The organism is Paraburkholderia terricola (genome assembly GCF_900142195.1).
Taxonomy (GTDB): Bacteria; Pseudomonadota; Gammaproteobacteria; order Burkholderiales; family Burkholderiaceae; genus Paraburkholderia; species Paraburkholderia terricola.
The window spans coordinates 1-114,727 of record NZ_FRAB01000007.1 but is presented as its reverse complement, the minus strand read 5'-3'; the positions used below and the strand labels follow the sequence as shown (position 1 = coordinate 114,727).

Genomic DNA, 114,727 nt, shown 5'->3' with positions numbered 1-114,727 from the left:
CGGCTTGCGGCGCGGCCGTTAGGGGCGGGCGCCGTTAGCGCTCGCGGTAGCGCTGTCATTGAGCTAAAATTTTCCGTCATGCTAGATCCTCGCGCACAAACCCTCCTCAAAACGCTGATCGAGCGCTACATCGCCGAAGGTCAGCCGGTCGGCTCGCGCACGTTGTCACGCTATTCCGGCCTCGAACTGAGTCCGGCCACGATCCGCAACGTGATGTCCGATCTCGAGGACCTGGGGCTCGTGATCAGTCCGCATACGTCGGCGGGCCGCATTCCCACGCCGCGCGGCTACCGGCTCTTCGTGGATACGATGCTGACGGTGGAATCCGCCGCGGACGAAGAAGCCGTGATGCGTACCGTCAAGACTACGCTGCAGGCGGGCGAACCGCAGAAAATCGTCGCCGCGGCGGCGAGCGTGCTCTCCAATCTGTCGCAGTTCGCCGGCGTGGTGCTCACGCCGCGGCGCAGCCATGTGTTCAAGCAGATCGAATTCATGCGCCTGTCCGACAAGCGCATCCTGCTCATCATCGTGACGCCGGAAGGCGACGTGCAGAACCGCATCATGGCCACCCAGCGCGACTTCTCGCCGTCGCAACTGGTTGAAGCGTCGAATTACATCAACGCGCACTTCGCTGGCCTGTCGTTCGACGAAGTGCGCCGCCGTCTGCGCGAGGAAATCGACGAACTGCGCGGCGACATGACCACGTTGATGCACGCCGCCGTCACCGCCAGCACGGATGAAGCCGACACCGGCGAGACCGTGCTGATTTCCGGCGAGCGCAACCTGCTGGAAGTCGCCGATCTGTCCTCGGACATGGCGCGCTTGCGCAAGCTGTTCGATGTGTTCGACCAAAAGACAAGCCTCCTTCAATTGCTCGACGTGTCGAGCCATGCGGCGGGTGTGCAGATTTTCATCGGCGGCGAGTCGAACCTGGTGCCGATCGAGGAAATGAGCGTCGTCACCGCGCCCTACGAGGTGAACGGCAAGATCGTCGGCACGCTCGGCGTGATCGGGCCGACCCGCATGGCCTACAACCGCGTGATCCCGATCGTGGATATCACGGCGCGTCTGCTTTCCCTCACCCTCAGCCAGCAGTAACACGGCCGCCCATCGCGGCCGCGGAGGTTCGTGCCGCACATGATGCGCGACGGCGCCCGGCTTGCCAATTGGCCGAATGGCCAGGGGTCTCCGGCGGACCTCGCCGGGAACCGCGCCGCTATAATGAATCCCACCTGAACCGACTTTCCGCCCAAAGCGGTTACCCCTCCTGCCTATGCGCTTCGACCTCGAGCGGCCTTCACAGAACGCCACGTCACATCGTGTCGCCGTGCTGCTGATCAATCTCGGCACGCCGGACGCGCCGACGCCGCGCGCGGTCCGCCGCTATCTGGCGCAGTTCCTCTCCGATCCCCGCGTGGTCGAGATTCCCGCCTTGCTCTGGCAGGTGATTCTGCGCCTGCTGATCTTGCCGTCGCGCGGCCGGGCGTCGGCGAAGAAATACGCGGCGGTCTGGATGCCCGAGGGCTCGCCGTTGCGCGTGCATACGGAGAAGCAGGTGGAGGCGTTGCGCCATCTGCTGCAATTGAACGATTACACGGTGCTGGTCGACTACGCGATGCGTTACGGCACGCCCGGCATTCCGGCCATGCTGAACCAGTTGAAGCTGGCGGGCGCCGAGCGCGTGCTGCTCATGCCCATGTATCCGCAATACTCGTCGTCCACCACGGCCACCGCGTTCGACGATGCTTTTTCGGCTCTCAAGCGCATGCGCAACCAGCCGGAAATCCGCACGGTGCGGCATTACGCGGACCATCCGGCCTATATTGCCGCCCTCGCCGCGCAGGTGCGTCAATACTGGCATCAGCATGGCCGGCCTGACTTCGCGGCGGGCGACAAGCTGGTGCTGAGTTTTCACGGCGTGCCCAAGCGCACGCTCGATCTCGGCGATCCGTACCACGAGCAATGCCAGCAGACCGGCGCCTTGTTGATGCAGGCGCTCGAACTGACGCCGGTGGAATGCCGCATTACTTTCCAGTCGCGCTTCGGCAAGGCCGAATGGCTGCAGCCGTACACTGCGCCCACGCTGAAGGAATTGGGCGCGGCGGGCGTGCGGCGTGCTGACGTGTTCTGTCCAGGCTTCACCGCCGATTGCCTGGAAACCATCGAGGAAATCGGCATGGAAGTGCGCGACGAGTTCCTGCATGCGGGCGGCAAGGAGTTTCACCGGATCGCCTGCCTGAATGCGTCGCAAGCGTGGATCGCGGCGCTCGGCGAAATCGTCGCGCAGAATTTGCAAGGCTGGCCGGTGCAGGCGGTGCCGGTGCCGCATACGACAGGGGCTTGACCGAGGCTCATGAATTACAGGATCTCCACTGAACCGGGCGCGAGGCTGCGCATCGACAAATGGCTCTGGGCGGCGCGCTTCTTCAAGACGCGCTCGCTGGCGGCGGACGCGGTCGACAAGGGGCACGTGCGCATTGGCGGCGCGACCGTCAAGCCGAGCAAGGACGTGCGGGTCGGCGACCTGGTCGAGATCGAGATCGAACGGATCGTGTGGCAGGTGGAAGTGCTGGGCGTGTGCGACGTGCGCGGCCCCGCGAGCGTCGCGCAGACGCTTTATGCCGAAACCGGGGAGAGCAAGGTAAAGCGACAGGCCGAGCAGGAACGGCGCAAGACGTATCGCGAACCGGCCGCCGCATTGCACGGCAGGCCGACCAAGCGCGACCGGCGCACTATCGACAAATTGTCAGGTGGCGGTTAAACAGAACAGTTGTTCCAAGGTCGCGTTCACGCCGCCGTATTCGGTCGTGCGATCGTTGACAGCGCCGGACATGCAGATGGTCGTGGTGCCTGCAATCAGTACCAGGGCGACCACCGAGATTGCAAAGGTCAGTTTCACGGTACTCCCCTCGGGACGTTGCAGGATAGAAACGGGCGTTTCGGTTGGAATTTGAAAAATGTCGGAAAGGCGCTTGTTAGACTAGGGTTAACACGTCTTTTCCGATGCTTTATTGGAGCATAGGCCACTTGTTGGTCGCACTCAATCTCAATCTGATTGCTCCGATCCAATGGTTGTAACGGCGCATTTCCGCCGCGCGTCAGCGGCGTGAAAAGTTCGGGCAGAGGCGCTTGAAACGGGTCTTTCCGGCCCCATCTGCGGTGGCGATACGCGGTGACGCGCCCCATCCGCGCCCGGTTGTTGTCGCAATATTGCAACGCACGAATGGCACCGGTTGTTGGGCGCCGCCACCACCGTTGGCTTTTACTTTTAACGACTTTCAGCGACATGGAAAACACGCAAGAGAACCCGACGAGCCAGAATCCCACGCCCGCCGACGAAGCCGCGCGCCAGGCCGCAGAGGCTCCCGAGGCAACTGCTCCGCAACAGGACGAGGCAGCCGCGGGCGCCGCCGCCGAGGCGCCCGCAGCCGCCGCGCAAGCCGCGCTGGCCGAAGCCGAGGCGAAGATCGCCGAGTTGCAGGAAAGCTTCCTGCGGGCCAAGGCGGAGACCGAGAACGTGCGCCGCCGTGCGCAGGAAGACGTGGCCAAGGCCCATAAATTCGCAATCGAAAATTTCGCTGAGCATTTGCTGCCGGTGGTCGACAGTCTCGAAGCGGCGGTTGCCCACTCGTCCGACGATCTGCAGAAGGTGCGCGAAGGCGTCGAACTCACGTTGCGCCAGCTCAATGGCGCGTTGGAGAAGGGCCGCGTCGTCGCCTTGAACCCGGTTGGCGAGAAGTTCGATCCGCACCGTCATCAGGCGATTTCGATGGTGCCGGCCGACCAGGAGCCGAACACCGTGGTCGCGGTGCTGCAAAAGGGTTTCGTGATCGCCGACCGCGTGCTGCGCCCGGCGCTCGTGACCGTCGCGGCGCCGAAGTAAGCGTCGCGGGGTTCTGGTCAGCCGTTTCGCATAGCCGCCGTCATGACGAACATTCCCGTCGACGCCACCGCCTTCACAGTGTTCGACATGCGGGAACTCAGCGCCGCATCGTTCGACGCCGGGCTCGCGGAAGCGGGGGACGCACTGGCCGTGGTGTTTTTCTGGGGGCTCGACTGCTTCAACTGCGAGATCGCCAAGAAGGCCATGCTGGCGCAGCCCGACGCGATTCGCGCGCTCGGGCTCAAATGGTTTCACAGCAACGTCTACGAGCATCGTGAACTGGGCCGTCGCTTCATGCTTCACGGCGTGCCCACCTGGTTTTTCTTTCACCGCGGCAAGCGGCTCGGCCGGGCGACCGGCTGGCACGGCCTCGGGCAGTTCCAGGCGGCGGTCGCGGCCGCGCGGGACAAGATCCGGGCGGCCAATGCGAGCGGTGCCGCGTCGTCACACGGCAGTGGCGCGAATTCGGACGAAAGTTCGGCTGATTGAAAAAAATTAAAGACCGCATCGCAAAAGAGGTCTTGAAAACGATGCGGACGCACTTATGTTGAGTGCAGGTTATGAATTGAGAGCGGAGCGCCTGACCGCCACACGGCAAAAACGGCGCTTTCCGCAGCGATCAAAGTCAGGAGATTAGTAAAAATGGGCAAAATTATCGGCATCGACCTCGGCACGACCAACTCGTGCGTGGCGATCATGGAAGGCAATTCGGTCAAGGTGATCGAGAACTCGGAAGGTGCGCGCACCACGCCGTCGATCATCGCTTACATGGAAGACGGCGAGATTCTCGTCGGCGCGCCCGCGAAGCGTCAGTCGGTCACGAACCCGAAGAACACGCTGTACGCGGTCAAGCGCCTGATCGGCCGCCGCTTCGAAGAAAAAGAAGTGCAGAAAGACATCGGCCTGATGCCGTACAAGATCATGAAGGCCGATAACGGCGACGCATGGGTCGAAGTGCGCGAGCAGAAGCTGGCGCCGCCGCAAATCTCCGCGGAAGTGCTGCGCAAGATGAAGAAGACGGCTGAAGACTACCTCGGCGAGCCGGTCACCGAAGCGGTGATCACGGTTCCCGCGTACTTCAACGACAGCCAGCGTCAGGCAACCAAGGACGCAGGCCGCATCGCCGGTCTCGAAGTGAAGCGCATCATCAACGAGCCGACCGCGGCCGCGCTCGCATTCGGCCTCGACAAGAACGAGAAGGGCGACCGCAAGATCGCGGTGTACGACCTGGGCGGCGGCACGTTCGACGTGTCGATCATCGAAATCGCGGATGTCGACGGTGAAAAGCAGTTCGAGGTGCTGTCCACGAACGGCGATACGTTCCTCGGCGGCGAGGACTTCGACCAGCGCATCATCGATTACATCATCGGCGAGTTCAAGAAGGAGCAGGGCGTCGATCTGTCGAAAGACGTGCTCGCGCTGCAACGCCTGAAGGAATCGGCGGAAAAGGCCAAGATCGAGCTGTCGTCGAGCCAGCAAACCGAAATCAACCTGCCGTACATCACGGCCGACGCGTCGGGTCCGAAGCACTTGAACCTGAAAATCACGCGTGCGAAGCTCGAGGCGCTGGTCGAGGAGCTGATCGAGCGCACGATCGAACCGTGCCGCGTGGCGATCAAGGACGCGGGCGTGAAGGTCGGCGAAATCGACGACGTGATTCTGGTCGGCGGTATGACCCGCATGCCGAAGGTGCAGGAAAAGGTTAAGGAATTCTTCGGCAAGGATCCGCGCCGCGACGTGAACCCGGACGAAGCCGTGGCCGTTGGCGCCGCGATTCAAGGCCAGGTTCTGTCGGGCGACCGCAAGGACGTGCTGCTGCTCGACGTGACCCCGCTGTCGCTCGGCATCGAAACGCTCGGCGGCGTGATGACGAAGATGATCAACAAGAACACCACGATCCCGACCAAGCACGCGCAGGTCTACTCGACGGCCGACGACAATCAGGGCGCCGTGACGATCAAGGTGTTCCAGGGCGAACGCGAAATGGCGGCCGGCAACAAGCTGCTGGGCGAGTTCAACCTCGAAGGCATTCCGCCGGCGCCGCGCGGCACGCCGCAGATCGAAGTGAGCTTCGACATCGACGCGAACGGCATTCTGCACGTCGGCGCGAAAGACAAGGCGACCGGCAAGGAAAACCGCATCACGATCAAGGCGAACTCGGGTCTGTCCGAAGCTGAGATCGAGAAGATGGTGAAGGACGCAGAAGCGAACGCGGAAGAAGATCACAAGCTGCGTGAGCTGGCCGACGCCCGCAACCAGGGCGACGCGCTGGTCCACAGCACGAAGAAGGCGCTCACCGAATACGGCGACAAGCTGGAAGCCGCCGAGAAGGAAAAGATCGAAACCGCGTTGAAGGAGCTCGAAGAGGCGCTGAAGAGCGGTTCGAGCGACAAGGCGACGATCGAAGCCAAGATCGAAGCGGTAGCCACGGCCTCGCAGAAGATGGGCGAGAAGATGTACGCCGACATGCAGGCAGCGCAAGGCGCCGAAGCGGCGGCAGCGGGCGCGGCTGGCGCGGGTGCATCGGCGGGCGGCGCGAGCCAGCAGCAGGACGACGTGGTCGACGCTGAGTTCAAGGAAGTCAAGAAAGACTAAAGCCAGGTCGCATTTCGACCGTAAAGCCGCACACAGCGATGTGTGCGGCCCGGCTGCACAAGGGACCGAGCCGTTCTGGTCTCGCGAACGTGCAAGAGCGGTTATCTCGCCTGGCGAGCCTTTTGGGCTCTCCGGGCACATTTGTTTTATGGAGGGCGTTGTTTTAGCCGCCTGAAAGCGGCGTGAACAGCGGCCGGACGAGTCGTGAGACTCCAGCATTCAAGAGGAGCCACCGCGCCGTATTGCGCGAGTGGCGTTGAACCGATATGGCGAAACGGGATTACTACGAGGTTCTGGGCGTTGCGAAGAACGCGAGCGACGACGAAATCAAGAAGGCTTATCGCAAGCTTGCGATGAAGCACCACCCTGACCGCAATCCGGACAACAAGGATGCGGAAGGGCATTTCAAGGAGGTGAAGGAAGCCTATGAAATGCTCTCGGACTCGCAAAAGCGTGCCGCGTACGATCAGTACGGCCACGCCGGCGTCGATCCGAATATGGGCGGAGCCGGTGCGCAGGGCTTCGGCGGTTTTGCCGATGCGTTCGGCGATATTTTCGGCGACATCTTCGGTCAGGCGGCCGGCGGCGCAGCACGCGGCGGTGGCGGCCGGGCCGGCCCGCAGGTCTATCGCGGCGCGGATCTGCGCTACAGCATGGAAATCACGCTGGAACAGGCCGCGCACGGCTACGACACGCAGATTCGCGTGCCGAGCTGGGTATCGTGCGAAGTCTGTCACGGCTCGGGTGCGAAGCCCGGCACCAAGCCCGAAACCTGCCCGACCTGTAGCGGCTCCGGTGCGGTGCGCATGTCGCAGGGCTTTTTCAGCATCCAGCAGACTTGCCCGAAATGCCACGGCACCGGCACCTATATTCCCGAGCCCTGCGCCCACTGCCACGGCGCCGGCAAGGTGAAGGAAACCAAGACGCTCGAAGTGAAGATTCCGGCAGGTATCGACGACGGCATGCGCATCCGCTCCGCCGGCAACGGCGAGCCGGGTATCAACGGCGGTCCGTCGGGCGATCTGTACGTCGAGATTCACATCAAGCAGCATTCGGTATTCGAACGCGACGGCGACGATTTGCATTGCCAGATGCCGATTCCCTTCACCACGGCGGCGCTCGGCGGCGAGATCGAAGTGCCCACGCTGGCGGGGCGCGCCAGCTTCACGGTGCCGGAGGGCACGCAGTCGGGCAAGACGTTCCGTCTGCGCGGCAAGGGTATCAAGGGGCTGCGTTCCAGCATTGCCGGCGATCTGTACGTGCACGTGCAAGTGGAAACGCCGGTCAAGCTCACCGAGTCGCAGCGCGAGTTGCTTCAGCAGTTCGAGAAGGCGCTGGTGGAAGGCGGCGCGCGGCATAGTCCCCAAAGCAAAAGCTGGTTCGACCGGGTGAAGAGCTTCTTCGATTGATGGCGGTTTGATTTTGGCGGTCAGCATGACGGCGGATGAGCGCGACGCGGTTTTCGCATTGCTCGACGATTGCGACGCGACGGCGGCGTGGCGCTCGAGCCGTCTCTACACGGGTTTTTCGCATGAGCTCGTTTGTGCGGATTCCGCGCAGCTCGAAGCCGTGTGTGAAGCCGTGGCTGCCGAGAGCCGGCGCGGATTGCATGCCATCGTGCTGGCCGACTATGAATTCGGCCGTAATCTGCTTCTCGACGGGAAGTCCCGGCACTTCATGAAAACGCAGCGTGGCGATGCCGCGCTGTGTTTTTTATTGTTCGAACGTTGCGAGAAACTTTCGCGCGACGAGGTCGACGCGTGGCTCATGGCGCGCGATGGCGGCGCGCTTGAGCCCTCAGTGGCGGGCACGGCCAACGTGAGCGCGAGCGTCGATGCGGCGCAATTCAACCAGGCGATCGACGCGATCCATGCCGCCTTGCGCGCGGGCGATTCCTATCAGGTGAACTACACCTATCGGCTCCGCTTCGATGTGTTCGGCTCGCCCGCGGCGCTCTATCGGCGCTTGAGGACCCGGCAGCCGGTTCGGTACGGCGCGCTGATCGCGTTGCCGGCCAATCGTTGGGTGCTGTCGTGCTCGCCGGAGCTTTTCATCGAAAAGGCAGGTTCCACGTTGCGCGCCCGGCCGATGAAAGGCACGGCGTCGCGCTCGGACGATCCGGCGGCCGATCGCGCCGCGGCCGAATTCCTCGGCAACGATCCGAAAAACCGCGCTGAAAACGTGATGATCGTCGACCTGCTGCGCAACGATCTTTCGCGGGTCGCGCAAACGGGGTCCGTCAACGTGCCTGCACTGTTTTCCGTCGAGCCATATGCCTCGGTTTGGCAAATGACATCCACGGTGCAGGCAACGTTGCGCGCGGGCACCTCGTTCGCCGAAATCATGCGCGCGCTGTTTCCGTGCGGCTCGATCACCGGCGCGCCGAAGCATCGCACGATGCAGTTGATCGACGAGCTCGAAAGCACGCCGCGCGGTCTTTACACAGGGGCGATCGGTTGGCTCGATGCGCCGGCGCCTGGCCACGACGAGGCCGCCACGTCGTCTGCATCGAATCCCGACGCGTGCGAAAACGCCTGCGGCGACTTCTGCCTGTCGGTCGCGATCCGCACCTTGGTTCTCAACCCGACGACGGCCCGGTCAGCCGAACTGCGAGGCAAGCTCGGCATCGGCGCGGGCATCGTGCTCGACAGCGTCCCCGCCGACGAATATGCGGAATGCCAATTGAAGGCGCGCTTCCTGACCGGCGCCGACCCTGGCTTCGAGCTATTCGAAACGATGCACGCGACGCGGGAAGAGGGCGTGCGATATCTGTCGCGGCATCTCGCGCGGCTCTCGTCGAGCGCGGCGGCGCTGGGCTTCGGACTCGGCGAGGAAAGCGAACTTCGCGCGCAGCTTGCAGCGAAATGCGAGGCGCTGCCGCCGCAAACCCCGCACCGCATGCGGCTCGCATTGAGCAAAAACGGCGCGATTCACATCACCGCCGCGGTGCTGACGCCGCTAGCCCGCTCCGACTCCGATCAAACGGTCGGCGTACTGCTCGGCCCGGACCACAATTTTCCCGCCACACGAGCCGACGACGCGCTGCTGCGCCACAAAACCACGCGCCGGGCCGAATACGATCGAGGCTGGCGTGAAGCCGAAGCGAAGGGCGCATTCGACACGCTGTTTTTCAACGAGCGGGGCGAGTTGACCGAAGGCGGCCGCTCGAATGTCTTTCTGAAGCTGGCAGGGCGGTGGTGGACGCCGCCGCTCGCGTCGGGCGTGCTGCCCGGCGTGATGCGAAGCGTATTGCTGGAAGAGGATTCGGGCCTGCGAGCGGCTGAAAAAATACTCACGCGGGCCGACGTGCTGAACGCCGAAGCATTACTGATATGCAACGCGTTGCGCGGCGCGTTGCCGGCGCGGATCGTCCGCTAGAGCCGGAACGCGGAGCCACCCGCGCGCGTCCGCAAAAACAAACCGCGGCCTCGGCGACCGAACCGCCGAGCCGCGACAGTCAAATCAGAACATGTGCTCAGGCCCAGGAAACGAGCCGTCCTTCACCGCGCGCACATACGCTTCCACCGCGGCCAGAATGCTCGGCTGGCCGTGCATGAAATCCTTCACGAAGCGTGGCCGCTTGCCGGGGAAAATGCCCAGCATGTCGTGCAGCACCAGCACCTGACCCGAGCAATCCAGACCCGCGCCGATGCCGATCGTCGGAATCCGCAGTTGTTTCGTCACTTCGCTCGCGAGCAGCGTCGGAACCGCCTCGATCACGATCAATTGCGCGCCGGCATTTTGCACCGCAAGCGAATCCCGCAGCAGCTGGCTCGCGCCCGCCTCGGTTTTCCCTTGCACCTTGAAGCCGCCGAACGCGTGCACCGACTGCGGCGTGAGCCCAACGTGCGCGCACACGGGAATCGAGCGCTCGACCAGAAAACGCACCGTGTCCGCCAGCCATTCGCCGCCTTCGAGCTTCACCATCTGCGCGCCGGCGCGCATCAATTCCACCGAACTGCGGAAGGCATCTTCCGCCGTGCCGTAGGTGCCGAACGGCAAGTCGGCGATCACCAGCGCCGAAGGCCGCACCCGCGCGACGCTCGCGGTGTGATACGCGATGTCCGCCAACGTCACCGGCAATGTGGTCGTCTGACCTTGCAACACGTTGCCGAGCGAATCGCCGATCAACATGACGTCGACGCCCGCGCGATCCAGCAACGCGGCGAAGCTCGCGTCGTAACACGTGAGCATGGCGATCTTTTCGCCGGCATCGCGCATTGCCTGCAGTTTCGGCACGGTGATGGCGTTCCGGCTCGCATCCTGCAAATAGGTCATGGGTCAATCCGTTGGAAAAAGAGGTGGCCGAGCCGCTTAAAGCGACGTGCCTTTGACAAAGAATTCCTTGCGGCCGCGCATGGTTTCGATGCGTTCGGCGAGCAGCGCAAGGTCCGCGTCCGAGTCGAGCGGATTCAGATGTTCGGCGTTGACCGTCAACACGGGCGTGCTGTCGTAGTGATAGAAGAACTCGTTGTACGCGTCGCACAGCGCGTGCAGATACGCATCGGAAATCTGCAGTTCCATCGGCACGGCGCGCTTTTGAATGCGCGCGAACAGCACCTCGGGACTGGCCTGCAGATAGACCACGAAGTCCGGCGCCGGCGCGCTCACCTCGAGCCGCGCGGCGAGCGCGCGATACAGGTGCCACTCGTCCTCCTGCAGCGTCAGACGCGCGAAGATGTCGTTCTTCTGCGTCATGAAGTCGGCGATCAGCGGCGTGCCCGACACATGCGCCACGCTCACTTCCTGCGCCTGCTGAGCGCGTTGCAACGCGAAGTGCAACTGCGCGGGCAATGCGTAACGCGTGGTGTCGCGATAAAAGCGTTCGAGAAAGGGATTGTCCTGCGGCCGCTCGAACATTTCCTGCATCGACCAGCGTTGCGCGAGGCGCCGCGCGAGCGACGTCTTGCCGACGCCGATCGGCCCTTCGATCGCGAGATAGCCGAACGGAGGCCGCAGATGCGGCGCGGTGACGGTAAGCGGTGGAGAATTCATTCGCAGCGGCCTTTGCCGTCCGTGCCGGCGCCTGTCGCGAACGCATTGAGCATCGGACACTGGCAGGTTGATTTGACCTTTTCGATGCGCTGATCGGCGACGCCGGCGAGCAACCCGTCCGCGCGGCCATGCTGCGGGATGATGAGCGCCGCGTCGATTTCGATCAGCGGCACGAGCGCAAAGGCGCGTTCGATCAGACGCGGATGCGGCACGATCAGATCGGGTTCGTCGATCGATTGATCGCCGTAGAGCAGGATGTCGAGATCGAGCGTGCGCGGTGCGTTGCGAAACGGCCGTTCACGGCCGAACTGATGCTCGATCTTGTGGCACAGCGCAAGCAGGTGCCGCACGGGGAGCGTCGTTTCGATCTTCACGGCGCAATTGAAATAATCGTCACCGCCCGCGTCGATCGGGGCAGTGCGATACAGGCTCGACTTGGCGAGCACGGTGATGGCGTGCTGTTGTGCGAGGCACACCACCGCGTCTTTCAGGGTCTGGCGCGCGTCCCCGAGATTCGCGCCGAGGCCGAGATAAGCAACCGTCATGGCATAACTTCCTGCAACTATCGTTCGACGGCTTCAGCGAACGCGAGGTCAGTTTTCGTGCGAACCGTCATGGCCCGCTTCGTTGGCTGTGCGTTCGGCTGGCGTGCCGCCCTCCATTCCGTCGCCCGCATTGCGGTTCCTGGCGCCACTGCTGCGCCGCCGTCGTTTTCGGGGACTCCGGTCCTTCCCGCCTTGCGTGAGCAAGGCCTCACGCGCCGCGACGTCTCCTTCGATGAACTCCGTCCACCACGCACCGACCGACTCGTCGAGTTCACCCGATTCGCAGCGCAACAGGAGGAAATCATACCCCGCTCTAAATCTTTGGTGTTCCAGCAGCTTCAGCGCGCTCCTTCCCGAGCGTTTTTCGAGGCGCAACTGCAGGCCCCAGATTTCGCGCATGTCCGCCGAAAAGCGCTTATGGATCGCAAGTTTCCCGGTTTGCATATCGAGGACTTCGTCCATCGCGCGATGCAGCGCGGGCACCGGATATTCACCGTTCGCTTCAAATTTCTGCCAGCGCTGCTGCACGTCGTGCCACAGCAGCGTGGCGAACAGGAAGCCGGGCGACACCGGTTTGCCGGCGCGCACTCGAGCATCCGTGTTGGTGAGTGCAAGCGTGATGAATTTTTCGCCGGTGGGTTGCTCCAGCACCACATCGAGCAACGGCAGCAGGCCATGATGCAGGCCTTCCTGGCGCAGACGCTTCAGGCAGGCGAGCGCGTGGCCCGACAGCATCAGCTTGAGCATCTCGTCGAAAAGACGCGCGGCGGGCACGTTGTTGATCAGATCCGCCATGTCGGCGATCGGCGCGCGCGTCGTGTCCTCGATCTCGAAGTCCAGCTTCGCGGCAAAACGCACCACGCGCAGCATGCGCACCGGATCCTCGCGATAACGCGTGGCGGGGTCGCCAATCATGCGCAAGAGGCGCGCGCGCATGTCGGCCATGCCGTTGTGATAATCCAGCACGGTTTGCGTGGCCGGATCGTAGTACATCGCGTTGATCGTGAAATCGCGGCGCGTGGCGTCTTCGTGCTGCTCGCCCCAGACGTTGTCGCGCAGCACGCGACCGCTCGCGTCCACGGCGTGCGTGCGGCGGTCGAGTTCGTCGCGCTTCAGGCGGCGCTGCGGCGGCGCGTCGGCGGCCGGCGGATCGACCAGCGCGCGGAACGTCGAGGTTTCGATGATTTCCTGGCCGAACTGCACGTGCACGATCTGAAACCGCCGGCCGATGATGCGCGCGCGGCGAAACAGCTTCTGCACCTGTTCGGGCGTGGCGTCCGTGGCGACGTCGAAGTCTTTCGGCTTGATGCCGAGCAGCAGATCGCGCACCGCGCCGCCGACGATGAACGCGCGGTGCCCCGCCTGTTGCAGCCCTTCGGTCACGCGAATCGCGTTTCTCGAGATCAGCGCCTGATCGATGCCGTGCACGTCGTGCGGAATGATGACCGGTACATCGGGATCGGGCACGGTTTTGACCGCCGCGCCGCCGCGGGCGGGTTTGCGGCGTGTCTTGCCGGCGCCTGAAGCGCCTGCTGCATGGCGTGCCGGTGCGCTGCCGGTTTCGTCTGCTTCGGCTTCGGCGGATGGGGTGTCCTCAGCGGGCGCCGAGTCCTGGCCGAATAGCTTGCGGATAAATTTTTTGATCACGTGGATTGAAAGAGTTCGAGGATGCGCCAGCCTTTGGCCTGCGCATGGGCGCGCAATGTGTCGTCGGGATTGGTCGCGATCGGATCGGTGACCTTTTCGAGCAGCGGAATGTCGTTGTGCGAGTCGCTATAGAAATAGCTGCGCTCGAAGTCGCTCCACGTCTTGCCGAGCGAGGCGAGCCACGCCTCGGTGCGCGCGATCTTGCCTTCCTTGTAGCTCGGCATGCCGGTGGGGCGGCCGGTGTACGGCGAATGCGGCTGGCCGTCGACGGTTTCCACTTCGCAGGCGATCAGCGTGTCGACGCCGAACGCTTGCGCGATCGGACGGGTGATGAATTCGTTGGTGGCCGTGACCACGCAGCAGAGGTCGCCCGCTTCCTGATGTTGCTTCACCAGTTCCAGCGCGACCGGCTGGATCGCCGGTGTGATGACTTCGTGCATGTACTGCGCGTGAAAGTCGGCGAGCTGCGCGCGCGTGTACTTGGCGAGCGGCGTGAGCATGGCGATCAGGTAAGCGTGAATGTCGAGCTGGCCGGCTTTGTAGTCGGCGTAAAAGCGGTCGTTTTCACGGGCGAAATTGTCGGCGTCGACCATGCCGTGTTTCACCATGAAGCGGCCCCATTCGTGGTCGCTGTCGGTGGGAATGAGGGTGTGGTCGAGATCGAAGAGTGCGAGATTAGCCATGAGGGCCTATTTTACTTGAAGCGGCGGGTGACGCAGACGAAGCGGACGCCGCGCGCCGTTCGTCGGCGTCCGGCTTGGCGAGCATGGTGCGCAAAAGCGGCAGCGTGACGGCGCGTTTCTGTTCGAGCGAGAAGCGGTCGAGCGCGTCGAGCAGCGCCATCAGGCTCGGCATGTCGCGGCGAAAATGCGTGAGCAGGTAGGCGGGCACGTCGTCGGCGAGCATGATGCCGCGCTCGCGCGCCGCGTGCTTCAGCACGGCGGCCTTGTCCTCGTCCGGCAGCGGCGCCAGATGGAACACGAGGCCCCAGCCGAGCCGCGTGCGCAAATCCTCGCGCACCGTCATGCCGATCGGCGGCGCGTTGCCCGCGGCGACCAGCGCGCTCGTGGGATGCGCGCGCACTTCGTTGAAGAGATTGAACACGGCGATCTGCTGCGCGGCCGACAAAGCGTCGCAATCGTCGATCGCATACAGCGCGACGCGCGGGTCGAACGTGAAGGCGGCGAGACTGCTCTGGGGACCCGCATAGCGCGCATGGCCCGGTGGCGCTTCGTGCACCAGCGCCTGCAAAAGATGCGTGCGGCCACTGCCGGCTTCGCCCCAGATATAGAAGGTGCGATCGGCCACCGGCCCGGCCGCGAGCGCGTTGTCGAGCTCGCGCAGCCGCGTGACCAGCTCGGCGTTGGCGCCGGCGAAGAAGTTATCGAATGTCGATGGCGGCGGGGTGCCGAGATCGAGCGTCAGTTGACGAAGCACAGTAGGTTGATGCCGAAAATGAGGCTTGGGCCGCGAATGGCCCGAACCTCGGGCCCTAAACAGTCGATGACAAGTCAATGACCCGTCAGTTGTTGTAAAGCGTGCTCGTCAGATAGCTTTGCCGCAACTCGCGCATCGCCACCGAGAGAATCGCGCTGACCGGCAGCGCCAGCAACACGCCGAAAAAGCCGAACAGCTGGCCGAACGCAAGCAGCGCGAAGATGACCGCGAGCGGGTGCAGGCCAATGCGTTCGCCGACGAGGCGCGGCGTGAGAAAGAAGCTCTCCACGATCTGGCCGACGCCGTAAATCAGCGCGACCGCGCCGAAGCCATACCAGTCGCCGAATTGCAGGAGCGCCGCGAGCAGCGCCAGCGCGAGACCGGTGGCGAAGCCGATGTACGGGATGAACACCGCGAGACCCGTGAAAATGCCGACCGGCAACGCGATCTCGAAGCGGGCGATGGTCAGCGCGACCGCGTAGTACACGGCGAGCACGCCCATGACGAGCAACTGGCCGCGCAGGTATTGCGACAGCATCTGGTCCATGTCGCGCGCGAGTTGCAGCGTCTTGTCGAGCCAGCGGCGCGGCACGACGGCCTGCATGCGCGCGAGCATGCGATTCCAGTCGTACAGCAGATAGAACAGCACGAGCGGCACCATCACGACGTTGCCGACCACCGTCATCATGACGTTGCCGCTGGTGCGCACGGAGGTCCACACGTAAAGCGCGACGGTTTGCGCGCTGCCTTCCAGTTGCCCCATCACGAGATCGCGGATGCTGGCGAAATCGAGCGAATCGGCAAGGCCCAGCAGCGCGAGTTTCGGTTGCAGCCACGCGTTGATATGCGTGAACAGCACCGGAACCTGCTGCCTGAGTTGCGGCGCTTCTTTCTGGACGACGGCCAGCACCAGCAGCACGAGCATGGTCATCAGGAGCGTGAACAGCAGCATCATCAGCAACGCGGCGACGGCGCGCGGCACACGCCGGCGCACCATCCACGCGACGCCAGGCTGAAGAATGTACGCGAGAATCGCGCCGAGCAGAAACGGTGTGAGGACCGGGCTCAGGAGCCACAGCAAAATGCCGACGCCCAGTGCGATGGCCAGCCAGATGAAGGCGCGGCGCTGAACGGGCGTCAGGATGGAGGAGTTCTGTTGCAAAGTTTGTTTCCCAGGTGTCGTCGGAACGCGTGAAATCCAGCCAACCGGCCGGCATCGGGTAAAATCGCATTTTACCGACCTTCTCGCTCTTCCCCATGAATCAACCGAAATCCGCCCCTGACGCCCAAGGTTTGTCGTATCGCGACGCCGGCGTGGACATCGACGCGGGCGACGCCCTTGTCGACGCGATCAAGCCATTTGCCAAAAAGACGATGCGCGACGGCGTGCTGGGCGGCATCGGCGGGTTCGGCGCGCTGTTCGAAGTGCCGAAGCGCTACAAGGAGCCGGTGCTGGTGTCGGGCACCGACGGTGTCGGCACGAAGCTGCGCCTCGCGTTTCAACTGAACAAACACGACACCGTCGGCCAGGACCTGGTGGCGATGAGCGTGAACGACATTCTCGTGCAAGGCGCCGAGCCGCTGTTCTTCCTCGACTACTTCGCGTGCGGCAAGCTGGACGTCGGTACGGCGGCCACGGTCGTGAAGGGTATCGCATATGGTTGCGAACTGGCGGGCTGCGCACTGATCGGCGGCGAGACGGCGGAAATGCCGGGCATGTATCCGGACGGCGAGTACGATCTGGCTGGCTTCGCGGTCGGCGCGGTCGAAAAGAGCAAGATTATCGACGGCAGCACGATCGCCCCCGGCGACGTGGTGTTGGGGCTGGCTTCGAGCGGGATTCATTCGAACGGTTTTTCGCTGGTGCGCAAGATCATCGAGCGCGCGCAGCCTGATCTGAATGCGGATTTCGACGGCCGCTCACTCGCCGACGCGCTGATGGCGCCCACGCATATCTATGTGAAGCCGTTGCTCGCCGTGATGCAGCAGATCGCTGTGAAGGGTATGGCGCACATTACCGGCGGCGGGCTCGTCGAGAACATTCCGCGCGTTTTGCGTGAAGGCCTGACGGCTGAGCTGGATCATCGCGGCTGGCCGTTGCCGCCGCTGTTCTCGTGGCTGCAAAAGCACGGCGGCGTGGCGGATGCCGAAATGCACCGCGTGTTCAACTGCGGCATCGGGATGGCGGTGGTGGTGTCCGCCGCGGATGCGGACGCGGCGATCGGGCTGTTGTCCGCAGCCGGCGAGCAGGTCTGGAAAATCGGCGCGATTCGCGAAAGCGCGCCGGGTGAAGCTCAAACGGTTGTGGTTTAACCCAAGGCTCGTTTGCCTGCGCGGCGTGGAAGTTCCAAGCGCCGCGCGGGGCCGATAGCGATTCAGATCAACGCTTCAATCACATCGAGCACCCGCGCGGTAGCGCGCGGGTCGCAGCAATCGATCACTACCCGCTCAGTCATGCTCCGCAGCCACGTAAGCTGCCGCTTGCACAGTTGCCGCGTAGCGAAGATTCCCTTGTCCCGCATGGTCGGATAATCGACGGCTCCGTCGAGATATTCCCATACCTGCCGATAGCCCACGCAACGCATCGACGGCATCTCCGGCGACAAATCCCCACGCTCGCGCAGTTTCACCACTTCATCGACGAAGCCGCCCGCCAGCATCGCGTCGAAGCGCTTTTCGATGCGCGCGTGCAGCATGCTTCGATCGGAAGGTTCCAGCGCAACCGGCACGAAGCGCCACGCCGAAGCGGCGTTGTCCACCCGAGCCGGCGCGGCCAGCAACGCGGACATCGGCTGGCCGGTCAACATGAACACTTCCAGCGCCCGCTGAATCCGCTGCGAATCGTTTGGCGCAAGACGAGCGGCCGTCACGGGGTCGAGCGCGGCAAGTCGCGCATGCATTGCAGGCCAGCCTTCGCGCGCGGCATCGGCGTCGAGCGAGGCGCGAAGCTCGGCGTCGGCGGGCGGCAGGTCGTTCAGTCCTTGCGTGAGCGCCTTGTAGTACAGCATGGTCCCGCCGACCAGCAACGGCACTCGCCCGCGCGCGCTGATCTCGCCCAGCAGGCGCAACGCATCCGCGCGAAATTCGGCCGCTGAATAGGCGTTGGCCGGATCGACGATGTCGATCAGATGATGCGGTGCCGCCGCGAGCTCTTGCGCCGTCGGTTTTGCCGTGCCGATGTCCATCTCGCGATAGACCAGCGCCGAATCCACACTGATGATTTCCACCGGCCGCCGCGCGGCCAGCGCGAGCGCGGCGGCGGTCTTGCCGGATGCGGTGGGCCCTAGCAGGCAAGCGACCGGCGTGGCAGTGCGTGAAGTCATGGGGAAACCGGCGCGCGGCGAATGAGCGTGATCGAGCGCACCGCTACTGCCCACGCATGAACAACCGATCGAGATCGGAGAGCGTCAACTGATACCACGTCGGACGCCCGTGGTTGCATTGATCGGCGCGCTCGGTCGCTTCCATCTGGCGCAGCAGCGCGTTCATTTCATCGAGCGTCAGGCGCCGGTTCGCCCGCACCGCGTGATGGCAGGCGAGCGTGCCGAGCAGTTCGTGCTGACGCTCGGTCAACACGCGCGAGCCGCCGAACGCGTGAAGGTCGGAGAGGACCGCGCGCGCCAGCGCCTGTAGATCGGCGTCTTTCAAGAGCGCGGGCACGGCGCGGATGGCGAGCGTGGTGGGCGACAGCACCGCGAGGTCGAAGCCGAGCGCGTCGAGCGTGTCGCGCTCTTCCTCGACCGTGCCGATTTCGATCGGATCGGCCTGCATCGTCTGCGGGATCAGCAGCGGTTGGACGGCGATCGTGCGATCGGCCAGCGCGTTCTTGAACTGCTCGTACAGAATGCGCTCGTGCGCGGCGTGCATGTCGACGATCACGAGGCCGTGCGCGTTCTGCGCGAGCACGTAGATGCCGTGGATCTGGCCGAGCGCGAAGCCGAGCGGCTGTTCGTCGGCGACGTTGAAGGCGGGTGACGCATAAGGCGCGGAGGCGTTGTACGGCGCGGTTGTTTCCGTGGCCGAGTCGCGCGCTTCGAAGAGCGTCGCGCCTTCCACTGCGCCTGCGTTTGTGTCTCTGCGGCCGAACAGCGCGTCGTAAAACGCCAGCGGTTGGGCAACGGGCAAGGTGCCTTGCGTCATGCGCGCCTGGCGCATCCATGTGTTGCCCGGCTGTGACGACGAGCCAGATCCGCCACCGAAGCCGCCTGCGCCCGCGCTCGTACCAAGGCTGGCGGTACCCGCTCCACCTAACGGCGTGGCGCCGAACGACGCCGGCCCGCCCATCGACGCCTCCAGATGCGCGGCATGCCCGCCTGCCGTCGTTTCCGGCGACGCGCCCGCATGCCGCGCCAGCGCGCGCTGTACCGCGTGGAACACGAACTGGTGAATCGAGCGCGAATCGCGAAAACGCACTTCGATCTTCGACGGATGCACGTTCACATCGACGGCTTCAGGCGGCAGATCGAGAAACAGCACGTAGGACGGATAGCGGTCGCCGTGCAGCACGTCTTCATAAGCAGCGCGCACGGCGTGCGTGAGCAGCTTGTCACGCACGAAGCGGCCGTTGACGAAGAAATACTGCTGGTCGGCGCGCCCGCGGCTCGCGGTCGGCAGACCCGCGCAGCCGTAGACGGCAAGCGGTCCGGCGGATTCGTCGAGCGGCAGATGCGCCGTTGCAAATGTCTCGCCGAGAATCTTCGCGACTCGCACGGGTGGTTCGCTGGCGTTCCAGTGTTCGACCGCCTTGCCGTTATGCAGCACCGAAATCGCCACGTCCGGTCGTGCCAGCGCCGCGCGGCGAATCTGTTCGAGACAATGGCCGAGTTCGGTTTGCTCGCTCTTCAAAAACTTGCGGCGCGCGGGCGTGTTGAAGTACAACTCGCGCACTTCGATCGTGGTGCCCTGGGTGCCGGCAGCGGGGCTCAGCACGCCGGTTTGCGCGTCGACGCGCACCGCATGCGGCGCGTCCGCGGTGCGGCTCGTGATGTACATCTGCGCGACCGATGCGATCGAGGCTAGCGCCTCGCCGCGAAAGCCCAGCGTGGCGACCGCTTCCAGTTCGGCAAGCGAGCGGATCTTGCTCGTCGCATGACGCATCAGCGCAAGCGCCAGTTCGTTTTCGGGAATGCCGCGGCCGTCGTCGGTGATCGAAATACGTTTGACGCCGCCTTCGTCGAGCATGATGCGCAAAGTCTGCGCACCCGCGTCGAGCGCATTTTCCAGCAACTCCTTGACCACCGAAGCGGGCCGCTCGACCACTTCGCCGGCCGCGATCTGGCTGATCAACTGGTCGGGCAGCGGCTGAATCGCGCGCAATGGGCGTGGGGCGGGCGCAGCGGCGGAAACCGCGGCCGCGGCGGTGGTGCCGGCAGACGTTTCGGAGAATTCGGACATGGCGAAATTATAGCGATTCGGCACCGCGGGCCCCGAGGCGTCCGAGCGGCCGGACTTTTTTAATTGCGGCCGGGCACTTTCGGTATCATGACGCGGTCAATTGCGGGGCGGTGAGCGAGTGCTCGTCGCGTTCGCTCGTAGGTTCGCAGAGCTATTCCCCGCCGCGCTCACATTCGCTCAATAAAGGACGCCTTTGGACACGTTGCTACATTTCGCCAATCTTGTCTTGCACATCGACAAGTTTCTGGGAGACTTCATTCACGTGTACGGCGCCTGGGTCTACGCGGTGCTGTTTCTGATCGTGTTCTGCGAAACGGGGCTGGTCGTCCTGCCGTTTTTGCCGGGCGACTCATTGCTGTTCATCGGCGGTGCTTTCTGCGCGACCGGTGAAATGAACGTTGGCTTGCTGATCGTGCTGCTGCTCGTCGCGGCAATCAGCGGCAACACGGTCAACTATATGATTGGGCGGGCCATTGGACCGCGGGTGTTCAATTCGCACATCCCTTTTCTCGAGCGCTTTCTCGACCGCAGCGCATTGCAGAAGACCCACAATTTCTACGAAAAGCATGGCGGCAAGACCATCGTGCTGGCGCGCTTCATTCCGGTAGTGCGGACCTTCGCGCCCTTCGTTGCCGGCGCGTCCGAAATGACGGTGAGCCGGTTTCAGCTTTTCAACGTTCTCGGCGCGTTGTTGTGGGTGCTGCTGCTGGTGTTGCTCGGTTATTTCTTCGGCAACATTCCGTTCATCCGCCAATATCTGAATGTGATCGTGCTGGTGGGTATCGGCGCGGCAATCGTGCCGGTTCTGCTCGGCGCGCTGTGGAAGATGATGCGCAAGGACGCCTCCAAGCCCGGCACCCGCTGACGCTTCATCGCTGGTGTGGCCGGAACGACAAACGGCGTCGCGAATCTCGCGACGCCGTTTTTTTTCGCTCTCTCGGGCGGATTTTGCAAAACAATTGATCGCAAAGGGCGTCGCGTTACATCGGCAGATGCGATTCCGAATACGGCGAAGTGCGGATGACAAGCGAGTCACCGGCTTTAGCCTGGCGCGAGCGGCGCCACAGATAGCGCCAGCCGAAGGCGGCGAGCCCTGCAAGCCCATAGGCGCCGGCGCGTTGAAAAAACGCAGCACGCGTGCTGAACTGGCCGTAGCGGTTTTGCGCATCGGCGAATATGAGAAAGGTCAGCGCGGCATCGAACAGCAGTGCGGCCAATGCGAGCCCGACAAACACATGCGGCCCATTGAGCGTCGCGCCCGGTATCAGCCGGTTGCATAGATGACAGACAATCAGCACGGCCGCCAGCAATGCGAGGTTTGAGACAAGATTGAACAGGAAATTGGCCATCTCGACGGAATGAAAGCGCAGGGGGCTGCGGCGTTGCCAGAGCGTCTACTCACGCGGTATCACAGCCTGTTTCGCTGGATCGGCGGCGATCATTGCACGTCTTGATGTCTCAATAAATGTTCACGTTTGTCGTCCGTTGTATCTATCGGTGCTGGTTAAGTCGCGTGTAGGAGTGCGGCTCTTGTTGTACGTGCAATGACGACGAACGCTCTGGGATTGTTCGTTTCGACTGTGGGAAATGCAGTCATGTCATTCCGATTCAGCGCGATTTGCAACGGCTCACGGCCCGTTGCCCGCTCGCTCGCGCGACGAAAATCGCGCCCGGTTAGGGCTGGCGCGCTCAGCCGGCACGCCGCACCGGCGACAGGCGGCGCTTTGCCGAGCGTGGGCCGAGACGCCTGAAGCGTTCCTTCTTGTGCTCTTCGTCGAAGTGAGCGAGCGACGGCTTCACCAGATCGCTGCGGGACACGATGCCGACGAGCCGCCGCGTGTTTGCATCGTCCACTACGGGCACGCGTTCCAGGTTATGAACCGCAAGCCGCGTTGCCACCAGGCGGCAAGTTTCGCCCGGCACCGCGACGACCGGCGCACGCGTTTTCATCAATTCGAGCAGCGTGGTCGCGGCGCCAGCGCCGTCCCACTCGGTGCGTGCACGTTCGAGCGTCGCACGCTCGACCACGCCCGCCACCTTGCCCGCATCGATCACCGGATACGCCCGATGCATTTGCGTCGCGCCGAAGTACTTCGCTAGCGCTTCGCCGACCGTCAGTTGGGCATCGATCGTTTCCACTTCGCGCGTCATCACCTCGTCGATGTAATGACGTTCGAGCGGATCGACGCCGTATTCACGATAAATGTGATAACCGCGGCGCGCGATTTTCTCGGTCATGATCGAGCGTCGCATCACGACCGTCGCGAAGCCGTGCGCGACCAGCGTGGCGGCGAGAAGCGGCAGCAACGCATTGCTGTCGTGAGTCAGCCCGAAGGCGAACACGATGGCGGTAAGCGGCGCGCCCAGCGTCGCACCGAGCGTGGCCGCCATGCAGACGAGCGGCCACAGCGCGGGGTCGCTGCCCGGCAGCAGATGGCTCATCACCACGCCTAGACCGGCGCCCAGCATCAGCAGCGGCGCCAGTACGCCGCCCGACGTGCCCGAGCCGAGCGCGACGACCCACATGACGGCTTTCACGAGCAACAACGCAAGCGCAGCCTGCAATGCCAGATGCAGATGCAACAGATCGCCGATGACGTCATACCCGACACCGAGCGCGCGCGGCTCGATAAAGCCGCCGATGCCGACCACGAGGCCGCCGAGCGCGGGCCACCACATCCAGTGAATGCTCAGCTTGCCGAACAGGTCCTCGGTCTTGTAGAGCGCCGCGGACAGCCCCGCTGCCAAGGCTCCCGAGAGCAGCCCGGCCAGCACGCACGCGAAAAGCGATAGTGCGCCGGGCGGCGTCGTTTCAAGCGGAAACAGCGGCCCCGCGCCGAACAGCGGTGCCCGCGCGAAACCCGCCACCGCGCACGCCAGCGCGACGGGCAAGAAACTGCGCGGCCGCCATTCGAACAGCAGCAACTCGACCGCAAGCAGCACCGCCGCGACCGGCGTGCCGAACACCGCGGTCATGCCGGCCGCGGCGCCCGCGACCAGCAGCGTCTTGCGTTCCGCCGCGCTCACGCGCACGCACTGCGCGATCAGCGAGCCGAGCGCGCCGCCCGTCATGATGATCGGGCCTTCGGCGCCGAACGGGCCGCCGCTGCCGATCACGATGCCCGAGGACAGCGGCTTGAGCACCGCTACCTTCGGCGACATGCGGCTCTTGCCGAACAGGATCGCCTCGATCGCTTCGGGGATGCCGTGGCCGCGAATCTTTTCCGATCCGTAGCGCGCCATCAGGCCGACGATCAGCCCGCCCGCCACCGGCACCAGCACGACCCATGCGCCTAGCGTGTTATGCGACGGCGAGCGGTCCGCGAAGGACAGCGCGCCGAAGAAAAACAGGTTCGTGAACAGGTGAATCAGGCTCAGCAGCGCGAAAGCCGCCAGCGTACTGATTGCGCCGATGCACGCGGCCAGCAGGGCGATGCCCGGCAGGCGGCGGTTGGCGGCGAAGTCGCGTTTGTAGGTGTCGGCGGTCATGGTCGGGGCGGTGGTGGGTTGGCGGGCCGCGGCGGGTGGTCGAACGCGGTGGTCGAAAGAAAAGCGGCTCAAAGACGCCTAAAGATCGATCTGCGGAACATTGAAAGCGCCTTCGAGCGACTTCAGCTCGGCGCGGTGCAGTGCGGCCAGCTTCGCGAGCGTCTTTTCGCCGGGCTTTTGCAGATGCACTTCCACCTGGCGGCGATCGGTCTCGCTGACCTTGCGCTTGACGAGGCCGAGCGCTTCACAGCGCGACACCAATGCCACCACACCGTGATGCTGCGCTTGCAGCCGCTCGGCCAACTCGCCGATCGTCGCCCAGTCTCGCCGCGGATAGCCTTTGATGTGCAGAAGCAGCAGATATTGCAAGGGCGTGATGCCTTCGCTCTGGGCGGCCTGTTCGGAGAAGCGTTCGAAGCGCCGCATCTGATAGCGGAACTCGGATAGCTGCTCGAAATCGGCTTTGCCAAGCTCGCGAGGGTGAGGCTTCATGGGTGGCTCGTGGAAAAGGGTGCGGCTATCTTTGTCATGACGTGAGATTTCGGGGCGTGGTGGGGCTGAGCGAAGTTTGTTCGAATCAGGCGGCGGCGCGCTGTTGTCGTGCTTGTGCTTGCAGTTGCCTGTGCGGCTGACGATACAAACCGGCGATCAGGTCGGCTTGGGTCACCATGCCGGCCAGTCGTCGCGTCTCGCTGTCCAGCACCGGAATGTGGTGATGTCCGAAGTCGGCAAAAAGCGGCACGAGGTCCGCGATCGAGGTGGAGGTGTCCACCGTGCGCACCTGGGTGGTCATCAGCGCGCCCACGACGGGTTCGCCGGCGCGCCGGCGGCCAAACAGCTTGTGGCGGACGCTGGTGAACATGCCGAACTGCTGACTACTGCCGAGGTCGGCCCGTGTGACGATGCCGATCACATGTTGCGCTTCGTCCGTTACCGGCAAGGCTTTCACGCCGTGGCGTTTCAGGATGCTCCACGCGGTCGCCGCACGCGTTCCCGCCGACACGGTGATGACGCCGCGCGACATGATGTCCGCGCACGTCAGTTCGTCGAAAGTGCGAGCGTAGGTTTGCAACTGCAATGCACGTAGCAGGGATTCGAGGTCGTCGGGCGCGATGTCGAGCAGTTCGCCTTGCCGCTTGAGCACGGCGTCGAGATCCGCACGCGTGAAGCCGGAGCGCGGCTGCGCGGTCGCGGCCGTTTTGTCGCCGTGGTGCCGCGCGGAATGGGGATAGCGATGCCCGGTCAGCGTGTGATAGACGATCGCGGCGCAAAGCAGCGCAGCCGATTGAAGCGCGATCGGTTCGATCACGAAGCCGTAACCTAGCGAATGCACGGCCGGGCCGCCCAGCACGGCGGTGAGCGCGACCGCTCCGGACGGCGGGTGCACGCAGCGCAGCGCAAACATCGCGCAGATCGCCGCCGCGACGGCAAGCGCCGCCGCCGGCAAGGGATCGTGGACCCAGATGGCGCACGTGACGCCCACCGTCGCCGAAACGAGGTTGCCGCCGATGATGGACCACGGTTGCGCAAGCGGACTCGCCGGCACGGCGAACAGCAACACGGCGGAGGCGCCCATCGGCGCGACCAGCATCGGGATGTTGCCGCTCGAGCCGAGCAGAAGATGAGTGATGGCGCCGGTGAACGTGATGCCGATGAGCGCGCCGAGGCACGAACGAAAGCGCTCCTTCCATTCGATGGCGATGGTGGGCGGAGCGAAGCGGGCGAGCCAGCGAATGACGGCGGAGTGTGGCAAGATCGGATCGGTAGTGAGTGGCTTGAAGGTTTGTGCCGCGGCGCGTGAGGCTCTTTCAGAAGCCGGGCGCGCAGAGCGAAAGCGTCGATTATATGTGATTGTGATATAAATTGTCGCGGCAGATCCGGGCGCGATTTTTTGACGCCGCAAATGAACGAAGTTGGAAAAGGATGCGGAAAAAGAAAAGGGCTTACGACGCAAACGCGTGTAAGCCCTTGAATCTTTTGGTAGGCCGTACGGGATTCGAACCTGTGACCAACGGATTAAAAGTCCGCTGCTCTACCAGCTGAGCTAACGACCCAAAAGAGAAGCGAAATTATAGCGATAGCGCGTGTAGGCTGTCAACCGATGGTGGTTGGCCAAGCTATCAGCACTTCAGATAGTGAAAAACCCGGGTAGCGATACCCGGGTTTTTCAGCGAGAGGCGCGCGTGGCTTTGACGTCGGACACTGCGCGTGACTGCCAACTGCGAGGAACTTCTGCGCTACTTGATTTGCGACAGCTTGCTCTGAGCCGACTGCGCGACATCCGAGCCGCCGTATTGCGCGACGATCTGTTCGAGCGTCTTCTTGGCCGCGGCCTTCTGACCTTGCTCAAGCTGATTGTTCGCAATCGCAAGCAGCGCTTCCGGCGCACGCGGATGTTGCGGGTAGTTCTTCACCACACCTTGCCACGTCGCCGTCGAGCCCTTGTAGTCGCGCAGCGCATACAGCGCGTTGCCGAGCCAGTACTGAGCGGTCGGCTGATAAGGGCTATTCGGATACTTGGAGATGAAGCTACGGAACGACGCCGCCGCGTTCTTGAAGTCGCCGCTGCGGAACTGTTGCGAAGCCGCATTGAACGACTCGGTTTCGCCCGGCTGCACCTCGCCCTGGACCCCGTCCACCGTCTGTTGCTGCGGCTCGAATTTCTTCAGACGCGTATCAAGATCGGTGTAGTAGTCCTTCTGCTGCTTTTGCACCGCGGCGAGCTGGTTGGCCATGTCCTCGTTCTGCCCGCGCAGCGTGGCGACCTGCTGATTCAACTGGTCGAGACGGTTGGACTGATCGAGGATCGTGCGTTGCGCGGCCGACAACTGGCTCGACAGGCTTTCGGTCTTCGAGCGCAGATCGAGAATGGCCTGGCGGGCCTGGTCGTCGTCGAACATGCCCGCATGCGCGGGCACAGCCGCGAAGGCCGTGCCCGCGACGCAGGCCGCTGCGGCAAACCGCAGCCAGGAGAAACGATGCGTCATTCGGCTCATCACCCGTTACTTACTGTTGGTACACGAGGTCGGCGCGGCGGTTCTGTGCCCACGACGATTCGTCATGACCCGTGGCTTGCGGCTTTTCCTTGCCGAGGCTCACGGCTTCCATTTGCGAGTCCGTCACGCCCATCAGCGACAACGAACGGCGCACGGCTTCAGCACGCTTCTGGCCGAGCGCCAGGTTGTACTCGCTCGTACCGCGTTCGTCGGTGTTGCCCTGAATCAGCACGTGGCGTTGCGGATGGCTCTTAAGGTATTGCGAGTGTTGCTGCAGCAGCGACTGATAGTCGTCCTTGACCGAGTAGCTGTCGAAGTCGAAATAGATGCTGCGCTTGGCGAGCGGGCTGTTCGGATCGTTCAGCGGATCGACGTTGACCTGTGCGACATCGGTCGGGTTCGGTTGCGTGCCGATTGCACCGCCCTTGTTGGCGTTTTCGTCGAGCTTGACGCCCGAGTGACATGCGGCCAGCGCACCGACCATCAGAACGGCAAATGCGAAACGAAGCTTGGACATCATTTTTTACTCTCCTTGTGTTATTGCATCAACGTTATTGCATAAACGGGCCCCAGGACGGCTCGCGCACGCTGCCGCCCTGAACGGACAGGACCTGCCGGGTGCGACCATCGGTCGATACCGCGGCCAACACGCCACGGCCGTTCACCTGTGTGGCGTAAAGAATGTACTGACCGTTCGCCGCGAAGCTCGGCGATTCGTCATGTGTCGTGTCCGTCAGACCCGTGGCCGTATTGCCTTGCAGGTCCTGGATATAAAGCTTGAATCCGCCGCCGACGCGCGAAATATACGCGAGTTGCTTGCCGTCGGGGCTGACGCGCGGGCTCGTGTTGTAGCTGCCCGTGAAGGTGACGCGCTGTGCGCTGCCGGCGCTTTCGCCCTGGGCCGACATCTTGTAGATCTGCGGTTGGCCGCCACGATCGCTGGTGAAATAGATCGACTGGCCGTCAGGCGAGAAGGTGGGTTCCGTGTCGATCGAGCTGCCTTGCGTCAGACGCCGCAGCCCGCTGCCGTCCGCATTGACGGCGAAGATCTGCGTGTTGCCGGTGCGCGAGAGCGCGACGGCCAGCGTGCGGCCATCCGGCGACCACGCCGGTGCGCTGTTATTGCCCTTCTGGTCGGAGACCACGACGCGACGGCCCGTGGGCAGATCGTGGATATAGACGATCGGCTTCTTCTTCTCGAACGAAACATAAGCGACCTTGGTGCCGTCGGGCGACCATGCCGGCGAGATGATCGGCTCAGGGCTCGACAGCGCGATGTGCGCGTCCTGGCCGTCCGAATCGGAGATTTGCAACTGATAACGGCCGCCGGTCTTGATGACGTACGACAGGCGCGTGGCGAACACGCCGCGCCCGCCCATCAGCTTCGCGTAGATGTAGTCCGCGACCTTGTGCGCGCTCATGCGCAAGCCGCTTTCCGGGCTCACCAGCACGAGGCCGCCGAGGCTTTCCTGTTTGACCGTGTCGTACAGCTTGAAGCGCACTTCGTACTGGCCGTTCGGCAGACGGTTCACACTGCCCGACACGAACGCATTGGCGCCCTTGGCCTTCCAGCTGCCGAGGTCGACGGACGCCGTTTCCGGCACCGGCGTGCTGCCCGCGTCGATGTTGGTGAATTTGCCGCTGCGTTGCAGATCCTGCCGCACGATCGTGCTGACCTGTTGCGGCGAGTTCGCTTCATTGGCGAAATTCGCCGTTGCGATCGGAAACTGGGTGGACCCGACGCCCGTCACGAGGACGTTGAGTTGTGCGTTGGCGGCGCCGCCGACGGCGATCAGGCACGACGCTACAAGTGTCCGCAGGCCTAGCTTGGTCATCAAACTCATGCTGTATGGATTCCCCAAAAACGGTTTTACTAACGCTTCACAACAGCAGACAGACCCTCGAACCTTTATTTCGTTCCCCGGCGCGCCACGCTGGGCGGGGCGCCGCGTCTGCTGTCAACTGACTGTCAAGGCCTTCGTCAACCTGCCGGGCGCAGCGTGATCTTGAAGCTGCCCGGCGTCTTGCCGTCGATGTCCTGAGGCATCGGATCGGAACGCTGCACGGCGCGCAACGCGGCGTCGTCCCACGCGGGGTTGCCGCTGCTGCGCGAGATCGTTGCGCTCAACAAGGTGCCCGTCGGCGAACAGCGCACGGAGATCACCGTCTCCAGGCCTTCCGTTTCGCCGCCCCACGTAATGTTCGGGCGCACCACGCGACGCACCTTGTCCGCGTAACCCGGCGACGCCGCCGTGCCGCCCGAGCCGCTGCCGGTGCCGCTCTTCGCAAGCCCGTTGCCGGTCGAGCCTTCGCCGCCCGCCATGCCTTGCATTTGCGCGAGACGCGCGCGACGTTCGGCATCGAGTTTCTTCGCTTGCGCGGCAGCCTCGGCCTGAGCCTTGGCCTTTGCCGCCTTCTGCGCGTCCGCTTTCTTCTGCGCTTCGGCTTCGGCCTGTTTTTGCTGTTCCTGCTGCTGTTCCTTCAATTGCTGCTGTTTCTGCTGCTCGGCCAATTGCTGTTGCTTGAGCTTGTCGGCCTGCTGCTGCTGTTGCTGCAACTGCTTCTGCTTGAGCGCCGCGGCCTTTTGCGCCGCCTGCTCCGCGGCGAGTTGCTGCTGACGTTTCGCCTCGGCTTCCTGTTGAGCCTGCAATTTCTGCTGACGCTGCTGCTCGGCGAGTTGCGCCTCGCGCGCGGCCTCCTGCTGCTTGCGTTTCTTCTCCTGCAACGCGATGTCAGCCTGTTCATCGGGCAGCGGCGGGGCAGGGGCCACCGGCACGGGAGGAGGCGGAGCCGGGCGCGGGATCGCCGTGTCCGGCACCTCGGTCCAGAGCTCCGCTTCAGCGCCTTCCGGCGTACTGTTCTGCCACTGGATGCCGTGGTACAGAAAGAACCCGAGCAGCGCGTGCATCACCAGAGCGAACGCAAAGGCTCGCCCGGTGCCGCGTTCACGCGGCGGCTGGAGCGGGTAGTCGGAATTCTTGCGGATCATTGCGATTTGACGAGCAATCCAACGCGTTTGACGCCCCGGGCTTTCAGCTCGGACATCACGTTCATCACGACTTCGTACTTCACGGTCTTGTCGGCGGCGATCACGACAGGCTGGTCAGGATGCGTTTGCGAACGGTCGGTGATGAAGCCGTTGAGGTCGGCTTTCGTCATGTTTTCCTGCTGCTGCGCGCCCGCGTCGTCTTTGTACTTGACGCTCATGTTGCCGTCCGCGCGGATATTCACGATCACGGGCGGGGTTTGCTGCTGCGGCGCGGCGCCGCCGACGGTCGGCAGATTGACGATCGACGGGGCGACGAGCGGCGCGGTCACCATGAAGATCACGAGCAGCACGAGCATCACGTCGATGTACGGCACGACGTTGATGTCGGACATCGCGCGGCGCGAACGGCCGCCACGCATACTGGAATGTGAGCCTGCCATCTTGGACCCCTTACTGTGCCTGGCGCTGCAGGATGTTCGAGAACTCTTCGATGAAGGTCTCGAAGCGGATTGCCAGGCGGTCGATGTCGTGCGCGTAGCGGTTGTAGGCAACCACGGCCGGAATCGCGGCGAACAGGCCGATCGCGGTGGCGGTCAACGCTTCGGCGATGCCCGGCGCGACGTTCGCAAGCGTGGCCTGCTGGACGTTGGCGAGACCGCGGAACGCATTCATGATCCCCCAGACCGTGCCGAACAGACCGATATACGGGCTGACCGAACCCACCGAGGCGAGAAACGCGAGATTGGCTTCGAGCACGTCCATTTCACGCTGGAACGCGGCCCGCATGGCGCGGCGTGCGCCGTCGAGGATCGCGCCCGGATCGTTCAGGCGTTTTTCCTTGCCCTTCAGGAATTCGCGCATGCCGGATTCGAAGATCCGTTCCAGCGCGCCGATCGTGTGGCGATTGTTCGCGGCGCTCTGGTAGAGCGCCTGCAGGTCGCCGCCCGACCAGAAATCGCGTTCGAAGCGTTCAGTTTGCGCGCGCGCCCGGCGGATCGCAAACCACTTGCGGAAGATGAAAGTCCACGACAACAGCGACAACAACAGCAGCAGGGCCATGACGGCCTGCGCCAGCAGGCTCGCATTGAGTACGAGGGAAACGATCGACAGATCTTGTGTAGTGTTCATAAAGGTTCGTTTTAACGTCCCGGAAGGGGGCGTCCGGCTGCAAGGCCATCGAAGCCTGCCGTGAGCAAAACGGCAGCATCGGCGACGCTGCAAGCCGAACCATGCTTTGTGCTGCTTGATCGATACGAGTTCACCGGCCCCGTAACAACGAGGTTCAGTCGTTGTCCGTTGACACCCCGCCTTCGCCGATGCCCGGCCCGCGGCGCAACGCAGCGAGTACCGGCGGAGGAATCGCGGCCGGCCGCAGCGCGGTTCGCTCGACGCAGCCGACCCGGATGGAGCCGACCGCAAGCAAAGTGCCGTCGCGCCATGCTTCCTGCGCGAAGTCGACCGAGGCGCGGCCGAGCCGCTCGATCCGGCTCACGACGTTGACGACATCGTCGAGCCGCGCAGGCGCACGATAGTCGACCGCCGTGCTGCGCACGATGAAAATCGCGCCCGTTTCGTTCGCGAGCCGGTTCTGGTCGACGCCGCACGCGCGCAGCCATTCGGTTCGCGCCCGCTCGAAAAATTTCAGGTAGTTCGCGTAGAACACGATGCCGCCGGCGTCGGTATCTTCGTAATACACGCGGATCGGCCATGTGAAGCCGATTTCCGTGCCGGGCTGGCTGGTCGACATATTCATGCGGCGCATTTTACCGGAACGCACACCAGGAGGTCTGTTTCAAGATGTGCGTCCCGCCTGGCGGGCTTTAGCCGCGATGAATGGCCAAACCGGCGAATGATTGCGCGACCGGCATCAGCTCGATCGTGTTGATGTTGACGTGCGCGGGGCGCGTGGCGATCCAGTAGATCGAGTCGGCGATATCCTCCGCCGTGAGCGGTTGGACGTTCTCATAGACCTTGCCGGCTTTTTCGTCGTCGCCGCGAAAACGCACGTTCGAGAATTCCGTGCCGCCGCACAGGCCCGGCTCGATGTCGGTCACGCGCAGCGCGGTGCCGGCCAGATCGGCGCGCAGGTTTAGGCTGAACTGGCGCACGAATGCCTTGGTGGCGCCGTAGACGTTGCCGCCGGGGTAGGGCCAGCGGCCGGCCACCGAGCCCAGGTTGAAGATATGCCCGCGGTTGCGCTCCACCATGCCGGGCAGGAGCGCGTGCGTAACCTGCACGAGGCCGGTGCAGTTGGTCTCGATCATCGTGTTCCATTCGTCGAGGCTCGCCTTGTGCGCCGGCTCCACGCCGAGCGCAAGGCCGGCGTTGTTCACGAGCACGTCGAGCGCCGCGAAATCGGCTGGCAACGCGGCCGGCACGGCTTCGACGGCGGCGCGGTCGCGCACGTCGAGCTCGTAAGGCAGAAGCGCGTCGCCGAGTTCGTCGGCGAGCGCCTGGAGGCGGTCCTTGCGGCGCGCGGTGGCGACGACCCGATGGCCGCCCTTCACGAAAGCGCGAGCGATGGCGGCGCCGAATCCCGCGGACGCTCCGGTGACGAACACAATCATTGCAGTTCCCTGGTCGGTTGGAGAGAAAGGCCCCAAGCCTACTTCCAATGCGGCGCTGCGGCAAGGATGAACCAGCCTTACAAGCGGCTCTGGGAGGGATGCGGAACGGCCTCCGGGCCGCCCTTCCTCAGACGTTTGCGCGCCGCATACAACGACGCCATGGCCCGCTTCGGAAGTGCCCGCGGCGGCGGCGGGAAGCCGGTTGCCTATTCGATCCTCTTCCAATAAACTAACGCGCTCATCCCTGCGTGACTGGCGATAGAACCGGTTCAAGCAATCGGGTTCAAGGTGGAACAACCCACCGTGAAGCGCAGGGTGCCGTTTTGCCGTTCGCCTGGGCAGCCGTGATCCGCGCGCATCGATCTGCGCTGACGGTGGCTGTCCTGCCTCGCGTGTGCGGCGACTCTCCTTCCGCCACGTCTGGGCTGGCCCAGCCGCCAGCAGCGCCGCGTACCCTCTACGCAAGATTCGGCGCACAATCCGGTCAACCTGAAAACACTCAACGGAATCCGTATGTTTGACAGAGCCCAAAGCACCATCGCCAACGTCGATCCTGAACTCTGGAAAGTCATCGAGCAGGAAAACCGCCGTCAGGAAGAGCACATCGAACTGATCGCGTCGGAAAACTACACGAGCCCGGCCGTGATGGCTGCGCAAGGCTCGCAACTCACCAACAAATACGCCGAAGGGTATCCGGGCAAGCGCTACTACGGCGGCTGCGAATTCGTCGATATCGCCGAGCAGCTGGCGATCGACCGCGTCAAGCAACTGTTCGGCGCAGAAGCCGCGAACGTCCAGCCGAATTCGGGTTCGCAGGCGAACCAGGGCGTGTTCTTCGCCATGCTCAAGCCGGGCGACACGATCATGGGCATGAGCCTCGCGCACGGCGGTCACCTCACGCACGGTTCGCCGGTCAACATGTCGGGCAAGTGGTTCAACGTGGTGAGCTATGGCCTGAACGAGGCTGAAGACATCGACTACGACGCAGCCGAGAAGCTCGCGCAGGAGCACAAGCCGAAGCTCATCGTGGCGGGTGCGTCCGCATTCGCGCTGCGTATCGACTTCGAACGCCTGTCGAAGATCGCCAAGTCGGTTGGCGCCTACTTCATGGTCGACATGGCGCATTACGCGGGTTTGATCGCCGCCGGCGTCTACCCGAACCCGGTGCCGCACGCCGACTTCGTCACCACCACCACGCATAAGAGCCTGCGCGGCCCGCGCGGCGGCGTGATCCTGATGAAGGCCGAGTTCGAGAAGCAGATCAACTCGGCAATTTTCCCCGGCATCCAGGGCGGTCCCCTGATGCACGTGATCGCCGGCAAGGCCGTCGCGTTCAAGGAAGCGCTGTCGCCGGAATTCAAGGCGTATCAGCAGCAGGTCGTCGAAAACGCACGCGTGCTGGCCGAAACGTTGGTCAAGCGCGGTCTGCGCATCGTCTCGGGCCGTACTGAAAGCCACGTCATGCTGGTCGATCTTCGCGCGAAGAAGATCACCGGCAAGGCAGCGGAAGCGGCGCTCGGCGCCGCGCACATCACGGTCAACAAGAACGCGATTCCGAACGATCCGGAAAAGCCGTTCGTGACGAGCGGTATCCGTCTCGGCTCGCCGGCCATGACCACGCGCGGCTTCGGCGTCAAGGAAGCGGAGCAGGTGGGCAACCTGATCGCCGACGTGCTGGACAACCCGGAAGACGCCGCCACGCTCGAACGTGTGCGCGCGCAAGTCGCCGAGCTGACCCAGCGCTTCCCGGTCTACCGCTAAGCCGTCATGCACTGCCCCTTCTGCCGTCACGCCGATACGCAGGTCGTCGACTCGCGCGTGTCCGAAGACGGCGCGACGATTCGGCGGCGGCGCCGCTGCCCGGCCTGCGACAAACGTTTCACGACGTACGAGCGGGTCGAGCTGGCGTTGCCGTCGGTCGTCAAGAAGGATGGCAGCCGCACCGAATTCGATCGCCGCAAGATCGTCGCGAGCATGCAACTGGCGCTGCGCAAGCGGCCGGTGGCGGCGGACGCGATCGACGCGGCGGTCGCCCGAATCGAGTATCTGTTGCTCGGCAGCGGCGAGCGCGAGGTGCGCAGCGAGCGCCTCGGCGAACTCGTGATGAACGAGCTGCGCGCACTCGACACGATTGCCTATGTTCGCTTTGCCTCCGTCTACCGGCGCTTCGAAGACGTCTCCGAATTCGAGGACGTCATCGAGGAATTCCGCCGCGCCTCCTCGCCTCCCAAGCCTTCTCGCAAGCGTTAATCGCTGTCGCGCCTCGCGTCGTGTTCGAGGTGCCGTCTTTTGCCGCGTTGTCTCGCGCATTCGCATCTCCCGCTCCCCATGATGGTTGGTCGCGTGCATTTTTGCGCGGGATAGCGTCTGAGCGCCACCTGGCCGTTCGGCCGATTGTTGGCGCGTTTGCAAATCGCTAGATTGGCTGCATTCTTTGTAACGAGCAGGGATGCAGATGAAAGCGGATGCGTTTTTCACGCGGCCATGCCGCGGCTTCACGCTTGTCGAAACGCTGGCCGTCGTCGCGCTGCTGGCGGTGATCGCGGTGATGGCAACGCCGTCGTTCGTCGCGTGGCACGTGCGCGATCAGGTCGACGCGCGCACGAAGGCGCTCGCGTCAACGCTCGCCTATGCGCGCAGTGAAGCGCTACGACGCGGCACACGAGTCACGGTGTGCCGGATCGACGCGGCGCGGCATTGCCTCGCCGCCGGGCAACCGTGCGGCAATGGCGTGACCGACTGGTCGTGCGGCTGGGCGGTGCTGGCCGAGCGGGGCAGCACGGTGTCGCTGTTGCGCGCGCATCCGCTGCTGGCGGCGGTAAGCATTGTCGGCACGCAAACGAATCTCACGTTTACGCCGCCGGCGGGACAGTTGATCGGCACCTTTCGCAGCTTTGATATCGGACCGCGCGCGCCATCCAAGGCGACGCAGGGAGACAAGTGGCGACGCTGCCTACGGATCGCGGCGGGCGGCCGCGTGCGGATCGTCGAAGGGGCATGCGGGGCGGAGTCATGAGGCGATATTCACAGAGCCGATGGTCACGCCGCAGCGGATCGAAACGCCGCGGCAGCACGCTGATCGAAGTCATGCTGGCCGTCGTGTTGATGGCCGTCACGGCCCTCGGGTTGATCGCCGGTCAGGTGTGGAGCGCGCGCGAAGCTCGTGCGATGGCGATGCGCGAACACGCCGCGTGGATCGCCGACTCCGTCGCGGAAACGATGCGCGAGCCCTCCGCTGGCGATTCCGCGATCAGGCAATGGAGCGTGCATGCAGCCGCTCTTCTGCCGCAAGGTCAGGCTTCGGTGGCTGACAGTGGCGGCGTCTCTTTTGCGCGCGTCACATGGGCGTCCGTGCGAGACATGCCAGGTGCCGACGACGTGATCGACAAGCCCGAGTCTTGCGGCGGCGTGGACGTCCCTGCGGGTTCCTCATGCGTTGCGCTGGCGTTCGTGAAATGACGCGGCGCCTGTATCGTGCACGCGCCCAACGCGCCCAACGCGCCCAACACGGTCATACGCTGGTCGAGTTTGTGATCGCCATGGCGCTGGGACTGGTGGTGACCGCGGGTGCGGTGTCGCTGTACACCACGCAGCGCTCCGCATTCGAACACGCGGGCGATGCGATGCGCATTCGCGAAGCCGGCTTGACGGCGCTTACGCTGGTTGGCCAGCAATTACAAATGGCCGGCTTCGTGCCCGCGGACGTCGCGCGTTACAACAGTCCGCCGCCCTTGTTCGGATGTTCGGGCGGTCGCCCGACAGGGGCCGACGACAGTCTTGCCTGCGAGACGTTGCCCGGTCACTCGGACGGCGTGGCCGTACGCTACGTGGGAGACAACGTCTCCACGTGGCCCTCCGCGAGCGGACAAATAACGGACTGTCTCGGTCAGGCTGTGGCGGACAGCGGCGCGGCGCTCGGCGACCAGGGCGTGCCCGTGGTCAATCGATATTTCGCCCGCGTCAGTGGTTCGACGGGCGAGCCCGAGCTTTACTGCGAAGGCAGCGGCAGGGTGGGATTCGCGCAGCCGCTCATCGAAGGCGTCGAACGGGTGCGGCTCAAGTACTGGCTGGCAGGCGCGCCGAGCGCGGTCGACGCTTCGGCGGTGACGGCCGATCAATGGGCCAGCATCGTTGCGGTCGATCTCTGTGTGCTGGTGCGCGGCGCGCCACGGAGCCAGCGCTTGCCCTACGTCGATTGCGACGGCGTCAGCATGCCTGGGGCGGATTCGCGCGCTCGGCAGGCGTTCTCGCGGCGAGTCGCGATACGCAATCATGCGGAGGCCTCTTGATGGTGAAACGTCGAAGCAAACTGGCGTTGCGCGGCGCTTGCGGGAAGCATTCACGAGGCCGCGAGCAGCCGCAATATCTCGGACGCATCATGCGCATGGCAGGCGGCCGATTCCGCGATCGTCAAAGCGGCGCAGTCCTGCCAATCGTCCTGCTGATTTCAGCGATGATGCTGACCACCTCCGCGGCCTGGTTCGAAACATCGCTTGCGGCGGCGCGCGCCACCACCAACGTGCGCGATTATTTGCAGGCGTTTCATGCCGCCGATTCGGCGTTGCTCCTGTGCGCGCGCAGTGCCATCGCGGCAGCATCCGTGACGCCGATGCCGGCCGCGCCCGGAGAGCCGGCGCAATGGAAACTCGAAGCCGCCTTCGAGGCGAACGCCGTCGCGCCCCTTGCGCAATGGCCAGGATCGGTGCGCGCGCCGCAATGCCTGATCGAAGCCTGGCGTCTCGGCACCCGCGCCGATGCTCGAGCCTATCTGCTGACCTCGCGTGGCTTCGGCCGTAACAACGAGTCACAGGTCTGGTTGCAGATGCAGCTGGTCATCGAGGACGAAACGATCGAGCGTCATTGGCGCCACGTCGCCGCACGGCCATTCTGACGGGAGGTCCATGACAAGGCTGCACACATCCGCATTCACGCTGCTCGAACTGATGATCACGCTGGCGATAGTCGCCACGCTGGCAGTGTTCGCCGTACCTTCGTATCGCGATCACGTCGCGCGAACGCATCGCATCGACGCCGCGTCCGCCCTTTATCGCGCCGCGCAATTCGTCGAGGGCGCGGGCGCGGCAAGCGGCAGCGCGTCCACGCTGTTGCCGGGCATGGACCAGGCGCCGCAATTCGGCGCGGCGGTCTACCGGCTGCGCGTGCTGCAGGCGGACGATTCCAATGGTGGCTATTCGATAGAGGCCGCGCCGAGCGAAACCGGTCCGATGCGCGACGACCCCTGTGGGGTTTTCACGCTCGACGCGACGGGGCAGCGAGGCAACAGGAATGGAGCAAACGGTGTGACGCCGGCAAGCGGCGAATGCTGGAATACGGGCTAACCAGGCAGAGGCAGGGCTTCTGCCGCAAGCAATGCCGCGCTCACCGTTACGGGTTCGATTCGGTCTTGACGGTACGAGGCGCAGCGGAATCGCGCTTCATTTGCTGCCAGATCCGATACGCTTCCCATGCGGCAAGCGCGAGGCCGCCCCACTTCAGTGCGGGTTTTGCACCTGCCGCGACGGTTGCACGCAGCGGTTTGGCGAGAACCAGCGAGGCGATCGAACTGATGAGGGGATACTGTTTGAGGAGCACGCCAATGGTCCCCGCGTTGATCAAGCTCGACTTCGTTCCTTTGCCCACGCGCACGCCGCCCAAGCCCGGCAGAATAAACTTGAGCCAACTGAAATGCGTGACCGCCTGCCGCAATTCGATGGTGGCCTGAGCGAGTTCCATGCGCTCCACATCCGCGCGCACCAGCAGCAATTCCTTGCGCAACGCTCGCAAGTGTGGCGCGCTCAGATCCTTGGCCGGTTGGCGCTTGGCACGGAAGGCGGTATCGGAATGGCTTTGGCTCATGGTGTGTCGGCGGCAGTGAAGGTGGTGCAGTCAAACGGCGCTGCAAATCGCTCGAAATCCCAACGCAAGCGCCGGGCATCGTAGCGACACCCGTTGCGCGTGGGTTGTCACGGTTTGCGGAACACGTCGCGGTCTTTTTCGAATTCCGCAAGGGTGGCCTCGAACACCAGCGGTGCGTTGCGCAAACCGCTGCGCGCTTTCAGCGCACAGACTAATCCCGCAATCGCATACACGGCGGTAATGCCGGCGAGCGCCTGCCATCGGTAGGTGTCCCAGAACGCAATGGCGATCAGCGCGGTCAAGGCGATCAAGGCCATCGTGGCGAGCATCATGGCGGCGAGACCGAGGAACAGCACGGCGAGCAGCCGGTCTTTTTCCTCGGCGAGCTCGATACCGACCAGTTCGAGCCGCGTTTGCAGAATGGCGAACACCGAACCGACGATGCGGCGTAACGGACTATGTTCTGCGCGCTGTGTTTGTGTTTCGATCGTCATGGCTGTGGGCGTTGCGCGTGATGGCCTGGGCGGCGCGTGCAAAGGTGCGCGCCAGGAGAAACGGACCGGCCAGGCATGCGCCGGTCCGCTCGATTTACCAGTGGGCCGGACGCGACCGTCCGGCAGCGTCACCGTGTTACTTGCGGTTGATCAACAACCCCAGCAGCACGCCCGCACCCGCCGCGATGCCGATCGATGCCCACGGATGCTCGTGCACGTAGTCGTCGGTGGCGCGGGCGGCCTTCTTGCCTTTTTCGACCACCACGACCTGGACGTCAGCCGCCTTTTCCTTCGCCTGTTTCAGACGCGTAAGCGCCGTTTCACGCAACTCCGAGGCGCGCTCGCCGGTGGCGCTCGCGGCCTGTTTCAGCAAATCTTCTGCGTCCGCGAGGACCGTTTTGATATCCGACATCAATCTCTCCTTGTTGACTTCCGACATTGACAGCTCCCCTTCGTCTCACGCCACGCGTGAATCGTAACCAAAGAAACGGCCGCTGGCGAGCGCAGTGCTCGGTTGACGCAAGCGAACGCACGAACCGTTCCCGGTTGAAGCAAAGCCATTGCACGACGACCCGCAACACATTGCAGGCGACAGTTTGCCTCCGATGGAGTTGATCTGTCCCGCAAAGTTTCCACTATATCGGTGAAAATTACAAAAACGCATAAAGTAGTGACGCGATGTTGGTTCGTCATGTACCGCCGCTACCATATGATTTATCGTGGCGGGGCGGCGCGGGCGAATGCTCGCGCGGAATGCCCGAATACTTTAAAGGAGATGCAACATGAGTCTACGTCTTGGCGATATCGCACCCGATTTCGAACAGGAGTCGAGTGTCGGCCGCATCAAGTTCCATGAATGGCTGGGCGATAGCTGGGGCGTGCTGTTCTCGCACCCCGCCGATTTCACGCCCGTCTGCACCACGGAACTCGGCCTGACGGCGAAGCTGGCCGACGAGTTCGCAAAGCGCAACGTGAAGACGATCGCGTTGTCGGTCGACAGCGCGGAGTCGCATAAGGAATGGATCAAGGACATCAACGAGACGCAAGCCGCCAATGTCGGCTTCCCGATTCTCGCCGACGGCGACCGCAAGGTGGCCGAGCTGTACGACATGATCCACCCCAACGCCAATGAAACGCTCACGGTCCGCTCGCTCTTCGTGATCGATCCGAAAAAGAAGGTGCGTCTGATCATCACGTATCCGGCGAGCACGGGCCGCAACTTCGACGAAGTGCTGCGCGTGATCGACTCGCTGCAACTCACCGACAACCACTCGGTCGCCACGCCCGGCAACTGGAAGCAGGGCGATGACGTGGTGATCGTGCCGTCGTTGAAAGACGAGGAAGTCATCAAGCAGAAGTTCCCGAAGGGCTACAAGGCGCTGCGTCCGTACCTGCGCATGACGCCGCAGCCGAACAAGTAGGCGGTTGATGCACCGTGAAGCGCGCCGTTAGCTGCAGCGCGGCGTCACAACGAAAAAGGCCGGTTCGAGGTGAACCGGCCTTTTGCTTCTTATCGGCATGTCAGGAAGACATCAGAAAAACGCCTGAATTCCCGTTTGCGCGCGCCCGAGAATCAGCGCGTGAATGTCGTGCGTGCCTTCGTAGGTGTTGACCACTTCCAGATTCACCAGATGCCGCGCGACGCCGAACTCGTCGGAGATGCCGTTGCCGCCGAGCATGTCGCGCGCGAGCCGCGCAATGTCCAGCGCCTTGCCGCATGAGTTGCGTTTCATGATCGAGGTGATCTCCACGGCCGCCGTGCCTTCGTCCTTCATGCGGCCGAGGCGCAGCACGCCTTGCAGGCCGAGCGTGATTTCGGTTTGCATGTCGGCGAGTTTCTTCTGGATCAACTGGTTCGCGGCGAGCGGCCGGCCGAATTGCTTGCGATCCAGCACGTACTGACGCGCGGTGTGCCAGCATGCTTCGGCTGCGCCGAGCGCGCCCCAGGCGATACCGTAGCGCGCCGAATTCAGACACGTGAACGGACCGCGCAAGCCGCTGACTTCCGGAAAACGGTTTTCTTCGGGAACGAACACTTCGTCGAGCACGATTTCGCCGGTGATCGACGCCCGCAAGCCCACCTTGCCATGGATGACGGGCGCAGACAGCCCCTTCCAGCCTTTCTCGAGAATGAAGCCGCGAATCGCGTCCTTGCCGTTTTCCTCGAGCTTCGCCCACACGACGAACACGTCCGCGATCGGCGAATTGGTGATCCACATCTTCGAGCCCGACAGCGAATAGCCGCCGTCCACCTTCTTCGCGCGCGTGACCATGCTGCCCGGATCGGAGCCATGGTTCGGTTCGGTCAACCCGAAGCAGCCGATCCATTCGCCGGTGGCGAGTTTCGGCAGGTACTTCCGCTTCTGCGCCTCCGAGCCGAATTCGTGGATGGGCACCATCACCAGCGAGGACTGCACGGACATCATCGACCGGTAGCCGGAATCGACGCGCTCCACTTCACGCGCGATCAGGCCGTATGCGACGTAGTTCAAACCGGGGCCGCCGTATTGCTCGGGAATCGTCGGGCCGAGCAGGCCGAGTTCACCCATTTCGCGAAAAATCTCGATGTGGGTCTTTTCATGACGGAACGCTTCGAGCACGCGCGGCTGCAGCTTGTCCTGCGCATAGGCCGCAGCGGCCTCGCGCACCATGCGTTCGTCTTCGGTGAGCTGCTGATCGAGCAGCAGCGGGTCTTCCCAGTGAAACTGCGCGGCCTCGGCCATGACGTATCTCCTGATTCCTTGCTTGATTCCAACTTGACTTATGTTCCGCTAAGCGAAACAATGTTTTGCAAATCACCGATCGAGTGTATCACCTGATGACGCCTGCATCCACCCTCTCCGAACCGCTCGACGAGCGCAAATTCGTCGTTGCCCTCGCGCGCGGGCTGGACTTGCTGCGCGCGTTCAAGCCGGGCGAAACAATGCTGGGCAATCGCGATTTCGTCGAACGCACCGGTTTGCCGAAGGCGACGGTCAACCGCCTCGCTTACACGCTGAGCGTGCTGGGTTATCTGCGGCTCGATGAAACGCTGGGCAAATACGCGCTCGACGCCGGCGTGCTCTCACTAGGATTCGCATTGCTTTCGGGCACGGACACGCTCGAACTGGCTCGTCCGCATATGCGTAATTTCGCGCGCGAGGTGGGCGCGGCGGTTTCGCTCGGTTGCCGCGACGGGCTCGACATGATTTATCTGGAGACGATCCGCAGCGAAACCGCGTTGACGCTCGGGCTCGCATCGGGTTCGAAACTGTCGATGCTGACGAGTTCGATGGGGCGCGCGTATCTCGCCGTGCAGCCGGCGGACGTGCGCGCCGCGTTGCTCGCCGAGCTCAGGAAAGCGGCGGGTAAACCAGGCGCGCCAGGCGCGGCGCTGATCGCGGAGGTGGAAAAGTCGATCGCCGCGTTCGCCGGCGAAGGCTGCTGCTATTCGTTCCGCGCGTGGCACGACGACGTGAACGCGGTGGCCGTGCCGTTTCGCGAGCCGCGTGAAGGACGCTGGCTGGTGCTGAGTTGCAGCGGGCCGGCGTCGTCGATGGGAGAGGAGGTGTTTCGTGAAACCGTCGCGCCGCGGCTCAAGGCGCTCGCGCGGCGCCTGGGCGATACGGTCGAAGCGCCGGCGCGTACAACCGCAAGGCACATCAACCGGCCGATCAAGCCGCCGATCAAACCGCTCGGTCGTGGTAATGCGCGTTGAACAACGGCCCTTGCACGAAGCGCACGTCGTACTGTTGCAGGGCCACGAACTGCGGCTCATCCATCACGCGATTGAAGATCAACGGAATCCGCAACCGGTTCGCGTAACCCACTAGCGGTTTCACGGTCGCATCGCGCAACGCGGTCGCGGCGTCCATCTTCAGAAAATCGAGCCGCGCGGTTTCCGACACCGACAAAATCTGGCCCGCGTTGGACAGATTGCCCGCCACCTTGAAGCCGTAGCGCTGATAGCTCTGCGTCAGATAGCCGAGGAAGGTCTTATGCGCGACCGCCGCGGCCGGCAATTCGATCACCACCCGCGACGGGTTCAGCCCGAACGACACCAGCACGGTCGAAAAATGCAGTCCGTGGTCGTACTTCACGCTCTTGAGCAGACGTTCGTGCACGCGTAGAAACAGCAGACCGTGCCGCTGCGTCCCGAAGAAATTGATCGCGTGCAGCGCGCGCGACATGCGGTCGAGCGCGACCAGTTCCTGATCGTCGACGATGCGGTCGAACGGATCGAATACCTCGAACGGCGGCCCGTCCAGACGCTGGGTGACCGCCTGAAAGCCGAGTTCATCGCCGAAACGGTCGACCCCCTCCGGACCCGACGACAACGACTGCGCCAACGCATGCACGCTGATGTCGAAGATCGGCTCGTAAGCGCTGGTGAGCTCCTGCCCGTCGAAGCGTGCGAGCGCGATGTCGTGATGCGCGCCCGTTCCCATTGCCAGATGTTCGCCGAGAAACGGGTGGTGGGCGGCGCGCTCGATGAGGTTGGGGATGGTCGGCGGAATCATGTAGGCGAGAGATTAGCAATGGACGCGCTCGGCGCTCGGCAACGCGACTCGGTTGCCGCATTCCATTGATGGTAGCAGTCCGCACCGTGCGCACATGAACAAAATGCTCATAACGTTATCGGCCGAACGCTTGTCGTTACGGGCTTCCGGGGCTTGTCCGGGTCGTTTTCAGGGTATACGTTAGTTTCACTATTCGTAATTGCTTTTACTATACGTAAATTCACCTGCGGCGACGCCACCGGTTCGCGCATCGAGCCGCGGGCCGCCTGGAATCGACAAGATCGAGCCTCAACGGAGAACCTTGCATGAACACCGCCACCGGTACGCCGGCTACCGCCGGCTCACGGCTAGAAATCGAGCCGGGCTATCAATCGGGCTTCGCGAACGAATTCGCCACGGAAGCCTTGCCGGGCGCCTTGCCCCAAGGCCGCAATTCGCCGCAACGCGCGGCCTATGGCCTGTATGCCGAGCAACTGTCGGGCACCGCGTTCACCGCGCCGCGCGGCCACAACCGCCGTTCGTGGCTGTACCGGATTCGTCCGGCGGCCGTGCATAAGCCTTTCGCGCCGCTACCTTCGGAGCGGCTCGTGGCGAATTTCGCCGAGGTGCCGCCCACGCCGCCTGACCAGCTGCGCTGGGATGCCTTGCCGATGCCGACCGAGCCGACCGATTTCATCGACGGCTGGGTGACGATGGCGGGCAACGGCGCGGCGGAATCGATGAGCGGTTGCGCGATTCACCTGTACGCGGCGAACCGTTCGATGAAGGACCGCTTCTTCTACAGCGCCGACGGCGAACTGCTGATCGTGCCGCAGGAAGGGCGCCTGCATATCGCGACCGAGCTGGGCCGGCTGGACGTGGAGCCGTTCGAGATCGCGGTGATCCCGCGCGGCGTGCGCTTTGCGGTGAGCCTGCCGAACGGCCAGGCGCGCGGCTATATCTGCGAGAACTTCGGCGCGCTGCTGCGTCTGCCGGATCTCGGCCCGATCGGTTCGAACGGCCTCGCCAATCCGCGCGACTTTCTCACGCCGCACGCGGCGTATGAAGATCGCGAGGGCGATTTCGAACTCGTCGCCAAGATGAACGGCAACTTGTGGCGTGCGGACATCGGCCATTCGCCGCTCGACGTGGTCGCGTGGCACGGCAATTACGCGCCCTACAAGTACGACTTGCGCCGCTTCAACACGATCGGCTCGATCAGCTTCGACCATCCCGACCCGTCGATTTTTCTGGTGCTGCAATCGCAAAGCGACACACCGGGCGTCGACGCGATCGACTTCGTGATCTTCCCGCCGCGCTGGCTCGCCGCCGAGGATACCTTCCGTCCGCCCTGGTTCCATCGCAACGTGGCGAGCGAATTCATGGGCCTCGTGCACGGCGTGTACGACGCCAAGGCCGAGGGCTTCGTGCCGGGCGGCGCGAGTCTGCATAACTGCATGACAGGCCACGGGCCGGACGCCGACACGTTCGAGAAGGCATCGCACAGCGACACGTCGACGCCGAGCAAAGTCGGCGACACGATGGCCTTCATGTTCGAAACGCGCACGCTGATCAAGCCGACCCGCTTCGCGCTCGAAACCGCGCAATTGCAGGCGCATTACTACGAGTGCTGGCAAGGCCTCAAGAAACATTTCAATCCGGAGCAACGATGAGCGCATTGAGCGATCTTCAGGCGACGCTCGATCCGTCGCGTAAGAGCTGGGTCGAGTCGGCCAACGATTCGAACCATGATTTCCCGATCCAGAATCTGCCGTTCGGTATTTTCAGCGACAGCAACAACGACGCGCGGCGCGTGGGCGTCGCAATCGGCGACGAGATCGTCGATCTGGCGGCGTTGCAGGCGGCGGGATTGCTGAACGTGCCGGCGTCGAAGGCCGATGTTTTTGCGCGCGATACGTTGAACGATTTCATCGCGCTCGGCCGCGATGCATGGCGCGGCGTGCGGATTCAGTTGAGTCACCTGCTCGCGCGCGATACCGCGACCTTGCGCGACAACGCCGGCTTGCGCGCGAAGGCGCTGGTGCGTGCGGCCGATGCGCGGTTGCATCTGCCGGTGCGGATTCCGGGCTACACCGACTTCTATTCGTCGAAGGAGCACGCGACGAACGTCGGCTCGATGTTCCGCGATCCGAAGAATGCGCTGCTGCCGAACTGGTCAGAGATGCCGATCGGCTATAACGGACGCGCGTCGTCGGTGGTGGTGAGCGGCACGCCGGTGCGCCGTCCCAACGGCCAATTGAAGCTGCCGGACGAAGAGCGTCCGGTGTTCGGCGCATGCCGCAAGCTCGATATCGAACTGGAAACGGGCTTCGTGATCGGCGCCGGCAATGCGTTGGGCGAGCCGATCGCGTGTGCGGACGCCGAGGCGCATATCTTCGGCATGGTGCTGCTGAACGACTGGAGCGCGCGCGACATCCAGCAATGGGAATACGTGCCGCTCGGCCCGTTCAACGCGAAGACATTCGCCACGACGATCTCGCCGTGGATCGTGACGCTCGAAGCGCTCGAACCGTTTCGCGTCGCGCAGCCGGTGCAGGAACCGCAGCCGCTCGCGTATCTGCGTCACGATGGCGCGCATGCATTCGACATCACGCTCGAAGTGAGGCTGCGCCCGCAGCAGGCCAAGCAGGCCACCACGATCTCGCGGACCAACTTCAAGCACATGTACTGGACGATGGCGCAGCAACTCGCGCATCACACGGTGTCGGGCTGCAATACGCGCGTGGGCGATCTGATGGGTTCGGGCACGATCAGCGGACCGACGGAAGATTCGTATGGCTCGCTGCTCGAATTGACGTGGAACGGCAAGAAGCCGCTGGCGCTGAAGGAGGGCGGCACGCGCGGTTTCATCGAGGACGGCGACGAACTGACGCTTGCCGGCTGGTGCCAGGGCGATGGTTATCGCGTGGGCTTCGGCACCTGCGTCGGTGAGATCGTGCCGGCGCGAAACTAAGGCACGGGACCCACGGACCCCTCATCCCTCGAGCAACCCAAACACCGCCACGCCATTCGTCGTGCCGACATACACCTTCCCGTGAGCGATCATCGGCGTGATGAACTTGTTCCCCGCGCCGAAGTGATCGCGCGTTCCCGTCTGATTGCTGCTGTACAACTCGGTGGCGAGATTGGCCGGATCGAATGCATGCAACGCCGCCACGCTGCCGTTCTCGGCCGCCCACACAATGCCGTTCGCCGAGCCGTTGGCCGAGACGCTGGGCGTGGTCCCAGGATAAGGAAAAGTCATCGCGCTCTGGCCGGTCGGCGTTGCCGACAAGCGCGCGTTAGTGATCGTGAAGGCCTTCAGATGGTCGCCCACCGAACCGAAATAAATCCGGCCGTTGAAGTAAGCCGCCATGCCGAACTCGCCGCCGCTCAATTGCCCCGCGATCTCCTGGTAGATTTTGTTGCCGCCGGCGTTGAATTTCCCCATCGACTCGCGATCCAGAACGTAGATGATGTCGTCCTTGCCCGTCCCTAGCGTGAGGTGGCGAACCGCGCCGCTCGCGTCCGTGAGATCGGGCAGCACGAGCGCGCCGCCCGAACCGAGATCCGCATCCACGGCGGACGCCTGCACGATATTCGACATCGCGAAGTAATCGACGACCGAGAGCCCGCCCGCCGTGCCCAGCTTCAGATAGGTATTGCCGAAGTTGCCTCGAGCCGGAAAACCGTTTGCGTTCAGCGTGGTATCGAAGGTGCCGTTGCCGTCGAGCAGATAGATCGACGAGCCATCCGACGCGGGGCCCGCGCCGCTCATCCAGATGGCGCCCTCGGAACCGTTCGGCGTGACATTGAGCACGGAGGTCTGCTGCAACGTGTCGGCGCTGTAGGCGATGATCCAGCCGGTGTAAGCGCCCGCGTCGCAATGCGAGGTCCACGTCGTGTAGATCATGCCGTTGAGCAGGAGCAAACCCGCGCGCTCGGCATATGACGAAGGCGCGAACACGACGCGTCCGTTCGAACTGTTGGCGCCGTTGCCCGGATAGCTTGCGGCGACTTCGGTGGGTCCGTTCAGCAGTTCCGCGCCCGTCGCGAGATCGAGCGCGTGCACGCGCTGATGGTAGCCGCCGCCGGAATCCTTCGACATCGCGACGACATAGATCGTGCCGTGAGGTCCGCGCGAGCGGTCGATCACCGGCGTCGACGTGATGCCGATCTCCGGCGTGATTTGCCCGCAGCCCAGGTCGTCGCTCGGCGTTTCGCCCGCCTTCAGCGTGCGGACCTGCCATAGTCGCGCGCCCGTGTCGGCGTCGAAGGCGAATACGCTGTCGTGTTCGGTCACGACGTACAGCACGTTGTGCGTGCCGCCCGCGATCGCCAGCGAGCCGACGAAGAGCGGCTCTCCATCGACCTTGCCGTCGACGGCGAAAAAGCCGACCTTGCCGAAGCTTGCCGCGTTGACGTTGGCCGGCGTCAGGATGGTTTCGTCGAGGTACTGGCCGGTGCGCGCGATGTCGTTGTGATAGGTCACGACGTCGCCCTTGGCGGACATCGCGGTGCCGCCCGAGGACGTGCCCGAGCCGCCCGAGCCGCTAGTGCCGCCGGCGCCGCTGCCTGTCGCCGCGCCGGTCGCGGCTTCATCGCCGCCGCCCCCACAACTTCCGAACGTCATCGCACAGAGAAAGATCAGCGCGCTCAGCAGGTAAAAACGGCGCGACAAGGGCAGAGTTTGCATGGCGTTCTCCGCATTGCCGGCGTGGGCGCCATGAACGCATGGCCCGCTCAGCGAAATGCCGTGCAATGTGCGATGAAACTAGCATCAAGCGTGCTAGCCCGCGGAGATCCGCAGCTGGCTTACCCTGCGACCGCCATGCGTTGCGCGCGCCGGTCGATCGACACGGACCACAGCGTCAGCGCGAGCGCGCCGATCGACGTCGCCACGCCGAGCCACGGCAAGGTGGTGAGCGGCGCGCCCGCGCCGATCGCCATGCCGCCGAGCCAGGCGCCCGTCGCATTGCCGAGATTGAACGCCCCCTGGTTCAAGGTCGACGCCAGATTCGGCGCGTGACTCGCGCGGTCGACGATCAGCATTTGCAGCGGCGGGACGATCGCGAAGGCCAGCACGCCCCACGCGAAAATCGTGATCATCGCGGGAATTTCGCTGTGCATCGTGCCGGCGAAGATCGTCAGGATCACGACGATCGCCAGCAGAAACGCCACCAGCGAAGGCATCAGCCGCCAGTCCGCGAGCTTGCCGCCGAGCGTGCTGCCGACCGTCAAGCCGAGGCCGAACAGCAACAGCACGAGAGTGACGGCATGCGGCGTGAAGCCGGTCACGTCCTCGAGAATCGGCGTGATGTACGTGAAGGTGGAAAAGAGGCTGGCCGACGCGAGCACGCTGACGCCGAGCACCATCAGCACTTGCGGGTTCTTCAAGACGCTGAATTCGCGCATGAGGCTCGCTTTCTGCATCTCGATCCTGGCGGGCAGGCACACGGCGAGCGCGGCCGCCGCGACGACGCCGATGACCGTTACCGCCCAGAAGGTCGCGCGCCAGCCGACCGCCTGGCCGAGCGCGGTGCCGAGCGGCACGCCGAGCACGTTGGCGAGCGTCAGGCCGGTGAACATCAGCGCGATGGCTTGCGCGCGACGGTTCGGCGCAACGAGACCCGCGGCCACCACCGAGCCGATGTCGAAGAACGCGCCGTGGCAGAACGCCGTGACGATGCGCGCGGCCATCAGCACCGCGTAGCCCGGCGCGATCGCGCACAGCAGATTGCCGACGATGAACACGCCGATCAGGCTCATCAACGCTTTCTTGCGCGGCATGTTGGCGACTGCGATCGCAACGATCGGCGCGCCGATCGTGACGCCGAGCGCATAAGCCGACACCAGCATGCCCGCCGCCGGGATCGAGACGGACAGATCGCGCGCGACATCGGGCAACAGCCCCATGATGACGAATTCGGTGGTGCCGATGCCGAAGGCGGCAACGGCGAGAGCGAGCAGGGGCAAAGGCATGATGATCGAACGGGATTCGGCGCGACGTGAAGCGCCGCGCGACAGACGCGCGTTTTCGGGGCGAAAACGCATGCGCTGTGCAAGGGTAAAGCAGTAGGGGATTCTACCTAAGTCAAAACAGTTCCGCTGGCCGTCGAGGCGGCTGTTGTTTTTTGCTGAAAAGCCGCTACGGAATGTACTTTTCCGCCGGGCGACGGCTGTGCGCCATCAGGTGCTTTCGTCTGGATCGAGCGCGTTGCCGTGACGGCCGGCGCCTTGCGCAAAACGCGCGGCGCCCGCGACGCCCTCGTCGAATACCGCCTGATAGCCGCCCGCGCCTTCGCGTCGCAGCGCCTCGGCGAAGTCGTCGAGCAGGCTGTTTTCCAGCGCCGAGCGGCGGTCGGCCAGCAGCGCCGCTTGCGGGAAGGCTGCCAGTTCGGCAGCGAGACGCTCGGCCGCCGCGCGCGCCTCGCCTTTCGCGACGACGCGGTTGGCGAGCCCGAAGTCGAGCGCTTCCCGCGCGTTCACCGCGCGTCCGGTGAGGATGAGGTCGAGCGCCCGCGACAGTCCGATCAAACGCGGCAAGCGGATCGTGCCGCCGTCGATCAGCGGAATGCCCACACGCCGGCAGAACACGCCGAGCACCGCGTCTTCCTCGACGACCCGCAGATCGCACATCGCAGCCAGTTCCAGACCGCCCGCCACCGCATGTCCGGCGATCGCCGCGATCACCGGCTTGCTGAAGCTCATGCGCGTCGGGCCGATCGGCCCTGGACCGCTGCCGTCGGCGTGCAGTTCGTTGCGGCGCGTATCGTCGGCGAGCGCGCTGAGATCCGCGCCCGCGCAAAACGTGCCGCCCGCGCCGAACAGCACCGCCGCGCGCCAGGCCGGCTCCGCTTCGAAGCGGCGGAACGCGGCGGCGAGCGCATCGGCGGTGGGGCGGTCGACGGCATTGCGCCGCGCGGGCCGCTCGAGAACGAGGGTCGCGACGCCCGTATCCTCGTCGGCTTCGATACGCACATGTTCATTGAAATTTTGGGTGGTTATCATCGTCGTTTCCGTAGATGTCAGCGTGTTCCCTTCCGTGACGAGGCGCGTTCCCGAGCGCTCATGGAGTGCGTGCACGAAGCATGCTTATGCAGTCCGCTCATGCAGTGTGATTAATACGGTGGCCTGTCATGCCTCTTTCACAATCGGCTCGTAGCGTTAGCGCTCTTTTAACGCGCTGGCGAGTTTTCGCCAGCTTATCGAGCCTGCCTTTGTCCTTGTCCAAATCATCGTCGGCCGCCATGCCGGCTTCTGCCGGCACGGTCTGGATCGTGCCTTTGCATCACCATCCATGGTACGACCACGTATGCCTGCAACGCGTTTTCGACGCGGACGGCACGCGGCATCAAGTCGTGCTCGTCGACGTGCGCAAGCTGCTCGTTTGCGCGGACCGCGACAACACCGATTATGTTCTGAAGCCGGTGGCCGAATGGCACTCGGGCAAGGTGCGCGGCATACGCGAATTTCTCGATCCTGAGAACCCGCGCATTCCGCAAATGCCGTATGTGACGATCTCGACGCGTCGCGCGCCCGGTCTGCTGGGCTGGCTGGGTCTGGAGCGCGAAGGCGTGGTGGCGTTTCGCAACGGCCAGCATCGCGCGCGCTATCTGGCCGACGCGGGGGCGCGCTGGTTTCCGGTGGAAGTGCATGAGCGCGAGGCGGCGCTATTGCGCGAAATCTGCGGCGCCGCGGACGACGCCCGCACCGCGCTCCGCCCGACCACGCTGACGAGCGAAGGCGGCGATTGAGGTTGGTGCTTGGGGTTGGCGCTTAGGGCTCGCGCTTGGGGTCCGCGAGCGCGGCTCGCTTGAGGCTGCTGCCCAAACTGGCGCTTAACCAGCGGGACTCACCACATTGCGCGGCGTGCCGGCCCGCCATGCCGCGACGTTGCCGAGCGTGGTCTGCGCGATCTCGCTCATCGCCTCGCGCGTGAAGAACGCCTGGTGCGCCGTGACGATCACGTTCGGGAACATCAACAGACGCGCGAGCACGTCGTCCTGCAACGGCAGGTTCGAGTGGTCCTCGAAAAAGAGGCCGCCTTCCTCCTCGTACACGTCGAGCCCGAGATGGCCGAGCTGGCCGTCCTTCAACGCGCCGATCAGCGCATTGCTTTCGACGAGACCGCCACGGCCCGTGTTGATCAGCATCGCGCCGCGTTTCATCCTCGCGAGCGCGCGGCTGTCGATCATATGGTAGGTGGCCGGCACCAGCGGGCAATGCAGACTGACGACGTCCGACTCGGCGAGCAGCGTGTCGAGCGGCACGTAGCGCGCGCCGAGCGCGAGCAGATCGTCGGCCGGCGTGCCTGGGTCGTAGGCGAGCACCTGCATGCCGAAGCCCGCCATGATGCGTCCGAACACGCGGCCGATCATGCCGGTGCCGATCACCCCGACGGTCTTGCCGTGCAGATCGAAACCGAGCAGCCCATGCAGCGAGAAATCGCCTTCACGTGTGCGCGCGACGGCGCGCGGCAAGCGCCGATTGAGCGCGAGGATGAGACCGACCGCGTGTTCGGCGACCGCGTGCGGCGAATAGGCCGGCACGCGCGCGACCGTCATGCCGAGAGCCTCGGCCGCGGCCAGGTCGACGTGATTGAAGCCGGCGGAGCGCAGCGCGATCAGGCGGGTGCCGCCGGCATGGAGACGTTCGAGCACGGCCGCGTCGACGGTGTCGTTGACGAACGGGCAGACCACGTCATAGCCCTGCGCGAGCACGGCGGTTTCCAGGTCGAGATGCGACTCCTGAAAGCGCAGTTCATAAGCGTGCGCGGCATTGGCTTCGGTGAATGTGTCGCTGTCGTACTGGCGGCTGCTGAACAGGATCATGCGCATGAGCGGCTCCGTGAATTGCGTGCCGGCGCTGAACAGGCGAATCGAGGCGAACTGAGGGGCGCGGCATATAGGCGGTGGGCTAGCCAGTATACGGTAGCCAATGCATGGCGCGGAGGGCTGACCAACCCGTCGATTCGTGAGTCAGCACGATCGCTCGATTGCTGAGGTCATTCGTCTGGAGCGCGCGAGGCGCAGGTCTGGAGTCGGCTCATTGCATCGGCTATGGCATCGGCTCATTGCGCGTGGCGCCAATTGCGCCTGGCGGCGTTTGGACACGTCGATCATTGCGGCGCCTGGCGGCAAGGCACGGTCAAAAAACTTGCGCAATCAACTTGCGCAATCGCGCGGTTCAGTGAATGATCGGACCGACGGCCTCGCCGGCGGTATTGCCGGCGAGGCCGCTTGCTCCTTTGCGTCCTGACATTCACGTATCGATCATGCCGACTTCATCCTCCACCTCCGTTTCCTCCGCAGTGCCCTGTCCGGTTGTCGAATCGCTCGACGCGATTCTTCCCGAAGAACCGCTCCTGATGATGGGCGCCGGCCCCGTGCCGATTCCCGCGGCCGTCGCCAAGGCCAACACGGTCGTGATCAATCACCTGGGCGGCACGATGGTGAAGGTGATCGGCCAGGTCAAGACGATGGCGCGCTACGTGTTCCAGACGAAATCCAAATGGGTGCTGGGCGTGGCGGGACCGGGATCGGCCGCGATGGAAATGGCGATCTGCAATCTCGCGTGGGAAGGCACGCGTGTGCTGAGCATCAGGAACGGCTTCTTCAGCGAGCGGATGGCGGAAATGGGCCGCCGCGTCGGCGCGCGGGTGAGCACGCTGGACGTCGACGACCGTTCCGTCGCGAGTCTCGATCAGGTCGCCGAGGCGATTCGCCGCGAGCGCCCCGAGATCGTGACGGTGGTGCAGGGCGAGACATCGAATACGGTGTGGAACCACCATCTGAAGGACATTGCCGCGCTGGCGAAAGCGGCCGGCGCGCTGGTCATCGTGGACGCGGTGTGCACGCTGAGCACGATGCCGTTGGAGATGGACGCGTGGGGCATCGACGCTGTGATCACGGGCGGGCAGAAGGGGCTGTCGTCGATTCCGGGCGTGTCGCTGATTGCGTTTTCCGACGCGGCGTGGGAGCGGGTGAAAGGGCGCACGGCGCCGAATGCGCATTGGTGTCTGGACGCGTCGTTGGCGGAGAACTTCTGGCATAACGCCGGGTATCACTACACCGCGCCGGTGTCGGGCGTGCTGGCATTGCACGAGGCGTTGCGTCTCGTGTGCGCCGAGACGTTGGAAAAGCGCTTTGCACGGCATTTGAAATGCTCGCTGGCGTTGCAGCAAGGCGTGACGGCGTTGGGTTTGCAACTGTATACGCCGGCGGCGTGCCGGTTGAATTCGGTGGTGGGAATCGAGGTGCCGGCCGGGCTCAGTCCAGGCGATGTCTGCGCGCATATTTCGCGGATGCATCAGGTGGAGATTTCCGGCTCCTTCGGTTTGCCGATCGTGCGGATTGGGCAGATGGGGGAACAGTGCCGCGAGCACAATCTTTTCCGCACGGTGCACGCGCTTGGGAGAACGATGGTTGACCTCGGCGTCAAGGTCGACTTGCCGGCCGGCGTAGCGGCGCTCGAGCGGGGCTTGTCGGAGGGAAAGTAGTGGTCGCGCCTCTCGGCGCACCTCGACTACCCAAACGCCCCCACCGTTTGTCAGGCAGACCCTTCCGACGAGCGCACAGCGCGAGTCGGGAAGCATGACTGCCTTGTCACTAACATTGAATACGCGAGGGCACGGATTCCAGATGGGCCACTGCCCCCTCGAAGCCAGGGGACCCGCTTCAGAACTAGCGGTGTGAGCCGCTTTCTTTGCTTACTTTCTTTGCGGCGGCAAAGAAAGTAAGTGCCGCCCCGCACAGGGGCAACGCCAATAGACCACTAAGAAAGCAAGAAAAGGCCAACCCCGCAAGCAAACAACCGAAGCGCCGCGAAGGCAAAAAAAAGCAAAACCCTTAGAGCGCCGCAGGCAAATCAGTCACCTTAACATTCCGCAAATAAAGCAAACAACAAAGCCCCCCAGCCGCAGCCGCCGCGACCGCGGCAAACAGAAACACCGACCCATACCCAAACTCCCCGGCGATATACCCGGCCAACGGCCCGGTAATCCCAAGCGAGAGATCGAGAAACACGGAATAAGCCGACAGAGCCGCCCCACGGCTAGCAGGTGGCACAAGCCCGACGGCCTCCACCCCAAGCGAGGGAAACACCAGCGCGAATCCGAAGCCGGTCAACGCGGCCCCGGCCAGCGCGATATGCGGCTCAGGCGCCAGCCACAGCATCAACAAGCCGACGCATTCAAACGAGAACGAAACAATCGCCACACGAAACCCGCCGTAGGTCTTGATCGTGTTGGCGAACAACAAACGCGCGCCGATGAACAGCGTGCCGAACACCGTCAGCGACAAAGCCGCGTTCGGCCAATTCTTCGCGGCATAGAACAGCGTGATGAAAGTGGCGATCGAGCCGAAGCCGACGGACCCCAGCGCCAACCCGATACCGTGCGGCAACACCCGCGTGAACACGCTGCGGTACGACATCCGCTCGCCATGCACGACAGGGACCGGCGCCATCGGCCGGGCCAGATAGAAGCCGAGCGCCGCCAGCGCGATCACCAGAATGCCCAGCGCGGCAAAGCCGACCGTATGCGCAATCGCGACCCCGAGCGGCGCGCCGACCGCGAGCGCGCCATACGTCGCGATGCCGTTCCACGAAATCACCCGGGCATTGTTGGTCGTGCCCACCCGGCCGATGCCCCATAGAATCGCGCCCGTGCCGCAGAGGCTTTCGCCGAATCCGAGCACGAGGCGGCTGCACACCAGCAGCCCCAGGCTCAGCACGGGCCAGCCCTCGCACAACACCGCCAGCAACAACAGAATCCCGCTCGCGCCGCAGCCTAGCAAACCGATCGACACCGTGCGCTTCGGCCCCAGCGTATCCGCCGAACGGCCGGCCAACGGCCGCGAGGCCAGCGTCGCCAGGTATTGCACGCTGATCGCCGCGCCCGCGAGCACGGCGCTGTAACCCAGGTCGTCGTGGACGTAGCCGGGCAGCACCGCCAGCGGAATGCCGATCGTCAGGTAGCAAAGAAACGTGAAAAAGACGACTGGAATGATCTGCAGGGTCGTCGCAAATTCGCTGCGAGGTGTCGCTGAGTCGGTGGACATGGGGAAAACGAGACTTGAAAACGGCGGGAAGGCGTGATTTTCCCATGGAACCGATTCTCTTGCAGGAGTTGCTTAATAATTCGTCGGACCAAAGGCTGGCGCAAGATCCACATAGTGATCGGTTTTGGCTCCATGAAACGTCCTTTTCCCGCCTTCGGCATGGGCGAATGATGGCCGGTTAGCCGCGTAAACAGCAAAAGAGCGGCAAAACCACCCCTGCTACATAAGCCAATCGTCACTCGAACCCGTCTCTTTATCGTCTCGCGGATATGTCCCGCATGCGGCCCCCGCTATGGGTTGCCTTTATTGACGGTGATAGTTTTCGAACCGTCACCTTCGAGAGCAACGAGACATGACTGAGCCGATTCGCTTCTACCACCGCAACGCGATCCGCGAGATCGAGGACGCCCCCGTCACGCGCACGGTCCTGCAGTATCTGCGTGAGGACGCCCATTGCACCGGCACCAAGGAAGGCTGCGCCGAAGGCGACTGCGGCGCCTGCACGGTCGTGATCGGCGAGCGCAACGAGGCGGGCGGCGTCGACTTCAAGGCGGTCAACGCGTGCATCCAGTTCCTGCCGACGCTCGACGGCCGCGCGCTCTTCACCGTCGAAGACCTGCGCCAGCCGGACGGCTCGCTGCATCCGGTACAGCAGGCGCTGGTCGAGTGCCACGGCTCGCAGTGCGGTTTCTGCACGCCGGGCTTCGTCATGTCGATGTGGTCGCTGTACGAAAAGCACGGCCACGAACACGGCTGCGCGAACAAAACCGTGCCGTCGCGCGAAGCGATCGGCAACGCGCTCACCGGCAACCTGTGCCGCTGCACGGGCTACCGTCCGATCGTCGACGCGGCCGTGCGCATGTTCGAAGCGCCCGCGCCGAAAGCGCCGCTCGACATCGGCGCGCTCGCCAGAACGCTCGCCACGCTCGAGCGCGACGACACCTTCCACTATCAGCACGCCGGCCAGCGGTTCAATGCGCCGCGCACCGTCGAAGCGCTCGCGAAGATCAAGCGAGCTGAACCGGCCGCGCGCATTCTCGCGGGCAGCACGGACATCGGCCTGTGGGTCACCAAGCAGATGCGCGAACTCGGCAACGTTGTCTACGTGGGCCAGATCGCCGCATTGCAGAAGCTCGAAACGAACGACGACTGGATCGCGATCGGCGCGGGTGTCACCGTCGAAAAGGCGTATGCGGAACTCGCGAGGCACTACCCCGAACTTACCGAAATGTGGCTGCGCTTCGCGTCGCTGCCGATCCGCAATGCGGGCACGCTCGGCGGCAACATCGCGAATGGTTCGCCGATCGGCGATTCGATGCCCGGCCTGATCGCGCTCGGCGCGCGCGTGATCGTGCGCGGCGGCGAGATCGAACGCGAGATGCCGCTCGAAGACCTGTACCTCGCGTATCAGAAGAAGGACATGTCGGAGCACGAATTCGTGGTCGGGCTGAAGGTGCCGACGCGCACCGGCGCGCGCAAGAACCTGCACTTTCGCACCTACAAACTCTCGAAGCGTTTCGATTCCGACATCTCGGCCGTCTGCGCCGCGTTCTCCTTCATCGCGGACGGCAACGTGATCCGCGAGCCGCGCATCGCGTTCGGCGGCATGGCCGCCACGCCGAAACGCGCGACGCACGCCGAAGCCGTCTTGCGCGACGCCGACTGGCACGAGGCCACCGCGCAGGCCGCGATGCTCGCGCTCGGCAACGACTACGCGCCGCTCTCCGACATGCGCGCGACCAGCCACTACCGCCTCGAAGCGGCGAAGAACACGCTGTATCGCTTCTGGCTCGAAACGCGTCCGAACGATCCGCTGCCGAAAAGCGCGCTGGATGTGCGCGCGGTCGCCGCGGCGTGCGCGAACGCCTGATACGCCGCGAGCCTACGGAGAACACGACAATGAACCAGCATGCCGAGCCGTTCCTGAAAGACCTTCAGGATCAGGAAAACTTCACTCAGGTCCACGTCTCGCGTCCGCACGAATCCGCGCATTTGCATGTGAGCGGCCGCGCCACTTACACCGACGACATACCGACGCTCGCCGGCACGTTGCACGCCGCGCTCGGCCTGTCGTCGAAAGCGCACGCGAGGCTCGTGTCGATGTCGTTCGACGCAGTGCGCGCCACGCCCGGCGTGGTCGCGATCTTCACCGCCGGCGACATTCCCGGCGCCAACGACGTCGGCCCGATCATCCACGGCGACGATCCGATTCTCGCGGACGGTGTCGTGCAATACATCGGTCAGCCGATCTTCATCGTGGTCGCGACGTCGCATGAAACCGCGCGTCTCGCGGCGCGCCGGGCGGAAGTCGTCTACGAGGAACTGCCCGCGGTTCTCACCGCGCAGCAGGCGCGCGCCGCCAACCAGTCCGTGTTGCCGCCGATGAAACTCGCGCGCGGCGCGGCAGCCGCGAAGATCGCCCGCGCCGCGCATCGCGATGCCGGCGAGATGCTGCTCGGCGGTCAGGAGCAGTTCTATCTGGAAGGCCAGATTGCCTACGCGGTGCCGAAGGACGACGACGGCATGCACGTCTACTGTTCGACCCAGCATCCCACCGAGATGCAGCACCTGGTCGCGCACGCCCTGGGCGTGGCGTCGCATAACGTGCTGATCGAATGCCGGCGGATGGGCGGCGCGTTCGGCGGCAAGGAATCGCAATCGGGTCTGTTCGCGTGCTGCGCGGCGCTCGCCGCGTGGAAGCTGCTGTGCCCCGTGAAGCTGCGCCCCGATCGCGACGACGACATGATGGTCACCGGCAAGCGGCACGACTTTCACTACACGTACGAAGTGGGCTACGACGAGCACGGCGTGATCGACGGCGTGAGCGTCGACATGACCTCGCGCTGCGGTTTTTCCGCCGACCTGTCGGGTCCGGTGATGACGCGCGCGCTGTGCCACTTCGATAACGCGTACTGGCTGTCGGACGTGACAATCGACGGCTTCTGCGGCAAGACCAACACGCAGTCGAACACCGCGTTCCGCGGCTTCGGCGGTCCGCAAGGCGCGTTCGCGATCGAATACATCATGGACAACGTCGCGCGTTCGCTCGGCGCGGACGCGCTCGACGTGCGCCGCCGCAATCTGTACGGCAAGACCGAGCGCAATCAGACGCCGTATGGCCAGATCGTCGAGGACAACGTGATTCACGAACTGATCGACGAACTCGAAACGACCAGCGAATACCGCGCGCGCCGCGCGGCGATCAACGACTTCAATGCGAACAACGACGTGCTGAAAAAGGGGCTCGCGCTCACGCCGGTCAAGTTCGGCATCGCGTTCAACGTGACGCACTTCAACCAGGCCGGCGCGCTCGTGCACATCTACACCGATGGCTCGGTGCTGGTGAATCACGGCGGCACCGAAATGGGCCAGGGCTTGAACACGAAGGTCGCGCAGGTGGTCGCGCATGAACTGGGCGTCGGCTTCAAGCGCATTCGCGTCACGGCGACCGACACCAGCAAGGTCGCCAATACATCGGCGACGGCCGCATCGACCGGTTCCGATCTGAACGGCAAGGCGGCTCAGGATGCGGCGCGCCAGTTGCGCGAGCGTTTGTCGGCATTCGCCGCCGAGCGTTTCGGCGCGGGGCGGGTGAGCGCCGCCGACGTGCGGTTCGCTCACGATCGCGTGATCGTCGGCGAGACGGTGGTGCCGTTCGAGGAAGTGATCGCCAAGGCCTACCTCGCGCGCATCCAGTTGTGGTCGGATGGCTTCTACGCGACGCCGAAGCTCCATTGGGACCAGGCGAAGCTGCAAGGCCGGCCGTTCTACTACTACTCGTACGGCGCGGCGGTGTCGGAAGTGGTGATCGACACGCTGACCGGCGAAATGCGCGTGCTGCGCGCGGACGCGCTGCATGACGTGGGCGCGTCGCTGAACCCCGCGCTCGATGTCGGCCAGGTGGAAGGCGCGTTCATTCAGGGCATGGGCTGGCTCACCACCGAGGAACTGTGGTGGAACGCGGACGGCAAGCTGATGACGCACGCGCCGTCCACTTACAAGATTCCGACCGTGAACGATACGCCGCCGGTCTTCAATGTGCGGTTGTTCGCTAACCGCAATGCGGAGGACAGCATCCATCGTTCGAAGGCGACCGGCGAGCCGCCGCTGCTGCTGCCGTTCTCGGTGTTCTTTGCGATTCGCGACGCTATTTCGGCGGTCGGCGATCACACGGTCAATCCGCCGCTGAACGCGCCCGCGACGAGCGAGGAAATCCTCAAGGCAGTCGGCGCGGTGCGGGCGGCGCGCGCGGCGGCGCGGCAGTAAACTTTGAACGCAAGCGCGGCCATGATGCACGACTCGAACCCAACTGGAATGATCGCCATGAACGAGTTGCCGTCCGTTCGGACCGGCCGGCGCGGCGCACTGCAAGCGCCGCGTCCGGCGCCGCTGCATATCGTGCTGTTCGGCGCGGGGCATGTCGGCCATGCGCTCGTCACGTTGCTCGGCAGCCTGCCGTGTGTCGTGCAGTGGGTCGACGAGCGCGACGAACTGTTTCCCGACGAAACGCCCGCCAACGTGCAGATCGAAGCGACGGACACGCCCGATGCAATCGTCGACACCGCGCCGCCCGGTGCCTACTTCCTCGTGATGACGCATCACCACGCGCTCGATTTTTCGCTGGCTGAACGCATCATGCGGCGGCGCGACTTCAGCTACTTCGGCATGATCGGTTCGAAGACCAAGCGCGTGAAGTTCGAGCGGCGTTTGCTCGAGCGCGGCGTGGCTCGGGAGCGGCTCGTGGAGATGACGTGTCCGATCGGCGTGGCCGGCATCGTCGATAAGGCACCCCCGGCGATCGCGGTGGCGGTGTGCGCGGAGCTGTTGCAGGTGCGGGCGCGGCGGGCAGCGGCACAAGCGGTGACGCGGGTGCTTTGCGCGAGCGGGTGAGCGCGGCGGGGCCACGCCTCATGCAAGGCGGTCGAAGCAAGGCAGTCGAAGCAAGGCAGTCGAAGCAACGCGCCCGACATCCAGCGCCTACCTCCGAACCAAAACGTCGGCCCTATCCGCCTGACGTTGCCTTCGTGCCCGCCCGCTTCACGCGCCGCACCTTCTGCGCGACCAGCCCATCGGACACCTGCGACATCAGCGCGCGCAACCAGCCGATGTCGCTAGGCCTGTCCGGCTGCGGATGCCACATCTGATAGCACTTGATGCGCGGAAACGGAATCGGCACCTCCACAACAGCGAGCGGCAGGATGCTTGCATAGTGCGTCGCGAAACGCCGCGTGGTCGTGAAGATCAGATCCGATTGCAGCAGGGTTTGCGGCACGAGGCCGAAGTAGGGCAGCGTGGCGACGATGCGCCGCTCGGCGCGCGCCCGCGCGAAACCAATGTCGATGGCGCCGCCGCGCGCGCCGCTGTAGGGCGTGGGCGCAAGATGCGGCGCCGCGAGATACGCTTCGCGCGTCAACGGCGCGCGGGTCAGCGGATGATCGGCGCGCATCAGGCACACCACCGTATCCGAGAACAGATCGCTGCGCTCGAAACGCGGATCGGGCTTCGGCCAGTTGCCGATCACCAGGTCGAGTTCGCCGGCCTCGAGCGCCGCGGAATGATCGAGCATCGGGCTCAGCGAATCGATTTCGAGCCGCGCATGCGGCGCGGACTCGCGAAACCGCGCGATCACCGTCGGCATGAAAAAGTCGTTCAGATAATCCGGCGCGGCCACGCGAAAGGTGCGGCGCGAACGGCCGGGATCGAAGTCGCCGTGCGGCGTCGCGACGAAATCCACTTCGCGCAGCACGCGTTGCGCGGAGGCCAGCAGCGATTCGCCGTATTCGGTCGGCACCATGCCCGATTTGCCGCGCACGAGGATCGGGTCGTTCAGCGTCTCGCGCAGTTTGCGCAGCGCGGTGCTGATGGCGGGCTGGGTCTGATTCAGACGCAGCGCGGTCTGCGTGACGCTGCGCTCGACCAGCAGCGTGCGCAGCACGCGCACGAGCCAGATATCGAGGGAGGCGGCGGTGTCGTCCATGGTTCAGGCGAGGCGGTGCGAGCGGATCGGGCGCGGACAAGGCGTGCTTACGGAACCTCTCGCGCACCACCACTCGCGTAGCGGGGCGCAAAGATTATTACCTTAGGCCCGTTTGCGGTGTGGCGGCCATAGCAGGCGCGGTATGGCCGGCATCAGCCGCGCTTTTGCGACGCCACGGCTGCACACATTCGCTCGCGCGGATCGCGGCAATTCCACGGCGGGCACGCGGATCGCAGCAGTCTGTTGCGCACCGCGTGGCGCGCAAGTGCGTGTTCGGCGCGCCGCCGCGAACCAGGGCCGACTTCTGCCCCGCGCTCAGTTGTTCGGGAGGCCCGAGGGCAGCAAACTGATTCGCTTCACCTCCGCCGAGTCGAGCCAGTTCGGCGTGCGCGCGCAGTACAGCACCATCGGCAACGCGTCTTCACCCCAGAACAACTGCTCGTTCAGACGGAAGGTGGGCACGCCGTAGACGCCCAGGCTGATCGCATCCGCCGTGTTGCGCTGCAATTGCGCCTTCACTTCCTCGCTCTTGATGAGTTCGGGCCCGTCGGGAACGCCGACGCGCTCGCACAACTCGGCGAATGCCTCGTCGCTCGACGGATCACGCCCTTCACGCCAGATGAAGCGGAAAATCTCGCGCACGAAGGCGATGTCGCCATTCGCCGCGGTGGCGAGCAGCAGCGGCTTGGTGGAATCGAATGGATGAGCCGGCGGCATCTTGTAGGGAATGCCGAGTTGCTCCGCGCGAAACAGCGCGTGGCGATACATGAAGATGCGCTTGGCGGGCACGCTGTAGGCCGGCAGCTGGCCCCAGTGGCGATACAGGTCGTTCAGCACGATCGGCGTGAACACGAAGTCGAAGCCCGGCCATTTATCGTGTTGCTCGAGCAACAGATAGGTAAACGGCGAGACAAAATCGTAGAACCACAGCGGCTGCCTGGCGTCGATGCCAACGGTCATGAATGTCTCCCGGATTGCTTTTCAGAACGGTGCGTCTGCTGGATTGTCGGAATTGTAATGATCTTACGCGGTGCGCTCGCTGCTTGCACCGGTCACTAGGGTTTGCGACCGGTGTCTTCGGGCGTCTCGCCGATTTCGGCCGCTTCGTTCGCCGCGGACGGCGTGGGCGGTGTCGGCGGCGGCGATCCGGCGTCTTTCTCGTCCGGCGCGTCGCGCTGAATATCGCGGCTTTGCGTGAGCCGCGCGCGCACGAAGCCGATATGCTCGCGCAGCACATAGAACTGATCGGCGTAAGCGAGCGGCATCTTCAGACCATTGACCGACTCCTCGATCGCGTCCAGCCGTTCGATCAGCGACGCGCGCTCGGCGGCCGAATATTCGCTGAGCGCGCTGCGCTCGATCGCGATCAGCGCGCCGTACCACCGATAGATCCGCGACTTGACCCGCCACGCATACAGCGACGGCACGAGCCGCAGCGCCGGAATCAGCAACACGATCAGCGGCACCACGACCACCAGCAGACGGTCGGCGAGACTCGCGAGCCAGAACGGCAAGATCCGGTAGAGGAAGCTCTTGCCCGACTTGTAGTAGCGCGCGGCGTCGTCGCTGATCGGGAAGTCGTGCGCGAGCGGCGCGGGAAATTCGCCGGCGCGCTGCATGATGTTGGCCTTGCCGTGCACCTCGCGCGCGGCTTCGATCAGCAGATCCGAGAGCGCGGGGTGCAGCGAGTCGCGCGCCACCAGTTCGGCGGTCGGCGCCACCAGATGAATCGGCGCGGACGGCAGGTTCTTGCCCAGGTCGAACGCGCCCATCGGCATCGTGAGTTCGGTCAGATAGGGAAAGCGGCGCGTGTAGGCAGTGGCCTGCGTGAAGTCGTAGAACTGCACGTTCGGCGTGCGGTAGAGCTTGCCCATCACCGCCGGTTGCGCCGAGTCGCCAGCCAGAAATGCCGCGTCGACCTTGCCGGAGACGAGCGCCTCGGCGGCGTCGTCGCCCGAGAGCGGCAGCAGTTTGGTCGAGCCGCCCGGCACGATGCCGTTGGCCTTGAGCAGCGCGAGCGCGAGCTCACGCGTGCCGCTCCCCTCGGCGCCGACGGCGAGCCGCTGGCCCTTGAATTCGGCGAGCCGCGCGATCGTCGGACCGTGATAGAAGATCGCCAGCGGCACGTATGCCACGCTGCCGAGCGACATCAGGCCGCCGCTCGCCTGGGCCGGCGCGACGCCGTCCTGCACGAAGCCGACGTCGACATCCGAGTTCGGGTCCGAAAGCCGCTTGAGATTCTGCAGCGAGCCTTCGGAGGGCAGCACGTTCAGCGTGATGCGGTTGCGCGCCAGGATCTCCTTGTACTTTTGCGCCGCGGTCCAGAAGGTGCTGCCTTCGGGGCCGGCGCTGATCGTCAGCGTGCTGGGCGGGGCGGGCTGGATCAGCCGCACGGCGACCCAGATGGCCGCGACGGCGATCAGCAGAATCGGCCCGAACGAGACGGCCAGATCGCGCCAGGAGATCGCGACGAAACGGGCAACGAGACGGGGAGGGCCTTTGCGGCCGGTGGCGGGCTTCATCGGATGACGTGACGGCTACGCTCGAAAGGACACAGGTTGACGGCGCTTCGTGGCGCACGACTGAACGAAAACGCACGCGCCATGCCAGGGCCGGCTGCCGCGAACGCCGGGCAAACCGCGCGGCGGCGCGCGTCGCGCCCGATGGTACCCGAGATTCATGCGGCGGCGAAAAGCGCGGCGTCGATGCCGCCGAGAAACCCGTAACAAAACGTGAATGGCGCATGTACGGCGCATGAATGCCGCGTGAACGATTGCTCGAATCGTGGGTAAGCGAGGCTGAACCGACGGACAATCGGCCCGCGAGCCGCACCCGCCGCACGTCTCGCGCATGACTAAACCCTTTGCGCTTCTCGCCCGCCTGGATTAAATTGTCGTTCGCTGCCGCGAACACACGTTTGCGCGGCGCGACCCGGCACGACACACAAGAACCGGGCGCGCCGGCGGACTTCGCGGCTTGCCGGCGCCCGTGCCGCATCGCATGCAGCCGTCGCATGCGGTAACGGCAGCCGGCCTCTCTCGCCTCTCGCACACCGTGTCGCCGCCTCAGTCGGCCGTCGCCGCGCCGCGCCTTGTCGCGCCGCGCGAACGGTCGCCGGTAGTCGTAACGAAGCCGCTTGTATAGGCGGTCCAATGTGAAGCTAAGGAGAAGAGAGCTATGAAATCGGTCGGTTTTCTGAAAACGCTGGGCTCGGTGGTGGCGATGGTGGTGGCGTGCAACGTGTACGCTCAGGCAAGCGATGCATCGGCAACCGGCACGACCGCGGCACCGGCTGCCAGCGCCAAGTCCACCAAGAAGGCGAATAGCCAGCTCGGCCGCAAGGTGCGCGCCGCGATTGGCAAGGTGCAAGGCGTCGACGTGTCGAGCATCTCCGTGCGTGCTCGCGGCGGCGCCGTGACGCTGACGGGCTCGGTGCCCGACCAAGGCCAGATCGACGCCGCCGGCGAAGCCGCCAAGAGCGTCCCCGGCGTGACGTCGGTATCGAACAAGCTGAACGTCATGCAGCAGTAAGCGGGCCGCGTCGGCGCGCGAGCATCACGCGGGCAGCATCGAGCGGGCGCGATGACAGCCGCATTCGTGCGGGCTTGAACCGCGGGCGTCGTATGCGGCATGCGTGTATCGGCTGCCGCGCACGCGGTTTCATCCCGTCGTGCGCCAGCGTGATGCGCGGCAAGACCAGGGCTCCGGCGAAAAATGCCGGGGCCTTTTTTATTTTCCCGCGCGGATTTTTGAAGCGGTGATGATGGGTCACACGGCATGAATCGCGGCCGCCGCGAGCGGGCGTCGCCGCCGTCGTCCGTGCGCTATGACACACAATTGACGCGGCTTGAAGCGTAGTGTGATGGATGGGAACCGGAGTCAACGCCATGGAATCCACGCTTTTGCGCTACACCGATTTGCCGATCGGCGATCGGGCGGCTTTCGAACTGGTGTGCGCCCGGCACGGTTTTGCGCCGGCGCACTTCGACATCAGCGTCTGCATGGACCCGGCCGATGCCGCGCACGAGCGACTCATCACGGTGCGGCGCGGCGGTTGGGCGCAGTCCTATCACGACCGTCATGGTCAATGGATCCGGCAGTTCGAGGCCGATCTGAACTGCAGGTTCTTCAAGTAGCCGTAGCCGCGCTGAAGGCAGGGGCAGTCGTATCGGCCGTGCTTTGGTGCGCTCGCAACATCAGTAGATAAGGCGCGCTATCCCGCCGGCCGCATCGACCATCAAGCCAGCACGAGCCGCACGCCGACCAGCGTCAGCGTGGCGGCGAGCAGATTGCGCAGCAGCGCATCCGGCGCGCGCGCCGACAGGTAGCTGCCGATCGCGATGCCCGGCAGTGAGCCCACCAGCAGCGACAGCAGCATCGACCAGTCGACCGAACCCAGCAGCCAATGGCCCGTGCCCGCCAGCAGCGTGAGCGGCACCGCATGCGCGATGTCGGAGCCGACGATGCGCGTGGTCGGCAGCAACGGATACAGCAGCAGCAACACCGTCACGCCGATGGCCCCCGCGCCCACCGAAGTCAGCGACACCAGCACGCCGAGCACCGCGCCCGTCACCATGGTGAGGACGAGGGTGCGCCCCTGGGTGGGTGCGCGCTGGCGGAGCGCGCCGAGCGCCGCGAGTTGCGGACGGAACACCAGCGCCACCGCCGTGATCAGCAGCGCCACGCCGAGCACGATCTGGATCAGCCGGCTCGCGCCCGGCGTATCCATGCCATAGCGATGCAGCAGGATCAGCGTGAGGGTGGCGGCGGGCACGCTGCCGGCCGCGAGGCGCAGCGTGACCTGCCAGTCGATCGAGCCTTTCAGGCCGTGCACCAGCGTGCCGGTCGCCTTCGTGGCGGACGCGTACAGCAAGTCGGTGCCGACCGCGGTGGCCGGATGCACGTTGAACAGCAGAACGAGGATCGGCGTCATCAGCGAGCCGCCGCCGACGCCCGTCAGTCCGACCAGAAAGCCGACGAACAGGCCGGAGACGGAGTACAGCAGATCGATATGGGGAAGAGCCATTGAGCGGACCGCGGACGGTCGGGTGGGTTGGACAGTTAGGCGCCAGGGCCGGCGCGTGCATGCCTTGCACGCTCGGCGGATGTCGGCGGAAGGCCCGCCGCGGCGCGGCGAAAGGCGCTATTGTCGCAAAACCGCCGCGCTTGCGTGCGGAAACACCGTGACGGCTATGCCGGGTGTGTGTACGAAGCGCCGTCACGGCCCATGCGGGACTCGCATGAGGCGTGCGAGGAGCGCGACGGCGCGTCGTCTTGCGCCGCTAACGTCGGCGGCGCATCCGCGCGCGCTCCGCTCAAAGCGCGCGGCGAATCTCGACGATGCCGAAGGCCGCGAGCGTGAGCCCGACCGCCTTGTCGATCGCGACGCGCAGCTTGCTGCCGATCGCATGGCGCGCGAACGACACCACGGTCACGAGGAAACACCACCACGCGATCGAGCCGCAAAACACGCCGCCCACCGTGGTGAGCGCGATGCTCGATGAAAACGCGCCGCGCGGCGCGAGCGTGGTGAACAGCGCGGCGAACATGATGACGGTTTGCGGATTGGTCAGCGTGAGCAGCAGCGAACTTGCATAGGCGCGCAGCGCGCCAGCGCGGCCGATCTGCGCGAGCTGGCCGGTGCCGCCGTTGCTGCTCTCGCCGTTGCCGTTTGCCGCGTCGACGGGGGATTTTTGCAGCAACGTGCGCACGCCGAGATAAAGCAGAAAGAGACCCGCGAGCAGATGCAGAGGCCGGTCATAGGCGAGCATGAACTGCGAGATGCCGACGAGGCCGAGCGCCGCGATCAAGCCATAGACCGCATCGCCGGTCGCGATGCCGAAGCCGATCGCAAGCCCCGCGCGCGGACCGCCGGTCAGCGTGCGGCGGATGCACAGCATGCCCATCGGGCCGACCGGCGCTGCAATCGCGAGGCCGACGCCCGCGGCGGTGAGAAAAAGACTGGTGGTGGACATGGGCAATCCTGCCTGGTTGTTCTGATTTGCCGCGCTTCGGCCGCGGTTCGCGCCGGAGTGCGGGCGCGTGCGCCATTGTGAGCGAAGCTGCGTCCCTGGTCGACGAACGCAAAATGGAAGTGAAGGTGAAAGCAGATGACGGCTGACGGCTGACGACGAGAGCCCGCCCTGCGGGGCGGGCTTGCGCGTTTTTAGTGTTTCTTCTGAGTGGCCGACGTGCTAGGCGCCACGCGGATCGGCGGCGCGCCCGAAGGCGACGTGGCGGGTTGGGGTTTCTTCGGTTGCTTCGGTTTCTTGACTTCCCGGTTACTACGCATTTGACCTTTTGCCATGATGGACTCCCAATTGGCTTATTTTCGCTCCACGTGGAAGCAATTAGGTAGTGTGCGCTGATTTTGCCGTGCGTGCCGGGGTTTTTGCCTTTTCGCCGATGCGTTCACCGCCCCGCGTGCGCGACCCCGGAAAAAACGTCAGCCGGCCCTGGAGCCGGCTGACGTTTTTGCGTCCGCTGAAGCGAAGCGCGGGGTTAAATCCCGACGTACCCCACCGGAACCGTTGCGTTGGCCTTCGCAACCGACGCATTGTTCGACACCACATACACCGGCGATTCGGTCAGGTTCAGCGTGAGCACACCGTTGCTGTAGTTCGCGCTCGTCGCATTGCCCATCATGTCGACCACCTTCACGGTGCCGCTCGTGCCCGGCGCGTCCACGTTGAGGCTGTACGACACGCTATAGGTCGAGCTGAAACCCGCGCTCGCGTTCCAGACGCTGTTGTTGTGCGCCCACAAGGCGGTGATCGCCGCGCCGTTGCCCACTTGCTGGAACGCGTAGGCGTAGACGCCGGTCGGCGTGCCGTTCACGGGGCCGAGCGTGGTGGTGCCGTCGAGCGTATGCGTCAACGCGCTGATCGCCATCGCGACCGGCTTCGGGCTGATGTTCGACGCGCCGAATGCGCCCTGCGCATCGGCCAGATCGAAGAACGTGCCGTAGCCGACCTCGTTCGGATAATCCGCGCCATAGAACACGTAGGTCTGATCCGCGCCTTCGCCGAGCGTGATGATGTGCATGCGCGCGGCCACCGCGGCTTGCGCGTACAACACGTTCGCGCTCGGATAGTTCGGGCCATACGCGCTGCCGAGGTCGTAGCTGATGCCGGCTTCCGTCGAGAACAGCTTCATGCCCGGGCGATAGTCGCTGGCCATTTCCGCGCGCAGATTGCGCATCTGGCCGCGCAGCGAACCGTCGGCGGTGGCGGGATCGGCGTCGTAGCGCTCGGGCGGATGCGACGGCGAGGTGCCCGCGTCGTAGTAGCCGTGCGTGGCCACCGCGTCGATGTACTGACCGAAGCCGAGCGACGCGAGGCGCTTCAGGCGCGTCGTGGTCAGGCTCGGGAACGCATCGGTCGGGCCCATCACCACCGCGTGCGGATCCGTCGAGTGAATGCCCGTATGGACCGCCTTGTACAACGCGACGAAGTTCGCGTCGGTGTCGGTCCACATCTGGTTCGGCTCCCACGTCACCTGATAGTAGTTCGCCGACTGGCTCGGGAAGTACGCCGCGCGAATCGCGTTCGACTCGGTGCCGACGCGGCCCATGTAGCTCTGGTAGTACGACAGGTCGGTCGGCAGTCGCGTGTCGTCCTGGAACGCGCCGGTGCTGCTCGCCCACGCGGGAATCCCGTCGAGACGGATCAGGCGCATCACCTTGCCGGACTTGTAGAACGCGTCGAGGTTGCCGGCCGACGGGTTGAACGTGTTCGGCCCGTTCGGCTCCATCGTCGAGAGCTGGCGATCGTCGATGGTCGACGAAATGCCCAGGGCGGCAAGCAGCGGACCGTTGCCGTTCGCGCCCTGCATGCCGAAACGGTGCTGCTCCTGGCGCGCATAGATGACCGTGGGAACGATGCCGGAAAGATTCGGCGTCACGCCGAAGGTCGCGATGCCGACCGGACGCGTGCCGGCTTGCGGCAACTGCCCGCCGTTTTGCGCGAGCGTGCCGGTCGCCGCGAAATAGCCGGCCAGCGTCGACGTGCAATTGAACGTGATGGTTTTCTGGCCGCTCGCCACGGCCGTGCTGCCGCTTGCCGCGACCTTGCCGAGCGTATCCGTGACGGCCCAGTTCAGCGTGTCCGCGCTCGGCGCGTTGGTGGTGAAGGCAAGCTGGAAAGTGGCGCCTTGGGCGAAGATGCGGGTGCCGTCCGCGCTGGGCGTATCCGCGGCGATCGTCGCGCTGCCCGAGCCCGCCGACGTGACCGGCGACGCGCAACTCAGCTTCGCGGTGGATTTGCCCGCGGCGTTCAGCGCGGTCGAGCCGCTGCTCGTGCTGCCGCTGGTGCCGTTGGTGCCATTCGCCTGCGTGGCCGCGGCGCCGCTGGCACTGTCGCCGCCACCGCCGCCGCATGCGGCGAGCGCGAGGGAAAGCGTGGAGAGAAGGAATAAGCGAGGTTTCATCGATCTGTCAGCCATGCGTTGGTGGACACCCGTCCGGCTCTTCGCGCGAGGCGCGTGGGGAGACGGAGCGAACGTCGCGGTCATTTGCGAGCCGGCCGGCGCGCGAAGCGTCGGCACTGGCAGTCCTGGTTGCGCAACGATTCAATTGCGCGAACGTGATGGTCTTCCCGGGTCGTCGGTCAAAAAGCGCGTCTTTCGGAGAACCTCACGTCATACGAAACGGCTTTTCAAACGAAATGAATCTGGCGGAATCCGACGATCAGGAGGTACGACGAAAAGACTCGTTGCTCAGAGGAATAGCGCGATGAGCGCTGGAGTACTTCGCCTCATTCACTTTCAGCGGATGAAGTTCTTTCCTTCTGTCTGTGATTAAACGCACGAATGGGAAGAATCGACCGCCACGATACGCATTAGTCTGCTTAAAAGAAGTAACGACTCGTAACGTATGAACATTCAATCAGCACTATTTGCATCGATCGGATGAAAGGCAATATCTGTTGAAAACCGTCTTTATCCGCCAATGAAAATTGGGCATGCGAATAGCCGAGCCGGATACCTAACTATCCACTCCGGCGGCAATCACCCGCGAAATGGGCGCTGGCGCTCATTGCGCAGCCGATCGAATCTTGGAGTTGGCGTAAAAGCGCTGGGCCTTGGGTGTAACTTGTCCGGGCGACAGTGACTTCGCAGCGGAACTGTCGCTGTTCTCGGAGACGGTCGCCTTTCGAAGAAAGGCGCCAAATACACACAAGAATGGATGCCGAAGTCAGTGAGGGCCGGTGCAGGGCTTCGGCGTGTCCATCCGCTGCGCAAAAAAGGCGGTTATCCAGAGAGATAAATCGTGAGAATTCTTCAATTGGTTCACGCACCGCGGTTGTCCGGGGCAGAAGTACTCGTCAAAGGTCTCGCCATTCACCATCAGCGCGCCGGCCATGAAGTTTGTGTGGCTTCGCTGCTTCCGCAACAGGACGATTTCGCCGGCATTCGTGCGGAGCTTCAGGCCGCCGGCGTCACGTGTCTGTTTCCTCGGGCTCGCCACGGCAGAGTGGGCAAACTGCTGCATCTATATCGTGTGGTGCGCCAGTTTCGGCCCGACTTCATCGTGGCTCACGCCACGCTCGCCGCGTTGTATGTGCGGCTGCTGCCTGTGCATACGCCCATCGCATGGGTGATGCATTCCGGCGTCAACGATTTCGAAAACGGCGCGCTCAAGCGAGCGGAACGCCTGTTGTCGCGCCGGGCGAGGGCGATCATCGGCGTGTCGCAACAAAATATCGACGACTATCTGCGCGAAATCGGCACGCATCCGTCTTTGGTCGTGATTCCGAACGGCGTGGACGCCTCTCAGTTCGCGGAGCACGACGACGCACCCGCGCCGGGTCTCGCGGCGCCCGCGAAGCAGATCGTTCAGTTGGGCCGCTATATCGAGGGCAAGAGCCAGCTCGATACCGTTCGCGCGTTCGAACGCGTGGTGCAAAGCGAGCCCGACGCGCGGCTGCTGTTGTGCGGTGTCGTGGAAGACCCCTCCTATCACGAGGCGGTGTTGTCGCTCGTGACTCGGCTCGGGCTGGAGAGCAAGGTGACGGTATGCGGCCCGCGAACCGATGTCGCGGCGATTCTCGGCGCCTCCCGTGTGTTCGCGATGCCGTCGCGCTTCGAGGCGCAGAGCATCGGTTTTCTGGAGGCGCTCGCGTCGGGCATTCCGGTTGTCGCGAGCCGGATTCCGTCGTTCGGTTTTGCGAGCGGATTCGCCGGCGTCAGCCTCGTCGATACGACGGATTGCGAAGCCTACGGTCGCGCGTTGCTGAATGCGCTCGACATGCCGCGAGCGAAACGGCAACTCGCAGGCTATACGCTGCACGACACCGCGGATCGCTACATGACGATCGCGCGCAAGTTCGTTCATCCGCTGCACGTGTCCGCCTGAGTCGAACCCGAACGACCGGCTTTCGCTACCGCGCGAGCCGGTCGATTCGCACTGTCTCCGAAAAAAGCCCGGGCAGTTCGCCGAGTTCCTGCGCGGCGCCCAACGCGAAATCCTCCGTCACCGCGTAGCGCGACAGCGCCGCTGAGCCGCCCGTGAAATAAAAATCTCCAAGCGTCGCATCGACTCTCCGATACAGCACGAGCGCCGCATGGCCGTTCTCGCGCACGAATGCCGGGAAAACATCCGACCACGACATGCCGCTCAATGTCGCCGCCTGAATCGGCGTGCTCGTCGCGTCGTGCGGATTCATCGTGGCGATGTCGATCATGGCGTCGCCGTTGCTACCGTCGAGGTGCGGTGTCAGCAGAATCAGCGCATGGCTGTCTTTGCCCTGTGTCGCGCCTGCCGTTACTTTCACGAAGTCCGGGGAGAAACGAGGCGGCAATGGTTTGCGCTCGCCGAGCGTCAGACGCGCGCCGTCGTTGGCGATTGGGGTGAGTGCGAGCCGCCCGTCGACGTTCTCCACCGCGACGAGTGACGCGCGCGATCCTGCCATCTTGAGCGGCACAAAGTTGGCGTTTTGCCGCAGGTTTCTGGCTTGCGCCCAAAGCGCCGGTGCGGAGCCGGAAGATCCCGCGGACGACGCCACCCATAGATCGAGCCCGCTATCGGCGCGCTTCTGCGCGATCAGCACGCCGGCTCGCCCCGTTCCCGTGAAGTCCGCCGCCACATATTGCTGCGTGAGTTCGGGCTTGAACGCGCTGCTGGTTTGCAGCCAGAGACGGGGCGCCTCGAAGCGCGCCCCGGTGCTCCGCAGCAACCAGAAAGCGGTGCCCGCTTGACGCGCGGTGACGACCATCAAATCCGCCTTGCCGTCGCCGTCGAAATCGCCGAGCAGGAAGCGCGCGCTGTCGAAGCACAGCTTGTCGTTCGCGCAACTCGGCGAGAGCGCGCGGGGATCGAAAGGCACGGCGCTGGCATACCAGAGCGCGGGGCGCGACGCCTTCGCCAGCGCCACGGCATACACGTTGAATCCCGGTCCGTGGGGCTGCCGTTGAACATACACCGCCGCTTGCTCGCCGCTGCCCGCGAGGTCGCCGTACATGGCGGTGGCGAGCCGCGCGTCGTTCGCCTGCGTGCGTTGCGTGGCGGCCCATCGAAAGCGGGTGGTGAGCGCGGTGCAGCCGCGCATGACGAGTTCGCCGGCGTTCTCGCCGAGGCAATGCCGTTGCGGCGTGTAGACGAGGCCGAAGTCCCACGGCGTCCAGCGCTGCGCCATGTCCCATTGATCGCAGGTTTCGGAGACCAGATACCCGTCGCGCTCGGCGATGCATTGCGAAGTGAGCACGCTGACGAGCGCGGCGTTGCGCGTGTTGCCGGGATAAACCGTCAGCGGCTCCCATCGCCATTGCTGCGCGGCCGAGCCGTCGCACGCGGCCAGCGTCGGCGCATGGCCCGCGCCCGCGGAACTCAGGCAACGGCTCGCCGCCGCATTGAATAGCTGCACGGGACGGGACTGAAAATCCGCCGCGCGCCGATCGCTGCGATCGGCAAACGCATAGCGGCGCGCAATCCAGTTGCCGTCCCATTGAAACTCGCCGAACACATGCGAGGACTCGCCGCCGTCGATCGAAAAGTAGCTGGCGACGATGTCGCGCTTGCGTTGCACTTCGGCGGCGGGAAGATTGCCGGGCCAGCCGCCGGTAGGGTAGGTGACGTGATATTCGATCGGCACGCTCTTGCCGAGCGTCTGCGCGACATGGCGCGTGATGCGCGCGGCGTAGATGTGGTCGGGATGCTCGATGAACGGCACGGTATCGGGATTCAGCGTGAAGATCTCCGACGCCGGCGCGAGGATCGCTTGCAGCGTCGCCGAAAGCGAGTCGCGGTCGTACTTCACGCGCGCGGAGCCGTCCGCGTTCATCGGATAGGTCGACAGCGTGGCGTGCTGTTCCCACAGCAAGCCGAGCGGCTCGCGCCCGCCGCGCACGCCGCCGCCCGGCAAGCGGAATTCGAGCAGGCGGACTTGCGGCTTGTCCTTCAACACCATCTGATGCACGAGCTTGCCGGCAATCGCGATAGTGGATTCGAGCCATTCGTCGCGCACGCCGGCCATGCGTGCATACGCGAGCCGCGAGGCGCGCTCGCGGGTCTGCACATAGGCGAAGTCCGCGCCGTTGGCTCCGCCGATCAGATGAACGGTGGTGATGCACCAGCCGGCGTCGAGACGCTCGCTGATGGCGGGGTCCACGAAGAGCAGATCGTCATCGAGATGCGCGACCACCGTGATCAGCGTGCCGGGGCTGCAATCGGCCGCGCGCGCGGCAACCGGGAGGACGGCGAGCAATAGAAGCGCGAGAAGCGCGAGCAAGGCGGTGAATGAATCGCGAACGAACCGGGTTGCCGATAATCGCATGATGATTCGAGTCCTGACGGTGGGCTCGATCTTACTGTAGGGGCCTGGCCCGCCACGTTGCCGAACTCGCAGTGGACTCGCATTCGCTGCCGCCGCGCAGAATGCCGTGCTAGCGGAAATAGGCCTTGGTGTTCTCGTGAACATCCACGCGCGCGAGCAGGTCCGACGGCGCGAGCCAGAGATAGCCGCTGTGCTGATCGGGCCGGCCGATCGGCACGGCGCTGCTGAACGTCAGCGAGTAAGCGAGCACGATGTAGTGGGTCGACACGTCCGGCTCGTCGGCGAAGTTGTCGTGGTAGTGATGTTCGTAGACGCCCTCGAAGCGCGCGCTGGAACGCGCCAGGCTGCCGATGCCCAGTTCGGCTTCGGCGACGCGCGCGAACGCCGCGTCGAGGGTCTCGTCCTTGAGAATGCGCCCGCCGGGCACGAACCAGGTGCCGCGCGCGGGGCGGTTGCGGCGATGCCCGATCAGCACGCGCCCGTCGGCGTCCCTGACGATCAGGTCGATCGAGACCAGAGGCGTTAGGCGGACCACGTCCAGGAAGTCGATCCCCGTCAGCATGTCATCTCCAGTGAGGCGTGTGTCGTTTTCATTTCAGCGTGCGCCGTGGTGGTCGCGAATCCGCTACGGATCGCGACGGTCGTCGTCGTGCCGGGCGAGGCGGCCTGAAACGTTCGCCAGCAGCAGCACCAGCGCGACGGCGCCGATCGTCGCGAAGAGAAACGCGCCGATCATCGCCGCCAGCACCAGCATCGTCCATGCAAGGCCGCTCATGTTTCGGCTCCAGCGTGTTGATTTTCATGCTAACCGCCCGCGCACGGACTCTCTGTGCGCCAGCACCCGCGGGGACTGTCGCCTGACGCCGAAGTATCGCCAGCTCGCGCCGCTAGCGTGCGACATAGCCTTCCGGCGTCGTGACCGCGTCCTTGAACACGTCGGCGTTGCCGGAGACCACGTAGAGCGGCGCCGGCGACAGCTTCAGGTTCGCCACGCCGTCGCGGTACGGCACGCGCGTGGCGTTGCCCATCATGTCGAACGCGGTCACTTCGCCGGCACTGCCCGGCGCGTCGACCCGCAGCCGATAGTCCGCGCCGCGGCTCGCGTCGAAGCCTGTTCTCGCGTTCCACCTGGCGTTGTCGTGCGTCCATAGCGCGGTCACGATCTTGCCGCCGCCGAGCCGGAGGAACGCATAGGCATGGACGCCTTTCGGCAACCCTTTGAGCGGTCCGAGCGTGCTGGTTCCGTCGACGATGCGCGTCATCGCCGCCACCGCGAGTGCGGCCGGCTTCGGACTGATGTTGGACGGACCATAGGCGCCCTTCGGATGATCGAGCTCGAAGAAAATGCCGTAGCCGGGCGCGGCGTCCGGCATGTCCGCGAGATAGAACACATAGGTCATGTCCGCGCCTTCGCCGAGCAGGATCAGATGCGTGCGCGCGACGACCGCGGCTTGCGCGTACAGCACGTTCGCGCCCGGATAGTGCTTGCCATACGACTCGCCGATGTCGTAGCTGATGCCGGTTTCGGTCACGAAGAGCGGCGCGCCGGGTTTCAGGTACTGACGGAGTTCGTGGCGCAGCGCCCGCATCGAGGCGGGCAGCGCGCCCGGCACGGTGCCTTGATTGCCGGTGTCGACGACGCGCTCGGGCGGATGCGACGGCGTCGTGCCGATGTCGTAATAGCCGTGCACGGTCATGCCGTCCATGTAGCGGCCGATGCCGAGCGGGCCGAGTCGGCGCATCCACGTCACGTTGCCCTGCACCGACGAATAGGTCGGGCCCATCACCACCGCGCGCGGATCGGTCTGATGGATGCCTTCCCACACGGCCTTGTACATCGCGACGAAATTGGCGTCGGTGTCGCGCCACGGCAGCCCGCCGTCCGCGTCCGGCTCCCACGTCACCTGATAGTAGTTGTCGCGCTGTTTGGGGAACCAGGTCGTGCGAACGCGGTTCGACTCGGCGCCGACCTTCGCCATGTAGTCCTTCATCTGCGCGAGCGAGGTCGGCGCATAGCTGTGCGTTTGCTTGCCGTTCGGGCTCGCCCACTGCGGAATACCGTCGAGCTGGATCAGGCGCATGATGTCGCCGCCCTTGAAGAAGGGCGTGAGCGGCTTCGCGGCGGGATCGAAGGTGCCGGGTTGTTTCGGCTCTTCCATGTACCAGTTGCGGTTGTCGTTGGCCCACGCAAGCCCGAGCGCGGTGTACACCGGCCGATAGCCGTCGCCGTCGCAGCAGTGTTGCCCCGGCGCGAGATACGCGGTTCCCTGTCCGCCGAATCGATGCAGATCCTGGTACGGAAAGCGCACGGCGGGTAATGCGGCCGACGTGTCGGGCAGCACGCCGAAAGTGGCGATGCCCGCAGGCCGCGTGCCGCGCGATTCGAGCTGGCCCTGGGCGCGTTCCAGCGAGGCGGAGACGGCGAAGTACCCGGCCACGCTCGACGCGCAACTGAGCGTGGAGGAGGTCGAGCCCGCCGCGACGCTGAAGCGTCCGCTCGCGCGCACGGCGTTCCAGCTATCGCGTATCTGCCAGTCGAGCGTGTCGCCTTGCGTCGGGCGCGTGGTGAAGACGAGCGCGAACGGTTGGCCGGCCGTGAAAAGGCGCGTGCCGTCGCCTGGCGTGTCGGCTTCGAGCAGATCGCCGTTCGCGGCCGCGCGAGCTTGCGACGACGGCGCGGCGCAACGCAGCCCTTGGCCGGGCGGCGCCTTTAATTCATTGGACGCAGCCGCCGATTGCGCTGATTGCGCCGATTGCGTTTTGAGCGATGCGTCATTCGCCGTGGCGATCGCCGCCGACGCCACGCTCGCCGCGGCATTGGCATTGGCATTGGCATTGGCATTGGCCTTGGCATTGGCCTTGGCCTTGGCATCGCCCTTCGCCGCCCCAGCCGCGCCGGCCGCAACCATGCAGCGCTTCTCCACACCCGGCGCCGGATCGCCGAACACGCCGTTGTTGCATTCGGCGCTGTTCGTGAACGCCTTGACGACATGCTGTTCGACCGTGCCATACAGCACGTCGCGCGTGCCGCTGAAACGACAGGTGCCGTATTCCGCCGCGCACGGTGTCCACTTTGCGCCGTCGACGGCGATCTCGGCACGGCTCGTGGCCTGCTGGTCCGCACCGGCCGCGCCGCCCCGAACGGCGGCGAGCCCGAGCACGAACAAGACCGCCGCCGCGATGGCGACGCGCCGCATGGGCCCGCGCTCGACCGACCCGCCGATGCGCGTGCGCGGCGCGCGATGTTCGCATGGATTCGACATATGTTTCCCGCGTCTTTTGCTGCAGTTGCTCGCGACGATGCGTCGCCCAACTGCTAGTTCACCAGGCCGGAGCCGCCTTGCCTCGCCCCGGTATCGCAAACTGTTGCGGAAATCGCATAGCGTATTTCCGCAATCCCCTGGCGGAATTCGACCGGCCTTCAGCCGACGGCATCCGCCATTGCCCCGTCTATTGCACAGCGGGCTCAGGTTGTCTTATTACCGTGTTTCACGTCTGAAACATTAATCGACTTGTTTATATTCTTCAGTTCCAATTACAACAAATTAATTAATCTTGCCGCGCCGGGAATTGCTTATATTAGAGACTCGCTTTGCTAATTGTCTGTCCCGGATTGTATCGTCGGAACAAAGCCGAAGCGGCGCCGCTTGCAGAAAATCCCGCACGGATAGGCAAATCATGCTTGCCACGACCGCCGGGCCGGGAACAATCACCCGCAACGAACGAAATAGCGGGCTGAACGATTAGCAACTTCCACGTTTCGAGTAGCTGCCGTGTGTGTGCTGGCGTACTAAATGGCTTTTCTGTTTGCATTAAGATTCGCAAACTGCAAATCGATTCATATGTTGAATCGGCAATTAATTCAATGAAAAACAGGTGGGCGGAAAGATTGATCCGAAATCGACTGACTGGCCGCCTGTTCGATACGCCAGCCTGTCTCTCCTTTCAGACATGGCGATTAAATGCTGGATTGGCGGTGGCCATGATGCGCCGCACAGGCGGCCGCTCCGTGGCCGTCCAGGGTGAAAGTAGATCCGTTTTCTGGTGAGAGGATGACTATGACCTGCGCGAGTCTCGAGTCTGCAATGCTGCGTTGGGTGCACGCTCCGAACAAGGGTATGCGGCGCATCGCGATATTGATGTTCAACGACTGCTCGTTGCAGGGCGCCGGCGTCGTTGCCGAGGTTTTCCAGGCAGCGAACGAACTGGCTTCGTCCGGCACCGGCGGTTGGACCTACGACGTTTCTTTCCTGTCCGCCGACGGCGGCATGGTGACTTCCTCGTCCGCGTTGCGGGTCTGGACAGACGGACTCGATGCGCGCCACTACGGCGGCTTCGACGCGCTCTACGTGGCGGGCGGCAAGGGCGCGGCGGCCGCGGCCGGCGACGAGCGGCTGATCGCGTGGCTGCGTCGCATTCGGCGCAACACCGGCATGATCCGCCCGATCGCGGAAGGCCGCGCGCTGCTCGAGGCGGCCTACGTGCCGGACGGCAAGGAGAGCGCCGAATTCCGCGCGCAGCCGATCCCGCCGCGCCAGTCCGAACCGAGTGCCGACGCGGGCGACCGGCTCGAATCGATGAGAAGCGCGCTCGCCATGATCAAGCGCGATCTCGGCAGCGCGACCGCCCGCACGGTGGCAGAACGGCTGCTCGCCGATTCCTGCTCGAACCTCGCGCCGTTGCTCGGCGAGGACGGCGGCCTGAGCCCAGGCGACAAGGTGCGCGCGGCGGCGCGCTGGCTGCAGGAAAACTGCCAGCAGGCGATTTCGATCGCCGACGCGGCGCAGTTCGCCGCGATGAGCGAACGCAACTTCCTGCGCCGCTTCAAGATGGAAATGGGCATCACGCCCTCGAGCTTTCTGTTGCACGAACGCCTTGCGGTGACGTGCAGCCTGTTGACCGAATCCGAATTGCCCGTCGACAAGATTGCCCGGCGCACGGGCATGGGCAACGGTGACCGGCTCGCGAAGGTGTTCCGCAAGCGGATGAGAATTTCTCCCACCGAATTCCGCATTCAAAGCCGGCGCATGGTCGGCGAATAACGCAGACGGGGCCAACTGGAAGGCCGCGCGCGAATGCGCGCCGCCAGTCAATGTTTTCGTGGACTTCTGGAAAGACAAGGAATGCGGATATGTCGATTGAGCGAGCTGTGAGCGGTGCTTGCACCCAACCCGGCGATGCGGATGCCGCAACGAGCCGCGCGCGTTGCGCGCGCATCGTTCCGGTGATCCTCGCCGGGGGCTCGGGCACGCGGCTATGGCCGGTATCGCGGGAAAACTATCCGAAGCAACTGATCGACGTGGTCGGCTGCGACTCACTGTTGCAGGCCACCGCGCGGCGCATGGACGGCTTTCCCGCCGGCTGGAACGTGGATGCGGCGCCGATCGTCGTGTGCGGCGAGGAACATCGCTTCGTGATCGCGGAGCAGCTTCATGAAAACGGCGTCGAGGCTCGTCTGATCGTCGAACCGGCGCGCCGCGATACGGCGCCGGCGTTGACGCTCGCGGCCTCGCTCGCCTGCGCGGACGGCAGCGACGCGATTCTGATCGTGATGCCCGCGGACCATTCGATCGCGGACCTGCACGCGTTGCAAGCCGCGTTCGACAGCGCCGCGCGCTACGCGGAACGCGGCGCGATCGTGACGCTCGGCGTGCCGCCCACGCGTCCCGACACGGGCTTCGGCTATATCCGCATCGGCGCGGAACTGTCCGACGGCGCGCATGCGATCGGCGGTTTCGTCGAAAAGCCCGCCGAGGAAATCGCGGCGCAGTACGTCGCGGCGGGCACGTATTGGTGGAACAGCGGCATCTTCATCGTGCGCGCGAGCGTGTGGCTCGACACGCTCAAGCGTCTGCAGCCGGAGATGCATGCGGCGTGCGAGCTTGCCTTCAGCGGCGGCCGTAGCGAGGGCGCGTACTTCCGTCCGCTGGTGGACGCGTTTCTCAGCGCGCCCGCGGATTCGATCGACTATGCGGTGATGGAGCGCCTCACCGAAACGGACGAGGCCGAAGCCGAGGCCGAAGCCACGCAACGCGCCGACGCAAGCGCGTTCGTCGTCAATCCGCCGGGTGTCGTCATCCGGCTGGAAGCGGGCTGGTCGGATCTGGGTTCGTGGGACGCCGTGTGGGCCGCGATGGACAAGGACGCGAGCGGCAACGCCGGGCGCGGCCGCGTGACCTTCGAAGGCGCCGTGTCGAGCTATGCCTATTCGGAAGGGCGGCTCGTCGCCTGTGTGGGCACGACCAATGTGGTGGTGGTCGAAACCGCCGACGCGGTGCTGGTGGTCGACCGCTCGCGCGTGCAGGACGTGAAGGGGCTCGTGTCGCGCATCAAGGCGCAGCACGCGCCCGAGGCCGACGCGCATCGCAAGGTGCGCCGCCCCTGGGGCTTCTACGATTCGATCGACCACGGCGAGCGCTTCCAGGTCAAGCGCATCGTCGTGACGCCGGGCGCGCAACTCTCGCTGCAACTGCATCACCACCGGGCCGAACACTGGGTGGTCGTGCGCGGCACCGCGCTCGTCACGCGCGGCGACGAGCAGTTCCTGCTGAGCGAAAACGAATCGACCTACATTCCGATCGGCACGCGGCACCGGCTCGAGAACCCCGGAAAAGTGCCGCTCGAAATCATTGAAATCCAGTCAGGCGTCTATCTCGGCGAAGACGACATCGTGAGGTTCAACGACAACTACGGCCGCTGCTCGTAGGCGGCTCGCCGGCACGGCTTCGCGGACAAGAACGGCAAGAACGGCAAGAACGAGGGAAGCAAAATGCGCAGGTTCCAGGATTTGCTGGCGCGAGTTTTCGATGTCGCGCTGGTGCTCGCGGGTGCGGCGGTGGCGTCGCAGATCCGCTTCGACTATCTCGCTCAATCCGGATTCTATTGGGCGCTGGTGATGTTTTCCGCCGCCTTCGCGCTGGCCATCTTTCCGGCGTTCGGCGTCTACGAATCATGGCGCGGCCGCTCCAAGCTCGCTCTCGCGGGCCAGGTCTCGCTCGCGTGGCTGATGGTGCAGGCGTGCGCGCTCGTGCTGATGTATTCGCTGCATCGCATCGACTTCGTGTCGCGCTTGTGGTTCTCGTACTGGACGGCGGTGACCGGCGGCCTGCTGATCTCATGGCGGCTCATCACGCATGCCGTCCTGGCGCGCGCGCGTCAACACGGCATGAACCTGCACCAGGTCGCGATCGTCGGCAGCGGCTCGCAATGCGACGCCATCATCCGCCGCATCGAATCCGCGCCGACCACCGGCTTTCGCGCCGCCGCCGTCTACAACACGCGCCCCGACACCGCGCCCGTGACCAGTTCGCGCGTGCCCGTTTTCGGCACCGTCGACGCGCTTGCCGACTACATCCGAAGCAACGACGTGCACGAGCTCTGGCTGATGCTCTCGCTCACCGAGGAGCCGCTGATCTGCTCGCTCGTCGGCGAGTTCCGCGACGACCTGGTGAACATCCGTTTCATGCCGGACGTGCGCAGTCTCGCGCTTTTCGAAGGCAGCGGCGTGATCGATCTGCTCGGCGTGCCGGCGATCAACCTGGTCGCGTCGCCGCTCTCGGCGAGTTCGATGCTGAAGAAGGAAATCTTCGACCGCTTGTTCGCCGCGGCCGTGTTGATCTGTCTTGCGCCGATCCTGCTCGCGATCGCGATCGCCGTGAAGCTCTCGTCGCGCGGCCCGGTTTTCTTCAGGCAGAAGCGCAAGGGCGCGGACGGCCGCGTCTTCACGATCTACAAGTTCCGCTCGATGCGTGTGCATACCGAGCAGAAAGGCACGCTCAAACAGGCCACGCGCGACGATCCGCGCGTCACGAAGGTGGGCGCTTTCCTGCGCCGCACGAGCCTCGACGAACTGCCGCAATTCTTCAACGTGTTGCGTGGCGATATGTCGGTCGTCGGACCGCGTCCCCATGCGCTCGAGCACGACGACCTCTATCAGAAGGTGGTCGCGGGCTATATCAATCGCTACCGGATCAAGCCGGGCATCACGGGCTGGGCGCAGATAAACGGCTTTCGTGGCGAAACCGACCGCATCGAAAAAATGGAGCGGCGCGTGGAGCATGACCTGTATTACCTGGGGCATTGGTCGTTCGCGCTCGATATGCGGATCATCGGCGCGACGATCATTGCCGGACTAGTGCATCGAAACGCTTACTAAGCAGTCAACAAGCACGCCTGACGCTGCCTCCATCGAGGACAGCCGCCGTGGCGCAAGGAGGAAACATCATGAGCTCGCTTGTCATACGCACGGGAAGTCTTCTGGTTTGCGCAGTGGCGACACTGCTTTCGGCCTGTTCGCTGGCGCCGGGCCAGCACCTGGTCACGCCTGCCGCCCTACAGGACACGGGCGGTGAATACAGCACCGAGGCCTCGCAGCAGGTGCAGATTCCGATCACCGACATCAACCTCGCGCTGCTGCGCAAGATGAACGCGGCGCGCCAGGCGGCCGGGGTGGCGCCGGAGACGGCCGGGCTGTTCGGCAAGCCGCCCTCGTACAAGGTCGGCCCCGGCGACGTGTTGCAGATCGTCGTATGGGATCACCCCGAACTCGCCGCCGCGCTCGGTCAGCCGCCGGCGAACGCGAAGACGTCGGATGCCGCGCCGGGTTTTCTGATCGATGAAAACGGCGACGTGCAGTTTCCGTACGCAGGCACGGTGCACGTGGCGGGCAAGGACGTCGGCACGATTCAGAAAGAGCTGCACAGGAAGCTGAGCGTCGTGTACCAGAAGCCCGAAGTGACGGTGCGGGTCGCGTCGTTCCGGGCCGCGCAGGTGTACGTCGACGGTGAAGTGCGTCTGCCGGGCGCGCAGTCGATCAACGACATTCCGATGTCGCTCACGAGCGCGATCAACCTGGGCGGCGGCTTCAGCGCCAATGCGGACCGCAGCCGCGTGGAACTGATCCGCAAGGGCGTGACGTATCCGCTGAACATCGACGATCTGATCAAGCGCGGCCGCAATCCGTCGGACATCTACCTGCAACCGGGCGACCTGGTGCGGGTGGCCTCGCGCGAGGACAGCGCCGTGTTCGTGATGGGCGAGGTCAACAAGCCGGCCACCATCACGCCGATGCGCAACGGCACGCTGTCCTTGTCGCAGGCGCTGTCGGACAGCGGCAGTTTCAATTCGAATACGGCCGAGACCAAGCAGCTCTTCGTGATCCGCAATTCGACGAGCGACCAGCCGCAGGTCTACCACCTCGACGCGAGGTCGCCGGTGTCGATGGTGCTCGCGAACCAGTTCGAGCTTCAGCCGAAAGACGTGGTCTACGTCGACAACGGCGGCCTCGTTCGCTTCAACCGCGTGCTGAACCTGTTGCTGCCGGCGATCAATGCCGCGGTGACCGGGGTCATCGTCGCCAAATAACGATACGAATCTGGACCTTGAACCGCCGGGCTTTGTTGGGTGAACACTATGGCAATCAACTTCGAAAACCGCTATACGGATGTGTCCGGGCAGGATGAGCTTCACCTGTCCGACTATCTGCGCACGATCGTGCGAGGCTGGCGCACGATCGTCACGGTGACGCTCATCGCGCTCGCGCTGGGGTGCGCGTACGCGTTCCTCGCGCCGCCGACGTATCGCGCCGACGTGCTGTTCCACGTCGAGGACAAGACCGGCAACAACAACGGCAACGGCAAGGATTCGCTGCCGCCGCTCACCGGCATGTTCGACACCAAGCCTTCCACGGCGGCCGAGATCGAGTTGCTGAAGTCGCGTCTCGTCACCGAGGAAACCGTCAAGAAGCTGCATCTCGACATTACGGCCACGCCGCGCTATCTGCCGCTGGTCGGCGGCAGGATCGCGGGGCTGGTGAACGGGCAATGGGGTTTCAGGCTGCCGTCGTTCATCAATCTGTCGGGCTATGCGTGGGGCGACGAGCGCATCGCGGTATCGCGCTTCGACACGTCGAAGGAGATGTACGACACCACCTTCACGCTGATCGCGGGCAACGAAGGCGCATACGTGCTGCGCGACCGGAACGGCATCGCGATTCTGTCCGGCCGGGTCGGCGAGACCGTGGAAACCGATACCGCCGACGGTCCGATCGCGCTGCGCGTCGATTCGCTGGTCGGCGCGCCCGGCGCGCGTTTCGAATTGCAGCGCGCCTCGACGCTGAGCACGGTGGACCGCCTGCAAAAAGCGCTGGTGGTGGCCGAAACCACGCTGCAGTCCGGCGTGATTCGCGCGAGTCTCGAAGGCGGCGACAGCGCGTTGACGGCGGCGATCGTCAACAGCATGGCGCGCGAATTCGTGCGCCAGGATGTCGCGAGCCGTTCGACCGAAGCGGAGCACATGCTCGCGTTTCTCGATCAGCAACTGCCGGGGCTGCGCAAGGAACTCGACGAGGCGGAGCAACGCTACAACAAGTTCCGCAACACGCACGGCACGGTCGACCTCGGCGAGGAAAGCCGGCTGCTGCTGCAGCAGATCGTCGACAACAAGACCAAGCTGCTCGATCTGCAGCAGCAACGCGCGGAGATGTCGCAGCGCTTCACGGCGAACCACCCGTCGGTGGCCGCGCTCGACGCGCAGATCGCGGCCTTGCAGGGCGCGCAGGCCGCCATGAACCGCAGCGTCGCCGTGATGCCGGATACCGAACAGACCGCGTTGCGCCTGTTGCGCGACGTGCACGTCGACACGGAGCTGTACACCAACCTGCTCAACAGCGCGCAGCAACTGCGCGTGGCGAAGGCCGGCCAGGTGGGCAGCGTGCGCGTGGTGGACTTCGCCGAAGCGCCCGACGAGCCCGTGCGTCCGAAGCGCGTGCTGGCGATCCTGATCGCGCTCGGCGGCGGCCTCGTGCTCGGCATCCTGCTGACCTTCTTCAGGCGCGCGATGTACGGCGGCGTGGAGCGTCCCGACGAACTGGAAGCCGTGCTCGGCGTGCCGGTGTTCGCGGTGGTGCCGCGCAGTCAGACGCAGTTGCGCTTGCAGGAAAACGTCATGCTGCGCCGTCGCGGGCTTCACGTGCTCGCGCAACAGGCGCCGGAGGACATCGCCGTGGAAGGCGTGCGCAATCTGCGCACCTCGCTGCAACTGTCGCTCGATCATGCCGAGAACAACGTCGTGATGATCACCGGCTCGCGGCCCGATACCGGCAAGTCGTTCCTCTCGGTGAATCTCGCGGCGCTGGTGGCGTCGGCGAACAAGCGCGTGCTGATCATCGACGGCGACATGCGGCGCGGCGACGTGCATTCGCATTTCGGCATCGGCCATCAGCCGGGTTTGTCCGACGTGCTGAGCGGCGGCGATCTGGCCGCGATGATCCAGCGCAACGTGCTGCCCGGCCTCGACGTGCTCGCCAAGGGCACGCTGCCCTCGCATCCGTCGGAACTGCTGATGAGCAAGCGCTTCCAGACCCTGCTCGACGAACTGAAGCCGCATTACGACCTTGTGATCGTCGATACGCCGCCGGTGCTGGCGGTGACCGACTCGACGCTGATCGGCAAGTACGCCGGCACGACGCTGCTGGTGGTGCGCCACGGCCGCCATCCGCTGAACGAGATCACCGAAACCGCCAAGCGGCTGCGCAACGGCGGCGTGGCGCTCAGGGGCGTGCTGCTCACCGACGTGCCGCAGGAAGGCGCGTTCCTCGGCTCGGGCTATCAAGGCGGTTACTACGGGTACGACAGCATCGCGGGGTGAGGCGGCCCACGGTCGGGGGTCGGGGTCGGGGTCGGCCGTGTCGCGGTATGGGCATGGGGCATGGGGCATGGGTATTGGCATTACAACAAGCTCAACGAGGAGAACACTCAATGAAACGCAAGGTCGCGCTGATCACCGGCGTCACGGGACAGGATGGCTCCTACCTGGCCGAGCTGCTGCTCGCCAAGGATTACGACGTGCATGGCATCAAACGCAGGTCATCGCTGTTCAATACCGACCGGATCGATCACCTGTATCGCGATTCCCACGACCCGGAGCAGAGACTTTTTCTGCACCACGCGGATCTGACCGACTCGACCAGCCTGCTGCGCGTGATCCAGCGCGTCGAGCCCGACGAGATCTACAACCTCGCGGCGCAGAGCCACGTCGCGGTGTCGTTCGAGGAGCCGGAATACACGGCCAACGCCGACGGTCTCGGCGCCTTGCGGATTCTCGAGGCGATCCGCATTCTCGGGCTTCAGCAGAAGACGCGTTTTTACCAGGCGTCCACCTCGGAGCTGTACGGCCTCGTGCAGCAGGTGCCGCAATCGGAGACCACGCCGTTTTATCCGCGCAGCCCCTATGCGGTCGCCAAGCTGTTCGCGTACTGGACCACGGTCAATTACCGCGAAGCCTATGGCCTCTATGCGTGCAACGGCATTCTGTTCAATCACGAATCGCCCGTGCGCGGCGAGACTTTCGTGACGCGCAAGATCACCCGCGCGGTGGCGCGCATCGCGGTGGGCATGCAGAAGACGCTATATCTCGGCAATCTGTCGGCGCTGCGCGACTGGGGTCATGCGCGCGACTACGTGGAGATGCAGTGGCGCATGCTGCAACAGGAGCAGCCCGAGGATTACGTGATCGCGACCGGCGTGCAGTACAGCGTGCGTCAGTTCGTGCAGCATGCGGCCGCCGAACTGGGCGTCACCGTGCGGTTCGAAGGCACCGGCGTGGATGAGGTGGGCATCGTCGAAAAGGTGGAAGGGCGCGAGGTCAAGATGTCGCCGGGCGACGTGATCGTGCGTGTCGATCCGCGCTATTTCCGGCCCGCCGAAGTGGAGACGCTGCTGGGCGACCCGTCGAAGGCGCACGTGAGGCTCGGCTGGCGGCCCATCACGCCGTTCGGCACGCTCGTCAAGGAAATGGTGCGCGCCGATTATCAGATTGCACGACGTGACGCGCTCGTCACGCTGGCCGGATTCACGGCGCTGGAACATCACGAGTGAGCGCGATGAACAAACAGGCACGCATCTTCGTCGCGGGGCACCGCGGCATGGTCGGCTCCGCGCTCGTCAGGCGGCTCGCCGCCGAGGGTTATCCCAACGTCGTCACGCGTTCGCGGGCGGAACTCGATCTGATGGATCAGGCCGCCGTGAACCGCTTCTTCGAGGCGGAGCGGATCGACGTGGTGCTGCTCGCGGCGGCGCGCGTGGGCGGCATTCTCGCCAATGCGTCGCGGCCCGGCGAATTCATCTACGAAAACCTCGTGATCGAAACCAACGTGATCCACGCCGCGTATCGCGCCCGCGTGGAGCGGCTGGTGTTCTTCGGCTCGTCGTGCATCTATCCGAAGCAATGCCCGCAGCCGATTCGCGAGGAGTATCTGCTGACCTCGCCGCTCGAGCCCACCAACGACGCCTATGCGATCGCGAAGATCGCCGGCCTCAAGCTGTGCGAGGCGTACAACCGCGAATACAACACGCAATACGTCGCGTTGATGCCGACCAACCTGTACGGCCCCAACGACAACTACGACCTGAACAGCAGCCACGTGCTGCCCGCGCTGCTGCGCAAGGCGCACGAAGCCAGGCTGAACGGCGCGGCCAGTTTGACGGTGTGGGGCTCGGGCACGCCGCGCCGCGAATTCCTCCACGTCGACGATCTCGCCGCGGCCACGCTGTTCGTGCTCGAACACAACGTGACCGAGGGGCTCTTCAACGTCGGCGTCGGCGAGGACCTGTCGATTCGCGAGCTGGCCGAAGGCATCTGCAAGGTGGTCGGCTTCGAGGGCGAACTCGCGTTCGACGCCTCGAAACCCGACGGCACGCCGCGCAAGCTGCTCGACGTCTCGCGGCTTGCGCAAATGGGTTGGCGCGCGCGAATCGGCCTCGCGGAAGGCCTCGCATCCACGTATCGGCAATTCGTCGCAGCGCATGCCGGCTCGCTGCCCGCGACGCTGCAAGCCTAGGTGCGCGCCGTGCGAAGCGAGCTCAATTTCCGGCTGAGGACGCGCCTCGCGACGTTGTGGGGGCGCGGCGCGCGCACCGCGCGGAGAGACGATCTTTCGAGGAGCGGCATAAAAATGACAGCGTCAGTCACGATCTTTCACAACGTCGTGTGGTCGCGCCACAAGGGTGTCGTGTTTTCCGCCCTGCATAACATTTCGGCATCCGGGGCGATCCGCTATTCGATGGTGCAGATCGCGGACACGGAGCACGACCGCGTGGGTTTTTCCGATGTCGACTATTCGTACCACCGCTATCCGATGCAAAAGCTGTTCGACGGCTGCTACGAAGACGTGCCGACGCTGAAGATGATCGCGCGGCTCACGTGGGAAGTATTGCGGGCCAAGTCCGATTTGATCGTGCTGCCCGGCTATCACCGCCCCGAGTACTGGGCGATGCTGGCGGCGTGCATCGTCACCGGCAAGCGGCGCGCGGTGTTTTGCGATTCGACCGCGCGCGACCGGCCCAAGAAGCTGCTCACGTCGATCCCCAAGCGCGTGTTCTTTTCGCTCTGCGACGGCTATTTCGGTTTCGGCGAGCGCAGCCGCGAGTATCTGCTGTCGCTCGGCGCGAAACGCGACAAGATTTTCGTGCCCTGCCAGGCCGCCGCGCTGCCGGGTTCGTTTTCGCCGGAGCGCGCGCTGGTCGAACGGGTCGCCGCGCGTGCCGGCAATCCGCCCGTGTTCCTGTACGTCGGCCGTCTTTCGGAAGAGAAGGGCATCGGCACGCTGATCGAGGCGTTCGCCGGTTTGCGGCGGCGCGTTCCGGCGGCGCAACTGCGCATTGTCGGCACCGGGCCGATGGCCGACGCGCTGCACGCGAAGGTGGGCGAACTCGGGCTCGGTGAAGCGGTGATCTTCGCCGGCAGTTTGCAGGACGAGCCGCTCACGCAGGAGTATTACCGCGCCACCTGCATGGTGCTGCCGAGCCACAGCGAGCCGTGGGGCCTCGTCGTCAACGAGGCGCTCGCGCACGGCTGCCCGGCGGTGGTCAGCGAGAGTTGCGGCTGCGTGCCGGAACTGGTGATCGACGGCGTGAGCGGCTACGCGTTCATGGCGGGCGACGTCGCCGGCTTGCAACGCACGCTGTTGAAATCGATGGAAGCGTTCGCCGACGCCGCGGGCACCGCCCATCGTTGCATGGATGTGATTCGCCGTTTCGATCCGCCTTCCGCCGCCGCCAATATCGCCCGCGGCTGCGCCTTGATGTTGCGCGATTGACGTTGCGCGACGGATGGCACGCATGACCGCAAGACGCGAGCATTGCGCCCGCGGAGCCCTAACACGTTCTGGCAGTCACAATGAAGATCCTCATCTACGGTCTCAACTACGCGCCTGAGCTGACGGGAACGGGCAAGTACACGGCGGAAATGGCCGCACTTCTGACGAGCCGCGGCCACGAGGTCCGCGTGGTGTGCGCGCCGCCTTACTACCCGGAGTGGCGCGTCGCGGAGGGCTATGCAGGGTGGCGCTATCGGCGCGAAACGCGCGACGGCGTGGAACTGTGGCGCGCGCCGCTGTGGGTGCCGTCGCGCCCGAGCGGCGTCAAGCGGATGCTGCACCTCGCCACCTTCGCGGCGAGTTCGCTGCCGCTGCTCGCCTGGCAGGCGCTGTGGCGCCCCGACGCGGTGATGCTGATCGCGCCGACCTTGATGTGCGCGCCGGGCGCGCTGGCGCTTGCGCGCATGACGGGTGCGAGCGCGTGGCTGCATATCCAGGACTACGAGGTCGACGCGGCCTTCGAACTGGGTCTGCTGAAAAGCTCGCGCGCCGCGCGCGTGGCGCGCTGGGTCGAACGCGCGTTGCTGCGGCGCTTCGATGCCGTGTCGTCGATCACGCGGCAGATGAGTTCGCGCGCGGCGGCCAAGGGCGTGGATCGCTCGCGGGTGGTGTGCCTGCCCAACTGGGTCGACGTGTCCGCCGTTTTTCCGCTTGCGCGAGCGAGCGAATACCGGAGCTTGCTGGGCATTCCGGCCGGGCAGAAGGTGGTGCTGTACTCCGGCAACATGGGCGCGAAGCAGGGCATCGAAACGCTCGCCGACGCCGCCGCGTCGCTGGCCCGGCGCACCGATATCACGTTTGTTTTCTGCGGCAGCGGGGCCGCGAAAGAAAGTCTGTTCGAGCGTTGCGCGGGCTTGACCAACTGCATCTTCATGCCGCTGCAACCGGCGGAGCGTCTGAACGAACTGCTCAACCTCGCCGACATTCACGTGCTGCCGCAACGCGCGGACGCCGCCGATCTGATGATGCCGTCCAAGCTCACCGGCATGCTGGCGAGCGGCCGCGCGACGGTGGCGATGGCGCGCCGCGGCACCGCGCTTTATGAAGCGGTCGCGCCGCGCGGCGTGGTCGTGCCGCCCGATAACGTGAAGGCGCTGGCCACCGCGATCATGGCGCTGGCGAGCGACCCCGCACGCCGCGCCGCGCTCGGCAAGGCGGCACGCAGTTATGCGGAGCGCGCGCTGTCGCCGGAGTCGACCCTACGCACCTTCGAGGAGCGGCTCGCGATGCTCTCGCGCAAGTCACGCGGCAGGCGTGTGAAACGCGCCGCGCCGTCGTTCGCAGCGGGTCCGTCGAGCGCGGCGGTGCTGCGTCACGGCAAGCCCGCCACAGCGGAGGACGCCGCGCCGGAATGATCCGGCACGCGGCCCTGTCATGAAAGGCATATCACCACGGCGAACGATAGACGGGACGCTTGCCCGTCGCATACGGATCGGCGTAAGCGTTTCTCGCCGCGCCTTCGGGCAGCAGCGCTTCGGCGGCGTTCGCACGTCCCGGCCTGGCGGCGACGGGCACCTGGCCGGCTCGAGGCTTGCCCTTGCCGGGCGCCGGCTTGCCGCCTCCCAGCACGGTCATGCGTCGTTCGTCGAGCAAGGTTTGTTGCGCATCGCCGGCCTTGCCGAGCGGCGCGTCGTCGAGGCTGTATTGGCGCGGCGCGCCGAGCAGCTTCTGCTCGCGGTCCTGGTGCTTCGCGCGCCGGTTCGCCGGGGCTTGCGCGGCGCCGCCGTAGCCGGCGGCGGCCGCCGCGGGAGCGGGTCCGGCGGCGGGCGCGGCGTTCTGCGCGAAGACCGGCATGGCCGACGTTGCAATGGCGAGAAGCATCGAGATAACAGTGCGTCGAAGCATAAGGTCCATCGTATTCCCCAGCAGCAGGCAGTCGCGATACAGCTATCGTGCGCCAGGCGGCAGGCGGGCAACCGCCAAAACGCTTGCCCGCACGGCCAGCGTGCCGAGCCGGGGAACGAGCCGCAACATAATGCAGGCAATCCGGCGGCAAGCATGCACATGCGCGCCACCGCTGCCGACGGGGAGACAACTCATGGGTAAGGTCGCCGACGATCCGCGCATCGGCCGCAGGCCGCAAGCAGAAGCCGCGCGCGAGCCGGGCCGCGTGATCGATCTGAGCCTCGCGGGCAAGGGCAACTATCGCGCGAAGCGCGGCGTTCTGATCGAGCTGGTCTGGTTTGTCGTCGAAGCCTGCGTGATCAACAACAAGCTGCTGCCTTTCTCGTTCGTGCGCGTTGCGTTGCTGCGCCTGTTCGGCGCGAGGATCGGAACGGGCTGCCGGTTCGTGCATCCGTTGCGCGTGAAGGCGCCGTGGAATCTGCAAGTGGGCGATCAATGCTGGTTCGGCGTCGACGTGTGGATCTACAACCAGGCGCCGATTCGCATCGGATCGAATGTCTGCATTTCGCAGGGCACGTTCCTCAGCGCCGGCTCTCACGACATGAGCACGACGATGGATCTGCGCGTCGCGCCGATCGTGATCGAGGACGGCGTCTGGATCACGTCGAAATGCGTGGTGCAAATGGGTGTGACGATCGGCCGTTCAGCCGTGGTCACGCCGTTGTCGGTCGTGCACCGTTCGCTGGAACCGGAAGGCGTCTATGGAGGCAATCCTTGCCGCTTCATCCGCAAGCGTTTCGATTCCGTGAGCTGAACCACAGACTTAAAACCGCAGCGTCGATACGCTGAGGAGACCCAGGACGTGATCGCGGACAAGCCGTGCCCGGTCACGACATACACGTGATTGACTTGCAGTCGCCGGCCGGCGAGAGCCAGTCACGCACTCCAGAAACGCATGCATAAAGATCGGGAGCCGTGGATGTTCATCGATACTCGCACAGTCGAACCAAACACAGTCATTGAAACGACGGTCTGCATCATCGGCGCGGGGGTGGCCGGCATCACGCTTGCGCGTGAAATGTCGAAGGCCGGTGTGGATACCTGCATGCTCGAGAGCGGCGGATTCGGACCCGACGACGAAACCCGCGACCTGTATCGCGGGGAGAGCGTCGGGCTTCCCTATGCGTTCGCCGACGGTTCGCGCAGCCGCTACTTCGGCGGCAGCAGCAACTGCTGGGGCGGATGGTGCCGTCCGCTCGACCCGTGGGACTTCGAAAAGCGCGACTGGATCGCGCATAGCGGCTGGCCGTTTCGCCTCGACGAACTGGCGCCGTATTACGCGCGCACGCATGAACTGCTGAAACTCGGTCCGCAAAATTTCGACCCGGCGTACTGGGAGCGCGAGATCGGGCGCGATGACGTGCGGCGCATGCCGCTCGCCACCGGCGACATGCGCGATACCGTCGCGCAATTCAGTCCGCCCGTGCGCTTCGGCAAGGCGTATCGCGAGGAATTGTCGCGCTCGAAGCGGGTGCGCGTGTTTCTCTACGCGAACGTGCTGAATATCGACGCCGACGCTCAGGGCACGACGATTTCGCGGGTGCGCGTGGGCACCGTCAGCGGCCGCAGGATGACGGTGTCGGCGAGAATTTTCGTGCTGGCGACGGGCGGCATCGAGAATGCGCGCCTGCTGCTCGCCTCGAACAACGTGCAGGCCGCGGGCCTCGGCAACGCCAACGATCTGGTGGGCCGCTATTTCATGGATCATCCGCGAATGATGTCGGGCAAGGTGCGCTTTCGTCCGGGCATCGCGCGCAACAAGCTCTACGACATCAAGTATCACTATCAGAACGCGGCGGTCTCGGCGCACGGCACGAAGATCTCCTCGCAGTTCGCGCCGAAGCAGGAACTGATGGAGCGCGAGAAGCTGCTGAATTCGCGCGTGTGGCTCTATTCGCGCTGGTACGGCGAAGGCAGCGCGGGCTCCGAGGCGCTGATCCGCTGCAAGGAAGCGCTGCTGCAGAAAGATCAGCCGGGCCGCAGCCTGAAGGCGGACATCGCGACCATGGCGATGCACCCGATGCAAACGGTCGGTTACGGCCTGACGCGTCTTTTGCAGTGGCCGGCGCTGATCACCGGCGTGACGCTGCAGGCGATCGTCGAGGCGGTGCCCGATCCCGATAGCCGGGTCACGTTGTCGGCCGATCAACGCGACCGCTTCGGCATGCCGCGCGTGAGAGTGGCGTGGCGTCTCGGCGAACAGGTGCAGCGCACCTTCGACAGAACCTTCGCGCTGCTCGCGCAGGAGTTGCAGATGGCCGGCATCGCGGACGTCGAGCTCGATGCGCCGCTCGAAGGCCGGCCGTGGCCCGCGAAGCTGGAGGGCACCTGGCATCACATGGGCACGACGCGCATGCACGATTCGCCGCGCGAGGGCGTGGTCGATCGCGATTGCAAGGTGCACGGCATCAGCAATCTGTATGTGGGCGGCAGTTCGGTGTTTCCGACCGTGGGCGCGAATTTCCCGACCATCACAATTGCCGCGCTGGCGCTGCGTCTCGCGGGGCATCTGGTGCGGCAGCTCGATGTGCCGGACGTCATCAGCACGACGCGGGCCGAAGCCGCGAACAGCAGCTTGACGTCGGTTCACGCAGCACCGGAAGTCGACACGCTGCCGATCGCGGCCGCCACGTTGACGCCGTTGATGAAGGAGCAGTGAGGCGCGAAGGAAGCCGTTGATGGCGCGTCATTGACGCGCCATCAACGTTTCCGGGGGACTGCTGCGAGATTCGATGAGGCGAGGCAAGCTCGCGTGAATTAGCGGATCAGCGGATCAGCGGATCAGCGGATCAGCGGATCAGCGGCTCGGCTGCGTGGCTTCGTGCAGCGCGGCGAGCGGGTTGTCGCGCACGTCCTCGGGGCCGCCGCGGGTTTCGAGCAGGGCGGTCAACGCGCTGACCATCGTTTCGATCCTGAAGCGCGCATTGAACGTGCGGACCGCCTGGGCGCGCATGGCCTCGCGCGCCGCGTCGTCGAGTTCGAGCCAGCGCAGCAGATTCTTTTCCGTTCCCGCTACCGTGTCGGCGGCGACCATGCCGGCGCCGTCCGCCTCGATTTCGCGCCATACGTTGACCTTGTCGGAGATCAGCGCCGGCAGTCCACAGCCGAGCGCCTCCGCCACCGCCACGCCGAAGTTCTCCTGATGCGACGGCAGCGCGAACACGTCGCTTGCGTGAAAAGCGCCCCACTTCAGGTCGCCTTGCAGCATGCCGGGAAGACTCACGCGCTGCGCGATGCCCGCCGCCTCGGCCTGGGCGCGCAGCGTCGCGACCCAGCCGGTTTCGTCCGGGCCGGCGATCACGAGGTGCAAGGCCTGATCGCGGCTGGCGATGCGCGCGAACGCGTCGATCAGCAGATCGCAGCCTTTCTTCGCATGCACGCGGCCGAGAAACAGGACGATGCGCTTGCCGCGCAGGCCGGGCACGGCGGTGAGGAACGCTTCGCGCAGCGGCTGCGGGTCTAGCGAGGGCACGGTGGTGCCGAACGGCACGATCCGTTCACGCGCGCGATACAGCCAGAACGATTGGCGCGCCCGCGTGCGCTCTTCTTCCGTCGTGAAGATGACGGCGCGCGCGTCGCGCAGCACGCGGTACTCGGCCCACGGCCAGTACAGCCACTTCTTCAGATGCTTGAGCGGATACGCTTCCTTGAACCACGGATCGAGCATGCCGTGCGCGTACACGTAATACGGCACCTCGCTTTTGCGCAACGCCTTCCAGGCGGCGAGGCCGTGGTACTGCCACAGGCCGTGCACGATGACCGCGTCGAAGCGGCCAGCGTTCGCGGCGAGCCACGGCGCGAGCCGCTTGCAATAGCTGTAGCGGCTGCGGGTCGGGCCGAACACGTGCACCGGAAACGGAAACGCCGCGAGGTAGGCGTCGCCGGGCGCATCGCAGGTGGCGACTTCGATCTCGTGTCCGGCGTCCCGCATCGCCATGCCGCTGCGGCGAACGCCTTCAACCGGACCGCCGGCGCGTGGATCGACGCTTGCAAGCAGGTGGAGAATTTTCATCGGGCGATAGTCGGTCGGTTGGAGCGTTGCGTGGGCGACGTGCGCGACACCAGCGCGCCGAATTCGCTCGCGCCGTGCGTTGCCGAACGCGATACGCCGAGCGTGGTCGCGAGATCGGCGCGGCCCATGCCGGGTTGGATTCGTCCGGGCAGGTCAGGCGGCGTGGCGAGGCGCATCAGCGGCGGCTTGCGCACGCGTTTCGCGCGCGCCGGCAGCGCGCGTTGCAGGCGCGCGTGCGTGGCGATCATCAAGCCCAGGCCGATGCCGAAGATCAGCCCGGAAAAACGCGGCCCGAGCGGATTGCCGCCGATCGACGTCGCGGGCAACGCGGCGAACAGCATGATGGCGCGTCCGAGCACCGGCAGCATCGGCGCGTCCGGCACGACCGAGCGCCAGTAGCGATATGACAGGAAGCAGATCACGAGCGCGGCAAGCGACGCCAGCGGCATGCCGATGCCGAACAGCAGCCCGCCCGCGAAGAATTGATAGACCCAGAAGTTATGGCCCGCGGCCCATTCGTTGATCGCGTAAAAGTCTTTCTCGCTCATCTGGCCCGCGAGGTCCGGCAGGTAGGCGGGCGAGTAGCGGTAGTAGTGGCCGTAGCCTTCGCCGAACAGCAGCGTTTCCGGCGACGCCGTCACCTGGTCGAACTGGTCGCGCATTTCGGCGAGACGGGTGATGGTGGTCGGGTCCTTGCCGGAGACGGTTTCCTTGGAGGCGAAAATGCGCTGAGCCCAATGTTCCGCCACGGTCGGCATGCTCAGTACCGCGATGCCGGCCACGCCGGCCAGCAGCACGCCCGCCACCATGCCGCGGCCGACCGCGCGCCAGATCTGCCGAATCGACGGCGCGCTCAGCGCCATTGCGATCACGAACAGCAGCGCGGTGCCGACCAGCAGACTGCGGGTCACGCTCAGCAATTCGATGACGATGCTCGTGGCGAACACCGCGACCGTGACGAAGCTGAAGCGCCGCGCGACGACGAATTCATGCAGCAGCACGCCTTGCAAGCCGAGCAGCGTGACGGAGATGATGCGATAGCGCACGTCCTCGAGGCCGCCGCCGGTCGCCATGCCATAGCCGAAGGTGAAGGCGAGGCTGACCACGTTCGCGACGAACACGGCTTTCTCGAACTGCGCGATTCTGAACTCGCTCCACGGCCGGCACGCGACGAGATAGCCGAGCATGAAGAGCCCGAACGGCAGCAGCACGCGCAGGTAATTGCCGGTGTCGTTGTCCTGAACCAGTTGAGCGACGACGCTGCCGAGCACGCAGAGCAGCACGCTCGCGGTGACGGCCGAGCGCAGCCGCGAGCGCTCGTGAAAGCGCGGCGCGATCAATGCGAGGGCGAGGCCCGCGGCGATCGCGGGCAGAACGAAGACGAACTGGGCGAAGTGGCCCGTGTTCGCATCGGTGGCCTTGTAGTCCAGCGCAAGCGGTAAGACGAAAAACCATATCCAGGGCGTTGCGTACTGATGGCGCATTGCTTGATTCCTCCCCGTCGCCGTCGATTCGCCGTCGGTCTGCTGCTAACGGTCTCACATCGGTTCATTGTGCGGGAATATCCCCGCCTGCCAATTGGCGTGGCCGGTTTCGTCGCCCATTGCCTGGGTTCTGGCGACAGTGGCAAGGGCGCGCTCTGCAAGACCCGCGCACGCTTTCCGATCTTGTCGGCCAATGCCTTGATGTTGGCGCGCACGCACGGCTAGCGCCACCGAAGATGCAGAAAGGGACATGCGCCCGCGACAGGCGAGAGGAGAGAACAAGATGAAATTATTCGGCGGGGCGGGGCCTTCCAAAGCAGGGCGATCGATCGAACTCGACTTCGTTCGCGGCATCGCGATCATCGCGGTGATGGGCTATCACTTTCATGCGGTGCAGACCGGCAATGTGCTGATTCAGATCATCGAATATCCGTTGAAGAACTTCGGGCGCGAAGGCGTGAACCTGTTCTTCACGCTCAGCGGTTTTCTGGTGGGCGGCCTGCTGCTTCGACAGTATGCGGAAACCGGTCATGTCGACGCGCGGCGCTTCATCATCCGGCGGATTTTCCGCATCTGGCCCGCGTATTACGTGCTGCTCGCGTTTCATCTGCTGGTCGCGCGGCATCCGTGGAACACGTTCCTGTTCCAGAACCTCGCGCACTTGCAGAACTACCTGGGGACGTCGATCACGCAGACCTGGAGTCTCGCGGTGGAGGAACACTTTTATCTCGTGCTGCCCGCGTTGCTGTTGCTGTTCGCGCGCTGGCGGCTCGGCGCATGGACGATCGTCGGCGTGCTCACCGGCATTTGCGCGGTGGTGCTCACCGCGCGCTGCTTCGCGGTCGCGGACGGCAATCTCGAAGGCGCCTTCGCGTACACGCAATATCGGATCGACAGTCTGCTGGTGGGCGTGATTCTCTCCGCGATCTACTGGATGAAGCCGGGCGTCTACCATCAACTCGCGAAACGCAAATGGCTGCTGATCGCAAGCATCGTGCTGCTGTGCGCATGGCTCGCGTTCGCGACGAAGAACCTGGCGCTCGACGAAAGCATCGGCTACACGATCCAGGCGATCGGGTTCGCCGCGTTGATCGTATTCGTGCTGGAGTATTCCGGGTCGCTGCGTTCGTCGTGGCTCTATCGCGGGGTCGCCTGGATCGGCCTCTATTCCTACGGCATTTACCTGTGGCATTCGCTGGCGCTGGCGCCCGGCGACATGCTGATTCGCAAGGTGAGCGCACTCGGCCTCGCACCGAGCCTGATCTGGATCGTGGCGCTCACGTTCCAGTTCGCGCTGGCGATCGCGATCGGCTATGTGACCACGCGCGCGATCGAGTATCCGTTCCTGATGATGCGCAACGCGCTGTTCCCGGAAAAACGCAACAGTTCGGTGCGCGAGGAAGTGCCCGTGGCCGGTGGGCAATTGTCTTGAGTCGACGGTGGTGGGTGGTGGCGCGGCCGGCTGCGCTAGCGCGCCGACCGCCGCGCGGCTTGGACGCTTCGCCTGACCGTGTGCGGGGCAACGCCTTTGCCGCCCCGCCCGCTGTGCGATCACGCCATCTGTTGCAGCAGGGTCTGCTTGAATTGCCCCAGCGTATGCCGTGACAGCAGATCCTCCCGCGCGGACGCAACGGCCTCGCGCGCATGCGGCCACGAGGTCAGCGTCTCGGTGATCGCGCGGCCGATCGACGCGGAGCTGAGATCGCTCAGGATCGGTCCCAGTTCGCAGCGCCGGCTGAACCAGCCGATCAAGCCGTCCTCCGTGGCGATGACCGGCTTGCCGAAGCGGTAGGCCTGCACCAGCACGCCGCTCATGCCGTAGTGCCCCTTGTAGCCGAGCCACACCGCGTCGCACGCCGAGAACAGATCGCGCTCGACGTCGTTCGAGATGAAGGCGTCGAGCACCAGCGGCGGCGGCGTGAGGCTGCGCACGTGATTGCGCATGAAGTGGCGCGTGCCCGCGTCCTGCTCGCCGGCGACGATCAGCGTGGGCGCATGTTCGAGACGCGTCAGCGCGTGCACCAGTTCGTAAATGCCCTTGCGTTCGGTGATCGCGCCGTATACCAGCAGATAGCGTTGCGCGGGGTCCAGTCCGAGCCGCTCGCGAGCGAGCACCGGGTTCTCTGCGCGCTCGTCGGGAAACGGGTCGGCGACGTAGGCGACCGTCGCGCCGGCCAGCGAATGACGCGCCGCCCATTCCGGCAAGGTGGGGTCGATGGTCAGCAGCGTGCGCAGTCCGGTGCAGCGTACCGCGCGCTTGAAGAGCCGCGCCTTGAGCGCATTGACGAGCGGGCGATCGGGCGCCTTAATGCCGACCTCGTGATGATGGAACGTCGCGCGCATCGTGATGCCGATCCAGGGCGTCTGGCCGAACGGCGAGCCGAGAAACGGCAACGCATGGAAAAAGTAGTCGACATACGGCACGACCACGAGCCGGATCTTCTGCATGCGGCTGATGATCGTATGCACGCGCTTGAAATAGCGGTGAAAGCGCCAGTACTGGTTACGTTCGAACGGACGCCCGCGGCGCGGGGCTTCGGGATCGACGAAGGCGATCTGCTGATCGGGACGGTTGGCGGCCCTGATCTGCCTCGCGAGCCGGTGATCCTCGTTGGCGCATACGGTCACGAGAAGGCACGGATAGCCGGCCTCCTCGCAAGCCTGCATGGTCCACTCGACATAGCGCCACCGATGGCCGGTGAGATTGGGCTCGACAATCAGGACGTAGTCTTGTTCCATCGTTCGGTAGGCCGTGTGCGTGGTGGAAAAAATGCCCGGACGCCGGCTGTCTCGCGGCGCTGGCGCAACAACGTTAGCATCGCCGGCACGCGCGGACCCAGTCAATTTGACCCGCTTTGTGCGTCAACGTACCGGAGCGCGACGGCTTCGGCTGAACCGCGCTAGCTGATGGCGGTTGTCGCCGATTGTCTCGCGGTAAGGTCGTGCATGCAGTGCAATGAAAAATTCGCCAGCTTACTGGCGCGACCTAACTAACCATGCGCCGGCGGCGTGCGCAGCGATGCGTGGAATCGCTGCGCGCGGACCGATCCAACGGCGTGTCGATTCGACGGAGAGACAGCTTGCGGGCGAACAGGCTTCCGGCGTTCTCGGTAGCGGGCAGCTTCGGCGCGAGTGCGGCGACGTGGGTGCTGCTGCAGCAGTTCGCCGTGCGCGGCCTGGTGGCCGTCAAATTCCTCGCGATCGGCCGGATGCTCGGACCGGAAGCGATCGGCAGCGTGAGCGTGGCCCTGCTCGCGGTGGCGATTGCCGAGGCGCTGTCGGATACCGGCCTCGCGCAAGCGGTCATTCAGGGCGAACACGCGCCGACGCGCTCGCAACTCAGCGCGGTATGGACGACGCTGACCGCGCGCGGCGTGCTCATTTCGTTGCTGCTGGTCGCGCTCGCGCCGTTGCTGAACAGCCAGTTCCATCTCGACGGTTCACTCGTGCTGCTGCAACTCGCGGCGCTGCTGCCGTTGTTGCGCGGTCTCGCGTCGCCCACTTACTACGTCGTGCAGCGCGAGCGGCGCTTCCAGCATATCGCGGGTGTGGAAGTGGCGGCCGCCTTCGTCGATTGCTCGGTCGGCCTCGCGCTCGCCTATGGCGGCGTGGGCGCGGTTTCGGTGCTGCTCGGCCTGGTGGCCGGCGAAACCCTGAAAAGCGCGCTGACCTGGCTGACGATGACGCCGCGTCCGCCGCTACGCGTGGTGTGGTCGGGCATCGGCCAGTATGTCGGTTTCAGCCGCTGGATCTGGGCGAGCAGCGTGATTAATCTGCTGCTCAACCAGTTCGACAAGGTGGTGGTCGGCAAGCTGCTCGGCCCGGCGCAACTGGGCAGCTATCAGATGTCGTCGCGGCTCGCGCAGATGCTGCTCGCCGACGCCGCGATCGCCATGTCGCAATACCTGTTTCCCACCTTCGCGGCGCATCATCGCAGGAATCCGCAGGGTGCCGCGCGGCTCATCAAGGTCTATCTGCTGGCGGTCGCGGTCGGCCTCGCGGTGTTCGTCGAGGCGCTGCGGCTGGTCGCCGAGCCGCTCTTCTCGCTGCTGCTCGGCGCGGCGTGGCTGCCCGCGGTGCCGCTCTTCAGGATCCTGGTGATCAACATGGCGATCGGCGCGCTGATCGCCGTACTGGTCGCTTATCTGCGCGCGGTGGGCGACGCGAAGGCGACCGTGCATGCCTCGGCGATCCAGGTGGTCGTGTTGCTGGCGAGCGCGCCGCCCGCGGTTCATTGGTGGGGCGTCACGGGCATTGCCTGGTCGATGACCTTGGGGCTCGGCTGTGCCGCGGCCTGGATGCTGTTCAGGACGCTGACTGCAAGGACTTCGTGATGCGTGTCTTTCATCTGGTTCTGGCGCCGCGCCTGTCGGGCGCCGAAGTGCTCGCGAAGGATCTCGCCATCGACCAATGCGCGGACGGCATGGCGGTATGCGTGGCCTCGCTCATGCCCGTGCACGCCGACTTCGTGCCCTTGCAGAACGAACTGGAGGGGCACGGCGTGCAGTGCTGGTTCCCGGCGCGGCGCCATCGCGCGGCTCGCAAGCTGTGGAATCTGCTGGTCGCGGTGCGGCGCTTTCGTCCTGATGTGATCTTCGCGCATGCCACCATTCCGTCGTTTTACGCCCGCGCGTTGCCGTTGCGCGTGCCGGTCGTCTACGTCATGCACTCGGCGACCAACGACTTCGAGCGCCCGTTGTTCCGGCGCATCGAGCATGTGCTGTCGGGACGCGCGCGGGTGGTGATCGGCGTCTCGCAGCAAGGCCTGACCGACTACGTGCAGGCGATCGGGCCGCATCCCGCGATGACGGTGGTGCCGAACGGCGTGGACCTCGCGCGCTTTGCCTTTACCGACGGCGTGGAAAGTGGCGGACGCGCGCCGCAGATCGTGCAGATCGGCCGCTATGCGTCGGTGAAGAATCAGCTTCTCACCGTGCGGGCCTTCAGCGAAGTGCTCAAACGGGTGGACGACGCGCGCCTCGTGCTGTACGGCGTCGTCGAGGACCCCGACTATCAGCGCGCGGTGATCGAACTGGCGAAACAACTGGGCGTGGCGGAACGTGTCGTGGTGGCCGGCCCGCGCACCGACATCGCCACCGTGTTGTCGGAGTCGAACGTGTTCGTCATGCCGTCGCGCTCCGAGGCGCATAGCGTGGCGTTTCTCGAGGCGCTCGCTTCCGGCGTGCCGATCGTCGCGAGCCGGATTCCGTCGTTTGCCTTCGCGAACGGCTTTCCGGGCGTGCAACTGGTCGATACCGACGACGTGCAGTGCTATGCCAATGCGGTCATCGTTGCATTGGGGCAAGCGCGAGCGCAGCGTTCGCTCGTCGGCCTGACGCTCAGGGATACCGCCGCGCGCTACCGGGCGATCGCGCAACAGGTGTGTCTCGCCGCCGTCTCGGCCCGTTAGCGCGCATCACGCGTGAGTGCGGCCGCATGGTCTTTCGGCGGCGCGATGAGTGATGGGCCAAGCCGTGCAATACCTCGCTCGATGCCGCGTGTCGTCAATGATGGTTGCTCGGGGAGCGAATCTCCAGCGTGGGCTCCACGACGGGCTCGGCGGGCGGCGTGTTCTCGAACGCGGACTCGTGCATCGCGAGCGTGGCGAGCCGCTGCGCTTCCTTGCTGCTGGAGTCGACTTGCAGCGCGTTGCTGGCGTTGCGCCACATGCATGCCCATCGCGAGACATAGCCGCAGGCGCGCGCGAGATTCAGGAGCGCGTCGCGCTGCTGCTCGCGTGTGTTCACGGCCGTGCGCAGGTTCAGGGCGTCGCGGTTGGCCGGCTGTGCGGCGACGGCCGCCGCGAGGCGCGCTTTCGTCGCCGATAGATTGTTCTGTTCCAGACTCGCGCGCGCGGCCTTGAGATGTCTCGACACATCCGTGCGGGGTTTGTCCGGTTGATCGTTCGTTTTCGTGCTGGGCGTGCGCTGAGGCGGCGGCATGGCGGCTATCGCGGGCGCGGCGGCGATGACGCGGCGCGCGGGCGGCGACGGTGGCGGCGGTGGTGACGCGACCTGCGGCGAAACCGGCGGCGGCCGCACGGGCACCGCGCGCGCGGCAGCGGGCTGCTGGGCGATGACGACGGACGGCCGGGCAGCGGCAATCGGCGCTTTGGCGGCTTGCATCGTCACCTTGCCGGACACGACGATTGGCGTTCCGACGCTCGAATCGTCGCCGTGGATGAAACCCAGGTACACCGCGGACGCCACCACCAGCGCCGAGGCGCTGATCGCAACGGGCTCGCGCAGTCTCTGATACGCGGACAACGCGACCACGGGCTCTTCCGCGATGTCGTACGGATTGACCAGCGCGCGCGACGCGGGACGCCAGATGCCGCGCGCCGGCAGCGGGGTGGTCACGATCGGCGAGCTATCGTGCAGCGGAACGTTCAGGGAGCGTGGCGGCGCAAAGCGCGAGTCGAGCGAGTCGAGCGAGTCGGCCGCGCGCGTGTGGCACGAAGGGCATCGTGTGAAACGCCCGGCTAGCGGTGCACCGCAGTGTCCGCATTGGCGAGAATCGCGTTGATCGGAAGTCATGTCGCTAAGCATTGCCGTGTCGCAAACGGGCGTCGAAGGCCGGCGCCGCAACTAGAGAACAAGGCACCGCAACGAGGCTTGCATGTCGGGCTATTGCGGAGGTCACTGCGCAACGACGTAACCCCGAGCTTGCATGCACGCGCCGTACGCGGCCCAATACTGTGTCATCGGCGGTTCCGGTGCCGGCAGCGGCGGCAGTTTCACGTTGGACGCCGCAGTCGTTGGCGGCGCGCTGGCCGCGGTTGTCTCCGAGGCGCCGTCGTTCGCGTCGGCCGCGGCGCTCGTAGCCGGGGCGCTTGCGGTGGTGGCGCTCGCCGCCCTGGTGGTCGAAGCCGGTGTTGCCGTTGCCGCGCTCGCGGCGGACGGCATGCTCGCGCCCATCGGCGAGGACGAAAAGCTGCTGGAAGGCAACGGCGGCCGCGATGGCGCGCCGGTCGACGAGGACTTGGCGGCGGGCGGTTTGCGCGGCGGAATCTGCGGTTCGCGAGCGATGTTGACCTTGGTCTGCCTGTTCGCCGCCGCGAAGCATAGTGCGTTGTCGACGCTGCGCTGGTACGCGCTCTGACTTCGGATCGGATAGGTGAGCGGTTGCCACCCGAAGGCGCCACTGCTGAACACCATTATCGTCAGTACGGTATATGTTCTGATTCTCATCGCAGTCGCTCCCGCAGCGATGTTTCGCCGTTCGCAGGCAATCGCACTTCGCGGCGTGTTCTGATGGCTGTCGATTCTGCCGCTGAACGGCGGCTCATGACCGCGAAGGCTGCTTTCTTCAGCGTAACACTGCGCCTTGCCGGCGCGACGCGCTGCATAGCGCGAGAAAACGCCATCCTGCAGTCGAATCACGACATATTTGCGCAAACAGGTGGACAGGTTGGTGATCCGTACGGGCAATCCCTGGCGCGGTTGTCCGCCGACGATGCCGGTATTGCGCAACCGTCGCCGGCATGCCGCGCGAACGCGATCGGCACTTTCATCGCCACGTTGTGCGGTACGCCGCACAACGAACGACGGCAACAGGAGATGATCGACCTCGAAGACATCGGCAAGCGGTTCGTCACGCTGTTGCGCGTCCGGGGTCGACGCACACGACGCACGTATCGCTTGATCGTTGCCAGTTGCCTGATAGTTGATAACCGTGCAATCACAAGTCACGGTCTGCTTCGCGCAAGCAGTCTTTCGTCCCTTGCCGGGGACGAATGCAGAGGCGATCCAGGAACCACTGACCGGAGCCAAAATGGACCTTACTGCGCGAACAAAAATACAGAGCGCGGCTCATTCTTTCTTTCACACGCATCGCCAAAATACGATGACGGCGGACGCCATATCGTTTGACGTCGTCGACGATATCGAGCGCTTTCGTGCGCTTCAACGCGAGTGGGACGATCTCTGGCGTCTTGCCGACGGGCAGTTTTTCCAATCCTTTGCTTTTTGCCATGCCAGCCTGATCGCCGAGGAAAAGGGTTCGCGACGGAAGCTTCACTGCGTCACTGGACGGCAAAACGGCCGCCTTGTTTTCGTGTGGCCGCTTGTTACCTACTGGAATAGTGTCTGGAAGTATGCCGCGCCGCTCGCGCCGCGGAACCGCTCGCCCAGTGACATCCTCGTTGCGCCGGAATGCGGCAGCGAGCCACTCGTGAAGTTAGCGTGGGATGCGGCGCTCAAGTCGACGGGTGCGGATATCGTGGAGTTGTGGCGCGTCCGTTCGAGCTCGCTGCTATGCCGGTGCGCGACGACGTACGCCGCGACCCGTCGAACACAGATCGAGCCGACATACTATGCGTCGCTGCGCGGCCTGGAAGATTGGGAGGCGTTTTGCCGCTCGCGGCCGGGACGGAGTAAACACCCGGACTATCTGAAGCGAAAGCTTGCCAAGCATATTGATTTCAACCTCGAAGTACTCGATCGGAACGACGCCCGGACCTCCTCCGTGGTGAACTGGCTCGTCTCCCATAAGCGCGAGTGGGCGCACGTCAAGGACATCGACAGTCAGTGGGTCTTTTCCGAATCCAGTGACAAGTTCTGGGGCGATCTGATGTTGAACAGGACATACGAAGCCGGTGTAATGCGTGTATTCGTACTCTGGCATCAGCAGCGACCCATTGCAGCCCTGATCGTGGCAGTGGGTGCGAAAAGGGTGGACTTCCTGACCGTCACCTACGATATGGAGCTTGCGAAGTTATCGCCCGGTACGGTTCTTCTGGACGAAGGCGTGAAATGGGCATTCGAGCATGGACTCGATGTCGATTTCACGCCCGGAAGTGAGCCGTACAAGGTGTCGTGGAGCGGGCGTGCGTCATACACGACTTCATCGTTCCTCGTTTTGCCGACCACGTGGGGGTTGATGGGCTACAGGGCAAAGATGGCCGCGAAAAAGCTTCAGGGCATGATGGGGCGCGCCGTCAGCCTGCTTTCGTCGCGGCATGCCGAGGTGGATCGCACGGGCGGATGAGTGCGGGGGAGGGTTGTGATTGCCGAGACGTTCGTCATCAGGAACACCACACCCGTACCTGCCTCAGCGGTAGTACCCAACCGGTGCAAGCATTCCCTTTCTCTTTCTATTCATTTTGGATAAACAGCGCAATTCGATTGATCTTTGTGCTGGTCCGTCAAATCCGTGTTGGCTGTTCCCGTTTTCAATTGAGCGGCCTTGGGCTAATGAGCAACCGGAAACGGCGGCAGTATGAAGCGATAAAGAAAAGCGCAACGTCGAATTGCGTGTCAGTCAGAGCGCGACGCACACGCGGTATTGTGCGATATTCGTGTTCATCATATGATTCCGGACGTTTCAAAATTTGGATTTTCCCGGGGTCAGAAAGATGGGCGCGCAAGACCTTGTTTCGGCAATCAACGCAGGCATAAATCAAACCGAAAGGCTGCTGAAGCTGGATACGCCGCTCGGCACAGAGGTTCTCGTGCCTCAACGGGCCATCGGAACGTCGCGTATCGGTCGCAACTTTGAATTTACGGTTGATGCGGTTTCATTGCGCGATTCGCTGGAACTGAAAACGCTGATTGCCCAGCCTGTCACCCTCTGGATTCAGACCGCCGACAAATCCTATGCGCCATATCATGGATACGTATATACGGCGCGGCGTCTCGGCTCTGACGGTAACCTGACCACCTATCAGTTTACTTTCGCGTCATGGATGCATTTCCTTCGGTTCCGAAAAGACGCGCGCATCTTTCAGGACAAAACGGTCGATGAAATACTGTCGACCGTCTTCAACGGTCATCCTCAGGCACAGGGCGCGTTCCGCTTTGACTTGCGAACGCCGCTGCCGCAGCGGTCGTTTTGCGTTCAATACGAGGACGACTGGAATTTTTGTCAGCGGTTGATGGAGTCGGAAGGCCTGTTCGGTTATTTCGAGCATGCCGATGATGGTAAGTCGCACACGCTCGTTGTCACCGACGATGTGTATTCGTTAAAGCCAATCGAACCGGAGACCCTGCAATTCTCTCGCGCGGGTACGAATACGTCATCTGACGCATGGGTCCAGTGGTCAGGTTCGCGCACGCTGCATAGCTCGTCGTTGTCTACGAGGACGTTCGATTACAAATCGCCTGGCGATGAAAAGTCGACCAACGTGCCCACCCTGCCGGGCCATGGGAATCTGCCTGCCCAGGCTGAAGTATATGAATACACCGGCGCGTACACGCATCTAACGCAAGACCGCGGCGACCACCTGTCCAAAGTCCGGATGGAGGAATGGGAGTCCCGAGCGAAACGCTTCATGGCTGTCGGTGGTGTACGGAACATCGATGCCGGGAAGTGGTTCCAGCTCGAAGGTCATACGGAACACGACCTGGATGGCGAACAGCAGCGGCAGTTTGCGGTTATCGAGGCCCGCTGGTACATCGAGAACAATCTGCCGGTCTCGGCCACCGCCGGTTTTCCGCATAGTCTCAGGACAGAACTCGCGCAGGTGCGCGCAGCGCATGCGGGCGCGGTATCGGCGTTCCTTGTCGCCCACCACGACGGGAGCGAAGGGTTTTATCTCGTTGCAGTTGAAGCGCAGCGCCGCACCGTTCCATTCCGTAGCCCGCTCGAGCACGTCAAACCGGTGATGAGCCTGCAGACGGCCACGGTCGCGGGGCCGGCCAACGCCGAAGTCTTCACTGATGAGTTAAACCGCATCAAGGTCCGCTTTCACTGGGACCGACTGAACAGCGGTGACGAAAACGCGTCCTGCTGGGTCCGCGTGGCCTACTCGGATACGGGCGGCGCCTACGGTGGCGTTCATGTACCGCGCGTCGGCGAAGAGGTCATCGTCTCGTTCCTCGACGGTGACTGCGACCGCCCCATCGTCTCCGGCCGGGTCTTCAATTCTGACAAGTCACCGCACTGGCATTCAAACGGATTGCTGTCGGGATACAAGTCCAAGGAGTATGGCGGCGCTGGGTACAACCAGCTAGTGATGGATGACGCCAGCGGACAGAACCGCGTTCACCTGTATTCGACCAATACCCATGCGCATTTGCATCTCGGCTATCTCATCGAGCAGTCGGGAAACATCCGCGGCTCGTACCTCGGAAGTGGATTCGACCTGAAGTCCGATGCTTACGGCGCCGTGAGGGCGGGTCAGGGTTTGTACGTGTCGACTCATCCGGCGAACGGTTCGTCGAGCCAGCCGCTCGATGTTCGTGAGACGCAGCAGCAGCTCATCAATTCCGAAAGCGTCATGGAGGCGTTGTCGGGCGCCAGCGAGACCCATCAGGCCGAGAGTCTGAAGCACGGACATGATTCGCTGAAAGCGTTTACCGATGCGACACAAAACAGCGTTTCGGGAACATCGTCGGGAGGCAACACCGCTGGCGGGGGCACAGGCAACGCCAATGCTTTCAAGGAGCCGGTGATGCTGTTTGGAAGCCCGGCAGGCATCGCCCTGTCGACGCCACGCTCCACGCATGTTGCGGCCGACGAGCAGGTGAATATCGTCAGTGGACAGAACACGCACATAGCGACAGGTAAGTCGCTCGTCGCAAGCGTCGCCCAGCGAATCAGCCTCTTCGTCCAGAACGCCGGCATGAAACTGTTTGCCGCGAAGGGCAAGGTTGAGATACAGGCCCATTCCGACAACATCGAACTGACCACCCAGAAGACGCTGCGGTTGCTGTCCGCCACCGAGAAAGTCGAGGCAGCGGCGAACCAGGAAATCCTGTTGACCTCGGGCGGCGCGTACATCCGCATTGCCGGCGGCAACATCGAGATCCATGCGCCGGGCAACATCGACATCAAAGGGAGCCAGCATTCGTTCAACGGGCCCGCCAGCACCACATACCCGCTGCCAGCGCTGCCGACATCCAGATACAACACGGCGATGCAGTATCTGTATCACGACGATGAACCGGTTCAAGGCGCGAAATACATAGCCACGCTGGCTGACGGCAGTACGCGCCAGGGCGCTCTCGATGCACAGGGACGGATGAGACTTGAGGATGTCCCGGTGGGGCCGGTCAAGGTCGAGCTTGGACCGGATGCGCGTTCCTACGCCCGCAAGGACAGGACCAGCAATCCAGACTTTAAAGGCGAACAACTGTCCGACGCCGACATTGATTCGCTGATTCAAAAGCACTGGGGAGCGTGACAGTGAGCTGGAGCGTAGAAGACTTCAAGGCGCTTCGTTGGAGGTCGGTCAATGGTGCTGGGGGACGCTGCAGGGCGCGTTCAACGAGAAGCAGACTATCAGCCAGGTCATCACCGATGCGGCTATCGGCATGATTCCGCTGGTGGGCGACGTAACCGCCGTGCGCGACCTGTTGTCTGTGAGCATAGGGATGAGTTCGGACCCCCGAAAACGCCAGGAAGTAATGCAGTGGGTCTTGCTCATCGTTCTCGTATTCGCGCTGATTCCTGTTGTCGGCGGAGTTATCAAGGGGGTTGGTCGGCTTGCATTGCGGGTGGCGGGTGACGCGGCAAAGGATGCGGAACTGCTGCACGAGGTGGTCCAGTTCCTGAACAGGATGGGGCACGGTGATGCGCCGCAGTGGTTGAAGGCGCTCGACGTCGGCAAGTACCAGTCGCAGTTGCTCTCCAAGGTGAAAGACTTCTGTGCGACCGTGCGTCTGGCTATCGAGCGCTCGCTGAAAGCGCGCGTCGGACAGCTTCTGCCAGAGATGTGGCGCGCGCAACTTGCACGGGTTGGCGACGGGTTTCGCGCTCTGCAGGATCTTGCGGACCAGATGGTTCCAAAGGCTGTCAAGGAACTCGATGCGAAACTGAAGACCCTCCAGAATATGGTCTATCGTGGCGAAATTCATGAAATTGCCACGGGCGGCATGCCGAAGGTAAGGCGTGAGGCCGAGGCGTATCTGGAGGAACGCAAGCTCGCGCGGGAAATTCGCCAGGGGCGTTTTGCTTCGACGGAGTGCGCCGCCGATAAGGGCAAGGTTGAAGCGGCAATCCGTGGCAAGTATCAATCGAAAATCGACCAGGGGTGGCCGGATATTCTGGCGCGCAGGGGCAAAACCGTCGCGACCGGTGATGCGGAAGTCTTCACGAAACTGGCCACGTTTCATGGTGAAGTTGTCGCAATGGATGCCAATGACTTAGCAGGAAAATCTGTATATCGGGCCTTCGGGAATCCGAGCACACACGCTCCAGAGGGAAGCATGGCGGCTGGATATAACCAGCCGTCGTTTTGGGGGCTGGGTTCAGCGCCCAAAGACGCAGAGGAGTGGCGGGTGCGAGCCGCTGTGCTTGACGAGTGGAACGGTAACGGCTTTCTAGCGGTCCTTCAGTTCCCTGCCGACCTCGCTAAGCGTATGCCTGAGGCGAAAGCGTGGGCTGGTCAAATTGCCGAGCAGTTCGGCATCAAGAGGCCTGCCCAATACCTGGAGGGTGGCGGCAAGCAGCTTGTCATTGATATGGGAAGATTTGCCGAAGAGATTAACACCGTCGGAAAGCGCGTGAAAGAAACGGGTGAAGCAGAGTCGATGGTGATAGACGGAGTGAGGATGGACTTTTTTCCTACCCATTGGACAAACGTTGAAGATGTGTACGGTTATAGTAAGTTCTCGTCGAGTACTCACGGTGCGGTGCGAACGAGGAGGCTGGCAAGTGATGAAATTCAGACAAAGATGACAAATGCGAAGGCGACAGCTGGCCTACGCGTTGACAGCGCGAACGAGGAGCGGGCACAGTGAGCTATCCGGTGACGCAGTACGATATGCAGGACGACAGTACACGACGTCAAGTATTCTGGTTACTGAAGAGGTTGAGCAGCTATTCGCTCTGGGCGCGAAAACGAGACGCATGGGAAACGTTTACCCATGCCTACGAGACGGCGGTCAAGACGTGGCCAAAGAGCGACCCGGAGCAGATGTCTGCAGACCTGCTCCCAATCATCTACGAGACGTTAAGTCTGTATAACCAAGGTTTGGAAGAGTTGGCGAAAGGTCGACGCTTCGTGTGGCGTGAAGGCCAGCCATTTCGGTTGGCCATAACGAACTACTACACTGTCACCAGCTACTTTTATACAGACCCCCGTTATTGGGAGCGCGGTCAGCAGGAGGCTCCATATCCGCCGAAGGTGGAGGCGCTAAATCGTCTCATGCGTGCTTCCGAGTATCACGGCGAGCAGTCTGCTCTCGAGGTGCCGTATGTTCCAAACCTATCTGCACATTGGACATCACCTGGGGGACTGCTGAACCCAGACGCCTATAAATATGAGTTTTACCAACTCCCGTACCCGGTATTCCCGAACAACCTGCCAGAAGTGCCCCTTGGCGCGGAGCCGATTGTGCGCTCGGGGCAGGAAATTCCGGTCGATGGCATATGGGAGCCCGTAAAAATCCATCGTGAGAAAGTACTAGGGGTTATCGCTTTCGGCGCAAAAAGCGAAAAAAACGAGGGGTGCTTTAACTATCTAGTAGCTGGGACGCGAGCGCCCGCGATAACAGGCGAGTTTCATGCGGCGACAGGCCAGGTGGACAAGGTCAGTACCCATTGGCGGCTCCTTTGGGAAGACGACCGATACAAGGACGGTGTTATTCCCGACGAGTCTGAGTATTTCCTTGAACGTGCGCCGACGGATGGGGCAACGGACCGCGACGAGCCCGTGGAGGAAATTGAAGTCCGAACAGGCGACGTTTGCCCGGTAACGGGTACGTGGGAAGCGAAAGACTTCGAGAATCACCGCATCGAGGCATCGAAGGGCAAGGTCATGCCGGATGTTCTCGCCAGCGCGCCCGGTTCGGGTGAGCGCCGTGTTCACTGGGTTACATGGCGTCTCGTCAGGCGAGCGTGAAGCTCTTATACATTGCCGACAGTTCAATTGGGAAAATGAAGTGACCAGCGTGAGCCGCAGAGTTATCCTGAAGGACGACAAGACGGACCGCAACGGCGTAATGCTCGACGGGATTGCAGAACGAAGGTGTTGTCGTAGGAGGCGATTCGGCTCTCGGCCGATGAAGTTCAGAGCAAGGTTACGCAGACGAACAGTGTGAAGACGGCTGGGGTGAGAACTGGCGCCAATCTCGAGACGCAACGGTGACATATACGATGAAGCAATACGACATGCAGGATGACTTAACTCGCCGTCAAGTTTTCTGGTTGCTTAAGAGGCTGACAAGCTATGCGCTCTGGAAAAGGAAGCGCGACGCGTTTGCCACCTTTGCGAACGAGTACGAAGTCGCCGTCAAAACTTGGGCAGAGAGTGACCCGGAGTACATGCCGGCTGACAACCTGTCGACCATCTACGAGATTCTGGGTCTATATGACAAGGGTTTGGAACAGCTAGCGCGTGGATATCGTTTCATTTGGAAAGATCGTCAACCATTGGAACTCGCGGTCGGTCGCTACTGTCATCTCTGCCAGTATTTCCTTCCCCACCCGTCGTATTGGGAGCGAGGCGCTCAACTGGCTCCATATCCGCCCAAGGTGGATAGACTTGCCCGATTGATGCGTGCATCCGAGTTCCAGATGGAGCACGCGCCGTTCGAGGTTGCGGCCTCAAACGACAATTTTGCCCAGTTGCGGTCGGCGACATTACTTCTGGACCAGGACCGCTACAAGTACCAGTTCTACGAATTGGATTACCCTGTTTTTCCCCCCTCACTTCAGGAAATCCCTCCACCCCAAGGTCCGGTAATCGAGTCCGGCGACGAGGTTACTGCCGACGGCATTTGGGAGCCAGTAAAGATTAGTCGCGGTAAGGTGCTAGGACCGCTATCGGTCGGCGAGAGGACGGAAGAAAACAATGGGTGCTTTAACTATTTGGTCAAAGGGACTCACGCGCCGAATATCAAAGGGCGGCCGGACCCGCGCACCTTGCAGTCTGCGGTCACGAGTACTCACTGGCGTCTATTGTGGGAAGACACGAGATATAAGGATGGGGTGATTCCGGACGAGTCACAATATTTCCTCGTTGCGAAGCACGAAGATGCGCCCGCCTAGCCTGCTGACGTTCCAGACGTTAAGACCGGTGACATCTGCCCCGTTTCTGGCGTGTGGCGTGCAGAAAAATACGACGATTCGCCTATTCACGTAGCTGCAGGCGCGGTGATGCCGGACCTGATGGTTGCAGATAACCTGGGCGAAAAGAAAATGCATTGGGTGACTTGGCGGCTGTTCGGGAGAGCGTGAAGCATGTATGACATGCAGGACGACGACGTGCGGCGTCGCGTCTTCTGGTTGCTAAAGCGGCTCAGCAGCTATTCGCTGTGGAAGCGCAAGCGTGATGCTTGGGAGTTGTTCACGCACTCGTATGAAGCTGCAGTGAAGAACTGGTCGAAGAGCCAGCCAGAGCAGATGGACCCCGATACACTGCCCGGGATTTATGAGGTTCTGAGCCTTTATAACCGAGGTTTGTCGGAGCTCGCGAAGGGTCATCGATTTGTGTGGCGTGCGGGAGAACCTTTTGCGCTCGCGCTCGACAAGGCCGGCACGATATCTCGGTACTTCTATACGGACTCAGACTATTGGGAGCGAGGTATGCAACTGGCGCCCTACCCGCCGCTCGTGGAAGCGCTTCACAAGTTAATGCGCGCGAGCGAATTTCCAGGCGAGTATGCGCCTACGGAAGTGCCTGATGCGCCGCATATGACTGCCCTTTGCCCGAGCGCTGGGAGTCTCTTAAATCCAGACGCCTATAAATTCTTGTTCTATGAGCTGCCTTATCCCGTCTTCCCCGCCGAGCTTCCCGATGTGCCGACCGGCACCGACCTCATTGTTCGCTCCGGGCAGCGCGTGCCAACGGATGGCATATGGGAACCAGTCAGGGTGGAGCGCGAGAAGGCGTTCGGCATCGTACCCTTGGGCGTCAAGAAAACAGAGAACAATGGCTGCTTCAATTATCTGGTCGCCGAAGGGAAGGCGCCTTATATCGATGAGTGGAGCGAGGCACAGGCGCGAGCGGAACGTGTTGGAACCTATTGGCGCCTTCTATGGGAAGATGTCCGATACAAGGACGACATCCTCCCAGACGAATCCGAATATTTCCTCGAACGCAGGATAGATTCAGAAGCTAGCGTCCAGGAAGAACCCGCAGGAGAAGTTGAAGTCCGAACAGGCGACATTTGCCCGGTAACGGGTACGTGGGAAGCGAAAGACTTCGAGAATCACCGCATCGAGGCATCGAAGGGCAAGGTCATGCCGGATGTTCTCGCCAGCGCGCCCGGTTCGGGTGAGCGGCGTGTTCACTGGGTTACATGGCGTCTCGTCAGGCGAGCGTGAAGCTCTTATACATTGCCAACAGCTCAATTGAGAAAATGAAGTGACCAGCGTGAGCCGCAGATTTATCCTGAAGGACGATAAGACGGACCGCACCGGCGTGGAGCTCGACGGGATTGCTGGCTCGTCGTTTGAGGTGGCGCCCACTAGCCTATCTCGGCGCCCCGGTCTTTTGCAACACCGACAGCAAGGAGACCCGGATGATACGTAAGACGCTCAACGCCTCCAGGCTTCAGCAGGAGGTTGACCGGCGAATCCATCGACTGCAGGCAATCGTCGAGGACGGTGTGAAGATTCGCGTGCCGCGACCGCAGGTGCAGGAGCCTGACAAAACGGGATGTAACTGGAACATGACCCATTTCGGCAACGCAGTCGGCTTCGACCGCGACATCGAGGACGTGCTCAAGGCCGTGCGTGCGGAGTACAACCTCAGTACCGAGGTCAAGGATACTGACAACCCATTTGGAGACTAGCTGTCGCGGATGCGGGAAGCGGTGAAATCTCCGACAAAGGAGTGGCCGGACGAGTACCCGGCTGCGGCGGTGGAGTGGCTAATGGTACTGCCCAATGGGCCGGCCAACGCGCCTTGGCCCGTCACTCAACCGTAACCGATTTCGCCAGGTTCCGCGGCTTATCCACGTCCGTGCCCCGCGCGCACGCCGTGTGATACGCCAGCAACTGCAGCGGCACCACGTGCAGAATCGGCGACAGCAGGCCATAGTGCTCCGGCATGCGGATCACGTGCAGCCCCTCATCGTTGACGATCTTCGTATCGGCATCGGCGAATACA

Annotated in this window: 98 protein-coding genes, 1 tRNA gene, 3 pseudogenes and 1 riboswitch; of the genes and pseudogenes, 52 read left to right on the top strand and 50 right to left on the bottom strand. The window is 64.1% G+C overall.

Annotation, left to right across the window (positions count from 1 at the left end):
• Positions 1 to 78: 78 nt before the first annotated feature.
• The 3 genes from hrcA (at position 79) to BUE39_RS08500 (ending at position 2,761) form a co-directional block, all read left to right on the top strand.
• A complete protein-coding gene (hrcA, locus tag BUE39_RS08510) occupies positions 79 to 1,098 on the top strand; it encodes a heat-inducible transcriptional repressor HrcA (protein WP_073428207.1) in 1,020 nt (339 codons plus the stop codon).
• A 175-nt stretch (positions 1,099 to 1,273) separates the two neighbouring features.
• Positions 1,274 to 2,344 carry a ferrochelatase gene (gene hemH, locus BUE39_RS08505; protein WP_073428206.1) on the top strand — a complete coding sequence of 357 codons (1,071 nt, stop codon included), beginning with the start codon at positions 1,274 to 1,276 and terminating at the stop codon, positions 2,342 to 2,344.
• A gap of 9 nt (positions 2,345 to 2,353) precedes the next feature.
• Positions 2,354 to 2,761 carry an RNA-binding S4 domain-containing protein gene (locus BUE39_RS08500; RefSeq protein WP_073428205.1) on the top strand — a complete coding sequence of 136 codons (408 nt, stop codon included), beginning with the start codon at positions 2,354 to 2,356 and terminating at the stop codon, positions 2,759 to 2,761.
• Here the strand turns inward: BUE39_RS08500 and BUE39_RS35130 are convergent.
• Positions 2,747 to 2,899 carry a hypothetical protein gene (locus BUE39_RS35130; protein WP_167363274.1) on the bottom strand — a complete coding sequence of 51 codons (153 nt, stop codon included), beginning with the start codon at positions 2,897 to 2,899 and terminating at the stop codon, positions 2,747 to 2,749. The genes BUE39_RS08500 and BUE39_RS35130 overlap by 15 nt on opposite strands.
• Positions 2,900 to 3,286: 387 nt before the next feature.
• Between BUE39_RS35130 and grpE the strand changes: the two genes are divergently transcribed.
• The 5 genes from grpE (at position 3,287) to pabB (ending at position 9,856) form a co-directional block, all read left to right on the top strand.
• Entirely contained in the window at positions 3,287 to 3,883 is a 597-nt protein-coding gene (grpE, locus tag BUE39_RS08495; protein ID WP_073428204.1) for a nucleotide exchange factor GrpE, read from the top strand.
• 42 nt (positions 3,884 to 3,925) lie between these two features.
• Positions 3,926 to 4,372 carry a thioredoxin family protein gene (locus tag BUE39_RS08490; protein WP_073428203.1) on the top strand — a complete coding sequence of 149 codons (447 nt, stop codon included), beginning with the start codon at positions 3,926 to 3,928 and terminating at the stop codon, positions 4,370 to 4,372.
• A 153-nt stretch (positions 4,373 to 4,525) separates the two neighbouring features.
• A complete protein-coding gene (dnaK, locus tag BUE39_RS08485; protein ID WP_073428202.1) occupies positions 4,526 to 6,478 on the top strand; it encodes a molecular chaperone DnaK in 1,953 nt (650 codons plus the stop codon).
• A gap of 266 nt (positions 6,479 to 6,744) precedes the next feature.
• Complete coding sequence (gene dnaJ / locus BUE39_RS08480) at positions 6,745 to 7,887, top strand: molecular chaperone DnaJ (protein WP_073428201.1); 1,143 nt, start codon at positions 6,745 to 6,747, stop codon at positions 7,885 to 7,887.
• Positions 7,888 to 7,912: 25 nt separating this feature from the next.
• Positions 7,913 to 9,856 carry an aminodeoxychorismate synthase component I gene (gene pabB / locus BUE39_RS08475; RefSeq protein ID WP_073428300.1) on the top strand — a complete coding sequence of 648 codons (1,944 nt, stop codon included), beginning with the start codon at positions 7,913 to 7,915 and terminating at the stop codon, positions 9,854 to 9,856.
• A gap of 84 nt (positions 9,857 to 9,940) precedes the next feature.
• Here pabB and panB read toward each other — a convergent pair whose 3' ends face one another.
• The 7 genes from panB to BUE39_RS08440 all read right to left on the bottom strand — a co-directional run bounded on the left by panB (position 9,941) and on the right by BUE39_RS08440 (position 16,264).
• Complete coding sequence (panB, locus tag BUE39_RS08470; protein ID WP_073428200.1) at positions 9,941 to 10,756, bottom strand: 3-methyl-2-oxobutanoate hydroxymethyltransferase; 816 nt, start codon at positions 10,754 to 10,756, stop codon at positions 9,941 to 9,943.
• 36 nt (positions 10,757 to 10,792) lie between these two features.
• Positions 10,793 to 11,473 carry a deoxynucleoside kinase gene (locus tag BUE39_RS08465; protein ID WP_073428199.1) on the bottom strand — a complete coding sequence of 227 codons (681 nt, stop codon included), beginning with the start codon at positions 11,471 to 11,473 and terminating at the stop codon, positions 10,793 to 10,795.
• A complete protein-coding gene (gene folK / locus BUE39_RS08460; protein WP_073428198.1) occupies positions 11,470 to 12,018 on the bottom strand; it encodes a 2-amino-4-hydroxy-6-hydroxymethyldihydropteridine diphosphokinase in 549 nt (182 codons plus the stop codon). The genes BUE39_RS08465 and folK overlap by 4 nt, the downstream gene beginning before the upstream one ends.
• A gap of 48 nt (positions 12,019 to 12,066) precedes the next feature.
• Positions 12,067 to 13,665: a polynucleotide adenylyltransferase PcnB gene (pcnB, locus tag BUE39_RS08455; RefSeq protein WP_073428197.1), complete on the bottom strand. Its 1,599-nt coding sequence runs from the start codon at positions 13,663 to 13,665 to the stop codon at positions 12,067 to 12,069.
• Positions 13,662 to 14,348 (bottom strand): histidinol-phosphatase, encoded by a 687-nt coding sequence (locus BUE39_RS08450; RefSeq protein WP_073428196.1) that lies wholly within the window; start codon positions 14,346 to 14,348, stop codon positions 13,662 to 13,664. The genes pcnB and BUE39_RS08450 overlap by 4 nt, the downstream gene beginning before the upstream one ends.
• The gene (gene hda, locus BUE39_RS08445; protein WP_073428195.1) at positions 14,341 to 15,102 is read right to left on the bottom strand and encodes a DnaA regulatory inactivator Hda; all 762 of its coding nucleotides are present in this window, start codon (positions 15,100 to 15,102) and stop codon (positions 14,341 to 14,343) included. The genes BUE39_RS08450 and hda overlap by 8 nt, the downstream gene beginning before the upstream one ends.
• An 85-nt stretch (positions 15,103 to 15,187) precedes the next feature.
• Positions 15,188 to 16,264 carry an AI-2E family transporter gene (locus tag BUE39_RS08440; protein ID WP_073428194.1) on the bottom strand — a complete coding sequence of 359 codons (1,077 nt, stop codon included), beginning with the start codon at positions 16,262 to 16,264 and terminating at the stop codon, positions 15,188 to 15,190.
• A 95-nt stretch (positions 16,265 to 16,359) separates the two neighbouring features.
• Between BUE39_RS08440 and purM the strand changes: the two genes are divergently transcribed.
• The gene (gene purM, locus BUE39_RS08435; protein WP_073428193.1) at positions 16,360 to 17,415 is read left to right on the top strand and encodes a phosphoribosylformylglycinamidine cyclo-ligase; all 1,056 of its coding nucleotides are present in this window, start codon (positions 16,360 to 16,362) and stop codon (positions 17,413 to 17,415) included.
• Between the two features lie 62 nt (positions 17,416 to 17,477).
• Here purM and miaA read toward each other — a convergent pair whose 3' ends face one another.
• Together miaA and mutL are read right to left on the bottom strand one after the other, a co-directional pair.
• The gene (gene miaA / locus BUE39_RS08430) at positions 17,478 to 18,425 is read right to left on the bottom strand and encodes a tRNA (adenosine(37)-N6)-dimethylallyltransferase MiaA (RefSeq protein ID WP_073428192.1); all 948 of its coding nucleotides are present in this window, start codon (positions 18,423 to 18,425) and stop codon (positions 17,478 to 17,480) included.
• Positions 18,426 to 18,468: 43 nt separating this feature from the next.
• Positions 18,469 to 20,496: a DNA mismatch repair endonuclease MutL gene (gene mutL / locus BUE39_RS08425; RefSeq protein WP_073428191.1), complete on the bottom strand. Its 2,028-nt coding sequence runs from the start codon at positions 20,494 to 20,496 to the stop codon at positions 18,469 to 18,471.
• A gap of 193 nt (positions 20,497 to 20,689) precedes the next feature.
• On the opposite strand from mutL, the gene BUE39_RS08420 reads away from it, so the two are divergent.
• Entirely contained in the window at positions 20,690 to 21,361 is a 672-nt protein-coding gene (locus tag BUE39_RS08420; protein WP_073428190.1) for a DedA family protein, read from the top strand.
• 115 nt (positions 21,362 to 21,476) lie between these two features.
• On the opposite strand, the gene BUE39_RS08415 is transcribed toward BUE39_RS08420, so the two are convergent.
• From BUE39_RS08415 to ydfG, 13 genes are all read right to left on the bottom strand, one after another.
• Positions 21,477 to 21,845 (bottom strand): hypothetical protein, encoded by a 369-nt coding sequence (locus BUE39_RS08415; protein ID WP_073428189.1) that lies wholly within the window; start codon positions 21,843 to 21,845, stop codon positions 21,477 to 21,479.
• A gap of 340 nt (positions 21,846 to 22,185) precedes the next feature.
• Positions 22,186 to 23,985, bottom strand: a complete 1,800-nt coding sequence (locus BUE39_RS08410; protein WP_073428188.1) for a chloride channel protein — start codon at positions 23,983 to 23,985, stop codon at positions 22,186 to 22,188.
• A gap of 78 nt (positions 23,986 to 24,063) precedes the next feature.
• Positions 24,064 to 24,477, bottom strand: coding sequence for a MarR family winged helix-turn-helix transcriptional regulator (locus BUE39_RS08405; RefSeq protein WP_073428187.1), 414 nt, complete (start codon positions 24,475 to 24,477; stop codon positions 24,064 to 24,066).
• Positions 24,478 to 24,562: 85 nt separating this feature from the next.
• A complete protein-coding gene (locus tag BUE39_RS08400; protein ID WP_073428186.1) occupies positions 24,563 to 25,738 on the bottom strand; it encodes an HPP family protein in 1,176 nt (391 codons plus the stop codon).
• Between the two features lie 225 nt (positions 25,739 to 25,963).
• A tRNA-Lys gene (locus BUE39_RS08395) sits at positions 25,964 to 26,039 on the bottom strand.
• A gap of 183 nt (positions 26,040 to 26,222) precedes the next feature.
• Positions 26,223 to 26,972, bottom strand: a complete 750-nt coding sequence (gene ybgF / locus BUE39_RS08390) for a tol-pal system protein YbgF (RefSeq protein ID WP_073428185.1) — start codon at positions 26,970 to 26,972, stop codon at positions 26,223 to 26,225.
• 19 nt (positions 26,973 to 26,991) lie between these two features.
• Entirely contained in the window at positions 26,992 to 27,501 is a 510-nt protein-coding gene (gene pal / locus BUE39_RS08385) for a peptidoglycan-associated lipoprotein Pal (protein ID WP_073428184.1), read from the bottom strand.
• Between the two features lie 31 nt (positions 27,502 to 27,532).
• Complete coding sequence (tolB, locus tag BUE39_RS08380; RefSeq protein ID WP_073428183.1) at positions 27,533 to 28,825, bottom strand: Tol-Pal system beta propeller repeat protein TolB; 1,293 nt, start codon at positions 28,823 to 28,825, stop codon at positions 27,533 to 27,535.
• A 137-nt stretch (positions 28,826 to 28,962) separates the two neighbouring features.
• Positions 28,963 to 29,970, bottom strand: a complete 1,008-nt coding sequence (gene tolA / locus BUE39_RS08375) for a cell envelope integrity protein TolA (RefSeq protein ID WP_073428182.1) — start codon at positions 29,968 to 29,970, stop codon at positions 28,963 to 28,965.
• On the bottom strand, positions 29,967 to 30,410 hold the full coding sequence (gene tolR, locus BUE39_RS08370) for a protein TolR (protein ID WP_073428181.1): 444 nt from the start codon (positions 30,408 to 30,410) through the stop codon (positions 29,967 to 29,969). The genes tolA and tolR overlap by 4 nt, the downstream gene beginning before the upstream one ends.
• A gap of 10 nt (positions 30,411 to 30,420) precedes the next feature.
• Positions 30,421 to 31,098 carry a protein TolQ gene (gene tolQ / locus BUE39_RS08365; RefSeq protein ID WP_007179119.1) on the bottom strand — a complete coding sequence of 226 codons (678 nt, stop codon included), beginning with the start codon at positions 31,096 to 31,098 and terminating at the stop codon, positions 30,421 to 30,423.
• 154 nt (positions 31,099 to 31,252) lie between these two features.
• On the bottom strand, positions 31,253 to 31,732 hold the full coding sequence (ybgC, locus tag BUE39_RS08360) for a tol-pal system-associated acyl-CoA thioesterase (RefSeq protein ID WP_073428180.1): 480 nt from the start codon (positions 31,730 to 31,732) through the stop codon (positions 31,253 to 31,255).
• Between the two features lie 58 nt (positions 31,733 to 31,790).
• Entirely contained in the window at positions 31,791 to 32,537 is a 747-nt protein-coding gene (ydfG, locus tag BUE39_RS08355; RefSeq protein WP_073428179.1) for a bifunctional NADP-dependent 3-hydroxy acid dehydrogenase/3-hydroxypropionate dehydrogenase YdfG, read from the bottom strand.
• 238 nt (positions 32,538 to 32,775) lie between these two features.
• Positions 32,776 to 32,884, top strand: a riboswitch (ZMP/ZTP riboswitch).
• A gap of 166 nt (positions 32,885 to 33,050) precedes the next feature.
• Here ydfG and glyA point away from each other — a divergent pair.
• The 7 genes from glyA (at position 33,051) to BUE39_RS08315 (ending at position 37,876) form a co-directional block, all read left to right on the top strand.
• Complete coding sequence (gene glyA, locus BUE39_RS08345; RefSeq protein ID WP_073428178.1) at positions 33,051 to 34,298, top strand: serine hydroxymethyltransferase; 1,248 nt, start codon at positions 33,051 to 33,053, stop codon at positions 34,296 to 34,298.
• A 6-nt stretch (positions 34,299 to 34,304) separates the two neighbouring features.
• Positions 34,305 to 34,787, top strand: coding sequence for a transcriptional regulator NrdR (gene nrdR, locus BUE39_RS08340; RefSeq protein WP_012431825.1), 483 nt, complete (start codon positions 34,305 to 34,307; stop codon positions 34,785 to 34,787).
• 199 nt (positions 34,788 to 34,986) lie between these two features.
• The gene (locus BUE39_RS08335; RefSeq protein ID WP_073428177.1) at positions 34,987 to 35,553 is read left to right on the top strand and encodes a GspH/FimT family pseudopilin; all 567 of its coding nucleotides are present in this window, start codon (positions 34,987 to 34,989) and stop codon (positions 35,551 to 35,553) included.
• Entirely contained in the window at positions 35,550 to 35,996 is a 447-nt protein-coding gene (locus tag BUE39_RS08330; RefSeq protein WP_073428176.1) for a type IV pilus modification PilV family protein, read from the top strand. Before BUE39_RS08335 ends, BUE39_RS08330 begins: the two co-directional genes overlap by 4 nt.
• On the top strand, positions 35,993 to 36,826 hold the full coding sequence (locus BUE39_RS08325) for a PilW family protein (RefSeq protein WP_073428175.1): 834 nt from the start codon (positions 35,993 to 35,995) through the stop codon (positions 36,824 to 36,826). The genes BUE39_RS08330 and BUE39_RS08325 overlap by 4 nt, the downstream gene beginning before the upstream one ends.
• Positions 36,826 to 37,428 (top strand): pilus assembly PilX family protein, encoded by a 603-nt coding sequence (locus BUE39_RS08320; protein ID WP_412534854.1) that lies wholly within the window; start codon positions 36,826 to 36,828, stop codon positions 37,426 to 37,428. The genes BUE39_RS08325 and BUE39_RS08320 overlap by 1 nt, the downstream gene beginning before the upstream one ends.
• A gap of 10 nt (positions 37,429 to 37,438) precedes the next feature.
• Positions 37,439 to 37,876, top strand: coding sequence for a type IV pilin protein (locus BUE39_RS08315; RefSeq protein WP_073428174.1), 438 nt, complete (start codon positions 37,439 to 37,441; stop codon positions 37,874 to 37,876).
• A 46-nt stretch (positions 37,877 to 37,922) separates the two neighbouring features.
• Here the strand turns inward: BUE39_RS08315 and BUE39_RS08310 are convergent, their stop codons facing one another.
• From BUE39_RS08310 to BUE39_RS08300, 3 genes are all read right to left on the bottom strand, one after another.
• On the bottom strand, positions 37,923 to 38,393 hold the full coding sequence (locus BUE39_RS08310) for a DUF3318 domain-containing protein (RefSeq protein WP_073428173.1): 471 nt from the start codon (positions 38,391 to 38,393) through the stop codon (positions 37,923 to 37,925).
• A 107-nt stretch (positions 38,394 to 38,500) separates the two neighbouring features.
• Positions 38,501 to 38,887: a phage holin family protein gene (locus BUE39_RS08305; protein ID WP_073428172.1), complete on the bottom strand. Its 387-nt coding sequence runs from the start codon at positions 38,885 to 38,887 to the stop codon at positions 38,501 to 38,503.
• 136 nt (positions 38,888 to 39,023) lie between these two features.
• A complete protein-coding gene (locus BUE39_RS08300; protein ID WP_028198798.1) occupies positions 39,024 to 39,326 on the bottom strand; it encodes an ElaB/YgaM/YqjD family protein in 303 nt (100 codons plus the stop codon).
• A 343-nt stretch (positions 39,327 to 39,669) separates the two neighbouring features.
• On the opposite strand from BUE39_RS08300, the gene BUE39_RS08295 reads away from it, so the two are divergent.
• The gene (locus BUE39_RS08295) at positions 39,670 to 40,308 is read left to right on the top strand and encodes a peroxiredoxin (RefSeq protein ID WP_073428171.1); all 639 of its coding nucleotides are present in this window, start codon (positions 39,670 to 39,672) and stop codon (positions 40,306 to 40,308) included.
• A 111-nt stretch (positions 40,309 to 40,419) separates the two neighbouring features.
• On the opposite strand, the gene BUE39_RS08290 is transcribed toward BUE39_RS08295, so the two are convergent.
• Positions 40,420 to 41,610, bottom strand: coding sequence for an acyl-CoA dehydrogenase (locus BUE39_RS08290; RefSeq protein ID WP_073428170.1), 1,191 nt, complete (start codon positions 41,608 to 41,610; stop codon positions 40,420 to 40,422).
• 95 nt (positions 41,611 to 41,705) lie between these two features.
• Between BUE39_RS08290 and BUE39_RS08285 the strand changes: the two are divergent.
• A pseudogene (locus BUE39_RS08285) lies at positions 41,706 to 42,491 on the top strand (IclR family transcriptional regulator); the annotation flags it as partial.
• Between the two features lie 61 nt (positions 42,492 to 42,552).
• Here the strand turns inward: BUE39_RS08285 and BUE39_RS08280 are convergent.
• Complete coding sequence (locus BUE39_RS08280) at positions 42,553 to 43,386, bottom strand: EAL domain-containing protein (protein WP_073428169.1); 834 nt, start codon at positions 43,384 to 43,386, stop codon at positions 42,553 to 42,555.
• A gap of 305 nt (positions 43,387 to 43,691) precedes the next feature.
• Here BUE39_RS08280 and hmgA point away from each other — a divergent pair, with 305 nt between their 5' ends.
• Both hmgA and fahA read left to right on the top strand, forming a co-directional pair.
• A complete protein-coding gene (hmgA, locus tag BUE39_RS08275) occupies positions 43,692 to 45,038 on the top strand; it encodes a homogentisate 1,2-dioxygenase (RefSeq protein ID WP_073428168.1) in 1,347 nt (448 codons plus the stop codon).
• Entirely contained in the window at positions 45,035 to 46,339 is a 1,305-nt protein-coding gene (gene fahA / locus BUE39_RS08270; protein WP_073428167.1) for a fumarylacetoacetase, read from the top strand. The genes hmgA and fahA overlap by 4 nt, the downstream gene beginning before the upstream one ends.
• 21 nt (positions 46,340 to 46,360) lie before the next feature.
• Here the strand turns inward: fahA and BUE39_RS08265 are convergent, their stop codons facing one another.
• From BUE39_RS08265 to BUE39_RS08255, 3 genes are all read right to left on the bottom strand, one after another.
• The gene (locus BUE39_RS08265; protein ID WP_073428298.1) at positions 46,361 to 48,061 is read right to left on the bottom strand and encodes a PQQ-binding-like beta-propeller repeat protein; all 1,701 of its coding nucleotides are present in this window, start codon (positions 48,059 to 48,061) and stop codon (positions 46,361 to 46,363) included.
• Between the two features lie 119 nt (positions 48,062 to 48,180).
• Positions 48,181 to 49,347, bottom strand: a complete 1,167-nt coding sequence (locus BUE39_RS08260) for an MFS transporter (RefSeq protein WP_073428297.1) — start codon at positions 49,345 to 49,347, stop codon at positions 48,181 to 48,183.
• Between the two features lie 207 nt (positions 49,348 to 49,554).
• Positions 49,555 to 50,376 (bottom strand): crotonase/enoyl-CoA hydratase family protein, encoded by an 822-nt coding sequence (locus BUE39_RS08255; RefSeq protein ID WP_073428166.1) that lies wholly within the window; start codon positions 50,374 to 50,376, stop codon positions 49,555 to 49,557.
• Positions 50,377 to 50,504: 128 nt separating this feature from the next.
• On the opposite strand from BUE39_RS08255, the gene BUE39_RS08250 reads away from it, so the two are divergent.
• Complete coding sequence (locus BUE39_RS08250) at positions 50,505 to 51,122, top strand: plasmid fertility inhibition factor family protein (protein ID WP_073428165.1); 618 nt, start codon at positions 50,505 to 50,507, stop codon at positions 51,120 to 51,122.
• A gap of 84 nt (positions 51,123 to 51,206) precedes the next feature.
• On the opposite strand, the gene BUE39_RS08245 is transcribed toward BUE39_RS08250, so the two are convergent.
• Positions 51,207 to 52,205, bottom strand: coding sequence for a 2-hydroxyacid dehydrogenase (locus BUE39_RS08245; protein WP_073428164.1), 999 nt, complete (start codon positions 52,203 to 52,205; stop codon positions 51,207 to 51,209).
• A gap of 437 nt (positions 52,206 to 52,642) precedes the next feature.
• Between BUE39_RS08245 and BUE39_RS08235 the strand changes: the two genes are divergently transcribed.
• Complete coding sequence (locus tag BUE39_RS08235; protein ID WP_073428162.1) at positions 52,643 to 53,866, top strand: pyridoxal-phosphate-dependent aminotransferase family protein; 1,224 nt, start codon at positions 52,643 to 52,645, stop codon at positions 53,864 to 53,866.
• Between the two features lie 349 nt (positions 53,867 to 54,215).
• Here the strand turns inward: BUE39_RS08235 and BUE39_RS08230 are convergent, their stop codons facing one another.
• A complete protein-coding gene (locus tag BUE39_RS08230) occupies positions 54,216 to 55,427 on the bottom strand; it encodes an MFS transporter (RefSeq protein WP_073428161.1) in 1,212 nt (403 codons plus the stop codon).
• A 352-nt stretch (positions 55,428 to 55,779) separates the two neighbouring features.
• Between BUE39_RS08230 and xdhA the strand changes: the two genes are divergently transcribed.
• Genes xdhA through xdhC form a run of 3 tightly spaced genes read left to right on the top strand, consistent with a single transcriptional unit; the run spans position 55,780 to position 60,317 of the window.
• Positions 55,780 to 57,297, top strand: a complete 1,518-nt coding sequence (xdhA, locus tag BUE39_RS08225; RefSeq protein WP_073428160.1) for a xanthine dehydrogenase small subunit — start codon at positions 55,780 to 55,782, stop codon at positions 57,295 to 57,297.
• A gap of 29 nt (positions 57,298 to 57,326) precedes the next feature.
• A complete protein-coding gene (gene xdhB, locus BUE39_RS08220; protein WP_073428159.1) occupies positions 57,327 to 59,693 on the top strand; it encodes a xanthine dehydrogenase molybdopterin binding subunit in 2,367 nt (788 codons plus the stop codon).
• A 57-nt stretch (positions 59,694 to 59,750) separates the two neighbouring features.
• Complete coding sequence (gene xdhC / locus BUE39_RS08215) at positions 59,751 to 60,317, top strand: xanthine dehydrogenase accessory protein XdhC (protein WP_073428296.1); 567 nt, start codon at positions 59,751 to 59,753, stop codon at positions 60,315 to 60,317.
• Between the two features lie 112 nt (positions 60,318 to 60,429).
• Here the strand turns inward: xdhC and BUE39_RS08210 are convergent, their stop codons facing one another.
• The 3 genes from BUE39_RS08210 to BUE39_RS08200 form a co-directional block, all read right to left on the bottom strand.
• Positions 60,430 to 61,404, bottom strand: coding sequence for a LysR substrate-binding domain-containing protein (locus BUE39_RS08210; protein WP_073428158.1), 975 nt, complete (start codon positions 61,402 to 61,404; stop codon positions 60,430 to 60,432).
• Between the two features lie 315 nt (positions 61,405 to 61,719).
• Positions 61,720 to 62,364, bottom strand: a complete 645-nt coding sequence (locus tag BUE39_RS08205) for a 2-hydroxychromene-2-carboxylate isomerase (protein ID WP_073428157.1) — start codon at positions 62,362 to 62,364, stop codon at positions 61,720 to 61,722.
• Between the two features lie 95 nt (positions 62,365 to 62,459).
• Positions 62,460 to 63,926, bottom strand: a complete 1,467-nt coding sequence (locus BUE39_RS08200; RefSeq protein ID WP_073428156.1) for a TAXI family TRAP transporter solute-binding subunit — start codon at positions 63,924 to 63,926, stop codon at positions 62,460 to 62,462.
• A 655-nt stretch (positions 63,927 to 64,581) separates the two neighbouring features.
• On the opposite strand from BUE39_RS08200, the gene BUE39_RS08195 reads away from it, so the two are divergent.
• Complete coding sequence (locus BUE39_RS08195) at positions 64,582 to 64,935, top strand: BON domain-containing protein (protein ID WP_073428155.1); 354 nt, start codon at positions 64,582 to 64,584, stop codon at positions 64,933 to 64,935.
• A 356-nt stretch (positions 64,936 to 65,291) separates the two neighbouring features.
• Positions 65,292 to 65,540, top strand: a complete 249-nt coding sequence (locus BUE39_RS08190) for a hypothetical protein (RefSeq protein ID WP_073428154.1) — start codon at positions 65,292 to 65,294, stop codon at positions 65,538 to 65,540.
• A gap of 101 nt (positions 65,541 to 65,641) precedes the next feature.
• Here the strand turns inward: BUE39_RS08190 and BUE39_RS08185 are convergent, their stop codons facing one another.
• From BUE39_RS08185 to BUE39_RS08175, 3 genes are all read right to left on the bottom strand, one after another.
• The gene (locus BUE39_RS08185) at positions 65,642 to 66,430 is read right to left on the bottom strand and encodes a sulfite exporter TauE/SafE family protein (RefSeq protein WP_073428153.1); all 789 of its coding nucleotides are present in this window, start codon (positions 66,428 to 66,430) and stop codon (positions 65,642 to 65,644) included.
• 289 nt (positions 66,431 to 66,719) lie between these two features.
• Positions 66,720 to 67,379, bottom strand: a complete 660-nt coding sequence (locus BUE39_RS08180; RefSeq protein ID WP_073428152.1) for a LysE family translocator — start codon at positions 67,377 to 67,379, stop codon at positions 66,720 to 66,722.
• Positions 67,380 to 67,905: 526 nt separating this feature from the next.
• A complete protein-coding gene (locus tag BUE39_RS08175; protein ID WP_073428151.1) occupies positions 67,906 to 69,831 on the bottom strand; it encodes a hypothetical protein in 1,926 nt (641 codons plus the stop codon).
• Positions 69,832 to 70,672: 841 nt separating this feature from the next.
• On the opposite strand from BUE39_RS08175, the gene BUE39_RS08170 reads away from it, so the two are divergent.
• Positions 70,673 to 71,758 (top strand): glycosyltransferase family 4 protein, encoded by a 1,086-nt coding sequence (locus BUE39_RS08170; protein ID WP_073428150.1) that lies wholly within the window; start codon positions 70,673 to 70,675, stop codon positions 71,756 to 71,758.
• A gap of 25 nt (positions 71,759 to 71,783) precedes the next feature.
• Here BUE39_RS08170 and BUE39_RS08165 read toward each other — a convergent pair whose 3' ends face one another.
• The 4 genes from BUE39_RS08165 to BUE39_RS08155 form a co-directional block, all read right to left on the bottom strand.
• On the bottom strand, positions 71,784 to 74,174 hold the full coding sequence (locus tag BUE39_RS08165; protein WP_073428149.1) for a PIG-L family deacetylase: 2,391 nt from the start codon (positions 74,172 to 74,174) through the stop codon (positions 71,784 to 71,786).
• 109 nt (positions 74,175 to 74,283) lie between these two features.
• On the bottom strand, positions 74,284 to 74,736 hold the full coding sequence (locus tag BUE39_RS08160) for a GDP-mannose mannosyl hydrolase (RefSeq protein WP_073428148.1): 453 nt from the start codon (positions 74,734 to 74,736) through the stop codon (positions 74,284 to 74,286).
• Positions 74,737 to 74,799: 63 nt separating this feature from the next.
• On the bottom strand, positions 74,800 to 74,949 hold the full coding sequence (locus BUE39_RS35125; protein WP_167363273.1) for a hypothetical protein: 150 nt from the start codon (positions 74,947 to 74,949) through the stop codon (positions 74,800 to 74,802).
• 112 nt (positions 74,950 to 75,061) lie between these two features.
• On the bottom strand, positions 75,062 to 77,437 hold the full coding sequence (locus BUE39_RS08155) for a hypothetical protein (RefSeq protein ID WP_090518720.1): 2,376 nt from the start codon (positions 77,435 to 77,437) through the stop codon (positions 75,062 to 75,064).
• Positions 77,438 to 78,232: 795 nt separating this feature from the next.
• Here BUE39_RS08155 and BUE39_RS08150 point away from each other — a divergent pair.
• The 9 genes from BUE39_RS08150 (at position 78,233) to BUE39_RS08110 (ending at position 90,683) form a co-directional block, all read left to right on the top strand.
• Positions 78,233 to 79,216: a GlxA family transcriptional regulator gene (locus BUE39_RS08150; RefSeq protein ID WP_073428147.1), complete on the top strand. Its 984-nt coding sequence runs from the start codon at positions 78,233 to 78,235 to the stop codon at positions 79,214 to 79,216.
• 89 nt (positions 79,217 to 79,305) lie between these two features.
• On the top strand, positions 79,306 to 80,880 hold the full coding sequence (locus BUE39_RS08145; RefSeq protein WP_073428146.1) for a sugar phosphate nucleotidyltransferase: 1,575 nt from the start codon (positions 79,306 to 79,308) through the stop codon (positions 80,878 to 80,880).
• Between the two features lie 63 nt (positions 80,881 to 80,943).
• Positions 80,944 to 82,329, top strand: coding sequence for an undecaprenyl-phosphate glucose phosphotransferase (locus BUE39_RS08140; protein WP_073428145.1), 1,386 nt, complete (start codon positions 80,944 to 80,946; stop codon positions 82,327 to 82,329).
• A 68-nt stretch (positions 82,330 to 82,397) separates the two neighbouring features.
• A complete protein-coding gene (locus BUE39_RS08135) occupies positions 82,398 to 83,537 on the top strand; it encodes a polysaccharide biosynthesis/export family protein (protein ID WP_083084490.1) in 1,140 nt (379 codons plus the stop codon).
• A 48-nt stretch (positions 83,538 to 83,585) separates the two neighbouring features.
• Positions 83,586 to 85,820: a polysaccharide biosynthesis tyrosine autokinase gene (locus BUE39_RS08130; protein ID WP_073428144.1), complete on the top strand. Its 2,235-nt coding sequence runs from the start codon at positions 83,586 to 83,588 to the stop codon at positions 85,818 to 85,820.
• A gap of 110 nt (positions 85,821 to 85,930) precedes the next feature.
• Positions 85,931 to 87,049 carry a GDP-mannose 4,6-dehydratase gene (gene gmd / locus BUE39_RS08125; RefSeq protein ID WP_073428143.1) on the top strand — a complete coding sequence of 373 codons (1,119 nt, stop codon included), beginning with the start codon at positions 85,931 to 85,933 and terminating at the stop codon, positions 87,047 to 87,049.
• 5 nt (positions 87,050 to 87,054) lie between these two features.
• Positions 87,055 to 88,011: a GDP-L-fucose synthase family protein gene (locus BUE39_RS08120; RefSeq protein WP_073428293.1), complete on the top strand. Its 957-nt coding sequence runs from the start codon at positions 87,055 to 87,057 to the stop codon at positions 88,009 to 88,011.
• Between the two features lie 114 nt (positions 88,012 to 88,125).
• Positions 88,126 to 89,268, top strand: a complete 1,143-nt coding sequence (locus BUE39_RS08115) for a glycosyltransferase family 4 protein (RefSeq protein WP_073428142.1) — start codon at positions 88,126 to 88,128, stop codon at positions 89,266 to 89,268.
• An 80-nt stretch (positions 89,269 to 89,348) separates the two neighbouring features.
• Positions 89,349 to 90,683, top strand: coding sequence for a glycosyltransferase WbuB (locus tag BUE39_RS08110; protein ID WP_073428141.1), 1,335 nt, complete (start codon positions 89,349 to 89,351; stop codon positions 90,681 to 90,683).
• 31 nt (positions 90,684 to 90,714) lie between these two features.
• Here BUE39_RS08110 and BUE39_RS08105 read toward each other — a convergent pair whose 3' ends face one another.
• Entirely contained in the window at positions 90,715 to 91,173 is a 459-nt protein-coding gene (locus tag BUE39_RS08105) for a hypothetical protein (protein ID WP_235004834.1), read from the bottom strand.
• Positions 91,174 to 91,366: 193 nt separating this feature from the next.
• Between BUE39_RS08105 and BUE39_RS08100 the strand changes: the two genes are divergently transcribed.
• On the top strand, positions 91,367 to 91,987 hold the full coding sequence (locus tag BUE39_RS08100; protein ID WP_073428139.1) for a DapH/DapD/GlmU-related protein: 621 nt from the start codon (positions 91,367 to 91,369) through the stop codon (positions 91,985 to 91,987).
• Between the two features lie 165 nt (positions 91,988 to 92,152).
• On the top strand, positions 92,153 to 93,892 hold the full coding sequence (locus BUE39_RS08095) for an FAD-dependent oxidoreductase (RefSeq protein WP_073428138.1): 1,740 nt from the start codon (positions 92,153 to 92,155) through the stop codon (positions 93,890 to 93,892).
• A 138-nt stretch (positions 93,893 to 94,030) separates the two neighbouring features.
• On the opposite strand, the gene BUE39_RS08090 is transcribed toward BUE39_RS08095, so the two are convergent.
• Positions 94,031 to 95,245, bottom strand: coding sequence for a glycosyltransferase (locus tag BUE39_RS08090; protein WP_084561378.1), 1,215 nt, complete (start codon positions 95,243 to 95,245; stop codon positions 94,031 to 94,033).
• On the bottom strand, positions 95,242 to 96,729 hold the full coding sequence (locus BUE39_RS08085; protein WP_073428137.1) for a hypothetical protein: 1,488 nt from the start codon (positions 96,727 to 96,729) through the stop codon (positions 95,242 to 95,244). The genes BUE39_RS08090 and BUE39_RS08085 overlap by 4 nt, the downstream gene beginning before the upstream one ends.
• Positions 96,730 to 97,012: 283 nt before the next feature.
• On the opposite strand from BUE39_RS08085, the gene BUE39_RS08075 reads away from it, so the two are divergent.
• Positions 97,013 to 98,161 (top strand): acyltransferase family protein, encoded by a 1,149-nt coding sequence (locus BUE39_RS08075; RefSeq protein WP_073428135.1) that lies wholly within the window; start codon positions 97,013 to 97,015, stop codon positions 98,159 to 98,161.
• A 119-nt stretch (positions 98,162 to 98,280) separates the two neighbouring features.
• On the opposite strand, the gene BUE39_RS08070 is transcribed toward BUE39_RS08075, so the two are convergent.
• Positions 98,281 to 99,468 (bottom strand): glycosyltransferase, encoded by a 1,188-nt coding sequence (locus tag BUE39_RS08070; protein WP_073428134.1) that lies wholly within the window; start codon positions 99,466 to 99,468, stop codon positions 98,281 to 98,283.
• A gap of 341 nt (positions 99,469 to 99,809) precedes the next feature.
• Here BUE39_RS08070 and BUE39_RS08065 point away from each other — a divergent pair, with 341 nt between their 5' ends.
• Positions 99,810 to 101,063: an oligosaccharide flippase family protein gene (locus BUE39_RS08065; RefSeq protein WP_073428133.1), complete on the top strand. Its 1,254-nt coding sequence runs from the start codon at positions 99,810 to 99,812 to the stop codon at positions 101,061 to 101,063.
• Positions 101,063 to 102,139: a glycosyltransferase family 4 protein gene (locus tag BUE39_RS08060; protein WP_073428132.1), complete on the top strand. Its 1,077-nt coding sequence runs from the start codon at positions 101,063 to 101,065 to the stop codon at positions 102,137 to 102,139. The genes BUE39_RS08065 and BUE39_RS08060 overlap by 1 nt, the downstream gene beginning before the upstream one ends.
• Before the next feature lie 94 nt (positions 102,140 to 102,233).
• On the opposite strand, the gene BUE39_RS08055 is transcribed toward BUE39_RS08060, so the two are convergent.
• Positions 102,234 to 103,088 (bottom strand): hypothetical protein, encoded by an 855-nt coding sequence (locus BUE39_RS08055; RefSeq protein WP_235004833.1) that lies wholly within the window; start codon positions 103,086 to 103,088, stop codon positions 102,234 to 102,236.
• Between the two features lie 279 nt (positions 103,089 to 103,367).
• Positions 103,368 to 103,919, bottom strand: coding sequence for a hypothetical protein (locus tag BUE39_RS35390; protein ID WP_073428292.1), 552 nt, complete (start codon positions 103,917 to 103,919; stop codon positions 103,368 to 103,370).
• 63 nt (positions 103,920 to 103,982) lie between these two features.
• On the opposite strand from BUE39_RS35390, the gene BUE39_RS34090 reads away from it, so the two are divergent.
• The 9 genes and pseudogenes from BUE39_RS34090 to BUE39_RS08015 all read left to right on the top strand — a co-directional run bounded on the left by BUE39_RS34090 (position 103,983) and on the right by BUE39_RS08015 (position 114,410).
• Positions 103,983 to 104,600 carry a hypothetical protein gene (locus BUE39_RS34090; RefSeq protein ID WP_143031916.1) on the top strand — a complete coding sequence of 206 codons (618 nt, stop codon included), beginning with the start codon at positions 103,983 to 103,985 and terminating at the stop codon, positions 104,598 to 104,600.
• On the top strand, positions 104,503 to 105,717 hold the full coding sequence (locus BUE39_RS08045; RefSeq protein WP_073428130.1) for a GNAT family N-acetyltransferase: 1,215 nt from the start codon (positions 104,503 to 104,505) through the stop codon (positions 105,715 to 105,717). The genes BUE39_RS34090 and BUE39_RS08045 overlap by 98 nt, the downstream gene beginning before the upstream one ends.
• A gap of 367 nt (positions 105,718 to 106,084) precedes the next feature.
• Positions 106,085 to 108,853, top strand: coding sequence for a type VI secretion system Vgr family protein (locus tag BUE39_RS08040; protein WP_073428129.1), 2,769 nt, complete (start codon positions 106,085 to 106,087; stop codon positions 108,851 to 108,853).
• A gap of 37 nt (positions 108,854 to 108,890) precedes the next feature.
• Positions 108,891 to 110,411, top strand: coding sequence for a hypothetical protein (locus tag BUE39_RS08035; RefSeq protein ID WP_235004832.1), 1,521 nt, complete (start codon positions 108,891 to 108,893; stop codon positions 110,409 to 110,411).
• Positions 110,408 to 111,514, top strand: coding sequence for an Imm72 family immunity protein (locus BUE39_RS08030; protein WP_073428128.1), 1,107 nt, complete (start codon positions 110,408 to 110,410; stop codon positions 111,512 to 111,514). Before BUE39_RS08035 ends, BUE39_RS08030 begins: the two co-directional genes overlap by 4 nt.
• Positions 111,515 to 111,768: 254 nt before the next feature.
• Positions 111,769 to 112,662, top strand: a complete 894-nt coding sequence (locus tag BUE39_RS08025) for an Imm72 family immunity protein (RefSeq protein WP_073428127.1) — start codon at positions 111,769 to 111,771, stop codon at positions 112,660 to 112,662.
• 201 nt (positions 112,663 to 112,863) lie between these two features.
• Positions 112,864 to 113,940: an Imm72 family immunity protein gene (locus tag BUE39_RS08020; protein WP_235004831.1), complete on the top strand. Its 1,077-nt coding sequence runs from the start codon at positions 112,864 to 112,866 to the stop codon at positions 113,938 to 113,940.
• Positions 113,941 to 113,989: 49 nt separating this feature from the next.
• Positions 113,990 to 114,113: pseudogene (locus BUE39_RS35385) on the top strand (PAAR domain-containing protein); the annotation flags it as partial.
• A 24-nt stretch (positions 114,114 to 114,137) separates the two neighbouring features.
• Entirely contained in the window at positions 114,138 to 114,410 is a 273-nt protein-coding gene (locus BUE39_RS08015; RefSeq protein WP_073428125.1) for a hypothetical protein, read from the top strand.
• 121 nt (positions 114,411 to 114,531) lie between these two features.
• Here BUE39_RS08015 and BUE39_RS08010 read toward each other — a convergent pair.
• A pseudogene (locus tag BUE39_RS08010) lies at positions 114,532 to 114,727 on the bottom strand (glutamine--fructose-6-phosphate transaminase (isomerizing)); the annotation flags it as partial.

Bases quoted from the DNA above. Each gene is read 5' to 3' on its own strand.
- hrcA (WP_073428207.1), top strand. From the start codon at position 79: ATGCTAGATCCTCGCGCACAAACCCTCCTCAAAACGCTGATCGAGCGC.
- hemH (WP_073428206.1), top strand. From the start codon at position 1,274: ATGCGCTTCGACCTCGAGCGGCCTTCACAGAACGCCACGTCACATCGT.
- BUE39_RS08500 (WP_073428205.1), top strand. From the start codon at position 2,354: ATGAATTACAGGATCTCCACTGAACCGGGCGCGAGGCTGCGCATCGAC.
- grpE (WP_073428204.1), top strand. From the start codon at position 3,287: ATGGAAAACACGCAAGAGAACCCGACGAGCCAGAATCCCACGCCCGCC.
- BUE39_RS08490 (WP_073428203.1), top strand. From the start codon at position 3,926: ATGACGAACATTCCCGTCGACGCCACCGCCTTCACAGTGTTCGACATG.
- dnaK (WP_073428202.1), top strand. From the start codon at position 4,526: ATGGGCAAAATTATCGGCATCGACCTCGGCACGACCAACTCGTGCGTG.
- dnaJ (WP_073428201.1), top strand. From the start codon at position 6,745: ATGGCGAAACGGGATTACTACGAGGTTCTGGGCGTTGCGAAGAACGCG.
- pabB (WP_073428300.1), top strand. From the start codon at position 7,913: ATGACGGCGGATGAGCGCGACGCGGTTTTCGCATTGCTCGACGATTGC.
- panB (WP_073428200.1), bottom strand. From the start codon at position 10,756: ATGACCTATTTGCAGGATGCGAGCCGGAACGCCATCACCGTGCCGAAA.
- BUE39_RS08465 (WP_073428199.1), bottom strand. From the start codon at position 11,473: ATGAATTCTCCACCGCTTACCGTCACCGCGCCGCATCTGCGGCCTCCG.
- folK (WP_073428198.1), bottom strand. From the start codon at position 12,018: ATGACGGTTGCTTATCTCGGCCTCGGCGCGAATCTCGGGGACGCGCGC.
- BUE39_RS08450 (WP_073428196.1), bottom strand. From the start codon at position 14,348: ATGGCTAATCTCGCACTCTTCGATCTCGACCACACCCTCATTCCCACC.
- purM (WP_073428193.1), top strand. From the start codon at position 16,360: ATGAATCAACCGAAATCCGCCCCTGACGCCCAAGGTTTGTCGTATCGC.
- miaA (WP_073428192.1), bottom strand. From the start codon at position 18,425: ATGACTTCACGCACTGCCACGCCGGTCGCTTGCCTGCTAGGGCCCACC.
- mutL (WP_073428191.1), bottom strand. From the start codon at position 20,496: ATGTCCGAATTCTCCGAAACGTCTGCCGGCACCACCGCCGCGGCCGCG.
- BUE39_RS08415 (WP_073428189.1), bottom strand. From the start codon at position 21,845: ATGGCCAATTTCCTGTTCAATCTTGTCTCAAACCTCGCATTGCTGGCG.
- BUE39_RS08410 (WP_073428188.1), bottom strand. From the start codon at position 23,985: ATGACCGCCGACACCTACAAACGCGACTTCGCCGCCAACCGCCGCCTG.
- BUE39_RS08405 (WP_073428187.1), bottom strand. From the start codon at position 24,477: ATGAAGCCTCACCCTCGCGAGCTTGGCAAAGCCGATTTCGAGCAGCTA.
- ybgF (WP_073428185.1), bottom strand. From the start codon at position 26,972: ATGACGCATCGTTTCTCCTGGCTGCGGTTTGCCGCAGCGGCCTGCGTC.
- pal (WP_073428184.1), bottom strand. From the start codon at position 27,501: ATGATGTCCAAGCTTCGTTTCGCATTTGCCGTTCTGATGGTCGGTGCG.
- tolB (WP_073428183.1), bottom strand. From the start codon at position 28,825: ATGAGTTTGATGACCAAGCTAGGCCTGCGGACACTTGTAGCGTCGTGC.
- tolA (WP_073428182.1), bottom strand. From the start codon at position 29,970: ATGATCCGCAAGAATTCCGACTACCCGCTCCAGCCGCCGCGTGAACGC.
- tolR (WP_073428181.1), bottom strand. From the start codon at position 30,410: ATGGCAGGCTCACATTCCAGTATGCGTGGCGGCCGTTCGCGCCGCGCG.
- tolQ (WP_007179119.1), bottom strand. From the start codon at position 31,098: ATGAACACTACACAAGATCTGTCGATCGTTTCCCTCGTACTCAATGCG.
- ybgC (WP_073428180.1), bottom strand. From the start codon at position 31,732: ATGCGCCGCATGAATATGTCGACCAGCCAGCCCGGCACGGAAATCGGC.
- ydfG (WP_073428179.1), bottom strand. From the start codon at position 32,537: ATGATTGTGTTCGTCACCGGAGCGTCCGCGGGATTCGGCGCCGCCATC.
- glyA (WP_073428178.1), top strand. From the start codon at position 33,051: ATGTTTGACAGAGCCCAAAGCACCATCGCCAACGTCGATCCTGAACTC.
- nrdR (WP_012431825.1), top strand. From the start codon at position 34,305: ATGCACTGCCCCTTCTGCCGTCACGCCGATACGCAGGTCGTCGACTCG.
- BUE39_RS08335 (WP_073428177.1), top strand. From the start codon at position 34,987: ATGCAGATGAAAGCGGATGCGTTTTTCACGCGGCCATGCCGCGGCTTC.
- BUE39_RS08330 (WP_073428176.1), top strand. From the start codon at position 35,550: ATGAGGCGATATTCACAGAGCCGATGGTCACGCCGCAGCGGATCGAAA.
- BUE39_RS08325 (WP_073428175.1), top strand. From the start codon at position 35,993: ATGACGCGGCGCCTGTATCGTGCACGCGCCCAACGCGCCCAACGCGCC.
- BUE39_RS08320 (WP_412534854.1), top strand. From the start codon at position 36,826: ATGGTGAAACGTCGAAGCAAACTGGCGTTGCGCGGCGCTTGCGGGAAG.
- BUE39_RS08315 (WP_073428174.1), top strand. From the start codon at position 37,439: ATGACAAGGCTGCACACATCCGCATTCACGCTGCTCGAACTGATGATC.
- BUE39_RS08310 (WP_073428173.1), bottom strand. From the start codon at position 38,393: ATGAGCCAAAGCCATTCCGATACCGCCTTCCGTGCCAAGCGCCAACCG.
- BUE39_RS08305 (WP_073428172.1), bottom strand. From the start codon at position 38,887: ATGACGATCGAAACACAAACACAGCGCGCAGAACATAGTCCGTTACGC.
- BUE39_RS08300 (WP_028198798.1), bottom strand. From the start codon at position 39,326: ATGTCGGAAGTCAACAAGGAGAGATTGATGTCGGATATCAAAACGGTC.
- BUE39_RS08295 (WP_073428171.1), top strand. From the start codon at position 39,670: ATGAGTCTACGTCTTGGCGATATCGCACCCGATTTCGAACAGGAGTCG.
- BUE39_RS08290 (WP_073428170.1), bottom strand. From the start codon at position 41,610: ATGGCCGAGGCCGCGCAGTTTCACTGGGAAGACCCGCTGCTGCTCGAT.
- BUE39_RS08280 (WP_073428169.1), bottom strand. From the start codon at position 43,386: ATGATTCCGCCGACCATCCCCAACCTCATCGAGCGCGCCGCCCACCAC.
- hmgA (WP_073428168.1), top strand. From the start codon at position 43,692: ATGAACACCGCCACCGGTACGCCGGCTACCGCCGGCTCACGGCTAGAA.
- fahA (WP_073428167.1), top strand. From the start codon at position 45,035: ATGAGCGCATTGAGCGATCTTCAGGCGACGCTCGATCCGTCGCGTAAG.
- BUE39_RS08265 (WP_073428298.1), bottom strand. From the start codon at position 48,061: ATGCAAACTCTGCCCTTGTCGCGCCGTTTTTACCTGCTGAGCGCGCTG.
- BUE39_RS08260 (WP_073428297.1), bottom strand. From the start codon at position 49,347: ATGCCTTTGCCCCTGCTCGCTCTCGCCGTTGCCGCCTTCGGCATCGGC.
- BUE39_RS08255 (WP_073428166.1), bottom strand. From the start codon at position 50,376: ATGATAACCACCCAAAATTTCAATGAACATGTGCGTATCGAAGCCGAC.
- BUE39_RS08250 (WP_073428165.1), top strand. From the start codon at position 50,505: ATGCCTCTTTCACAATCGGCTCGTAGCGTTAGCGCTCTTTTAACGCGC.
- BUE39_RS08245 (WP_073428164.1), bottom strand. From the start codon at position 52,205: ATGCGCATGATCCTGTTCAGCAGCCGCCAGTACGACAGCGACACATTC.
- BUE39_RS08235 (WP_073428162.1), top strand. From the start codon at position 52,643: ATGCCGACTTCATCCTCCACCTCCGTTTCCTCCGCAGTGCCCTGTCCG.
- BUE39_RS08230 (WP_073428161.1), bottom strand. From the start codon at position 55,427: ATGTCCACCGACTCAGCGACACCTCGCAGCGAATTTGCGACGACCCTG.
- xdhA (WP_073428160.1), top strand. From the start codon at position 55,780: ATGACTGAGCCGATTCGCTTCTACCACCGCAACGCGATCCGCGAGATC.
- xdhB (WP_073428159.1), top strand. From the start codon at position 57,327: ATGAACCAGCATGCCGAGCCGTTCCTGAAAGACCTTCAGGATCAGGAA.
- xdhC (WP_073428296.1), top strand. From the start codon at position 59,751: ATGAACGAGTTGCCGTCCGTTCGGACCGGCCGGCGCGGCGCACTGCAA.
- BUE39_RS08210 (WP_073428158.1), bottom strand. From the start codon at position 61,404: ATGGACGACACCGCCGCCTCCCTCGATATCTGGCTCGTGCGCGTGCTG.
- BUE39_RS08205 (WP_073428157.1), bottom strand. From the start codon at position 62,364: ATGACCGTTGGCATCGACGCCAGGCAGCCGCTGTGGTTCTACGATTTT.
- BUE39_RS08200 (WP_073428156.1), bottom strand. From the start codon at position 63,926: ATGAAGCCCGCCACCGGCCGCAAAGGCCCTCCCCGTCTCGTTGCCCGT.
- BUE39_RS08195 (WP_073428155.1), top strand. From the start codon at position 64,582: ATGAAATCGGTCGGTTTTCTGAAAACGCTGGGCTCGGTGGTGGCGATG.
- BUE39_RS08190 (WP_073428154.1), top strand. From the start codon at position 65,292: ATGGAATCCACGCTTTTGCGCTACACCGATTTGCCGATCGGCGATCGG.
- BUE39_RS08185 (WP_073428153.1), bottom strand. From the start codon at position 66,430: ATGGCTCTTCCCCATATCGATCTGCTGTACTCCGTCTCCGGCCTGTTC.
- BUE39_RS08180 (WP_073428152.1), bottom strand. From the start codon at position 67,379: ATGTCCACCACCAGTCTTTTTCTCACCGCCGCGGGCGTCGGCCTCGCG.
- BUE39_RS08175 (WP_073428151.1), bottom strand. From the start codon at position 69,831: ATGAAACCTCGCTTATTCCTTCTCTCCACGCTTTCCCTCGCGCTCGCC.
- BUE39_RS08165 (WP_073428149.1), bottom strand. From the start codon at position 74,174: ATGCGATTATCGGCAACCCGGTTCGTTCGCGATTCATTCACCGCCTTG.
- BUE39_RS08160 (WP_073428148.1), bottom strand. From the start codon at position 74,736: ATGCTGACGGGGATCGACTTCCTGGACGTGGTCCGCCTAACGCCTCTG.
- BUE39_RS35125 (WP_167363273.1), bottom strand. From the start codon at position 74,949: ATGAGCGGCCTTGCATGGACGATGCTGGTGCTGGCGGCGATGATCGGC.
- BUE39_RS08155 (WP_090518720.1), bottom strand. From the start codon at position 77,437: ATGTCGAATCCATGCGAACATCGCGCGCCGCGCACGCGCATCGGCGGG.
- BUE39_RS08150 (WP_073428147.1), top strand. From the start codon at position 78,233: ATGACCTGCGCGAGTCTCGAGTCTGCAATGCTGCGTTGGGTGCACGCT.
- BUE39_RS08145 (WP_073428146.1), top strand. From the start codon at position 79,306: ATGTCGATTGAGCGAGCTGTGAGCGGTGCTTGCACCCAACCCGGCGAT.
- BUE39_RS08140 (WP_073428145.1), top strand. From the start codon at position 80,944: ATGCGCAGGTTCCAGGATTTGCTGGCGCGAGTTTTCGATGTCGCGCTG.
- BUE39_RS08135 (WP_083084490.1), top strand. From the start codon at position 82,398: ATGAGCTCGCTTGTCATACGCACGGGAAGTCTTCTGGTTTGCGCAGTG.
- BUE39_RS08130 (WP_073428144.1), top strand. From the start codon at position 83,586: ATGGCAATCAACTTCGAAAACCGCTATACGGATGTGTCCGGGCAGGAT.
- gmd (WP_073428143.1), top strand. From the start codon at position 85,931: ATGAAACGCAAGGTCGCGCTGATCACCGGCGTCACGGGACAGGATGGC.
- BUE39_RS08120 (WP_073428293.1), top strand. From the start codon at position 87,055: ATGAACAAACAGGCACGCATCTTCGTCGCGGGGCACCGCGGCATGGTC.
- BUE39_RS08115 (WP_073428142.1), top strand. From the start codon at position 88,126: ATGACAGCGTCAGTCACGATCTTTCACAACGTCGTGTGGTCGCGCCAC.
- BUE39_RS08110 (WP_073428141.1), top strand. From the start codon at position 89,349: ATGAAGATCCTCATCTACGGTCTCAACTACGCGCCTGAGCTGACGGGA.
- BUE39_RS08105 (WP_235004834.1), bottom strand. From the start codon at position 91,173: ATGCTTCGACGCACTGTTATCTCGATGCTTCTCGCCATTGCAACGTCG.
- BUE39_RS08100 (WP_073428139.1), top strand. From the start codon at position 91,367: ATGGGTAAGGTCGCCGACGATCCGCGCATCGGCCGCAGGCCGCAAGCA.
- BUE39_RS08095 (WP_073428138.1), top strand. From the start codon at position 92,153: ATGTTCATCGATACTCGCACAGTCGAACCAAACACAGTCATTGAAACG.
- BUE39_RS08090 (WP_084561378.1), bottom strand. From the start codon at position 95,245: ATGAAAATTCTCCACCTGCTTGCAAGCGTCGATCCACGCGCCGGCGGT.
- BUE39_RS08085 (WP_073428137.1), bottom strand. From the start codon at position 96,729: ATGCGCCATCAGTACGCAACGCCCTGGATATGGTTTTTCGTCTTACCG.
- BUE39_RS08075 (WP_073428135.1), top strand. From the start codon at position 97,013: ATGAAATTATTCGGCGGGGCGGGGCCTTCCAAAGCAGGGCGATCGATC.
- BUE39_RS08070 (WP_073428134.1), bottom strand. From the start codon at position 99,468: ATGGAACAAGACTACGTCCTGATTGTCGAGCCCAATCTCACCGGCCAT.
- BUE39_RS08060 (WP_073428132.1), top strand. From the start codon at position 101,063: ATGCGTGTCTTTCATCTGGTTCTGGCGCCGCGCCTGTCGGGCGCCGAA.
- BUE39_RS35390 (WP_073428292.1), bottom strand. From the start codon at position 103,919: ATGAGAATCAGAACATATACCGTACTGACGATAATGGTGTTCAGCAGT.
- BUE39_RS34090 (WP_143031916.1), top strand. From the start codon at position 103,983: ATGGCTGTCGATTCTGCCGCTGAACGGCGGCTCATGACCGCGAAGGCT.
- BUE39_RS08045 (WP_073428130.1), top strand. From the start codon at position 104,503: ATGGACCTTACTGCGCGAACAAAAATACAGAGCGCGGCTCATTCTTTC.
- BUE39_RS08040 (WP_073428129.1), top strand. From the start codon at position 106,085: ATGGGCGCGCAAGACCTTGTTTCGGCAATCAACGCAGGCATAAATCAA.
- BUE39_RS08025 (WP_073428127.1), top strand. From the start codon at position 111,769: ATGAAGCAATACGACATGCAGGATGACTTAACTCGCCGTCAAGTTTTC.
- BUE39_RS08020 (WP_235004831.1), top strand. From the start codon at position 112,864: ATGCAGGACGACGACGTGCGGCGTCGCGTCTTCTGGTTGCTAAAGCGG.
- BUE39_RS08015 (WP_073428125.1), top strand. From the start codon at position 114,138: ATGATACGTAAGACGCTCAACGCCTCCAGGCTTCAGCAGGAGGTTGAC.